The sequence below is a fragment of the Burkholderia sp. BCC0398 genome (genome assembly GCF_902833245.1).
GTDB lineage: Bacteria > Pseudomonadota > Gammaproteobacteria > Burkholderiales > Burkholderiaceae > Burkholderia > Burkholderia sola.
The window spans coordinates 459,446-574,788 of sequence record NZ_CADFEM010000004.1; the positions used below are offsets into that span (position 1 = coordinate 459,446).

The 115,343-nt window shown below is 67.7% G+C and carries 97 protein-coding genes and 2 pseudogenes (2 of these 99 running past the window's edge); 35 read left to right on the plus strand and 64 right to left on the minus strand.

Annotated elements, in window-relative coordinates; genetic code table 11:
- From HWX76_RS11295 to HWX76_RS11310, 4 genes are all read right to left on the minus strand, one after another.
- Window positions 1-1,037: the 5' portion of an aspartate aminotransferase family protein gene (locus HWX76_RS11295; protein WP_124592955.1), read on the minus strand. It extends 304 nt beyond the left edge of the window; only the first 1,037 of its 1,341 coding nucleotides appear in the window; its start codon is at window positions 1,035-1,037; the stop codon falls past the left edge of the window.
- 52 nt (window positions 1,038-1,089) lie between these two features.
- On the minus strand, window positions 1,090-2,592 hold the full coding sequence (locus HWX76_RS11300) for an aldehyde dehydrogenase family protein (RefSeq protein WP_050017440.1): 1,503 nt from the start codon (window positions 2,590-2,592) through the stop codon (window positions 1,090-1,092).
- Between the two features lie 150 nt (window positions 2,593-2,742).
- Window positions 2,743-3,471, minus strand: a complete 729-nt coding sequence (locus HWX76_RS11305) for a LuxR C-terminal-related transcriptional regulator (protein WP_124555969.1) — start codon at window positions 3,469-3,471, stop codon at window positions 2,743-2,745.
- Between the two features lie 162 nt (window positions 3,472-3,633).
- On the minus strand, window positions 3,634-4,515 hold the full coding sequence (locus tag HWX76_RS11310; RefSeq protein ID WP_124630717.1) for a neutral zinc metallopeptidase: 882 nt from the start codon (window positions 4,513-4,515) through the stop codon (window positions 3,634-3,636).
- Between the two features lie 430 nt (window positions 4,516-4,945).
- Here HWX76_RS11310 and HWX76_RS11315 point away from each other — a divergent pair, with 430 nt between their 5' ends.
- The 5 genes from HWX76_RS11315 to HWX76_RS11335 all read left to right on the plus strand — a co-directional run bounded on the left by HWX76_RS11315 (window position 4,946) and on the right by HWX76_RS11335 (window position 9,792).
- Window positions 4,946-5,737 (plus strand): SDR family oxidoreductase, encoded by a 792-nt coding sequence (locus HWX76_RS11315; protein ID WP_050017506.1) that lies wholly within the window; start codon window positions 4,946-4,948, stop codon window positions 5,735-5,737.
- Between the two features lie 100 nt (window positions 5,738-5,837).
- Window positions 5,838-6,881 (plus strand): LysR family transcriptional regulator, encoded by a 1,044-nt coding sequence (locus tag HWX76_RS11320; protein WP_124638462.1) that lies wholly within the window; start codon window positions 5,838-5,840, stop codon window positions 6,879-6,881.
- Window positions 6,882-6,980: 99 nt separating this feature from the next.
- Window positions 6,981-7,664 (plus strand): DUF4286 family protein, encoded by a 684-nt coding sequence (locus HWX76_RS11325; protein WP_124638461.1) that lies wholly within the window; start codon window positions 6,981-6,983, stop codon window positions 7,662-7,664.
- 57 nt (window positions 7,665-7,721) lie between these two features.
- Window positions 7,722-9,041 (plus strand): MFS transporter, encoded by a 1,320-nt coding sequence (locus tag HWX76_RS11330; RefSeq protein ID WP_089489528.1) that lies wholly within the window; start codon window positions 7,722-7,724, stop codon window positions 9,039-9,041.
- 49 nt (window positions 9,042-9,090) lie between these two features.
- Window positions 9,091-9,792 (plus strand): DUF2848 domain-containing protein, encoded by a 702-nt coding sequence (locus HWX76_RS11335; RefSeq protein WP_124638460.1) that lies wholly within the window; start codon window positions 9,091-9,093, stop codon window positions 9,790-9,792.
- 416 nt (window positions 9,793-10,208) lie between these two features.
- On the opposite strand, the gene HWX76_RS11340 is transcribed toward HWX76_RS11335, so the two are convergent.
- Both HWX76_RS11340 and HWX76_RS11345 read right to left on the minus strand, forming a co-directional pair.
- Window positions 10,209-11,600 (minus strand): RtcB family protein, encoded by a 1,392-nt coding sequence (locus tag HWX76_RS11340; RefSeq protein WP_176015812.1) that lies wholly within the window; start codon window positions 11,598-11,600, stop codon window positions 10,209-10,211.
- A 131-nt stretch (window positions 11,601-11,731) separates the two neighbouring features.
- Window positions 11,732-12,709, minus strand: a complete 978-nt coding sequence (locus HWX76_RS11345; RefSeq protein ID WP_124630712.1) for an NAD-dependent epimerase/dehydratase family protein — start codon at window positions 12,707-12,709, stop codon at window positions 11,732-11,734.
- A gap of 99 nt (window positions 12,710-12,808) precedes the next feature.
- On the opposite strand from HWX76_RS11345, the gene HWX76_RS11350 reads away from it, so the two are divergent.
- Window positions 12,809-13,711 (plus strand): LysR family transcriptional regulator, encoded by a 903-nt coding sequence (locus HWX76_RS11350; RefSeq protein WP_176015813.1) that lies wholly within the window; start codon window positions 12,809-12,811, stop codon window positions 13,709-13,711.
- A gap of 32 nt (window positions 13,712-13,743) precedes the next feature.
- Here the strand turns inward: HWX76_RS11350 and HWX76_RS11355 are convergent, their stop codons facing one another.
- On the minus strand, window positions 13,744-14,064 hold the full coding sequence (locus tag HWX76_RS11355) for a hypothetical protein (RefSeq protein WP_050017431.1): 321 nt from the start codon (window positions 14,062-14,064) through the stop codon (window positions 13,744-13,746).
- A 59-nt stretch (window positions 14,065-14,123) separates the two neighbouring features.
- A complete protein-coding gene (locus tag HWX76_RS11360; RefSeq protein ID WP_050017430.1) occupies window positions 14,124-14,996 on the minus strand; it encodes a LysR family transcriptional regulator in 873 nt (290 codons plus the stop codon).
- A gap of 147 nt (window positions 14,997-15,143) precedes the next feature.
- On the opposite strand from HWX76_RS11360, the gene HWX76_RS11365 reads away from it, so the two are divergent.
- Window positions 15,144-16,604 carry an MFS transporter gene (locus HWX76_RS11365; protein ID WP_176015814.1) on the plus strand — a complete coding sequence of 487 codons (1,461 nt, stop codon included), beginning with the start codon at window positions 15,144-15,146 and terminating at the stop codon, window positions 16,602-16,604.
- A 90-nt stretch (window positions 16,605-16,694) separates the two neighbouring features.
- Here HWX76_RS11365 and HWX76_RS11370 read toward each other — a convergent pair whose 3' ends face one another.
- From HWX76_RS11370 to HWX76_RS11390, 5 genes are all read right to left on the minus strand, one after another.
- Window positions 16,695-16,892 carry an oxidoreductase-like domain-containing protein gene (locus HWX76_RS11370; RefSeq protein ID WP_080334376.1) on the minus strand — a complete coding sequence of 66 codons (198 nt, stop codon included), beginning with the start codon at window positions 16,890-16,892 and terminating at the stop codon, window positions 16,695-16,697.
- 129 nt (window positions 16,893-17,021) lie between these two features.
- Window positions 17,022-18,410: a cell envelope integrity protein CreD gene (creD, locus tag HWX76_RS11375; RefSeq protein ID WP_176015815.1), complete on the minus strand. Its 1,389-nt coding sequence runs from the start codon at window positions 18,408-18,410 to the stop codon at window positions 17,022-17,024.
- A gap of 105 nt (window positions 18,411-18,515) precedes the next feature.
- Window positions 18,516-19,976: a two-component system sensor histidine kinase CreC gene (gene creC / locus HWX76_RS11380; protein WP_089489529.1), complete on the minus strand. Its 1,461-nt coding sequence runs from the start codon at window positions 19,974-19,976 to the stop codon at window positions 18,516-18,518.
- Between the two features lie 15 nt (window positions 19,977-19,991).
- A complete protein-coding gene (creB, locus tag HWX76_RS11385; protein ID WP_050017426.1) occupies window positions 19,992-20,705 on the minus strand; it encodes a two-component system response regulator CreB in 714 nt (237 codons plus the stop codon).
- A gap of 89 nt (window positions 20,706-20,794) precedes the next feature.
- Complete coding sequence (locus tag HWX76_RS11390) at window positions 20,795-21,508, minus strand: SDR family NAD(P)-dependent oxidoreductase (RefSeq protein ID WP_176015816.1); 714 nt, start codon at window positions 21,506-21,508, stop codon at window positions 20,795-20,797.
- Window positions 21,509-21,887: 379 nt separating this feature from the next.
- Between HWX76_RS11390 and HWX76_RS11395 the strand changes: the two genes are divergently transcribed.
- Window positions 21,888-22,580 carry a dihydrodipicolinate reductase C-terminal domain-containing protein gene (locus HWX76_RS11395; protein WP_176015845.1) on the plus strand — a complete coding sequence of 231 codons (693 nt, stop codon included), beginning with the start codon at window positions 21,888-21,890 and terminating at the stop codon, window positions 22,578-22,580.
- 146 nt (window positions 22,581-22,726) lie between these two features.
- Here the strand turns inward: HWX76_RS11395 and HWX76_RS11400 are convergent, their stop codons facing one another.
- Both HWX76_RS11400 and HWX76_RS11405 read right to left on the minus strand, forming a co-directional pair.
- A complete protein-coding gene (locus tag HWX76_RS11400; protein WP_050017423.1) occupies window positions 22,727-23,536 on the minus strand; it encodes an SDR family oxidoreductase in 810 nt (269 codons plus the stop codon).
- A complete protein-coding gene (locus HWX76_RS11405) occupies window positions 23,533-24,366 on the minus strand; it encodes a molybdenum cofactor biosynthesis F family protein (protein WP_050017422.1) in 834 nt (277 codons plus the stop codon). The genes HWX76_RS11400 and HWX76_RS11405 overlap by 4 nt, the downstream gene beginning before the upstream one ends.
- A gap of 170 nt (window positions 24,367-24,536) precedes the next feature.
- Between HWX76_RS11405 and HWX76_RS11410 the strand changes: the two genes are divergently transcribed.
- From HWX76_RS11410 to HWX76_RS11420, 3 genes are all read left to right on the plus strand, one after another.
- On the plus strand, window positions 24,537-25,331 hold the full coding sequence (locus HWX76_RS11410) for an AraC family transcriptional regulator (protein WP_050017421.1): 795 nt from the start codon (window positions 24,537-24,539) through the stop codon (window positions 25,329-25,331).
- Window positions 25,332-25,513: 182 nt separating this feature from the next.
- A complete protein-coding gene (locus HWX76_RS11415; protein ID WP_176015817.1) occupies window positions 25,514-26,446 on the plus strand; it encodes a DMT family transporter in 933 nt (310 codons plus the stop codon).
- A 201-nt stretch (window positions 26,447-26,647) separates the two neighbouring features.
- Entirely contained in the window at window positions 26,648-27,196 is a 549-nt protein-coding gene (locus tag HWX76_RS11420; protein WP_124638454.1) for a permease, read from the plus strand.
- Between the two features lie 94 nt (window positions 27,197-27,290).
- Here HWX76_RS11420 and HWX76_RS11425 read toward each other — a convergent pair whose 3' ends face one another.
- Window positions 27,291-27,425: an entericidin A/B family lipoprotein gene (locus HWX76_RS11425; RefSeq protein ID WP_050017418.1), complete on the minus strand. Its 135-nt coding sequence runs from the start codon at window positions 27,423-27,425 to the stop codon at window positions 27,291-27,293.
- Between the two features lie 223 nt (window positions 27,426-27,648).
- Here HWX76_RS11425 and HWX76_RS11430 point away from each other — a divergent pair, with 223 nt between their 5' ends.
- Window positions 27,649-28,944 carry an aspartate carbamoyltransferase gene (locus HWX76_RS11430; protein ID WP_050017417.1) on the plus strand — a complete coding sequence of 432 codons (1,296 nt, stop codon included), beginning with the start codon at window positions 27,649-27,651 and terminating at the stop codon, window positions 28,942-28,944.
- Window positions 28,945-29,083: 139 nt separating this feature from the next.
- Here HWX76_RS11430 and HWX76_RS11435 read toward each other — a convergent pair whose 3' ends face one another.
- Window positions 29,084-29,503: a type II toxin-antitoxin system VapC family toxin gene (locus HWX76_RS11435; protein WP_050017416.1), complete on the minus strand. Its 420-nt coding sequence runs from the start codon at window positions 29,501-29,503 to the stop codon at window positions 29,084-29,086.
- The gene (locus HWX76_RS11440; protein WP_060733370.1) at window positions 29,500-29,739 is read right to left on the minus strand and encodes an Arc family DNA-binding protein; all 240 of its coding nucleotides are present in this window, start codon (window positions 29,737-29,739) and stop codon (window positions 29,500-29,502) included. The genes HWX76_RS11435 and HWX76_RS11440 overlap by 4 nt, the downstream gene beginning before the upstream one ends.
- 321 nt (window positions 29,740-30,060) lie before the next feature.
- Here HWX76_RS11440 and HWX76_RS11445 point away from each other — a divergent pair, with 321 nt between their 5' ends.
- Genes HWX76_RS11445 through HWX76_RS11455 form a run of 3 tightly spaced genes read left to right on the plus strand, consistent with a single transcriptional unit; the run spans window position 30,061 to window position 33,743 of the window.
- Window positions 30,061-32,304, plus strand: a complete 2,244-nt coding sequence (locus HWX76_RS11445; RefSeq protein ID WP_124652308.1) for a TonB-dependent siderophore receptor — start codon at window positions 30,061-30,063, stop codon at window positions 32,302-32,304.
- Window positions 32,305-32,307: 3 nt separating this feature from the next.
- Window positions 32,308-33,063, plus strand: a complete 756-nt coding sequence (locus HWX76_RS11450) for a tetratricopeptide repeat protein (RefSeq protein ID WP_176015818.1) — start codon at window positions 32,308-32,310, stop codon at window positions 33,061-33,063.
- Window positions 33,060-33,743 (plus strand): Fe2+-dependent dioxygenase, encoded by a 684-nt coding sequence (locus HWX76_RS11455; RefSeq protein ID WP_050017413.1) that lies wholly within the window; start codon window positions 33,060-33,062, stop codon window positions 33,741-33,743. The genes HWX76_RS11450 and HWX76_RS11455 overlap by 4 nt, the downstream gene beginning before the upstream one ends.
- Window positions 33,744-33,801: 58 nt before the next feature.
- On the opposite strand, the gene HWX76_RS11460 is transcribed toward HWX76_RS11455, so the two are convergent.
- Entirely contained in the window at window positions 33,802-35,307 is a 1,506-nt protein-coding gene (locus HWX76_RS11460; protein WP_176015819.1) for an alpha/beta hydrolase domain-containing protein, read from the minus strand.
- 26 nt (window positions 35,308-35,333) lie between these two features.
- On the opposite strand from HWX76_RS11460, the gene HWX76_RS11465 reads away from it, so the two are divergent.
- Together HWX76_RS11465 and HWX76_RS11470 are read left to right on the plus strand one after the other, a co-directional pair.
- Window positions 35,334-37,121 carry an alginate export family protein gene (locus HWX76_RS11465; protein ID WP_244137963.1) on the plus strand — a complete coding sequence of 596 codons (1,788 nt, stop codon included), beginning with the start codon at window positions 35,334-35,336 and terminating at the stop codon, window positions 37,119-37,121.
- A gap of 279 nt (window positions 37,122-37,400) precedes the next feature.
- Entirely contained in the window at window positions 37,401-38,354 is a 954-nt protein-coding gene (locus HWX76_RS11470) for a helix-turn-helix domain-containing protein (protein WP_176015820.1), read from the plus strand.
- A 207-nt stretch (window positions 38,355-38,561) separates the two neighbouring features.
- Here the strand turns inward: HWX76_RS11470 and HWX76_RS11475 are convergent, their stop codons facing one another.
- The 4 genes from HWX76_RS11475 to HWX76_RS11490 all read right to left on the minus strand — a co-directional run bounded on the left by HWX76_RS11475 (window position 38,562) and on the right by HWX76_RS11490 (window position 43,229).
- Window positions 38,562-39,815 carry an FAD-dependent oxidoreductase gene (locus tag HWX76_RS11475; RefSeq protein WP_050017410.1) on the minus strand — a complete coding sequence of 418 codons (1,254 nt, stop codon included), beginning with the start codon at window positions 39,813-39,815 and terminating at the stop codon, window positions 38,562-38,564.
- Window positions 39,816-40,124: 309 nt separating this feature from the next.
- Complete coding sequence (locus HWX76_RS11480; RefSeq protein ID WP_244137964.1) at window positions 40,125-40,478, minus strand: 2Fe-2S iron-sulfur cluster-binding protein; 354 nt, start codon at window positions 40,476-40,478, stop codon at window positions 40,125-40,127.
- Window positions 40,479-40,540: 62 nt separating this feature from the next.
- On the minus strand, window positions 40,541-41,542 hold the full coding sequence (locus tag HWX76_RS11485) for a sterol desaturase family protein (RefSeq protein ID WP_050017408.1): 1,002 nt from the start codon (window positions 41,540-41,542) through the stop codon (window positions 40,541-40,543).
- Window positions 41,543-41,942: 400 nt separating this feature from the next.
- Window positions 41,943-43,229: a hypothetical protein gene (locus HWX76_RS11490; RefSeq protein ID WP_150123368.1), complete on the minus strand. Its 1,287-nt coding sequence runs from the start codon at window positions 43,227-43,229 to the stop codon at window positions 41,943-41,945.
- 376 nt (window positions 43,230-43,605) lie between these two features.
- Between HWX76_RS11490 and HWX76_RS11495 the strand changes: the two genes are divergently transcribed.
- The 5 genes and pseudogenes from HWX76_RS11495 to HWX76_RS11515 all read left to right on the plus strand — a co-directional run bounded on the left by HWX76_RS11495 (window position 43,606) and on the right by HWX76_RS11515 (window position 46,061).
- Complete coding sequence (locus HWX76_RS11495; RefSeq protein ID WP_021158157.1) at window positions 43,606-43,845, plus strand: type II toxin-antitoxin system Phd/YefM family antitoxin; 240 nt, start codon at window positions 43,606-43,608, stop codon at window positions 43,843-43,845.
- Window positions 43,842-44,237, plus strand: coding sequence for a type II toxin-antitoxin system VapC family toxin (locus tag HWX76_RS11500; protein ID WP_050015092.1), 396 nt, complete (start codon window positions 43,842-43,844; stop codon window positions 44,235-44,237). Before HWX76_RS11495 ends, HWX76_RS11500 begins: the two co-directional genes overlap by 4 nt.
- A 518-nt stretch (window positions 44,238-44,755) precedes the next feature.
- Window positions 44,756-45,061 (plus strand): annotated as a pseudogene (locus tag HWX76_RS36660) (M15 family metallopeptidase); the annotation flags it as partial.
- A gap of 102 nt (window positions 45,062-45,163) precedes the next feature.
- Window positions 45,164-45,748: a nucleotidyltransferase family protein gene (locus HWX76_RS11510; protein ID WP_176015821.1), complete on the plus strand. Its 585-nt coding sequence runs from the start codon at window positions 45,164-45,166 to the stop codon at window positions 45,746-45,748.
- Window positions 45,749-45,920: 172 nt separating this feature from the next.
- A complete protein-coding gene (locus HWX76_RS11515) occupies window positions 45,921-46,061 on the plus strand; it encodes a hypothetical protein (protein ID WP_012339712.1) in 141 nt (46 codons plus the stop codon).
- Window positions 46,062-46,111: 50 nt separating this feature from the next.
- On the opposite strand, the gene HWX76_RS11520 is transcribed toward HWX76_RS11515, so the two are convergent.
- The 8 genes from HWX76_RS11520 to panE form a co-directional block, all read right to left on the minus strand.
- Complete coding sequence (locus HWX76_RS11520) at window positions 46,112-46,870, minus strand: SDR family oxidoreductase (RefSeq protein WP_176015822.1); 759 nt, start codon at window positions 46,868-46,870, stop codon at window positions 46,112-46,114.
- A complete protein-coding gene (locus tag HWX76_RS11525) occupies window positions 46,867-48,414 on the minus strand; it encodes an FGGY-family carbohydrate kinase (RefSeq protein WP_176015823.1) in 1,548 nt (515 codons plus the stop codon). Before HWX76_RS11525 ends, HWX76_RS11520 begins: the two co-directional genes overlap by 4 nt.
- 29 nt (window positions 48,415-48,443) lie before the next feature.
- Window positions 48,444-49,532 carry an alcohol dehydrogenase catalytic domain-containing protein gene (locus HWX76_RS11530; RefSeq protein ID WP_050015079.1) on the minus strand — a complete coding sequence of 363 codons (1,089 nt, stop codon included), beginning with the start codon at window positions 49,530-49,532 and terminating at the stop codon, window positions 48,444-48,446.
- 46 nt (window positions 49,533-49,578) lie between these two features.
- Window positions 49,579-50,592, minus strand: a complete 1,014-nt coding sequence (locus HWX76_RS11535) for an ABC transporter permease (RefSeq protein ID WP_034175227.1) — start codon at window positions 50,590-50,592, stop codon at window positions 49,579-49,581.
- Window positions 50,579-52,099, minus strand: a complete 1,521-nt coding sequence (locus HWX76_RS11540) for a sugar ABC transporter ATP-binding protein (RefSeq protein ID WP_050015091.1) — start codon at window positions 52,097-52,099, stop codon at window positions 50,579-50,581. The genes HWX76_RS11535 and HWX76_RS11540 overlap by 14 nt, the downstream gene beginning before the upstream one ends.
- Window positions 52,100-52,166: 67 nt before the next feature.
- A complete protein-coding gene (locus HWX76_RS11545; RefSeq protein ID WP_006485848.1) occupies window positions 52,167-53,108 on the minus strand; it encodes a substrate-binding domain-containing protein in 942 nt (313 codons plus the stop codon).
- A 120-nt stretch (window positions 53,109-53,228) separates the two neighbouring features.
- Window positions 53,229-54,188, minus strand: a complete 960-nt coding sequence (locus HWX76_RS11550; protein ID WP_050015075.1) for an AraC family transcriptional regulator — start codon at window positions 54,186-54,188, stop codon at window positions 53,229-53,231.
- A gap of 236 nt (window positions 54,189-54,424) precedes the next feature.
- The gene (gene panE, locus HWX76_RS11555; RefSeq protein ID WP_050015073.1) at window positions 54,425-55,372 is read right to left on the minus strand and encodes a 2-dehydropantoate 2-reductase; all 948 of its coding nucleotides are present in this window, start codon (window positions 55,370-55,372) and stop codon (window positions 54,425-54,427) included.
- Window positions 55,373-55,522: 150 nt separating this feature from the next.
- Here panE and HWX76_RS11560 point away from each other — a divergent pair.
- Window positions 55,523-56,282, plus strand: a pseudogene (locus HWX76_RS11560) (IS5 family transposase).
- A 136-nt stretch (window positions 56,283-56,418) separates the two neighbouring features.
- On the opposite strand, the gene HWX76_RS11565 reads toward HWX76_RS11560, so the two are convergent.
- From HWX76_RS11565 to HWX76_RS36665, 3 genes are all read right to left on the minus strand, one after another.
- Entirely contained in the window at window positions 56,419-56,988 is a 570-nt protein-coding gene (locus tag HWX76_RS11565; RefSeq protein WP_143328907.1) for a hypothetical protein, read from the minus strand.
- Window positions 56,989-57,112: 124 nt separating this feature from the next.
- Window positions 57,113-57,529 (minus strand): DUF4279 domain-containing protein, encoded by a 417-nt coding sequence (locus HWX76_RS11570; protein ID WP_089489538.1) that lies wholly within the window; start codon window positions 57,527-57,529, stop codon window positions 57,113-57,115.
- A 7-nt stretch (window positions 57,530-57,536) separates the two neighbouring features.
- On the minus strand, window positions 57,537-57,884 hold the full coding sequence (locus HWX76_RS36665) for a hypothetical protein (RefSeq protein ID WP_239468980.1): 348 nt from the start codon (window positions 57,882-57,884) through the stop codon (window positions 57,537-57,539).
- Between the two features lie 793 nt (window positions 57,885-58,677).
- Here HWX76_RS36665 and HWX76_RS11580 point away from each other — a divergent pair.
- Window positions 58,678-60,231 (plus strand): methyl-accepting chemotaxis protein, encoded by a 1,554-nt coding sequence (locus HWX76_RS11580; RefSeq protein WP_089489539.1) that lies wholly within the window; start codon window positions 58,678-58,680, stop codon window positions 60,229-60,231.
- 19 nt (window positions 60,232-60,250) lie between these two features.
- On the opposite strand, the gene HWX76_RS11585 is transcribed toward HWX76_RS11580, so the two are convergent.
- Together HWX76_RS11585 and HWX76_RS11590 are read right to left on the minus strand one after the other, a co-directional pair.
- The gene (locus tag HWX76_RS11585; protein ID WP_176015825.1) at window positions 60,251-60,928 is read right to left on the minus strand and encodes a response regulator transcription factor; all 678 of its coding nucleotides are present in this window, start codon (window positions 60,926-60,928) and stop codon (window positions 60,251-60,253) included.
- Window positions 60,929-61,028: 100 nt separating this feature from the next.
- Window positions 61,029-61,307 (minus strand): hypothetical protein, encoded by a 279-nt coding sequence (locus HWX76_RS11590; RefSeq protein WP_244137965.1) that lies wholly within the window; start codon window positions 61,305-61,307, stop codon window positions 61,029-61,031.
- On the opposite strand from HWX76_RS11590, the gene HWX76_RS11595 reads away from it, so the two are divergent.
- The gene (locus HWX76_RS11595; RefSeq protein ID WP_011547320.1) at window positions 61,306-61,797 is read left to right on the plus strand and encodes a hypothetical protein; all 492 of its coding nucleotides are present in this window, start codon (window positions 61,306-61,308) and stop codon (window positions 61,795-61,797) included. The two genes, HWX76_RS11590 and HWX76_RS11595, sit on opposite strands and share 2 nt — an antisense overlap.
- Before the next feature lie 56 nt (window positions 61,798-61,853).
- Here HWX76_RS11595 and HWX76_RS11600 read toward each other — a convergent pair whose 3' ends face one another.
- The 9 genes from HWX76_RS11600 to HWX76_RS11640 form a co-directional block, all read right to left on the minus strand.
- Window positions 61,854-62,360 (minus strand): hypothetical protein, encoded by a 507-nt coding sequence (locus tag HWX76_RS11600; protein ID WP_050015065.1) that lies wholly within the window; start codon window positions 62,358-62,360, stop codon window positions 61,854-61,856.
- 129 nt (window positions 62,361-62,489) lie between these two features.
- Window positions 62,490-63,887 carry a sigma-54 dependent transcriptional regulator gene (locus tag HWX76_RS11605; protein WP_176015848.1) on the minus strand — a complete coding sequence of 466 codons (1,398 nt, stop codon included), beginning with the start codon at window positions 63,885-63,887 and terminating at the stop codon, window positions 62,490-62,492.
- A 131-nt stretch (window positions 63,888-64,018) separates the two neighbouring features.
- Window positions 64,019-64,603 carry a hypothetical protein gene (locus tag HWX76_RS11610; RefSeq protein ID WP_176015826.1) on the minus strand — a complete coding sequence of 195 codons (585 nt, stop codon included), beginning with the start codon at window positions 64,601-64,603 and terminating at the stop codon, window positions 64,019-64,021.
- A gap of 153 nt (window positions 64,604-64,756) precedes the next feature.
- Entirely contained in the window at window positions 64,757-66,382 is a 1,626-nt protein-coding gene (locus HWX76_RS11615) for a chemotaxis protein CheA (RefSeq protein WP_176015827.1), read from the minus strand.
- Between the two features lie 44 nt (window positions 66,383-66,426).
- Complete coding sequence (locus HWX76_RS11620) at window positions 66,427-66,708, minus strand: hypothetical protein (protein ID WP_050015058.1); 282 nt, start codon at window positions 66,706-66,708, stop codon at window positions 66,427-66,429.
- A 72-nt stretch (window positions 66,709-66,780) separates the two neighbouring features.
- Entirely contained in the window at window positions 66,781-67,371 is a 591-nt protein-coding gene (locus HWX76_RS11625; protein ID WP_050015056.1) for a hypothetical protein, read from the minus strand.
- 111 nt (window positions 67,372-67,482) lie between these two features.
- Window positions 67,483-67,806, minus strand: coding sequence for a hypothetical protein (locus HWX76_RS11630; RefSeq protein WP_050015054.1), 324 nt, complete (start codon window positions 67,804-67,806; stop codon window positions 67,483-67,485).
- 1,213 nt (window positions 67,807-69,019) lie between these two features.
- The gene (locus tag HWX76_RS11635; RefSeq protein ID WP_162484455.1) at window positions 69,020-69,238 is read right to left on the minus strand and encodes a hypothetical protein; all 219 of its coding nucleotides are present in this window, start codon (window positions 69,236-69,238) and stop codon (window positions 69,020-69,022) included.
- A gap of 339 nt (window positions 69,239-69,577) precedes the next feature.
- A complete protein-coding gene (locus tag HWX76_RS11640) occupies window positions 69,578-70,504 on the minus strand; it encodes an AraC family transcriptional regulator (protein ID WP_050015052.1) in 927 nt (308 codons plus the stop codon).
- A gap of 181 nt (window positions 70,505-70,685) precedes the next feature.
- On the opposite strand from HWX76_RS11640, the gene HWX76_RS11645 reads away from it, so the two are divergent.
- Entirely contained in the window at window positions 70,686-71,147 is a 462-nt protein-coding gene (locus HWX76_RS11645; RefSeq protein WP_050015050.1) for a (2Fe-2S)-binding protein, read from the plus strand.
- 2 nt (window positions 71,148-71,149) lie between these two features.
- Window positions 71,150-73,360, plus strand: a complete 2,211-nt coding sequence (locus tag HWX76_RS11650) for a xanthine dehydrogenase family protein molybdopterin-binding subunit (RefSeq protein ID WP_050015048.1) — start codon at window positions 71,150-71,152, stop codon at window positions 73,358-73,360.
- 121 nt (window positions 73,361-73,481) lie between these two features.
- Here HWX76_RS11650 and HWX76_RS11655 read toward each other — a convergent pair whose 3' ends face one another.
- Window positions 73,482-74,684, minus strand: a complete 1,203-nt coding sequence (locus HWX76_RS11655; RefSeq protein ID WP_050015046.1) for a Fic family protein — start codon at window positions 74,682-74,684, stop codon at window positions 73,482-73,484.
- A 417-nt stretch (window positions 74,685-75,101) separates the two neighbouring features.
- Here HWX76_RS11655 and HWX76_RS11660 point away from each other — a divergent pair, with 417 nt between their 5' ends.
- The 5 genes from HWX76_RS11660 (at window position 75,102) to HWX76_RS11680 (ending at window position 92,306) form a co-directional block, all read left to right on the plus strand.
- Complete coding sequence (locus tag HWX76_RS11660; protein WP_050015044.1) at window positions 75,102-75,500, plus strand: winged helix-turn-helix domain-containing protein; 399 nt, start codon at window positions 75,102-75,104, stop codon at window positions 75,498-75,500.
- A gap of 412 nt (window positions 75,501-75,912) precedes the next feature.
- Window positions 75,913-77,067 (plus strand): type III secretion system cytoplasmic ring protein SctQ, encoded by a 1,155-nt coding sequence (gene sctQ / locus HWX76_RS11665; protein WP_176015828.1) that lies wholly within the window; start codon window positions 75,913-75,915, stop codon window positions 77,065-77,067.
- Window positions 77,068-77,070: 3 nt separating this feature from the next.
- Window positions 77,071-77,745, plus strand: coding sequence for a type III secretion system export apparatus subunit SctR (sctR, locus tag HWX76_RS11670; RefSeq protein ID WP_006480865.1), 675 nt, complete (start codon window positions 77,071-77,073; stop codon window positions 77,743-77,745).
- Window positions 77,745-78,533, plus strand: a complete 789-nt coding sequence (locus HWX76_RS11675) for a lytic transglycosylase domain-containing protein (protein ID WP_176015829.1) — start codon at window positions 77,745-77,747, stop codon at window positions 78,531-78,533. Before sctR ends, HWX76_RS11675 begins: the two co-directional genes overlap by 1 nt.
- Before the next feature lie 252 nt (window positions 78,534-78,785).
- Complete coding sequence (locus tag HWX76_RS11680) at window positions 78,786-92,306, plus strand: LWXIA domain-containing protein (protein WP_176015830.1); 13,521 nt, start codon at window positions 78,786-78,788, stop codon at window positions 92,304-92,306.
- A 43-nt stretch (window positions 92,307-92,349) separates the two neighbouring features.
- Here the strand turns inward: HWX76_RS11680 and asnB are convergent, their stop codons facing one another.
- The 15 genes from asnB to HWX76_RS11755 all read right to left on the minus strand — a co-directional run bounded on the left by asnB (window position 92,350) and on the right by HWX76_RS11755 (window position 108,670).
- Entirely contained in the window at window positions 92,350-94,320 is a 1,971-nt protein-coding gene (gene asnB, locus HWX76_RS11685; RefSeq protein ID WP_050015037.1) for an asparagine synthase (glutamine-hydrolyzing), read from the minus strand.
- Between the two features lie 267 nt (window positions 94,321-94,587).
- Complete coding sequence (locus HWX76_RS11690; RefSeq protein WP_124595235.1) at window positions 94,588-95,619, minus strand: EscU/YscU/HrcU family type III secretion system export apparatus switch protein; 1,032 nt, start codon at window positions 95,617-95,619, stop codon at window positions 94,588-94,590.
- Window positions 95,620-95,635: 16 nt separating this feature from the next.
- The gene (sctT, locus tag HWX76_RS11695; protein WP_050015035.1) at window positions 95,636-96,445 is read right to left on the minus strand and encodes a type III secretion system export apparatus subunit SctT; all 810 of its coding nucleotides are present in this window, start codon (window positions 96,443-96,445) and stop codon (window positions 95,636-95,638) included.
- Complete coding sequence (locus tag HWX76_RS11700) at window positions 96,439-97,107, minus strand: hypothetical protein (RefSeq protein WP_050015033.1); 669 nt, start codon at window positions 97,105-97,107, stop codon at window positions 96,439-96,441. The genes sctT and HWX76_RS11700 overlap by 7 nt, the downstream gene beginning before the upstream one ends.
- The gene (gene sctN, locus HWX76_RS11705; RefSeq protein WP_050015031.1) at window positions 97,100-98,476 is read right to left on the minus strand and encodes a type III secretion system ATPase SctN; all 1,377 of its coding nucleotides are present in this window, start codon (window positions 98,474-98,476) and stop codon (window positions 97,100-97,102) included. Before sctN ends, HWX76_RS11700 begins: the two co-directional genes overlap by 8 nt.
- Window positions 98,473-99,102: a type III secretion system stator protein SctL gene (gene sctL / locus HWX76_RS11710; protein ID WP_050015029.1), complete on the minus strand. Its 630-nt coding sequence runs from the start codon at window positions 99,100-99,102 to the stop codon at window positions 98,473-98,475. Before sctL ends, sctN begins: the two co-directional genes overlap by 4 nt.
- Window positions 99,084-99,824: a SctK family type III secretion system sorting platform protein gene (locus HWX76_RS11715; RefSeq protein ID WP_089489547.1), complete on the minus strand. Its 741-nt coding sequence runs from the start codon at window positions 99,822-99,824 to the stop codon at window positions 99,084-99,086. The genes sctL and HWX76_RS11715 overlap by 19 nt, the downstream gene beginning before the upstream one ends.
- Complete coding sequence (sctJ, locus tag HWX76_RS11720; protein WP_176015831.1) at window positions 99,821-100,705, minus strand: type III secretion inner membrane ring lipoprotein SctJ; 885 nt, start codon at window positions 100,703-100,705, stop codon at window positions 99,821-99,823. The genes HWX76_RS11715 and sctJ overlap by 4 nt, the downstream gene beginning before the upstream one ends.
- Before the next feature lie 53 nt (window positions 100,706-100,758).
- Complete coding sequence (locus HWX76_RS11725; protein ID WP_050015024.1) at window positions 100,759-101,235, minus strand: hypothetical protein; 477 nt, start codon at window positions 101,233-101,235, stop codon at window positions 100,759-100,761.
- A gap of 124 nt (window positions 101,236-101,359) precedes the next feature.
- Window positions 101,360-101,572, minus strand: a complete 213-nt coding sequence (locus HWX76_RS11730; RefSeq protein ID WP_050015022.1) for a hypothetical protein — start codon at window positions 101,570-101,572, stop codon at window positions 101,360-101,362.
- Between the two features lie 138 nt (window positions 101,573-101,710).
- On the minus strand, window positions 101,711-103,069 hold the full coding sequence (gene sctD, locus HWX76_RS11735; RefSeq protein ID WP_176015832.1) for a type III secretion system inner membrane ring subunit SctD: 1,359 nt from the start codon (window positions 103,067-103,069) through the stop codon (window positions 101,711-101,713).
- The gene (sctC, locus tag HWX76_RS11740; protein WP_176015833.1) at window positions 103,050-105,095 is read right to left on the minus strand and encodes a type III secretion system outer membrane ring subunit SctC; all 2,046 of its coding nucleotides are present in this window, start codon (window positions 105,093-105,095) and stop codon (window positions 103,050-103,052) included. Before sctC ends, sctD begins: the two co-directional genes overlap by 20 nt.
- The gene (gene sctS / locus HWX76_RS11745) at window positions 105,095-105,373 is read right to left on the minus strand and encodes a type III secretion system export apparatus subunit SctS (protein ID WP_006480854.1); all 279 of its coding nucleotides are present in this window, start codon (window positions 105,371-105,373) and stop codon (window positions 105,095-105,097) included. The genes sctC and sctS overlap by 1 nt, the downstream gene beginning before the upstream one ends.
- Window positions 105,370-107,586: a type III secretion system export apparatus subunit SctV gene (sctV, locus tag HWX76_RS11750; protein WP_176015834.1), complete on the minus strand. Its 2,217-nt coding sequence runs from the start codon at window positions 107,584-107,586 to the stop codon at window positions 105,370-105,372. Before sctV ends, sctS begins: the two co-directional genes overlap by 4 nt.
- Window positions 107,587-107,836: 250 nt before the next feature.
- A complete protein-coding gene (locus tag HWX76_RS11755) occupies window positions 107,837-108,670 on the minus strand; it encodes an autoinducer binding domain-containing protein (protein WP_176015835.1) in 834 nt (277 codons plus the stop codon).
- Window positions 108,671-108,951: 281 nt separating this feature from the next.
- On the opposite strand from HWX76_RS11755, the gene HWX76_RS11760 reads away from it, so the two are divergent.
- Window positions 108,952-109,860: a LuxR family transcriptional regulator gene (locus tag HWX76_RS11760; RefSeq protein WP_050015089.1), complete on the plus strand. Its 909-nt coding sequence runs from the start codon at window positions 108,952-108,954 to the stop codon at window positions 109,858-109,860.
- A gap of 122 nt (window positions 109,861-109,982) precedes the next feature.
- Here HWX76_RS11760 and HWX76_RS11765 read toward each other — a convergent pair whose 3' ends face one another.
- Complete coding sequence (locus HWX76_RS11765; RefSeq protein WP_176015836.1) at window positions 109,983-111,629, minus strand: NRAMP family divalent metal transporter; 1,647 nt, start codon at window positions 111,627-111,629, stop codon at window positions 109,983-109,985.
- Window positions 111,630-111,751: 122 nt separating this feature from the next.
- Window positions 111,752-111,889, minus strand: coding sequence for a hypothetical protein (locus HWX76_RS11770; protein ID WP_162838124.1), 138 nt, complete (start codon window positions 111,887-111,889; stop codon window positions 111,752-111,754).
- 1,082 nt (window positions 111,890-112,971) lie between these two features.
- Between HWX76_RS11770 and HWX76_RS11775 the strand changes: the two genes are divergently transcribed.
- The gene (locus HWX76_RS11775; protein ID WP_050015011.1) at window positions 112,972-113,241 is read left to right on the plus strand and encodes a hypothetical protein; all 270 of its coding nucleotides are present in this window, start codon (window positions 112,972-112,974) and stop codon (window positions 113,239-113,241) included.
- A gap of 92 nt (window positions 113,242-113,333) precedes the next feature.
- Window positions 113,334-114,824: a carbohydrate porin gene (locus tag HWX76_RS11780; RefSeq protein ID WP_176015837.1), complete on the plus strand. Its 1,491-nt coding sequence runs from the start codon at window positions 113,334-113,336 to the stop codon at window positions 114,822-114,824.
- 99 nt (window positions 114,825-114,923) lie between these two features.
- Here the strand turns inward: HWX76_RS11780 and treA are convergent, their stop codons facing one another.
- A protein-coding gene (gene treA / locus HWX76_RS11785; protein ID WP_050015008.1) for an alpha,alpha-trehalase TreA crosses the window boundary here: on the minus strand, window positions 114,924-115,343 show its final stretch. The gene runs 1,299 nt beyond the window's last position; only the last 420 of its 1,719 coding nucleotides appear in the window; the start codon falls outside the window, past its right edge; the stop codon is at window positions 114,924-114,926.

The following is a 115,343-nucleotide window of genomic DNA, read 5'->3' on the forward strand; positions in this document are numbered from 1 at the left end:
TGCTTCGCCGCATTCGCCGGCAGGTCTTCCTTCACGACGATGTCGAGGCTCGCGATCGCGGCCGCGCATGCGACCGGGTGGCCGGCGTACGTGTAGCCGTGCATGATCGCGCCGCCGAAATCGGCATTCGCGGCAAACGCGTCCTCGATCCGCGCGTTCACGACCGTCGCGCCGAGCGGCACGTAGCCCGACGAAATCCCCTTCGCGAGACACATGATGTCCGGGCGCACGCCCCAGCCGCGACTGCCGAACAGACTGCCGCTGCGGCCGAAGCCCGTCACGACTTCGTCGGCGATCAGCAGCACGCCGTAGCGGTCGCACACCTCGCGCACCAGCGGCCAGTAATTGGCCGGCGGCACGATCACGCCGCCTGCGCCCTGGATCGGTTCCGCGATGAACGCGGCGACGGTGTCCGGGCTCTGGAACTGGATCTCGCGTTCGAGCATTTCCGCGCAGATCCGGCCGAGTTCCTCCGGGTCCTGCGTGAACGGGTTGCGGTACAGCCACGGCGTCTCGACGTGGAAGCAGCCGGGCAGGTTCGGCTCGTAGTTGCGGCGGAACACCGTATTGCCGTTCACCGACGCGCCGCCGAAATGCGTGCCGTGATACCCCTGCTTCAGCGAGATGAACTTCGTGCGATCGGCCTGGCCGCGCACCTTCCAGTACTGGCGCGCGATCTTCAGCGCGGTCTCGATCGAATCGGAGCCGCCCGAGCTGTACAGCACGCGGCGCATCCCTTCCGGTTCGAGCATGTCGATCACCTTCTTCGACAGCTCCTCCGCACGCGGATGCGAAATGCCGTCGAACAGCTGGAAGTATTCGAGCTCGTCGAGCTGACGCACGATCGCGTCCTTCACTTCCTGGCGGTTGTGGCCGACGTTCACGTTCCACAGGCCCGCGACGCCGTCGACGAGCTTGCGCCCCTGTTCGTCGAACACGTAGCAGCCGTCGCCGCGCACGATGCGGATCGGCTTGCGCTGTTTCATTTCGTTCGGGTGCAGCATCGGATGCCAGAATTTCGCTTCGTTGTAGCTCATTGCAATCTCCACTGTCGGATCGGTTTTTGCGGTTTTTGGATGGGCCCGCGCGTCAATGCGCGATGCAGACGGATTTGGTTTCGGTGAAGCCTTCGATCGCGTACTGGCCGAATTCGCGGCCGATGCCCGATTGCTTGTAGCCGCCGAACGGCATCGACGGATCGAGCGGGATATGGCAGTTCACCCACACGGTGCCGGCCTCGATCCGCGGCACGAGGTTCATCACGCGTGTCAGGTCGTTGCTCCAGATGCTCGCGGCGAGGCCGTACGGCGACGCATTCGCGAGGCGTATCGCATCGGCCGCGTCGTCGAACGGCACGACGACGATCACCGGGCCGAACACCTCGTCGTGGACGATCGCGCTGTCCGGGTGCGGATCGGCGATCACGGCCGGCTTCACGTAGTAGCCGGGCAGATCGTCGGCCGGCGTGCCGCCCGCGAGGAACGTGAGGCCCGCCCGGCGCGCGCCCTCGATATGCTGGACGACCTTGTCGCGATGGTGCGCGGATACCAGCGGATTGATCTGCGCGGTCGTATCGAGGCCCGCACCGAGCTTCATCGACTGCGCGACGCCGGCGAGCCCGTCCGCGAGTTGCGCGAACTTGCTGCGATGCACATAGATGCGGGACGCGGCCGCGCACACCTGCCCCTGGTTGAAGAACGCGCCGGCGGCGACGCCATCGAGCGCCTGCGCGACGTCGACGTCGTCGAGCATCACGATCGGATTCTTGCCGCCGAGTTCGAGCGAGAAGCGCGTCATGTTCTGCACGGCCGCCGCGCCAACCAGCTTACCGGTCGCGGTCGACCCCGTGAACGAGATCTTCGCGATCGACGGGTGGCTCGCGAGCGCCGAACCGCAGACGCGCCCGCCCGTGACCACGTTGAACACGCCGGGCGGCACGCCGGCTTCGCGGGCCAGTTCGGCGAGCCGCAGCGCGGTGAGCGGCGTTTCCGGCGACGGCTTCAGCACGATCGTGCAGCCGGCCGCGAGCGCGGGAATCAGCTTCCACACCGCGATCATCAGCGGGAAATTCCACGGCACGATCGCGGCGACCACGCCGACGGGCTCCTTGCGCGTATAGGCCGTATAGCGCGCGCCGGGCGGGAACGGGATCGACACGTCGAGCGTCTGGCCGGTGATCTTGGTCGCCCAGCCGGCCATGTAGCGCACGTATTCGACGCTCGCGCCGACTTCGACCGCGCGCGACACGTGAATCGACTTGCCCTGGTTCAGTGTTTCGAGTTGCGCGAGCGTTTCGGCGTCGGCTTCGATCAGGTCCGCGAGTTTCAGCAGGATGCGTTCGCGGTCGGCCGGCCGCAGCCCGCTCCACACGCGCGCGTCGAACGCGTGTTTCGCGCTGGCGACCGCGCGGTCGACGTCGTGTTCATCTGCATCGGCGACGGTCGCGAGCCGCTCGCCCGTGGCGGGGTCGTACACGTCGAGCCGGGCAGCCGCGTGCGCGGGCTGCATGGCACCGTCGATGAAGAGGCCGAAGTCGCGCGCAACGAAGGTGCGCACGGTGTCGCTGACGGCGACGAAGTTCGTGTTGCTCATGGGCGTCTCGTTGATTGTCGTGGCTGGACCGCGGGCCGGTGAGGCACGCAGGTGTCGGACCACTGTATCGACGAGGATTCACGCCCGGTGAGCGCAAATTGGCAGCGCGTGATCGGCAAGACGATCGCGCAGCGTGCCGCGCGATCCCGATTACAGGAACAACGCCCCGACCAGCTCCGTGCGATTCGACACGCCGAGCTTGCGGTACATCCGCATCAGGTGCGTCTTGATCGTCGGCGGCCCGAGCGCGAGATCGCGCGCGATCTCCTTGTTCGAGCGGCCGTCGCGCACGAGCCGCGCGATTTGTTCCTCTCGGTAGGTAAGCCGCTCCTCGCAGGCGATCTGATGAATCCCGCGCCGTGCACGCAGCAGCGGGCTCAGCGCGGCTTCAGCGACCGGCTGCAGCCGCGCGAGCGCGTCGATCTCGCCGGGCGCGAACCGTCGTGCGGTGCCGTTGCCGTTCGCATCGCCGATGCCGAAGCGCAGCAGCGAGAACGCGCCGACCGTCCGGCCCGCGTCCCGCAGCCAGATCTCGACGACGTCGGCCACGTCGTGCCGCCGCAGAAAACGGGTCCAGTACGCGGACGCAGCGCGTCGTTCGTCGGGCAGTTGGGACGCGAGCGTGACGACCGCGCATTCGCCCGCCGCGCAGCGCGACGGATGCAGCGGATCGAGCATCCGGTAGCGGGCAATATAGGTGCGGTGCATCGATTCCGGCATCCCGAACAGCTCGAAATCGGCCGGCTCGCCGCTCTGGTCGAGCCGGTAGAACACGATCGCCGACGGGCTCGCGAACGCGTCGAACGCGTCCACGCATGCGCGCAGCGCGCGTCGCCAATCGGCGGGAGCGTGGTCGGTGGGGGCGGACAAGGTAGGCATGGGAATCGGCTGGCGCGCGAATGCATCGAATCTCGACGTCCGGGCCAGCGTACCGACGCCGAAAAGCGCCGGTGAGCACAAATCGGCAATTCGTCCCGGGCCGGCCAGGGCGGCCGGTTCAACCGGGACGATACGGGCGCGCGAAGGGGCGCGCGCCTTGGTTCAGCGCGCGTTCGCGGCGAACGTGTCGCAGGCGCTCACCTCACCCGACTCCATCCCGCGCCGCAGCCAGTACACGCGCTGCTCGCTCGTGCCGTGCGTGAAGCTTTCGGGCACGACGTAGCCTTGCCCTTGCTGCTGCAGCCGGTCGTCGCCGATCGCGGCCGCCGCCTTCAGCCCCTGCTCGAAATCGCCGGGCTCCATCAGCCGCTGGTTCGCGCGCTGCGCGTTGTTCGCCCACACGCCGGCAAAGCAGTCGGCCTGGAGTTCCATCCGTACCGACAGCGCATTCGCACGCGACTGGCTCGACCGCCGGCGCGCGGCGTCGACCTTGTCGGCGATGCCGAGCAGGTTCTGCACGTGGTGGCCGACTTCGTGCGCGATCACGTAGGCCTGCGCGAAATCGCCGCCCGCGCCGAAACGCTTGCGCAGTTCGTCGTAGAAGCCGAGATCGATATACACGTTGCGGTCACCCGGGCAGTAGAACGGCCCCATCGCGGTCTGGCCGGTGCCGCACGCGGTCGGCGTCGAGTTCGTGAACATCACGAGCTTCGGCGGTTGGTACTGTGCGTGCAGTTGCGTGTTGAACACGCCCGTCCACGTGCGTTCGATATTGCCGAGCACCTTGCGCGTAAACACCGCGCCGGGATCGTTCGCCGGCGCGCCCTGATGCTGGGTCGGCGCGGGCTGCGCCTGCTGCTGCCTGCCCTGCAGCGCCGACGCGCCTTCGAGCACGACGCGCGGGTCGATCCCGAAGAAATACGATGCGGCCAGCGCGACCACAATCGTGCCGATGCCGATCGTCGCGCCGCGCCCGCCGCCGAAACCGCCGGCGCCGCGGCGATCCTCGACGTTCATGCTTTCTCTTTCGTCGTCCAGCCTCATTGCCGGCCCCTCCCTGTTCTTGTCGATGGTCCGGCCGCGCCAGCGCGCAACCGGGCGATACGCCGTGGCGACGCGAGCCGTCGGCGGACGCGATACCTGCGCTTCGGGCGCCCGGCCGCACCGATCCGGCCTGCCGCGCCCTTGCTGGCCGCGCCCTTGCTGGCCGCACCATTCGTACGACGGAATCGACCGCCGACGCGCCGCGCGTCGTTGCACGCGCCCGCTCACGCTATTTTGCCGGGCTTTCGCGGCTTATCGCAAAAATGTGGAGGATAGAGCGATTCGGCGGCGGACATCGTCAGCCTTTGCAAAATGGGCCTCGGCCGGCTGGGCTCGGCCGTCCGGACGGCCCGCGTTCATCCTTTCGGCGGATACCGGCGCGCGCCGGCGCCGCCTAAAGTGGCTGGAACGCATCCTCCCGGAGAACGACATGACGCACCCGCCACCCCGCACGATCGCGATTACCGGCGCAGGCACCGGCATCGGCGCCGCGTGCGCGCGCCGCTTTGCCCGCCGTGGCGACCGCGTCGTGCTGATCGGTCGCCGTCCGGCACCGCTCGACGCACTGGCTGCCGAAACGGGCGGGCTCGCGCTGGCCGGCGACGCCGCCAGCCCCGCCGACTGGGCCGGCTTCCTGCCGCGCATCGCCGAACGCTTCGGCCGCGTCGACGCGCTCGTCGCATGCGCGGGCGGCCATGGCATCGGCCGCGCGGGCGAAACCGACGACGCGCAGTGGCGCGACGCGATGCACGCGAACCTCGATACCGCATTCGTCAGCGCACGCGCATGCCTGCCCGACCTGATCGCGCAGCGCGGCAATATCGTGCTGGTCGCGTCGATCGCCGCGCTCGCGGCCGGGCCCGGCGTATGCGGCTACACGGTCGGCAAGCACGCGCTGCTCGGGCTGGCGCGATCGCTCGCACGCGACTACGGCCCGCACGGCGTGCGCGCGAACGCCGTCTGCCCGGGCTGGGTCCGCACGCCGATGGCCGATGCGGAAATGGAACCGCTGATGGCCGCGCACGGCGATTCGCTCGACGATGCGTACGCCCGCGTGAGCGCCGACGTGCCGCTGCGGCGCGCGGCCGATCCCGACGAGATCGCGGCCGTCTGCGCGTTCCTGGCGTCGCCGGACGCGTCGTTCGTGACCGGCGCGACGCTCGTCGCGGACGGCGGCGCGATGGTCGTCGACGTTCCGACGCTCGCGTTCGACCGGCTTTGACGCCACCCGAAGGCGTCACGCGTGCCTGCCCGCTTCCGAATCCATTAACATCGTCCCGATCCGCCGCCTGGCGCGGCACCGCCTCACCGTTCGGGATTCGATGAACATCCGGTTTCTGGAAACCTTCGTCTGGCTCGCGAAGCTCGAAAACTTCCGGCTCACGGCCGAGAAACTGCACACGACGCAGGCCGCCGTGTCGAGCCGCATCGCCTCGCTCGAGGAAGCATTCGACGTGCGCCTGTTCGACCGCAACACGCGCTCGGCCACGCTCACGCCCGCGGGCCGGCGCATGCTGGCCTACGCGGAGCGGATCGTGCGGCTCGACGGCGAAATGCGGCGCGACATCGATGCGGCGAGCGACGCCGGCCTGATCCGGATCGGCGTGATCGAATCGATCGTGCACAGCTGGTTCCCCGCGCTGATGGCGCAACTGCGCGAGCGCTATCCGCGCCTCGACGTCGAGATCACGAGCGACACGACGCTGCACCTGATCCGGCTGCTCAGCACCGACGGCGTCGACCTGATCCTGCAGACCGATCCGGTGCCGGGCCCGGACTTCACGAACCTGCCGCTGGGCGAATTCCCGGTGCGCTGGGCCGCGAGCCCTCGCCTCGGGCTCGGCGGCCAGCCGCTCGACGTCGCGCGCCTGGCCGGGTTTCCGATCATCAGCTTCTCGCGCCACTCGGCGCCGCACGCGACGATCGAGCGGCTGTTCGCGGCGGTCGAACGGCCGGCCAGCATCAACTGCATCACGTCGGTCGCCGCGATGATCCGCCTCGTCGCCGACGGGCTCGGCGTGGCTGCGCTGCCGCCTGCGATCATCGGGCGCGAACTGCACGAATGCACGCTCGAACTGCTCGACGTCGAACCGGAATTCCCGGCGCTGCCGCTCGTCGCGACGTACCGCAGCCAGGGGCTGCCGGTCGCCGCGCGCATCGCGGAACTCGCGAGCGAAGTCGCGCGTGCGACGGCGGCTGCCGCGAACCTCGCGAAGCCGGCCGCCGCCGATCGCGTCGACGCAACGCCCGCGCGCAGCGCAACCGCGACAAAGACGACTACGCGTGCGAAAACGAAGCCGAAGCGCACGACGAAAGCCGCCTCGTCTGCCGCACCCGCTGCAAAACGCCCTCCGCGCCGCTCATAAGAAAACCTGTTCACCGCGAATTTGTTTTCTTGTTGGACGGGCGCGGGCCCTCTTCGGGACACTGGGGTTCCTGACATCCCCGTCACGAGGAACCCCGCGATGACCCGCCTTTCCCTTCCGCACGGCCAACTCTGCGTCTGGACGGATATCGACCCCGCGCACGAAGCCGATTTCAACGCGTGGTACGACCGCGAGCACATACAGGAGCGTGTCGCGATTCCCGGCTTCACGCATGCGCGGCGGTTTCGCGCGACCGACGGCGGTCCGCGCCGATACCTCGCGCTGTATGTGACGGACGCGCTCGACGTGTTCCACGGCGATGCGTACCGGCGCGCATTCACGCAGCAGACCGCGTGGTCGCTCGCGAACTTCGAACGCATGACGGGCACGCAGCGGCGCGTCGGCGAGCTGACGATCGAGGCCGGCGACGGCGAAGGCGCGCATCTCGCGCTGTTCGTGCTGCCGCCGGATCGCATCGACGTGCCGCAACTGCGCGAGCGTTTCGACGCTGCGCTGCAAGAACCGGGCATCCACGCCGCGCGGCTCTTCCGCACGTCACCGGACCTGTCCGCGCCGATCGGCGCCGCGACTGCCGCCCGTCCGGCCGCCGATGCGCTGGTGCTGATCGAAGGCAGCGACGCAGCCGCCACGCGCCGCGTGGCCGCCACGCTCGCCGCACACGACGACGTGCGCACCTTCGACCTGCTGTGGCGCGCCGCCGCACCGCTGCCCGCCCGGCGACGCGAAACCGAACCGGCCGCCGCTGCCGCGCTGCCAGCCTGAACGCTCGACGCCGACACCCACGCCGGCCCCGCGCTTCACCCCGTCACCCGTCACGACCTGCCCGATACCATGAGCACTCTCGCCCAGCCCGCCGCCCACGCGCCCCGCCGTGTCCGCAACAGCCGACTCGCGACCGCGAGCATGATCGGCACGTCGCTCGAGTGGTACGACTTCACGATCTACAACACGCTCGCCGCGCTCGTTTTCAACCACCTGTTCTTCCCGTCGGTCGATCCGCTGGCCGGCACGATCCTCGCATTCTCGACCTATGCGGTCGGCTACGTGTCGCGCCCGCTCGGCGGCTTCGTGTTCGGCAACCTTGGCGACCGCATCGGCCGCCGCGCGGTGCTGATGCTCACGCTCGTGCTGATGGGCGTGACGACCGCGCTGATGGGCGCGCTACCGACCTATGCGCAGGCCGGCATCCTGAGCCCGATCCTGCTCGTCGCGCTGCGTTTCGTGCAGGGCGTCGCGCTCGGCGGCGAATGGGCCGGCGCGGTGCTGCTGTCGGTCGAGCACGGCGACCAGAAACGACGCGGGCTGTCCGCGTCGTGGACGCAGATCGGCCCGTCGTTCGGCACGCTGCTCGGCACCGGCTGCATCGCGCTCGTCACGCTGTCGACCACGTCCGACAATTTCCTGTCGTGGGGCTGGCGCGTGCCGTTCGCGGCCAGCGCGCTGCTCGTCGCGTTCGGCTTCTGGGTGCGTCGCGGCGTCGACGAAACGCCGCAGTTCGAGCAGCTCGCCGAATCGCACGCGACCGCCGAAGTGCCCGTCGCCGACGTGCTGAAGTACCACTGGAAGCGCCTGCTGATCGCGGGCGGCTCGCGAATCGGTTCGGATGTGCTGTATGCGCTGATCGTCGTGTTCACGCTGACCTACGTGACGACCGTGCTGCACCTGTCGCGCCCCGTCGCGCTGACGGCCGTGATGATCGGCACCGCGTGCAACGCGCTCGCGGTGCCGTTCTTCGGCGCGCTGTCGGATCGTTTCGGCCGCCGGCCCGTGTATCTCGTCGGCGCAATGGCCGGGATCGTGTGGGCGTTCGTGTTTTTCACGCTGCTCGATTCGGCGCGCCCGGCGGCGATCGTCGCGGCCGTCGCGATCGGCCTCGTGATCCATGCGGTGATGTACGGCCCGCAGGGCGCATTCGTGACCGAACAGTTCCCGACGCGCGTGCGCTATGCGGGTTCGTCGCTCGCGTACACGCTCGCCGGCATCGTCGGCGGCGGCTTCGCGCCGCTCGTGATCGCCGCGCTGTTCCGGCAGACGGGCACGACGACCGCCGTGTCGCTGTACGTCACCGCCGCGCTCGTCGTCACGTCGATCGCGCTCGTCGCCGCGCGCGAGACCGCGCACCGGCCGCTCGAGGATTGAGCGTCGCCGCGAGCCGAATCGTTCCTTCGCACTTCAAACGGATATTCGCATGCCCACCCTGTCGTTCAACGTGATTTCCCTGCAACGCGCGCCGGCCGCCGTCGACGTCGACGTCGAGCGCGTCGTGATCGCCGGCTGGGCCGGCCGCGACCCGGCCGCGATCCGCGCGCACATCGACGAGCTCGCGGCGCTCGGCGTCGCGCCGCCATCGACCACGCCGTGCTTCTATCGCGTGTCGTCGGCGCTGCTCACGCAGGCGCCGTCGATCGGCGTGCTCGGCGCGCGCTCGGGCGGCGAGATCGAATGCGTGCTGGTCGACAGCCCGGCCGGCACGCTGGTCACGGTCGGCTCCGATCACACGGATCGCGAAGTCGAGGCGTACGGCGTCGCCGTGTCGAAGCAGGTGTGCGCGAAGCCGCTCGGCCGCGACGCGTGGCGCCATGCGGAGGTCGCCGATCACTGGGATGCGCTCGAGATGCGTTCGTGGCTGATTACGCGCGACGGCGAGCGGACGGCGTACCAGCACGGCGCGGTCAGCGGCCTGCTCGCCCCCGACGCGCTGTGGCAGCGGTTCGGCGATCGCCGCGCGATGCCCGCGCGCTGCGCGATGTTTGGCGGCACGGTCGCCGTGCACGGCACGATCGCGACGATGGGTGACGGCGATGCGTTCGAGATGGAGCTGCACGATCCGGTGCTCGGACGCAGTCTCGCGCATCGTTATGCGGTCGAGGCGTTGCCGGTCGTGGCTTGACGGCGAGCGGAAAACCGCACGGGACGCGGGCACCACGGCTGTCGGTCGTGACGCCTGTTCCTACCTGTACGACTCAAAGCAGTGATAGTCCGGGAAGTTGAACTGCGAGTTGCCGCAGTACAGCACACCGGCCAGGTTGGTACACCCGCTCAATGTGAACATGATTGCTCCCGCAACCGACGCTTTCCAGCCAACATGCAACATCTCGCCCCCGTTTCCCGTTGATCGACGTTGGCGACATGATGCTCATCGGATGCATGCGGGTATGTGGAAAATTGTTGTCCCGCGGGTGCTTCGATTCTGTCTGACGCCCTCCGGTGTCGGGCATGGCCCGATGCACCGGAAAGCGGTCGAGGTGCATGGCTGCGCCTGGCGCAGAAAATGACGGCGACGCAACGCGCACGCGCCGCCGCCCGTCACGCCTTGAACGTGATCCACGGTTTCAGCCGGACCGCACTGCGGATCAGCCCGGCCTGCTCCTGCGCGTCGATCACCGGCCCGATCGGCTTGTAGGCGTCCGGCGCCTCCTCGATCCGGCGTTCGTCGCGCAACGTCACGCATCGCCATGTACCGGGCGCCTGCTCGGCACGCATCCTTCGCAACGCCTGACGGCGCACGCTCCGGCCCGCGCCGTGGCTGCATGACCACAGCCAGTCGGGATGGCCGAGCCCGGTGGCCAGAAACGACGCGTCGCCCATCGAGCCGGGAATCAGCGCGAGATCGCCATCGCGCGCGGGTGTCGCGCCCTTGCGGTGGATGTTCATGCCGTTCTCGCGCAGCACGACATTGTGCGGCACATCGACCACGAGCGCCGAACCGGTCGCGCCGGTCAGTTCCGCCAGCTCCTTGCGCACCATTTCCGCGAGGACGACGCGGTTCAGCCATGCATAGCGCGCGGCCGTGCCCATCGCGACGAGGTATTCGCGCGCCAGTTCGCCGGACAGACCGTACAGGCCGCTCTCCGGATGCCTGACGCCGGCCGGCCATGCGGCACGCGCGCGATCCATCCAGCGCCGCCCGACGTAGAAGCCGACATCGCGCGAGCCGCTGTGAATCATCACGACGACATCGTCCTTCGCGATCCCGGCGCGGTACGCCACATGCCGGTCGAACACCGCGTCGACGATCTGGAGTTCGACGAAATGGTTGCCCGAGCCCGGCGTGCCCAGGCTCGGGTCGCGAAACATGTCGCGCGAGCCGACGTGCGCGTCCGGCGCATACTTCGCGCTGCCGTCGAACCCGGCGAGACCGATGCACGACGACAGTTCAGCGGCCAGCCGGTCGCGGTCGACCTGCTGCCACAGCCCCTGCCGCGCCACGCGGTCGATGAATGCCGCCGGGCCCGCGTCGAACAGCGCGCGAAATGCGTCGCCACCGACCGGCACGTCCCGGCGATCCGCGAGAATCGCACGGGTCAGCCGCTCGACGAGCGCCGCTTCGAATGGTGCGAGGGTCGAGCGCTTGAGACCCGTCGTGACGAGGCGCATCCCGCAGTTGATGTCGGTGCCGATCGCGGCCGGAATCACGAACGCGTCGTCGGTCGCGACGATCGAGCCGACCGGCGCGACGCCGCCCGGATGGAAATCGGGCGTCGCGCATGCCTTGCAGACGCCGTGGTGGCCATCAGGCGACCTGACCGCGGCGAACGCGAGCAGTTGCTGCACGGCCTTCTCCTCGAGCGGGAGCGAATCGGGCAGCAGCACGGAAGCCTGCGACTGTTCATTGCGCAAATGGTAGATGCCGGCCTGATGGTCGACATGGATGCCTTGCCGCTGCAAGGCTTTTTTCAGACGAGGGAAAGTAGACATCGCTGCTGGAAATGAAAAAGGTACGACGCGACCTCCGGCATTCCGGCGGTCGTGGGTACCTTCCTGCAGCAGCGTCGAGGAAGGAAGCGCGGATCATAGCAGAGCCGCGCGACATCCGCGACGACCGTTGCTCACCCGAGACACCCGAGCCCCGCCAGCGTCGCCTCCACCGCCGTCTCGAGCGGCGTCACCGGCTCGCGGCCGAGCACCGCGGTCACACGCGCGTTGTCCATCCGGATCGGTTCGCGCCACAGGTAACGCATCTCGAGCAATTCGCGCATCGTCGTGACGAACGGCGCGGCCACCCACACGAGCCACCACGGGAAATCGCGCAGCGCCGGCCGCATGCCGTGCCGTTGCGCGATGCGTTGCACGGCCTGCGCCATCTGCATGCCGTCTTCATCCCAATGCCCGCCCAGATGAAAACGCGCGAACGGCTCCAGCGTCTGGCGGCGCTCGATCAGCTCGAGCATCGTGCGGGCCACGTCCGGCACATACGACCATTGATGGCCGACGCCGCGGCTCGGCACGCTGATGGCCGAAACGGGCCGCCCCGGCTTGATCAGCCCCTGCGAGAACCAGCTGTTGCCTAGCTGCGGTCCGAAGAAATCACCGGCACGCACGACGATCGAACGCACGCCGTGCACGCTGGCGTCCTGCAGCCGGCGCTCCAGTTCGACGCGGATCGCGCCCTTGCGCGTCGCCGGATGCTGCGGCGCATCTTCCCGCAGCACCGGAAATGCATCGGCGCCGAAGTTGTAGACCGTGCCCGGCAGCACGACGGTGGCCTGCACGGTCCGGGCCGCCGCGATCGTGTTGTCGATCATCGGCAGCACCTGCGTCGCCCAGTTCCGGTATCCGGGCGGGTTCACCGCATGCACGATCACGCTGCAGCCGCGCGCGGCGCGCACCACCGCAGCGCGATCCAGCGCGTCGCCGCGCACCCATGCGATGCCGTCGCGCTCCACGACCTCGGCATCGAGCCCGCGCTTGAGGGCGCGCACCTGCCAGCCCGCATCGCGCAACTGCCGCGCGACTTCCCCGCCGATCCCGCCGCTCGCGCCCAGCACGAGTGCCTGCCGTTGCGTCCCGCCTGCATTTGACAACATTGCCGCTCTCCTTGAATGGCGCCATCACGACACGCATTCTGGCGCGCCGGTCGCTATCAAGGAATTGCCGAACCTGTCGGATCAGCTATACATTTATGCATGACCACCGATCTGAACTGGGAACGCTACCGCACCTTCCTCGCGGTGCTGACGGAAGGCTCGCTGTCCGGCGCGGCGCGCGCGCTCGGCATTACGCAGCCGACGGCCGGCCGCCATGTCGCGGCGCTCGAAGCCGCGTTCGGCCAGACGCTGTTCACGCGTTCGCCGTCGGGCCTGCTGCCGACCGAGGCCGCGCTCGCGCTGCGCGGCCATGCGGAGGCACTGCGCAGCGCGGCGGCGGCGTTCGAGCGCGCGGCGGCCAGCCACGGCGCCGGCGTGCGCGGCATCGTGCGGATCTCGGCCAGCGACGTGATCGCCGTCGAGGTGCTGCCGCCGATGCTCGCGCAGCTCCGGCGCGACCATCCGGGGCTCGTGATCGAACTGGTGCCGACGGACCGCATCCAGGACGTGCTGAAACGCGAGGCCGACATCGCGGTCCGAATGGCGCCGCCCACGCAGGACGCACTCGTCGCGCGGCGCGTCGGCGACATCGAGGTCGGGCTGTATGCGCGCGACGATTACCTCGCGCACCACGGCGCGCCGGCGACGATCGACGCGCTCGCGCATCACGCGCTGATCGGCTTCGATACGGTCACGCCGTTCATCCGCTCGGCGGCGCGTGGCATGCCGCTCTGGAAGCGCGAAGCGTTCGCGCTGCGCACCGACAGCAATCTCGCGCAGCTCGCGATGATCCGCGCCGGCTACGGGATCGGCTTCTGCCAGACGGCGCTCGCGAAACGCGACGCGCGGCTCGTGCGCGTGCTGCCCGACGGGCCCGCGGTGCGGCTGGAAACCTGGGTCGTGATGCACGAAGACCTGCGGACGAGCCCGCGCTGCCGCGCCGTGTTCGATGCACTGGCGAACGGGCTGCGTGCGTATGCGGACGGTGAGGTCACCGAGTAGAAGGCCGTGGGCACGAATAGCGCGGCCGCGCGCTATTCGTAGATTTTCCCGGCGAACAGGATATCGGCGATGCGCCGCCAAGGATTGTCGGGCACGTCATAGAAGCGCAGCCCCTCTTCCGACGCCTCCGCCCAGTCGATCATCGCTTCCAGGTATTCGCCGATCGAACGGTTTTCCCAGCCGAGCACCGCGTGCGCGTACGGCGACAGCGGCGAGTCGGCCTCGAGCTGCCGCTCCGTATGCCAGTCATGGCCGAGCACGCGCAGGAAGTGGATCAGCGAACGCTCGTCGACCACGCGCTCCAGCGCATCCTGCAGCTTCGCGGCCATCTCGCGCTTCAGTTCGTCGTTCATGCCTGTGCCCCCTGGCGCGTCTCTCGATGACGCGCCGCCGCGTGTCGCGCGGCATGGTTTTACATCAGCAGTTGACGCGACAGCACCTCGCGCGCCTGGGTGACGGTCTCGCGCTCGCCCGGCAGCGGCGGCGTCAGCGAAAACACCGCGTCCGGCAGCGGCGGCAGCCGGTATTTGGTGCCGAGCCGCATCAGGCCGTCGCCGATCGCCGACGCGCACAGGCAGCCGACCCCAAGCCCCGCCGCGAGCATCGACTGCAACCCCGCGACACCCGACGCGCTGTGCACGAGCACGTACGGCGTGTGCTGCTCGTCGAGCGAGCGCACCGCGACCTGATGCATCATGCAGTCGTCCGGCAGCAGCACCAGCGGCAGCGGCTCGGGCAATTGCTCGGCGAGCGCCGGCGACGCGACCCACGACAGCGGTTCGCGCCGCAGCACCCAGCGCGTGTCGGCCGACACCGGCCGGAACGGCCCGCTCGACATGTTCATCACCACGCCGAGATCGATCTGCCCGCGTGCGTGCGCCGCTTCGATCTCCGCGCTCTTCATCGCGCTCACGTGCAGGCTCAACTGCGGGTAGCACTCGCGCAGCCGCGCCAGCATGCCCGCCACTTCATTCGTGCGGTAGTAGTCGGTGATCGCGACGCGCAACTCACCCTTGATCGCCTGCCCGCGCAGCTCGTCGAACGCGGCCTCGTTCAGCGCGACGATGCGCCGCGCGTGCTGCAGCAGCCGCGAGCCGGCCGGCGTCGGCTCGACGCCGCGCTTGCTGCGCACGAACAACGGCACGCCGGCGCGCGATTCGAGCTTGCGCACCTGCTCGCTGACCGTCGATTGCGACAGGTGCAGCAGCGGCGCGGCGGCCGTCAGGCTGCCGGCGTCCGCGACCGCCGCGAAAGTGCGCAATTGGTCCAGGTCGAAACCGCGCATCGCCACCCTCCATCCATCGAATAACCCGATGGATGCTACCACTCTTTCCCGCTTTTCCGAATTATGGGCGATGGCCAGAATAAGGAGTCAACGGCCTGCTTGCGTCGATCGCCTATCGGGCCCTCATTCTTTGGATCTGCTTTCATCATGACGAACCACACCCTCGCCCCCTGCGCGCCGGCCGGCGCGGCTGCCGCGGCGACGCCGCGCAGCCATCACGGCTGGGCGCTCGTGGTCCTGCTGGTCGGCGCCATTCTGCCGCCGCTCGACTACTTCATCGTGAACCTCGCGCTGCCGGCCATTCGCGACGGCATTGGCGCGCGCCAGGCCGAGTTGCAGCTCGTCGTGTCAGCCTATGCGTGCGCGAACGCGGTCGTGCAGATCACCGGCGGACGCCTCGGCGACCTGTACGGTCGCAAGCGCATGTTCATGGTCGGCATGGCCGGCTTCGTGCTCGCATCGACGCTGTGCGGGCTCGCCGACAACGGCACGGTGCTCGTCGGCGGCCGCGTGCTGCAGGGCCTGTTCGCCGCGATCCTCGCGCCGCAGGTGCTCGCGACGATCCGCAGCGTATTCAGCCCGCAGGAACAGGTGCGCGTGATGGGCTTCTACGGGTTCGCGTTCGGCCTCGCGGCCGTGATCGGCCAGCTCGGCGGCGGCGCGCTGATCAGCCTGCATCCGTTCGGGCTCGGCTGGCGCGCGATCTTCCTCGTCAATCTGCCGATCGGCATCCTGGCGCTGATCGGCAGCTGGCGCTTCATCCCGGAAAACCGCGCACCGCGCGGCCAGCGCATCGACGTGCCGGGCACGGTGCTGATGTCGCTGTTCCTGCTGATGATCGTGTACCCGCTCACGCACGGTCGGGAAGCCGGCTGGCCGCTGTGGATGATCGCGTGCGGCATCGGCGCGCTGCCGATGCTCGGCGCGCTGCTGGCGGTCGAAGCGCGCCGGCTCGCTCGCGGCCACGATCCGCTGCTCGACGTGCGGCTGTTCCGCAACCCGGTCGTCGCGCTCGGGCTCCTGCTCGCGTTCCTGTTCTACATGCTGAGCGCATTCTTCCTGAGCTACGGGATCTATCTGCAGGGCTGCCTGAACTGGTCGCCGCTCGCGTCCGGCTTCGCGATCCTGCCGCTCGGGCTCGGCTTCCTCGCGAGCCCGCTGCTGACGACGCGCCTCGTCGCCCGCTTCGGCGGGTATCGCGTGCTCACGCTCGGCTTCGCGATGCTCGCGGCCGGCGTCGCGAGCGCCGCCGCGCTGGCCCGCGACGGCGCGCCGGGGCCCGGCTTCTATGCGGGCATCGCGGCGATCGGCATCGGGCAAGGGCTCGTGCTGCCGTCGGTCGTGCGGATCGTGCTCGCGGAAGTCGACGCGGCCCGCGCGGGCGTCGCGTCGGGGATGGTCAGCGCGATGCTCCAGATCGGCGCGGCGGTCGGCGCCGCGACGATCGGCGGCGTGTTCTTCGCGCGGCTCGGCGTGCATCCGGCCGCGCTCGACTACGTGCAGGGGTTCAGGGCGTCGATGTTCACGCTGACGATCGTGTTGGTGGGCTGCATTGCATTGTCGATGGCGCTCGGGCCGATGCATCGGCGGCTGCATGCGGATGCGTGACGCCTGACGCGCGACGGAATTGGCCTCGTCAGTCCGACGTCGGCGACAGATGCGGTGCATGCAACGCATGGCCGCTCGCCGGCGTCCGGTTTATTTGCGATGCTCGCGCTGTGCCTGCCGCGCCTCCCATTCGGCCAGTTCGACGCGATAGCGCGCGAGCGCTTCGTCGTACAGGTCGAAGACGCACGGCGAGCAGCCGCTGTTGCAGCAGTCTTCCAGTTCGGGTTGGATGGGCGGGGTCGGACGGGGATCGTCGATGGACGGATCTCCTGAAACTGGGTTCGGCACGGCGTGGTCCGGTAATGTGGAGTGGTCAGTATAGGGCGATCCGGGCCGCCGCCGCTTTCGGCAGGCCGGGCCGGCCGACGATGAACGCGTCCGTCACTGCGTGATCGCCGAGCCCGCCCGCTTGCTCGCCTACTTCGCCGGCGCGCCCGGCTTCACCGCCGCCGGCTTGTCGGCCAGCGGCTGCCACGCGGCGCCGAGCGAATACCAGTCGACGCGGCGCGTGAGCGTCATGATGCCGGCGAGGATCGCGAACAGCAGCAGCGAACCGAGCATCAGCGCATTGTCTTCCGACAGCAGCAGCCCGTAGAGCGCCGCGTACAGCATCGCGAGCAGCGCCGTGAACGTCGCGCCGCGCTTCACGCTGTGCAGCACGAACGACAGGTAGAAGCCCAGCAGCCCGATGCGTGCGCCGCTCGCCGCGAGATACGCATAGCCGAACGCAATATGCTCGGACAGGCTCAGCAGCAGCAGGAAGAACAGCGCGAGCGACAGGCCGACCAGCGTGTACTGGATCGGGTGAATGCGCAGCCGCTTCACGAGCTCGTACATGAAGAAGCTCGCGAACGTGAGCATCACGAACAACGCGCCGTATTTCGTCGCGCGCTCGGCCTGCAGATAGACGTTCACGGGCTCGATCACCGATACCGACGCCATCTCGATCTCGCCGTCGCCGGAGCCGGACGCCACTTGCTCGCGCGCCTTCGTGTTGAACGACGTCACGTGCCAGTTGCCGACGAAGCCGCGCGCGTCGATCGTGCGGTCGGCCGGCAGGAATTCGCCGCCGAAGCTCGGATGCGGCCACGTCGATTTCAGCGAGAAGTCGTTCTGGTCGCCCACCGGCGCGAACGCGACCGATTCGGCGCCCGCGAGCGGCAGGCCGATGCTGAACGGCACGACCGTCGCGCCTGCGTTTGCGTCCGCCAGCGCCGCGAGATCGACGTTCGCATGCACGCCCTGGCGCAGGCTCTCGAGCCGCGTGCCCTGCTCCACGTCGATCCGCTTGCCGCCGATGCGCAGGTCGGGCTGCGCCTTCAAGCCGCGAAGGTCGCCGATGCCGAGCGCGACATACGCGCCGTCGATCTTGAAGCTCACGTGGCCGTCGGCCTGCGGCAGCTTCTTCAGGTCCGGCAGCGGCAGCGTGCCCGTCATCCGGCTGTCGAGCCCGTACACGAGCGCCTTGTGGATGCCGCGATAGCGCACGCTGACCGACAGCGTGCCGTCGACGTTCAGCGTCTTCGGAAACACGAGCAGCCGTTTCGTCTCGCTTTTCAGGCTGGTTTTCGCCTTGCCGCCGGCGCGCACGTCGTCGCTCACGCGCGTGACTTCCGTGTAACGGACGACGAGCACCGGTCCCGTCACCGTCTGCGGCCCCGCGTAGCTCGCCCAGATGCTCTGCAGCGCGTTCTGCCGATAGTCGGCGCGTTCCCGCACGATGCTCTGGACCATCTGCAGCGGGATCAGGATCGCCAGCGCGAGAAACGCGGTGATCATGGACTTGAACAACAGGACTCGATTCATTGCTGGCAGGTACCGGAGTGGAAGGTACGGTCAGCATGCGCGGCCCCGGTGAAGGGCGATTGAAGCCGGCGTGAAGCGAATGTGTGGCGAACGTGAAGCGCGCGGTCAGGCCGCCGACGGCAGCGTGAGCGTCGCGCACGCGCCGCCTTCCGCGCGGTTCGCGAGCGCGACCTGGCCGTGGTGCAGCATCGCGACCTCGCGGACGAAACACAGCCCGAGGCCCGTGCTGCGATCCTGCCCATCGGGACGCGGCAGCGAATAGAAGCGTTCGAACACACGCGACAGCGCATAGTCGGGCACGCCGGGGCCGTCGTCGGCGACGCGCACGACCGCGACGTGCGCCCTGCCCGCCGGCTGCCGCTCGAGCGCGATCCGGATCGTGCTGCCCTGCGGCGCGAAATCCAGCGCGTTGTCGAGCAGGTTGCCGAGCGCCTGCCGCAGCAGGAACGGATCGCCGTCGACGACCGGCGCATCGGCCCCATCAGCCGCATCGTTCGCGTCGATCCGCAGGCTCACGCCGCGCTGCCGCGCGCGCGGTTCGATATCGTCGACGAGTTGTTCGAGCACCGGCCGCAGCGCGACCGGCTCGTGCACCGACAGCCGCTGCTTCTGCTCGACCTCGGCCAGCGCGAGCAGCTTGCGGATCATCTGTTCGAGGCGGCCGGCCTGGCGGCGGATGTTTTCGGTGAAGCGGCGGCGGTTCGCGACCGGCATGTCTTCCTGCAACAGCTCGGCCGCGCCGCTGATCGCGGCCAGCGGGCTCTTCATCTCGTGCGTGAGCGTGTGGATGTAGGTTTCGACGTACTGCCGGTCTTCCAGCCGCTGATGCATGCTTTCGACCGCGCGCCCGAGTTCGGCCAGCTCGTTCGCGCCCTGCAGCGGCATCGACGCGCGCTCGCCGGCCGCGATCGCGCGCGCATAGCGCTGCAGGCGCCGCAGCCCGAGCACCAGCCACCACGTGCACGCGGCGCCGATCAGGATCGCGCCGCCCATCAGCAACGCGCCGTACAGCATGATCTTGCGCTGGCTGCGCGCGATGAACGGCGCGACCGTCTGGTTCGGCTTCGCGATCGTCAGCACGCCGATGATCTCGTTGCCGCGCCGGATCGGCGCCGCCACGTGCATCACGGTGCTGCTGTCGTCGTTCGGATCGCTGCGCGTGCTGCGCGCGCCGTATTCGCCGCGCAGCGTCCGGTACACGTCGTTCCAGCGCGAATAGTCCTGCCCGACCGCGCTGCCGGACGAGTCGTAGCGGACGATGCCGTGCGCGTCGGTGATGTAGAGGCGGTAGCCGATCGCGTTCTTCTGGATGCCCCACACGTTGGCGCTAACCGGGCGCTCGTGCAGTTTCCCGAGCTGCCGTGCGAATGTGCCGTCGGCGATATGGCCGTTCGCCATGTCGTCGGCCGCCAGCGTCGCCAGCACCTGCGCGGTATCGACGAGCGTGTCCTCCATCGCTTCGCGCACGCCGGGCTTCACCTCCTGCACGAATACGCGCAGCGTGATCAGCGCGGCCAGGCCGACGATCAGGAAAAAGCCGAAGAAGATGCGCAGGCCGATATGCATGGGCGGTGCCGGTCGTTACGGTTGCAGCGAATAACCCATTCCGCGATGCGTGCGGATCGGGTCGCGCTCGGGATCGATCGCGCGCAGCTTGGCGCGCAGCGTCTTGATGTGCGTGTCGACCGTGCGGTCGGCCGAATCGAGCGCCTCGTGCCACACGAGATCCATCAATTGTTCGCGCGAGTAGATGCGGCCCGGATGCCGGACCAGCAACGCGAGCAGTCCGAATTCGTAGCGCGTGAGGTCCAGCGCGTGGCCGAGCCACGCCACGCGCGCGCCGTCGGCATCGAGCGTGAAGCCGGCGGCGACCGGTGCAGGCGCGTCGGCCAGCGCGGGTGCGGGCGCCGGCTCCGGTGTGGCCGCCCGGCGGAAGCGGCGCAGGATCACGCGCACCCGTGCGGCCAGCTCGCGCGGCGAAAACGGCTTGACGACGTAATCGTCGGCGCCGATCTCGAGCCCGACGATCCGGTCGATCTCGTCGTGCCGCGCGGTCAGGAAAATCACCGGAATATCGGTGAACGTGCGCAGCCGCCGGCATACCTCGAAGCCGCTGAGGTCCGGCAAGCCGACGTCGAGCACCACGAGATCCACACGCGTGTCGCGCAGGCGGTCGAGCGCCGCCTGCCCGAGCGTGCAGTGGACGGTCTGCATGCCGTCGGTGCCGAGGGCATAGACGATCGTGTCCGCGATCGCCTGTTCGTCTTCGACGATCAGGATGGTGGGCTGAGTCATGGTGTCGGGTTCGGTCTCGGGTCCGGGTCGCGCAATCCGGTGCGACATTGTACGCACGGCCGGCCCCGGCGAGCCCTGCCCGCGGCGCACTACGCGACGCGGCCGCTCACCGGAATCGACGCACCGGTGATCGCCTGCGCGTCGGCCGACAGCAGGAATCCGATCGTCGCCGCGAGCTGTTCGGGCCGGACCCAGCGCGAGAAGTCGGCGTCGGGCATGTCCTTGCGGTTCGGCGGCGTGTCGATGATGCTCGGCAGCAGCGCGTTCACGGTCACGCCGCGATCGAGCAGTTCCGCCGCCAACGCCTCGGTGAGCCGCGCGACGCCCGCCTTCGCGGCCGCATACGCGCCCATTCCCGCGCCGGCCTTGAACGCCGCGCCCGCGCCGATGTTGACGATGCGGCCGGCCGGGCTCGCGACCAGGTACGACAGTGCGGCCTTCGACGCGTTCAGCGCTGTCTTCACGTTCAGTTCATACATGCGGTCCCACGTGGCGGCATCGCCGTCGGCGATCGTCTGCCACACGAATGCGCCCGCGATGTTCAGCAGCGCGTCGACCTGGCCGAATTCGCGGTTGACCGCGTCGAGCGCCTGCACGGCGGCCTGCGGATCGACGAGATCGATGCCGCCGATGCGCAGCGCATCGGCCGGCACGCCGGGTAGCGCCTGCGCTGCCGGAGCCGCGCCGCGGCCGATCAGCGCGACGCGTGCGCCGCGCTCGCCGAGCCACGCGGCCGTCGCGACGCCCAGATGACCGAAGCCGCCGGTAATCGCGACTGCCTTGCCTTTCAGGTCGTGTTCCATCGATGTGTTCTCCTGGATCGAGGGTGATGGGATGAAATGCCGACAGCGTAGCGCCGTTCACGCGTTCGTGCGCACGGGATGAGGGTGCGGTCGCGCGGTTCGTCCGTCGGTGGACCGCGGCTGGCCGGGAGGGAGGGAACTCGGCGAAAGGTCGACGGGAAGCTGGCGGCCATTCGGCGGCGGCATCGCGAAACAGATCGCGACCTATCCGTCGCGAGACGGTGCGATGCCTGCGCGAGTCGACGAGCACGCGGTCGGACGGCCGGGCATAATGCGCGATGCCCGGCACCCATGGCGCGCGGCAAGGCGGCCGGGCTGGCCTGCCCGAAGACCCGCGCCCATCACCGTCTCGCATCCCGAACCTCAACCCGTCCATCCCATGCAAGTACTCGTCATCGGAACCGGCAAGCTCGCCAACGAGTTGCTCGGCTCGCACAAGCTCGACCCGGCCAGCTGTCGCGTGATGCCGTGGTCGGACGCCACGCGAACCGACGCGCGGCGTAGCGACGCCCGCTCGATCGTCGTCCATGCCGGTTCCGGCCGCGAACTCGCCGCGGCGATCTCGTTCTGCCAGGCCACCGCGTCGCCGCTCGTCGAGTTGTCGACCGGCTCCGACCTCGAAACCGGGACGTACGGCTTTCCGGTCGTGCTGTGTCCGAACACGAACATCCTGATGCTCAAGTTCATGAGCATGCTGGAAACCAGCGGCCACCTGTTCCGCGACTGCGAGATCAGCGTGACCGAGTCGCATCAGGCCGGCAAGACGTCCGTCCCCGGCACGGCCGTCGGCATCGCCCGGTCGCTCGGCGTGCGGCCGGAAACCATTCGCTCCGTGCGCGACCCGGCGGCGCAGCGCAGCGAATTCGGCATCCCGGACGATCAGCTCGGCCGCCATGCGGTTCACCGGATACGCATCGACGATGGCGCATGCAGCCTCCAGTTCGAATCGCGCGTATCCGGCGATACGCCTTATGCGGATGGCGTATCGCGGATCGTCGAGGCCGTGCGGCAGCACGATCTCGAGCATCGTCGCTATTCGATCGTCGAATTCATCCGCAACGGCTGGTTGTAGTCGCGGCGCTGGCGTGCGGCACGGCCCCGTGGCGTGGGCCGGCCTATGCCCGCAAATGCCCTCCTATGCCCTCCTATGCCCTCCTATGCCCTCCTATGCCCGCACGGCCCGCGGCCGCCGCCACGGCCGGCCTCGCTAGCTCACCGCTACCCGTCTCCCAGCACCGCCCCGCTCTCCGGCAACGTCGCGCCACCGTCGACGACGATCGTCTGCCCGGTGATGTACGCCGCGTCGGCCGACGCGAGAAACAGCATCGCGTTCGCGATATCCTCCGGCTCGCCCATCCGTGCCAGCGGAATGTCGCGCGCGATCTGCGCCGCGACCGACGCGTCGCCGAGATTGCCGGCCGCCGGCGTGCGGATCATCCCCGGTTCGACGCCGTTGACCGTCACGTTGCGGCGCGCGAGCTCCAGCGCCGCCGCCCGAATGAAGCCGTTCACGCCGGCCTTCGACGCCGCGTAATGCGCGAGCCCCGGATACGCGACGCGCGGCCCCGTCACCGACGACGTGACGAGCAGCCGCCCGGCCCCCGCGCGCTCGAATGCCGGCAACGCGGCCTGCGCAAGCCAGAACAGCGCCGACAGGTTGACCGACAGCGTCCGCTCGAGCGTCGGCTCGTCGATCTGCGCGAATGGCGTCAACGGAAAATACGCGGCATTGTGGATGACGACATCGAGCCGGCCGCCGTCGCGCTCGACTGCGGCGACGAGCGCATCCAGTTCGGCCCGGCTCGCGGCATCGACCCGGTACGCGCGTGCGTCGCCGCCCGCGCCGGCCAGCGCGTCGGCCTGCGCGGCGGCCGCATCGCCGTTCAGGTCGGCGACCGCGACGAACGCATCGGATTCCGCGAAACGGCGCGCGATCGCCGCGCCGATCCCTTGCGCGGCGCCCGTGACGAGCACGACGCGACCGCTGAAATCCGCACGCAAGCGGCCGCTGCCGAGCACGGCAGTCATCGCCGCGCCTCGTCGCCGAGCGGATGCATGGTTTCGTTCAGCACCTGCGCGTATGCGCCGATCTGGAAATTCGACAACGTGCCGAAATCGCTGCCCTGATAGCCGAAGATCTTGCCGTCGGTCTTGCGCTGCGCGAAGTCGATCAGCACGACGCCGAGCGTCGGCACCACCTTCTCACGCCACACGAACAAGTAAAGCTCGTCTGCAATCCTGAAGTAATGACAGCGGTCGACATCGGCCAGCCCGCCTTCGACGCCCTGCAGGCACTGCCACGCGTAGAAATTCTCGTTCAGGTAGATGTGCTCGTAGCATTCGGTCGGGCTGTAGCGGTACATCGTCCGCTTGCCGATCAACTCGCGCGTGGGCGCATGCAGCGACCCCGGCCGGGCGTGGCCGCCCAGCGTACCGTGTCGGAATTGCGCATCGACGGCCGTCAGCGGCAGCCCGTGCGCGACGCGCGTGAATGCATCGATGCGCGTGTCCGCTTCCGTCGGCAGCGTACCGACGACCGCCGTCCACACACCGGTGTCGAGATCGATCACGAGGCTCACCGACGTCGCCCGAGCGGTCGCATCGATGTAGTCGACGAAGTACAGCCCGTCGCGCAGCCGCGTCACGCGGCACGCCGCGCGGCCGTTCGTACCGGTCGCCGCATCGCGCCACTGCAGCGCGCCCGGCTCGAACGTATAGATACGCCACGCGCCCGATGCGTCGTCGAGCGTCAGCGTCCGCCCGACGAGTGCGTCGACGGGGGCGAGGACGTTCGCGTCCGGCGCGAAGCCGTCCGCGAGCGCGCCCACCTGAATGAATACCGGATCCTGTCGTTCCACCTGCCCTCTCCCGCGCAGCTTCAGGCCCGGCGGGCCGTGTACGCTGCTCATGTGCACATGGTGCGGGCTGCGCGCGCCGCGCGGTATCCGCCAAACGGATGAAGGGCGCGCGGCGCCGGAACGCGCTAAAGTGCCCGTGATCCGCGCCGCCACCGGCGCGAGGAGCGCACATGCACCGTGTCACCCACTACCGACGCACCGGCGAAGGCATCGAGACGATCAGCCTCGAATCCGATCGCGCATTTCCGCGCCACGCGCACGACGAATTCGGGGTCGGCGTGATCGTCAGCGGTGCGCACCGGTCGTGGAGCGGCCGCGGGCAGGTCGACGCGCTGGCCGGCGACACGATCATGGTCAACCCGGGCGAGATGCACGACGGTTCGCCGCTCGAGGCCGGCACCGGCCGGCGCTGGCGGATGCTGTACCTCGCGCCCGCGCTGGTCGCGGGCGTCGCGGCGGAAGAAGGCGTCGGCGGCGTCGAGCTCGCGCATCCGGCCGTGCGCGACGCGCGCCTCGCGGCCGCCGTCGGCCGGCTGCATGCACGCATCGTCGCAGGCGAAACCCAGCCGCTGGCCCGCGACGAAGCGCTCGTGATGCTCGTCGCCGGTTTGCTTGCCCGGCACGCAAACCGCACGCTGCCGGCGGCCGGCGTCGCACCGGCGGTCCGCGTCGCCCGCGAGCGGCTCGACGCGGCGCCGGCCGCACCCGTGTCGCTCGCCGAGCTGGCCGATCTGAGCGGCGTCAGCCGCTTCCAGTTGCTGCGCGGCTTCGCGCGCGAGCTCGGCATCACGCCGCATGCGTATCTGGTTCAGTCGCGCACGCGGCTCGCGCGCGCGTTGCTGGCCAGCGGTTTGCCGATCGCCGATGCCGCGGCTGAAGCCGGCTTCGCCGATCAGAGCCACCTGACGCGCGCGTTCGCGCGCCAGTTCGGGATCACGCCGGGGCGGTTCACGCAGGCGGGTTAAGTCGCGCTGTCGCCCGCGCCGCGCGAGGCCGCCGGGCGCACTTCATTCGAAATACGGTTGCCACCTCGACGGCAGCCGCGCCCCATTGCGTCCGGACATGTCGACGGCGCACCGTATTCAACGCCCCCTCTGCTGCAATTTCGTTCAAGACGCCCCGTGCCCGGTACGCGACGATGCGGCGCATGAAGACACGACTGATTGGTTATCTCTATCTCGCCGCCGCGATGGCGGGCGTCGGCAGCACCGTCATCGCGAGCCGTCTCGCGGCCGGCGGCCTGTCGCCATTCGCGGCCACCGCGCTGCGCTTCCTGATCGCGACCCCGCTGCTGTTCGCGCTGATGCGCGCGCAGCGCATGTGCTGGCCGCGCATTTGCGCACGCGACGCCGTGCTGCTCGTCATCCAGGCGGCGGCGGGCGGCGTCGGCTATACGGTGCTGCTGATCAGCGGGACGAAGCTGTCGTCGCCGCTCGATGCGGGCGTGATGCTCGGCACGCTGCCGGCCATGTCGACGTTGATCGCGGCCGTCGTGCTGCACGAGCGGCAGACGCCGCGCGACTGGCTGGCCGCCGCGCTCGCCACCGCCGGTGTGCTGTTCGTCACGTTCGCGCCAGGCCATGCGATGCCGTCGCTGCAGACGCTTGCCGGCGATGCGCTGGTACTGGCGGCCGTCGCATGCGAAGCGGTTTTCATCCTGCTCAACCGGCGGCTTGCCGCGCCGTTGCCGCCGCTTGCGCTTTCCACCGCGATGTCGGGCCTCGGCTTCGTGCTCGCACTCGTGCCGGCCACGTTCGAATGGCGCGCGGTGGCGAGCGGCTGGACCGTCGGCGCCGTGTCGGCGATCGCGTACTACGCGCTGATTCCGACCGTGCTCGGCTACCTGTGCTGGTATGCGGGTTCGGCGCGCACGAGCGGCACCGAGGCCGCCCTGTTCACCGCGGTCGCGCCGGTTTCGGCCGTGCTGTTCGCGGTCGCGCTGTTCGGCGAAGCGCTGACCGGCACGCGTGTCGCCGGCATCGCGCTCGTCGTCGCCGGCATGCTGGTCGGCGCGACGCGACGGCGCGAGCCGCCCGCCGAATCACGCACGACGATCGCTGCGCGGACCGCCATCGACTGACTCGCGCTCATCGCGTCCCGGCGGAAACGGCGGCGGCGCCCTGCCGTCGCATCGCCTGCCGCTCCCCGCCTTCGCCACGATGCAGCCGGCGACTGTAGGAATGTGTCCGCGCACCGCAAAACCGTTGCGCACGGCTGCGCGAGATGCAATATTCGCGTGGCCGGCCCCTTTGACCACCCTCGAACAACAATCCGCCAAACAATGAACAGGAAGGAAGCCAAAACGAGAATCGCGGTGCTGCTGTCCGCGGGAACGAGGAAGGCCGACGCGCTGGCCGAACTGTCCGGACAGGGGCTCAAGGATCGCGTGCTCGCGCACCTGATCGCGTCGCGCCCGGACCCCGAACGCTGCCGCAAGAACAAGGTGCACGTCCGGATCCTGGTCGCGCTCGGCATCGCCCAACTGGTCATCAGCCTGATGCTTGCGTACTACTTCTTCGCATCCGGCGCCGGCACCGTCCTCGTCACCGTATTCCTCGCGTTGACCGTGCCGCTGTCGCTGCTGTTCATCTGGGGCTTTGCGACCCAACGTGTCGGCGCGTATCACGCGTTCATCCTGCTGTCGCTGCTGCAGATGCCGAAGACCGTCGCCGACCTCGGGCGCGATCCGGCGACCGCGCTGCCGAGCCTCGCGATCACGGTCGTGCTGGTCGGTTACGTGTGGTTCGTCCGCAACCGGTTGTTCCCCGACTACGGCTGGTTCACGCCGCGCAAGGTCGAAGGCCGTTACGCGTTCGTGGAACACGCCTGACGCCGCCGGCATCGACCCGCGCACGAAAAAGGCGCCGGGCCGCCCCGCCATCGCGGGAAGGCCCGGCGCCTTCTGCATGCCTGAACCGGTCGGCTTACTTGGCCTTTTCAGCCGAATCGCTGATCGCCTGGCCGCCCTTCGAAATATCCTGGCCCACGCCGGCGACCGTATTGCAACCGGCGAGCGCGGCGGTCAGCACCAGCAGCATTGCAGCAATCGTACGCGTCATTCTCATTCTCCTTGGAATCAACAAGCCCGACCGGGCGAATCGTGTGAATCGTGTGTGGCGTGGCGCCCGGCACGCTGCCGGACACGGGGCCTGACCTGATTATACGGAGAGCCGCGCCGCGCGCCAGTACGGCCCGGCCGCGCGTGCGCACAGATTTTTCTTGACTTCATTGCGCGACGAACTAATATACGCACCGCGTATATTTTCCGCCCAGGAGCCGCCGATGACCGTTCCCCAGCAAGCCTTCCTCCGCGACGCGATGCGCCGCCTCAACATGACCCGCGAGGCATTCGCGAATCGCATTGGCGTCAGCCGGCGCGCGCTGGATACCTGGCTGCTTCCGGACGATTCGCAGGAATCGCGCGGGATGCCCGAGATCGTCGAGCGCTTCGTGTCGGAAATCGTCGAACGCCCAGCGCCGGACGGCGAGAACTATACGCAAAGCGTAGATAAACAAGGGCTCGCGAAGCAATTCCTGTTCGAAGGCAAGCCGCAATTGATCTCGGTCGAGCAGTTCTCGCGGGATTCGGTCGAGGCGCTGTTCCGCGTGGCCGACGTCATGCAGCCGATCGCGCGACGCCACAAGATTTCGCGCGTGCTCGAAGGCGCGGTGCTCGGCAACCTGTTCTTCGAGGCCAGCACGCGCACGCGCGTGTCGTTCGGCGCGGCCTTCTGCCGGCTCGGCGGCTCGGTGTGCGACACGACGGGCTTCACGTTCTCGTCGATGGCCAAGGGCGAATCGATCTACGACACGAGCCGCGTGATGGCCGGCTACGTCGACGCGCTCGTGATCCGCCATCCGGAAAAAGGCTCGGTGGCCGAATTCGCACGCGCGACCAACCTGCCGGTGATCAACGGCGGCGACGGCCCCGGCGAGCACCCGAGCCAGGCACTGCTCGACCTGTATACGATCCAGCGCGAATTCTCGCGGCTCGGCAAGATCGTCGACGGCGCGCACATCGCGCTGGTCGGCGACCTGAAATACGGCCGCACCGTGCACTCGCTCGTCAAGCTGCTCGCGCTGTACCGCGGGCTGAAGTTCACGCTCGTATCGCCGCCGACGCTCGAGATGCCGGCGTACATCGTCGACCAGATTTCGACGAACGGCCATGTGGTCGAGCAAACGAACGACCTCGCGGCCGGGCTGCGCGGCGCGGATGTCGTCTACGCGACGCGGATTCAGAAAGAGCGCTTCACCGACGAGTCGTTCGAAGGCTATACGCCGGATTTCCAGATCAACCAGGCGCTCGTCGATTCGGTATGCAAGCCCGACACGCTGATCATGCACCCGCTGCCGCGCGATAGCCGGCCGGGCGCGAACGACCTGTCGGTCGACCTGAACCGCGACCCGCGTCTCGCGATCTTCCGGCAGACCGACAACGGCATTCCGGTGCGAATGGCGATCTTCGCGGTGCTGCTGGGTGTCGAGAATCTCGTCCAGCACTCGATGCGCGATGCGACGTGGCGTCCGCCGGCGTACCTCGGCCCGGAGGATGCGGTGTTTCACGGAATCGACTGACCTGCAGCCGGTGTCGCGCGGCTGAACCGAGATTGCCCCGGTTCAAGTGCCGCGCGCAGCCGGCACGCACCCAACGCGCCGGCTTGCACGGCGCGTTGTCATTTTCGACGCCGGTAACGTGACGGCGGGCGAGCCGGCGTTAGCTGGCCCAGGGATCGATCACACGCAAGCCCGCTGCCTCGAACGGCGCGACGTCGCGCGTGGCCACGATCAAACCGTTCGCGGCGGCGGTTGCCGCGATGAAGCCATCGGCAGATGCCATCGCGTTGCCCGTACCACGCGCCTTGGCGCGAAGGCTCGCATACGCCTTGCTGGCCGCATCGTCGAACGGCAGGATCCGGCCGCGAAACAACGGCACGACGCGCTGCTCGATGCTTTGCTCGAGCCAGTCCCGCCTGCGCCCCACCGGCAACACGGCCACGCCGAACCGAATCTCCGCCAGACTGATTGCGGCTACAAACAACGTGTCGACGTTCTGCGCGTCGAGCCATTCGATCACGGCTGCGCTCGGCTCGCGCCGCAGCGGCTCGGAAATGACGTTGGTATCGACCAGGATCATTCGAAGCTCATGGGATCGGTTGGCGTCTTATCACGCTGAACTTCGAAATCGATGCCGCCAGCCTCTCGCCCGATTTCAGCGAGCAACGTTCCCAGTCTCAGCCGCCCTCCCGGCCGAACGGCTTGCTCGAGGATGTCTCGCACCTCGGCCTCGGTACTGCGGCCATGTTGCGCAGCCCGGATTCGAAGCGCGCGATGCACTTCGTCGGGCAAATTTCGAACAGTGATCATGGGCATGATGCGCCTCACTACATTTGCTTGCAATGCAGTCATACTAACACCTTGCAGTCATTTGAGCCGAAAGAAGATTCGGCCACTGTAAGCCGCCCGCCGCGCCTCTCCTATTCGGCCGTTCGGCCATCCTCCCACCCCGCAATCCCCGACAAGCCCTCTGCAACATTCGTCAACAATCCCCGCACAAACGCGAACAAGAACGCTTCTCATTCAACAAGAAATTACATAGAATGCCGCCTGAAAACAAATCGTAATAATTCCCGGCGGCATGCACGTTTCCGCAACGCACCGCCCCGGGGCCACACCGCGAGGTCGAAGCGCACCATGAAGTCCCGTCCCGACGAGCTGAAGCTCGGTAAATTCACCACCCTGTGCAGCGTGCTCGCCGCGAGCCCCGCGTTCGCCGACGGCACGCCGCCCGCGGCGCCCGTCAGCACCGAGGGCCACCTTGCACCGATCGAGATCCAGGGCAAGACCGAGCACAGCTTCAAGGCCGACTTTTCCGCTTCCGCGAAATTCACCGCGCCGCTCGTCGACACGCCGAAATCCGTCACCGTGATCCCGCAGGAACTGATCCAGAGCAGCGGCGCGGCGACGCTGACCGAAGCGCTGCGCACGGTGCCCGGCATCACGTTCGGCGCCGGCGAAGGCGGCAACCCGCTCGGCGACCGTCCGTTCATCCGCGGCTACGACACGCAGGGCAGCATGTTCGTCGACGGCATGCGCGACACGGGCGCCACCACGCGCGAGATCTTCAACACCGAGCGCGTCGAGATCACGAAAGGCTCCGACGGCGCGTACGGCGGCCGCGGCGGTGCCGGCGGCAGCATCAACCTGATCACGAAGGCCCCGCATCTCGGCACGACGGCCGCCGCGAGCGCGGGCCTGGGCACCGACCGCTATCGCCGCTTCACCGCCGACGGCAACTGGCAGTTCGCCGATCACGCCGCGTTCCGCCTGAACCTGATGAGTCACAACAACGACGTCGCCGGCCGCGACGCCGTCAACAACGAGCGCTGGGGCGTCGCGCCGTCGATCGCGTTCGGCCTCGGCACGCCGACGCGCGTGACCGCGAGCTACTACCACCTGTCGACCGACGACATGCCCGACGGCGGGATCCCGTACTTCTACACGACGTCGAACAAGCCCGCGAACGTCGGCACGATCTATCCGGCGCCCGTCGATCGCCACAATTTCTACGGCCTGATCGACCGCGACTTCCGCAAGACCACGTCGGACATCAGCACGATCAAGATCGAGCACGACATCACGCCGAACCTGACGGTGCGCAACACCACGCGCTACACGGAATCGACGCAGGACTACATCTGGACGCAGCCGGACGACAGCCAGGGCAACGTGGTGAACGGCAAGGTCTGGCGCCGCAACAACAACCGCGACAGCTCGATCAACAGCCTCGCGAACCTGACCGAGCTGTTCGGCGAATTCCGCACGGGCCCGTTCAAGCACAGCTTCACGACCGGCATCGAGCTGTCCCGCGAATGGGGCAAGCGCGATTCGTACACGGTGGCAACCGACAAGGGCACGATCTGCCAGAAAGGCATCGGTGCGCCGTCGGGCTACAACTGCACGAGCCTGTGGTCGCCGAACCCGAACGATCCGTGGGCCGGTTCGATCACGCGCAACAACGACTATGCGCATGCGCGCACCACGACGAAGTCGATCTACGGCTTCGACACGATCGAGCTCACGCCGCGCTGGCAGGTGAACGCCGGCGTGCGCGTCGACGACTACTCGACCCGCTTCACCGACACCAAGGCGAACGGCAGCAAGACCTACACGCGCGACGACACGCTGTTCAACTGGCAAGCCGGCCTCGTGTTCAAGCCCGCACGGAACGGCAGCATCTACGCGTCGTATGCGACGTCGTCGACGCCGGCCGGCATGCTGCTCGGCGAAGGCAGCGAAACGCAGTCGCTGACGCCGGGCCGCGGCGGCGTCGGCCCGAACGCCGACCAGATGGCGCCGGAGAAGAACCGCAGCATCGAACTCGGCACGAAATGGAACGTGCTGAACGACCAGCTGTCGCTGACGGCCGCGCTGTTCCAGATCGATACGACGAACGCGCGCGTGACGCTGCCGAACAACCAGTACGCGATGGTCGGCAACAAGCGCGTGCAGGGCCTCGAGCTCGGCCTCGCCGGCCAGATCACGAAGCAATGGCAGGTGTTCGGCGGCTACACGTACATGAAGAGCGCGTTGCGCGACAACGGCAAGGACGCCGCGAACAACGGCAACCGCTTCCCGAACACGCCGAAACACAGCCTCACGATGTGGTCGAACTACGACGTCACGCCGAAGTTCACGGTCGGCGGCGGCGCGTTCTACATGTCGGAAGTGTTCGGCGATCCCGCGAACCTGCGCGCGGTGCCGTCGTACTGGCGCTTCGACGCGATGGCGCAGTACCGGATCAACAAGAAGCTCGACCTGCAACTGAACGTGAACAACCTGTTCAACCGCACGTACTTCGATCAGGCGTATCCGGCGCACTATGCGTCGATCGCGCCGGGCCGCTCGGCGTTCGTCACGCTGAACGCGCGCTACTGATCGATGGAGGCCGTATCGCTGAAGGCGCTCGCGTCGGTATCGCCGCGCGAGTTCGCCGACATCCTGGCCGGGCCGCCCGAGCGCGCCGCCGCGTGGGTCGCGGCGGCGGCCGACCACGGTATCGTCGACGCGCAGGCCGTGTACGGACAATACCTGCTCGACGGGCACGGCGTCGCGCGCGATCCGGCGGCCGCGTTCAACTGGTTCCGGCACGCGGCGCGGGCCGGCCACCCGATGGCGATGAACATGCTCGGGCGCTGCTACGAGTTCGGCTGGGGCACGGCCGCGTGCGCGCCGGTCGCCGTGTACTGGTATCGGCTCGCCGCGCAGGCAGGCCTCGACTGGGGCATGTACAACTACGCTACCGCACTTGCCCTCGGCAACGGCGTCGACGAGAACCGCGCCGACGCGCTCGACTGGTTCCGCCGCGCGGCCGCGCTCGGTCACGCGAAATCGATCAACCTGATCGGCGGCTTCTACGAGGACGGCTGGGTCGTAGCGGTCGACGCCGCCGCCGCGTTCGACCACTATCGCCGCGCCGCCGTTGCCGGCGACTTCCGCGGCCAGTTCAACTATGCGCGGCTGCTCGCCGAGCGCGGGCGCGTCGACGAAGCGCTCGTCTGGCTCGCGCGCGTGCCGGCTACCGCGACACCCGCGTTCATCGCGAAGATGCGCGCGTATCTCGCGTCGTCGCCGCTCGACGCGTTTCGTTCGGCGGCCATGCAGCTGGCGCCGCACGCCATGGAATCCGCATCATGATGCTTCATATCCCCGGCGTACTGACCCGAGCGCAAGTCGCGCAATGCCGCGACCTGCTCGATGCCGCCGAATGGGTCGATGGCAACGCAACCTCCGGCGCGCAGTCGGCGCTCGCGAAACGCAATCGGCAATTGCCGGAAGGTTCACCGGTCGCGCGCACCATCGGCGATGCGATCCAGGACGCACTCGCCCGCCATCCGCTGTTCTTTTCGGCGGCGCTGCCGCTCAAGGTGTTTCCGCCGCTGTTCAATCGCTATGAAGGCGGCGAGACGTTCGGCACGCACGTCGACAACGCGATCCGGCTGCTGCGCGGCACGGATTTTCGTGTGCGCAGCGATCTGTCGGCGACGCTGTTCCTCGAGGAACCCCACGCATACGACGGCGGAGAACTATGCGTCGAGGATACCTACGGCGTGCATCGCGCGAAGCTGCCGGCAGGCGATCTCGTGCTGTATCCGGCGTCGAGCCTGCATCACGTGACGCCGGTGACGCGCGGTGAACGTGTGGCATCGTTCTTCTGGATTCAGAGCATGGTGCGCGACGACGGCGACCGCACGCTGCTGTTCCAGCTCGATACGCAGATTCAGGCGCTTTCCGCGGAAAAAGGGGCGAAGGACCCGGTGGTTATTTCGCTGACGGGGATTTATCACAACCTGTTGAGGAAGTGGGCGGATGCGTAGGCGATGAAATCGACGATCTGGTCGGCACCTGCCCTCACCCCGTTCGGCCTCGACCTGGCTAGAAATCCCCGGGTTTCGCAATCGGCCGAAGCACGGCCGCGTCGTCCGGCAGGAGGTAGCGTTCCTTGATCGACTTTTCTTTCGCCGCCTCGAATGCCTGCTCGTAGTTCTGGTAACTACCGTACAACTTTCTCATCCTGCTTTTCGAGTACGGAATCTTCGTGTCGTAGATCAGACCGCAACCCGTTTCCTGGTCGGTCATGTAGGTTGCGGACGGCACCTGAATCCAGGGCGGACGGACGCCTCCCTCCATGTTTCCAGTCGCCGGATCGCGCACCACGGCCTTTCCGTTGCGGACGACCCTTGGCGCCTTCGGCATGATCTCGCCGTTGCGCACCCATCTATCCATTCCGTCAAGGATTGCCGACACGACGTCCTCCACCGGCTCGTCATAGAGCGTTCGGCAACGCGGGTCATTACCCTTGCCGATATCGGCGGCCACCCGCTCCTTCTCGCCCGTGCCAAGATCGGCCTTCCGCAAGTGCGGCATGCCTGTCACTTCGTAATAACGAAGTTTGGGGCTGTCGGTGTCCGGCGGCAGCGGAATACCGGCGAGCACGTCGTGCATCAATTCGGATTCGCTGAAGACCGTCACGAACGGCGCGTCGTCCGGCATCTTGCGCGGAACGCGAATGGACTCGCCTCCCACCTCGCCATAGGCCATGCGCCCACCCATGTATGCGTCGATCAAAGGACGACCGTCCGGCATCCGCCATTGCTGGTGACGCCCCTGGTCGAGATAGTCCATCCATACTTGCGCCGTCACGGCCCAACTATCGACATAGACGCGCCGAACCTTCAGCGGCTCGAGCGGATTTTGCGGCGTATCGGACTTCAGCACCAGCGCCAACTGCGCGCCGATGCCTTGCGACTGCGGAATGAAGGGATCCGGCACGTTGCCCAGCATGAAATGCTCCGGATCGTAATACACGCCCAGCGGCGCATAACGCGCATAGTCGAATCGACGCATGAAGTCGAAATTGACGATGTTTCCATACAACGCGATCTGGTCTGCCTGCTCCTTCGGCGTGTCCGATATGAACTTCGGATCGACCGCCGGCTTGTTGCTGTTGAGCGTGTATCCCACGTAGGCGTACCCGCGACTCAGCAGATATTTCCGGGTAAGGATCCAGCCGGCGCCGCGCTCTCCGAACCAGCTGAACGGCTCGATGATCACGGTCCCGTTGAAGCGGGCCGGATCCGTCGGCGCGCGGACGAGCATCCGTGTCAGGTACGGCGCCTGGAACATCGTCTTTCCCGTCGCGGTAATCACCGGGGCAACCCCAGATAGGTAGTATTCCTTTTCGGTGTACCCGTATTTGGCCAAATCGATATATTCGGTTCCAGGGCGGGAAGCCGACGACAGAGGCAGCTTACCGGAGGGCGGGACTTCGACGACGGTGGGCATCGGCGGGACCTCCGCGCGAACCGGTGCGGCCGCGCCCGACCCGATCATGATCCCCATCAGGACGACGTACCGGGCTTTTTCTATCAGACGGTGCATGTGAATGTTTCCGCTGTTGAGGAGTCTTGTCACTGCGCGAAGCCCGTGATGCACGACGTCGCTTCACGAATGTCTTTCGGGCGTTTCTTCGGTCGGCGTGGAGCTACCGCGACTTCAGTCCGATCCGGTTGCCATCTCGTCGCAATGTCGATCGAGGAAGCGCACGCTGGCTACGCGACGCAAGAATTAAACAGCGTCTCCAAGCAGCCGTATATCCAGAAATGGCAACTCCATACCGAACCGGGGGAATACCCTCGCGAAAGGAAACCGCCGACGGCAACGGCTCGACCGCGTTGTCACGTGCCGCATCGCCCCATGCACCCGTCCGCGTACTTTGTGCTGATTTGGGCTACCACCTCACGGCATCGCAACTGAACACTCGAACCGCAATTCGCAGTGCTCGCCACGACGTCGATGACGCGCGCTCTCCCGTCGACGGTGCACTGTGCGCACGGCACCGCGAGTGCAGAAAAATTCCAACCGATCGCACATTTCAGGGCAATTCCATGTATTCCGTTATCCGAATGGTCTTTCCAGCGTTGCTCGTCATCGGCACATTTTCATCGCCTGCAAGCGCATACGAGTTCTACAACGATGGGGTCACGAACCTTAACGCGAACTTGACCGCAGGCTACGGGTTTTTCAGCGTCCAGCGCAGTTATATCGACCGCCCGGGCGCTACCCGATGGCAGGAAGGCTATCTGAAGTATGGCTTGAGCGGCAGCACGGTGCTCCCCGGCGCAGGGTCGATCTACGGTGCCGTGAGTCTTCTCGGCTCGGGCACGTGGGGCAACGGCGATCCCGGCGGCTTTACGACCGGTCGCGAGCGCCGCAACGCGCTCGAGGACGCCTACCTCGGCTGGAAATCCGGCGACCTGATTCCGGCATTGGGAAAGGACGGCATCGACATTTCCGCCGGCAGCCAGTACGTCAACGTGGGTTCCGGTTTCCTGATCAAAGGGGACAAAGTCAGTGCCGGCAGGGCTTTGGACGACGGCCGCTACGATCGCGGCGGCGCTTACTATCTGGCATCGCGCGTGGCTTTCTCGCGAACCGCGGTGCTGCGACTAGGCGGCGACACCGGATGGCACGGAAGCGCAATCTGGCTCAAATCGAACAATCATCTGCAAGCCGATACCGAGTTGGCCGTAGGCACCCTGGACTATACGGCCCAGCCGGGAACGCTCGGGCTCACCTTTGTCCATGGCATCAGCATCGACAAGCGATATGTCAGCACACCGAGCCGCCTCGATCGCCCCGGGATGAACACGTACAGCATTCGAGGCGACGGCGACGCGGGGGTCCCCAATACGCACTTCGCGTTCGAATATGCGTACCAAACGAAGCGATCCGGCAACGACAACGGGTGGTATGCCGAAGCCGGATATACGTTCCAGAATGTCGCGTGGCAGCCGTCGTTGAGCTATCGCTACACACGTTACTCGAAGGATTTCGACTCGCTGTTCCAGGGTGGATTTGGCGATCGCTACCAGGGCGAAATCGCATCCAACTATTCGTTTTCATATAGCTTCAATACGCGCATCGAGGACGTCGGGCTCACGGTCCACCCGTCCCAAAAATTGACCGTGACCCTGATGTATTTCAACTTCCGGACGTTGTCCAATCGCTCGACCCTCGATCTCGATGCGTCCGAGCTGACGCTCTATCTGGATTGGGCGATCACCAGGAATCTCCAGTTTTCCCCGAACTTCGGTGTCTACAAGCCGCGCAGATACGCCGCAAACGGCGGAAACCAGACCGGCAGCGCGGCCGCGAACTTCTATGTCAACCTGATGATCGTCGCGAACTTCTAGCGCGATCCTCGATCACCCTGCCGTACATCGCATCAGCGACATCGGACTCCGTAGCAGTCGCATCCGCGTACGGCACGTCGACACGTCGACACGTCGACACGTCGACACGTCGAACTCGACGGAACCACCGCCCCGGCGGAGGCGCCCGCGCGTCCAGGCTCGGCATCCGCGGGTTTCCCCCGCTGGGATAACGCACGATTTGTTTGCAGAATTTCTTCTGCCCAAAAACGATCAATCGCCCTGCGCACGCCCGCCGCCGCCCCGCCGAGGTTTCCTGTCATGAAGAGCATCGACCGATTTGATGACGTGAATGCCCACGCAGCGTCGATCAAGCACTGGAATCAAACCTACAGCCAGATATCGGCGGGGTCACTCGAAAGTTCCCTGATGCAACTTGCGAGCGTGCGCTGCCACCTGTTTCGGGAACGGATAAACCAGCGCGTCGTTCAACACGGCGAAGCTCCATCGGGAAAGATCTGCTTCGCCATACCGATTTCCGCGCCCGGCCCGGTCATCATGCAGGGCCGCAAAGCGGACTGCAACAGCGTTCTCTTTCTGCGTGGCGGCGAAGAATTCATGTTTCATATGCCAACGGGCATGGACATGCTCTCGATCAACTTCGATCGCGACATGTTCGAATCGGCACTATCGACCCTCACGAACGCCCACGAGATCAAGACTCTCCTCAAGCAACCCGTCATCAGGTTGCCAAAACAGCGCCTGAACGCGTGCCGCCATCGCCTGCTTGCGATATTTTCCCAGGCGTTCGTCGACGACGAAGGCAGCACCATCCAGCATGGTGAAGGCGTGTTCGAACAATTCGTTCTTCACGAAATGATTCGACTGATCAGCAGTCCGGATTGCAATCTACGTCAACGAAACGGCAGCTCCACCCAAAGTTTCATCGTCGAGAAATGCCATCACCTGGCCATGTCGGAAAGAATCAAGGTTCCCAGCGTGATGGAGTTGTGCCAGCAACTGCAGATCAGTCGGCGCACGGTGCAAAACAGCTTTCGATCCGTGACCGGAACGACCCCGTTAAATTATCTTCGGTCCGTGCGGCTCAATGGCGTGCGTCGAAGCCTGATGTCGACGCATCCGTCCAAACTCCTGATCGGCGATGCCGCCGCCCGATGGGGATTCTTCCACCTGAGCCATTTCGCCGAAGACTATCTGGCACTCTTCGGCGAGCTGCCTTCGCATACCAGGAGACCGGTTCGGAACGACGGATAGAAGATGGAAACGAGCCGGCATGGTTCATTCGCCGAGCCCGGCGGCGACGCCGGGCGCCGTGCATTCATTCCGACGGCTGCGGCCCCCCCCTGCTCTTCATTTTCCGCGACCGAAGCCACTGCCGGAGCACGCGCAGACGCACGTGATGGCCGATGTACGAGCGGCGATCCGCGCGCGAGGCGCCCCGCGTACACCGAAGACGACAAGTCAATTCATCTGCCCGGCATCGCTCACGGAGCGCAGATCCGCTGTCGGGTCGGCCAGCGTCGCAGCAGCAATGCGCGATCGCTGCGCGATCAGCTTGCGCGCCAGAACGTGGTCCGACGGCCGGTTGACGGAATGCGCGGCCGCCACCACATCATCCCGAAGGTAGAACACCGTAAAGCGATCGCTGGCGGGTGTTCCGCGCAACACCACCTGGTCTCCGGATGCGGGCAGCCCGGCCATCTGGAATCTCAGGTCGTGCTGCTCGCTCCAGAACAACGGTACCGCCGAAAGCGGTCGAGGCCGGCCGACCAGCACCGAGGCCGCGGCGTGCGCCCCGTCGCTGGCGGCCTGGATGGATTCGAAGCGCATTCTTGCCGGACTACCCGGAAAAGACGGCTGCACCATGTTGGCCACGTCGCCGACGGCCAGTACGTTTCGCACCGAGGTCCGGCCCAGCGCATCGACGAGGATGCCGTCGTCGCAGGCGACGCCGGCGGCATCGGCAAGCTCCGTGTTCGGCAACACGCCGATACCGACCACGACCAGGTCGCAGTCCACCGTGCGGCCATCGTCGAGCTGGACGGCCTCGACTCTACCCTGACGGCCGAGCAGCGCTCGCACACTGCGGCCCAATTCCAGCGAAACGCCGCGCTGACGGTGCGCCTGCGCCACATAGTCCGACATGAACGCCGGGAACGCGCGTGCGAGGAGGCGCGTCTGGCTTTCGACCACGGTAACCCGGGTTCCGGCCGAGACCAGCGCGGCCGCGACCTCCAGGCCGATAAACCCGCCGCCGACGATGCACGCGCTCGAGCAACGGCCAAGCCTGCGCTGCACCGCCAGCGCATCGTCCAGCGTGCGCAGTTGATGCACGCCCTGAAGCTCGGCGCCGGGAACCGGAAGCGGGCGGCAGCGCGCTCCCGTGGCGAGTGCAAGCCAGCCGTATTCAAGACTGTCGCCGTCCGCCAGCCGCACGCGGCGCGCGGCCAGATCCAGCGCCGTCGCGCGCTGACCCACACGCAAGTCGATGCCTTGTTCGGTGTAGAAATCCGGACCGCGCAGCGCGAGCTGGCCCATGCCTGTCTTGCCGGTGAGCAGGCCCTTCGAAAGAGGCGGCCGCTGGTAGGGTGCGTGCGGCTCGTCTCCGATCAGGACGATAGGCCCATCGAATCCGTGTTCGCGCGCAGCCGCGGCGAGATGGGTTCCGGCATACGAGGCGCCGACGATAACGAGCGGTTCTTTTTTTGAGGACATCGAAGTTGTCTCCCGAGGAAACACCCTGGCGATCCATGGGCTCGAACCGGATCGGCGCGCAACTTGCGCGCCGCAAGCGGCCTTCGCGGACGACGTTCGCCGGGCAAGCCGTCGCATCAACAACCGCACAGCCGGACCGATGTTCGACGAGGTGGATCATTTGCCGGGCAGCGCGGACTGCAAGTGCGTTAAAGAGGATGACAAGCCTGTCGGGCACGAAACACGAAGATCCGTGTTTCGTGCCCGGGTTCGTCGCCGTCGTACTCCGTCGGAATACATACGCGGAGCCGTCAGGAACAGGTTCGGGATCTAGCCTTGCTTCTCCGGCATTCTCAGCACCAGGCCGTGCAGCTCTCGTGTCAACTTGATCTGACAAGCCAGCCTGCTGTTCTCCCGCGTTGCCCCCAATGGCTCGAGAAGAGCAAGCTCGATCGCCGGATCGGCTTTGCCGGTCGCGCCAAGCCAGGGTTCGTCGACATAGACATGGCAAGTCGCACATGAGGCCTGGCCGCCGCAAAAGCCGTCGATACCAGGCACACCGTTTTCCAGTGCGGTCTCCATTGCATTGGCGCCGTCCAGCGCAAGCACGACGTGCTCGTCGCCATTCGATTCGATATAGGTAACTTTTGGCATATTCAAGAAAGATATTTTTTCAACGAGCACGCACGACGCTGTTCGATATCGAGTCGTGCGTGCGACCTGGGTATCCGCCCGCCGGCGAAAACTCACTCGTGGGTCGACGCCACGGTGTCCTGGCGAGCGCCGATTTGACGCAAACCCTGCCAGAATGAAACGAATGGCTCGAGATAGAAACCTCTCAGGGTTTTGTGGGGATTCTTTTCCCCAAACTCCACTTCGTTCAGCCCCCAGCGCCATGTTTCGTTCTTTTTCGGCAAATAGAGCGTCCCGAACATCCAGTCCCACATCGTCAAGATAACTCCGTAATTTTTATCTCGATGCGGCAGCTCGATGCTGTGATGGAGGTTATGCATGACGGGTGCGAGGACGATACGATTCACCCAGTTACCGTACGAAACGTGCACGTGGACGTGAGACATCGTGTCGACGACAAAAAAGGAAACGTACACCTGGATTCCGATTATCGTCACGGTTCCCGGATTGACAGCGGTTCCCGTGGCGTAAAGCAGCAATCCCAGCATCACGCCGGCAAAGAACGAGGGAATCGTGTTAAGAAAAAAGAATTCAACCGGATGTTGACGAAAGAGCGTCCATGGCGTCAGCGTTTCGGCTGTATGGTGCGGCTTGTGCAGCGGCCACAGGACGGCAACCTCGTGGCACCAACGGTGCACCCAGTAGCCGGCAAAATCCAAAGTCAGAAAATATACGATGAATTGCACCGCGACCATTTTCCAGTCCGTGTGCATCAGAGATGCTTTCGCCCCGAAATGCGTCGCCAGAAAACCCGCCAGATTGTCCGCGACCGATATCGCATTGATTGCGACGAAGACGGAAAGTGGAAAACCGATCGCCAGAAGAATAATGCCGTTCCATCGATCCACACGAGCCGATGCATGATCGTACTGATCCTTCGGAAACACGGACTGCACCACCGCTCGCAACGTCACGGGGCCTCTTTCCTTTTTTGCCAGGATTCCGACCCATGCAACCACTACAAAATAAATCGGAAGACCCCATGCCCACTGCCTCAGCATTCCGATGGTCGGGTCATAGAAATCAGCAATCGAGCTCCATATCTCATTTATCATCTTCGTCTCCGGAATTGCATATTGTCACGAGCCAGGACAGGGCCGCGCGTCGCGCACGCCGCTCTTGTCAGGTGCCGTCTATACCGGGCGGCCTGCTCGACGCAGAAGACGACGTGGCCGCCGGGATAGTGCGTCCATGGTGGTCTGCCGGCCCGCTGCAGGCCAGTAACGTACGGTGGATGAACGGTTAACGAACGGTTTTCTGGCGCTTTCGGGTGACCGAGCAGCTTCGATCGGGCGCTAAATCCGGCCCCGTCGCACTGCGGATGCACGCGTATCGCCGGGATATCGATTCCGACATGCATGGCATCCGCGCTCCTGCCCCGCTTGCGCACCACGATCTCGAACCCGGGCCGGCTCCATGGGTCATCGTACGCAGCGCCATTTTCTATTTCGTTTTTTACTGGTTGGCCGGCCCCGTTTTTTTGGGACCAAGCTCGCTTTCTCTTACAGGCCACATCTGGCCCACCTTGAGATGACGCACAATGACCAGCTTGTTGCCGACATTCGACGGCCCGAATGTACGGACTTCGTACAGCGCTTCAAATGCGTTGTCAGCGCCGAGGCTCGTTTTCAGCTTATCCAGTTCGGATTTATTCGACGCAACATGTATCGCCTCCATAAGCGCAGGATCCCTGGTTCCTGCAATAACGACGATATGATTTCCCGATGAGCCGGGAAAGCTGGCTATATATGCATAGTCACGACGCATGATCCCCTCGGTCGAAGGGTTGTCCCAATCGGATTGAAACTGATTCCCACTCGCCCGATCGACAAGCGTGTCGCCATCGTCCGACAGAGAGAAACCCGAAATATCGCAAAGCGGTTCTTTCAGATCCGCCAGACTCCTGAACAAGCCAACGTAGACGAGATCGTGAGTCCGCAACATATTGTTGGTAAAGCGCGACATCGCGATGGATTGCAGAGACGGCAGTTCGCCGGCTCGCGCGGTCGCAATGATGGGAGTAATGGCAGCCATGGCCGGCGCCACACCCTCAGGAAGGGTATAGGTATTCAGGTCGATATATTTTTGATTCGCGCCCGGGGTCCGCGATTTGTACTGACCCAGCTCATCGGCAGAGTGAATTCGGGGGTCGAGTATCAGGCGGGAAACCTCGTTGCTGGAATCCAGCTCGCCGAAAACGTAGTCACCACCGTAAACGACAAGAGTCGGAATATGACTCCCCGCCAGCGCACTCCAGAGATTGGTATCGAGGCGAGCATCTCCGGCGGGCTTGCTCGCGAACCAGTTCCAGCAAATCAGATTGAGCCCGACGAGAAGCATGGCGCCCCCTGCAACCCACACCCTGGCGGCGTGCGGCAGGCGGCGGGGCGGCACGGCACGATCGCCTGCCTCGGTCGCAACCGGCGGAATGACGACGAGCCGATATTCCCCACGCGGAAGGGCCAGGCGTTCGCCATGCTCGTCCGGAGGCAGTTCCTCGAGTTTCTTTCGTAGCCGGTGCGCGTGCACCCTCACGGTCGCATCGGCGGCAAGATCCACGCCGATGGATTTGCCGAAGACCGTTTGCGCAATCTCGATTTCCTTCGGTGCGGCGTCGGCCAGCGAGCGTTCGAGCAGCAATTCGAAAAAACGATTGATCTGCGACGATTTTCCGAGCACGCCACTTTTTTTAACGCGTTCTCCGTGAGCAACGAGCCGGCTTGTGTCTTTGTCCTCTAGCACGCTGGGCCTCCCTGGCTTGTGCGGGAACAGGCCCGTCGGCCGTGCGCCCATACCCGCCAAGGCCGCACGCAAACGGCCATCCCTGCAACCGGCGCCGACGATCGCGCCGCTGATTCGTTACGACCGACCGCATCTCGATCCTGGCGAGCTCCGATAATATGAACTCGCGCCCGGGAGGCCATAGCCCAAAACGGCAACCATGGCGGGCGCTAGGGAACTCCCTAGACTCCAGTCACAACCTGGCCCGGAAAGCACGCCGACGCACACTGTGACGCCGATGCCCCCTCTTTCGGTCGCGCGCCTGCCGCCCCGGGTGCTTGCGCCGCATCGGAATGCGGGTCTAAAATGACCATAGTCCGATGACCATGAACATATCATGATGCCGCACGCTCCCGTATCGAAATCCGAATTCAAGGCTCGCGCACTCGAATACTTCCGGCTCGTCGAGGCGTCGGGCGAAAGCCTGATCGTCACCGATCACGGCAAACCGACGCTCGAGATCCGCCCGTATCGCTCGCGCGAAGCTCAGCCGTTGGACATATTGCGCGGTTCGGTCATGCGCTACGACAATCCTCTCGATCCGATTGCGGAAGATGATTGGGAGGCGTCGCGGTGATCGTGCTGGATACACATGCATTGGTATGGTGGGTAGCGGGCGACCCTGCGCTCGGCAAGAAAGCGCGAAGCGCGATCGATCGTGCACGGAGCGAAGGCGCGCTCGCGGCATCCGCGATCTCCGCGTGGGAAATCGCGATGCTGGTGCGCAACGACCGCCTCGCCCTGACGATGGATGTCGACGCGTGGCTCGCCGCCGTCGCGCAAATCGACGGCATGCGCTTCGTGCCCGTCGATGCCGACATCGCCGCGAAATCCGCCGACCTGCCCGGCACGTTCCACAAGGATCCGGCCGATCGCATGATCGTCGCGACCGCGCGGCGGCTCGGCGCGCCGCTCGTCACCCGCGACGAAAAAATCCGCGCATACGCACACGTCAAGACGCTTTGGTAAACGTCGTTCGCGCTCGCAGGTCAAACCGCGCCGCGCCTTCCACCCGACTCCGGCATATTGGCGATTGGTCCGACCAAAACGACCGCACCCCTAATCGACATCGGCCAGCGGCCCGCAACCGTCCTCGCCACCTGCCCGCTACCGTGATTCCGCTCTCCGATCCCGCCGTCCGGTCGATCGCCCGGCAGGAGTCGCACCAAGGGGGCGTCGATCTCGCTACCTTCCACGACCGCATCGCCGTCGACTTGAGCCGCGCCCGCGTCGACAACGCGAGCCCGCATGTCCTGAAGGTGCGCCGCGGCGTCGCCGAACGGCTGGCCAACGCCCGCCTCGCACACGCTCCCGGCCGGCCTGCGCCTGGACGTGAAGGAAGGCCATCGCCCGCTGGCGCTGCAACGCGACTCTTTCACCGCCCACGTCGCGCATCTGCGTCGCACGCTCCGCCACCGTCCGACGAAGCCCTGTACGAACTCGCGAACCACTAGGTCGCGCCGCCGGAAGTCGCCGCCCATCCGACTGGCGCCGCCATCGACCTCACGCTGATATCGGCAGACGGCATCGAAGCCGATTTGGGCACCATCGTGAACGCCAGCGATCGGGAATCGCCCGGCGCCTGCTACACGCGCACCCCGTTCATCAGCCGCGCGGCCGCGCGAAACCGCCAGATCCTGATCGACGCGCCGATCCGCGCCGGCTTCACGAATTACCCGTCCGAATGGTGGCATTGGTCGTTCGGCGACCGCTATTGGGCCGCCATTCAGAACGAATCGCACGCAATTTACGGTCCTGTCGAGGAAAGCCTGCTCGACGAAGCGTCGCGATGACGGTTTTCCCGATCCGGCTTACGTGACTCGGTAACATCGTCACTTGCCGATCCCCGTGTGCTCCCGCACAATCGCAGCACCTGTCTCATTCCCCCCGCGCCGATGTCCTATGCGTCACTCGCAACCGGCGTCCTGCTCGCCGGCGGCCTTGGTCAACGCTTCGACCCGAGCGGCCTGCACAGCAAGCTGCTCGCTCGGCTTCCCGACGGCACGCCGGTCGCAGTCGCCGCCGCCCGCCGTCTCGCGGCCGCCACCGCCGACGTGATCGCCATCGTGCGGCCCGGCGCCGAAAAGCTCGCGATCCTGCTGAACGAAGCCGGCTGTCAGGTCGTCTATGCCCCCGACGCGTTGCGCGGCATGGGCGCGAGCCTCGCGGCCGGCGTCCGCACCGCGCCCGATGCGAGCGGCTGGCTCGTCGCGCTCGGCGACATGCCGTGGATCGCGGCTTCCACTTACGAAACGGTCACACGCGCGCTCGACGCCGACGGCGCGTCGATCGTCGCACCCGCGCATCGCGGCGTGCGCGGCCATCCGGTCGGTTTCGCCGCGCACCACTTCGAGGCGCTCGCCACTCTCGACGGCGACGCGGGCGCTCGCGCACTGTTCGCCAGCGCGCCGGTGGCCCTGCTCGACGTCGACGATCCCGGCATCCTGCGCGACGTCGATACACCGGCGGATTTGCGCTGACATTGATTGCGCGGGCCCGCACGTTCCCGCACGAACCCTGCCAATAGGCGGATTTCTCCGACGATCGACAAGCCATCGCAAGAATCCGGCTGCAAACGCGCGCCCGATTGGCTATAACGGAGACGAGGCGCGTCCGCCGCGCCACCGCCGTCACGCACTGCGCGAGTTCTCCATGAGCGACCACACGACCCCGACGCCCGAACCACCGGCCGACCCGAACCGCGATCCGGAAGACGATCCGTTCTCGTCGCCGCCCGGCCATCACGACAACCCGCAGCAGCCGGACGGACCGCCGAGCAAGGATCCGGTCTAGCCGCGCGCCGGCCGCGCCGCGCACTCGACCCGCGACTGCCGTGACGCGGTCTAGCGTGCGGTATACCCGCCGTCGATCGGCAACGACACGCCGCTGATCATCGACGCCGCGTCGCTCAGCAAAAACAGGATCGGCTCGACGACTTCGTTCGGCTGCGCGAACCGGCCGAGCGGAATCGCGGCCAGCATCGGCGCGCGCTTTTCCGGTGCGCTCCACGCGAACTGCGCCATCGGCGTGAGCGTGACGGTCGGGTTCACGCTGTTCACACGAATGCCGTACGGCCCGAGTTCGATGCACAGCACGCGCGTGATCGCGTCCATCGCCGCCTTCGACGCGCAATAGCTCAGATGCGCGGGCAGGCCGACGAGCGCCGCCTGACTCGACACGTTGACGATGCTGCCCCGTGCGTTCGCCGCGCCGCGTCCGTCGCGCTCGATCATCTTGCGCGCCACCGCCCGCGCGACGAGCGCCGCGCCGCGCGCATTGACGGCCATCACGCGATCGAAATGCGCGGCGTCGACATCGAGCGCCGGTTCGAGCGACGCGATTCCCGCGCAATTGACGAGGCCGTCGAATGCATCGTACTCATCGAGCGCGGCATCGATCGCGTGTTGGTCGCCGCCGACATCCATGCGCAACGTATCGCACGCAATCTCGCCGGCGAGCGCGTCGAGCGCGGCCATGTCTCGCGCTGCAGCGATGACGCGCGCGCCTGCGTGCGCCAGCGCGATCGCGCACGCGCGGCCGATGCCGCTCGATGCGCCCGTGACGAGCACCGTTGACCCGCTGAAATCGAATCGTGTGTTCATGATGACGTGCCCAGCTTGTGCATGATCGGCTTGAGCGCCGGATACAGCGCCGTGTAGAGCGCAAAACGCGCGTCATACGTTTTCGCGCGCTCGGCATCGGGCCGCGCGCGCTCGACGAGCGTGACCCAGCCGCCCTGCGCGTCATCGCGCGACACCAGCCCCACACCCACACCCGCCAGCAACGCGGCGCCCATCGCGGCTTCGACGTCCTGCTCGATCGTCCACACCGGAAAACCCGTCACGTCCGCGATGATCTGCATCCACAGCGCCGAATGCGCGGCCCCGCCGACGACGATCAGTCGATCGTCCAGCGCCACCGCGCCACGACGGCCGGCCTCGATGTTGTGACGCAACGCGAACGCGACGCCTTCGAGCACCGCACGATAAAGATGCGCACGCGTGTGCGCGAGGCTCAGCCCGACGAACGCGCCGCTCGCCTTCGCATCCCACACCGGGCTGCGCTCGCCCATCAGATACGGCAGGAACAGCACGCCGTCCGCGCCGGCCGGCACGCGCTCGGCCGCCTCCTCGAGCAGCGCGTGCGGATCGCCGTGCGGCAGCAGCCGCGCCGCATCGATTTCCGCGTGACAGAACTGGTCGCGAAACCACGCGACCGACGCGCCGGCCGTGATCGCGCCGCCGAACACGTACAGGTCGCGCTGCCCGTCGAACACGTGCGGCATGCTGACGAGGCCGTGCCGCGCATCGACGTGCCGGTTCACGTAGCCCCAGCACATGCTGGTGCCGATCATCGCGACGTGCTGCCCGGTACGCGTCGCGCCGGCCGCGAAGGTCGCGACCGCCGCATCGACGCCGCCCGCGACGACGGGCGTGCCGGCCGGCAGCCCGAGTGGCGCGGTCCATTGCGACAGCAACCCGCCGACGACGTCCGTCGAATCGACCAGCCGTTCCGGCATCATCGTCGCCGGAATGCCGAGCATGTCGAGCGCATCGTCGGACCACTCGCGGCGCGCGACGTCGTACACGCCGCCGATATTGCCGGCCGAACTGTGATCGACCGCGACTTCGCCGGTCAGCAGGTAGATCACGTACGCGTTCGGCGGCAGGAAATAGCGCACGTTCGCCCAAACGTCCGGCCGCCGGTCGCGCAGCCACAGCATCTTGGTGAAGCCGTAGTAACTGTCGACGCCGTTGCCGGTGATCACGCGCAGCCGCTCGACGTTCACGTGTGCGTTGACCCAGTCGACTTCCGCGGTCGCGCGCCGGTCCATCCAGATCAGGCACGGATGCAGCGGCCGCATGTCGATGTCGACCGGGATGCCCGAGCCGCCGTACAGGCTGCTCACGCACACCGCCCGGATCGCATCGGCCGGCACGCCCTGCACGCGCGCATCGCCCACGCAGCCGGCGATGCAGTCGCGCACCGCGTCGAACCACACCTGCGGCCACTGCTCGGCCCACAGCGGGCGCGGCGTATCGGGCTGGTAGCCGGCCGAGCGCCGCGCGACGATCGTGCCGTGCCGGTCGACCAGCAGCGCCTTGGTGCTCTGCGTGCCGATGTCGACGCCTATCACGTATTCCATGATGTCTCCGGTGAGGCGCACGCCGGCCGTCAGCGGGCCGGCTTCAGCAGCACCTTGATCGATTCGGGCGATTTCGCGACGCGGATCGCGTCGTCCCAGTCCTCGAGCGCGAAACCGTGCGTGACGATGCCCTTCGATGTGACGAGCCCGCGCGCGAGCAGGTCGATCGCGACCGGATAGCAGTAGGGCCCGAGGTGCGCGCCGCGTACGTCGAGTTCCTTGCGGTCCCCGATGATCGACCAGTCGACGGTCGCATCCTCGCCGAACACGCTGAATTCGACGAAGCGGCCGAGCTTGCGGATCAGGTCGAGCCCCTGGTTCACGCCGACCGGCGCGCCGGTCGTCTCGATGTACACGTCGCAGCCGTAGCCGTCGGTCAGCGCGCGGACGATCTCGCGCGCGTCGTCGCGCTGCGGGTTGATCGTCACGTCGGCGCCGTACTGGCGCGCGAGTTCGAGCCGTTCGTCGATCAGGTCGATCACGACGAGCTTCTTCGGCGTCTTCAGGTGCGCGACCTGCGTCATCATCAGCCCGAGTGGGCCCGCGCCGGCGATCACGACGACGTCGTCGAGCTGGACGTCCCCGCGGTTCACCGTATGAATCGCGCACGACAGCGGCTCGATGATCGCCGCGTCCTCGAGCGATACGCCAAGCGGAATCTTGTGGACGATCGCGGTCGGCGGAATGCGCATGTACTCGGCCATCCCGCCGTCGGCGACCTCGCGCTGGAAGCCGAAGATGTTGTGCACCTCGCACATCCAGTACTGGCCCGACTTGCAATAGCGGCACTTGCCGCACGGCACGATCTGCTCGGCGATCACGCGGTCGCCCAACGCGACGCCGAAATGCTCGGCCGCGCCGTCGCCGAGCGCCTCGACATAGCCGAAGAATTCATGGCCGGGAATCACCGGCGCCTTCACCCACGGGCTCGGTCCGCCCCAGAACATCTTGGCGCCGGTGTAGCACTTGCAGTCGCTCGCGCAGATCCCGCACGCGGCGATGCGGATCACGAGCTCGTTCGTACCGGCGCGCGGCATCGCGACCTGTTCGACGCGATAGTCCTCGGGGCCGTGGCAGACGACCGCGGTCATGCGCGGCTGGGCTTCGGGTGTCGTCATGGGTTGTCTCTTTTATGAGTGATTCGGATACCGGATTAATCAATAGTTACCGCGATCGCTCGCGGCTGATGTAGATCGCGAGCAGAATGATTCCGCCCTTGATCACGTTCTGCACGTACGGGTTCACGCCGATCATGTTCAGCCCGTTGTTGAGCACGCCGAGCAGCAGCGCGCCGACCAGCGTGCCGAGGATCGCGCCGCGCCCGCCGGAGATCGACGTGCCGCCCATCACGACGGCCGCGATCGCGTCGAGCTCGAAGCCCACGCCCGCGTTCGGCTGCCCGCTCATCAAGCGCCCGGTCAGCACGATCGCGGCGAGCGCCGACGTGAGCCCGGCCAGCGTGTAGACGATCAGCTTCACGCGTGCGACCCGCACGCCGGTGAGCCGCGTCGCCTGCTCGTTGCCGCCGATCGCGTACACGTAGCGGCCGAACGGCATCCGGTCGAGCAGCAGCCATGCGATCGCATAGACCACCAGCATGATCAGCACCGGCGCCTGGATGCCGAGCACCTTGCCGCTGCCGAAGAACGCGACCCAGTCGGGCAGCCCGTCGATCGGATAGCCGCCCGTATAGATCAGCGCGAGGCCGCGCGCGATGCCCATCGTCGCAAGCGTGACGATGATCGGCGGCATCCCCGCGAACGCGACGAACACGCCGTTCAGGAAGCCGAAGCCGAGCCCGACCGCGATGCCGATCGCGAGCGCGGCGACCGCGTTGACGCCCGCGACCATCAGCCCGGCCGCGAGCGTGCCCGACAGCGCCATCACCGAGCCGACCGACAGGTCGATCCCCCCCGTCAGGATCACGCAGGTCATGCCGACCGCGATGATCGCGTTGATCGACACCTGGCGCAGCACGTTCTCGAGGTTCGCGGCCGACAGGAAGCTCGGGCTCGCGATCATCATCGCGATGCATACGACGATCAGGCCGACGAGCGGATAGAACAGCGTCGAGCGGCGTAGCTGCGCCCACATCGCGCGGGGCGGCGGCGCATCGCCGTTTCCGGCGGTGGCCGCGAGCGTCGTCGAACGCGTGGAAGAAGAATCAGGCAGGTTCATGGGTCGCTCCTCGCGTGCCGGTCGTGGCATAGGTCATGACCGTGTCGGGATCGATCTCGTCGCCGGCGAGCGTCGCTTCGATGCGGCCCTGCCGGAACACGGCGACGCGATCGCACATGCCGACGATTTCCGGCAATTCGGACGAGATCATGATGATGGCGTAGCCGCGCGCGGTGAGTTCGCGCATCAGCCCGTAGATTTCGGCTTTCGCGCCGACGTCGATGCCGCGCGTCGGCTCGTCGAAGATCAGCACCGACGTGTGATGGTTCAGCCAGCGCGCGATCACGACCTTCTGCTGGTTGCCGCCGGACAGCGTCGCGACCTCGGTGTGGATCGACGGCGCCTTCACGCCGACGCGCCGCATCACGTCGTGCGTGGTGCGCGCCTCGCCGCGCCGGTCGATCAGCCAGCGCATCGACCGGTACTTGCCGAGGTTGTTCAGCGAGATGTTGTCGCGAATCGAGAACGACGTGACGAGCCCTTCCGTCTTGCGGCTTTCCGGCAGGATGCCGATGCCCGCACGCAGTGCGTCGGCCGGATCGGCGAGCTTCGCCGCCGCGCCGCGCACGCGCAGTGCCTTGCGATGCGCACGCGTCGCGCCGATCACCGCGAGCGCGGTTTCCGTGCGGCCCGAGCCGACCAGGCCCGCGAAACCCAGGATCTCGCCTTCACGCAACGCAAAGCGGTTCACCGGGCCGTCGCGCTCGATCTGCAGCGCATCGACTTCGAGCACGGCCGGCGCGTCGGCCGGCAAGACCGGCTTCGGCGGAAAGCTGCTCTCGATCCGGCGGCCGACCATCATGCGCACCAGTTGCTCGACGTCGGTGTGCGCGACCTCGGTCGTCGCGACGTACTGGCCGTCGCGCAGCACCGTGATCCGGTCGCACACCGCGAAGATCTCGTCGAGGTGATGCGAGATGAAGATCATCGCGACGCCCTGCCGCTTCAGCTCGCGCATGATCGCGAACAGGTGCTCGGCCTCGGCCGGCGTGAGCGTCGCGGTCGGTTCGTCGAGGATCAGGATGCGCGCGTCGAGCGACAGCGCCTTGCCGATCTCGACGAACTGCTGCTGCGCGACCGACAGCGTGCGGATCGGCGCATCGAGATCGATCGCCACGCCGAGCCGCGCGAAGATGCTCGCCGCCGCGGCGCGCATCCGCTTGCGGTCGCGCGCGCCCCAGCGGTTGCGCAGCTCGCGGCCGAGGAACAGGTTGTCGACGGCATCGAGGTGCGGAATCAGGCTGAACTCCTGGAATACGATGCCGACGCCGGCCGCGACCGCGTCGTGATAGTCCGCGAAATGGCGCGCGGCGCCGTCGATCTCGATCGTGCCGGCATCCGGCGGGTGGATGCCGCACAGGATCTTCATCAGCGTCGACTTGCCCGCGCCGTTCTCGCCGAGCAGCGCATGGATCTCGCCGCGCGCGATCTCCAGATGAATGTCGGACAGCGCCTTCACGCCGGGAAAGCTTTTCGTGATGTGGCTGAGCCTGAGTATCGTGTCCATCGGCTTCTCCGTGCGAAGGGCGTCGGCCGCGCCGCCGCCCTTCGCGTCGCGTCGCGTCGCACGTCGTTCACCAGCTGAAACCCTTCGCGTTGCCGCGATCGACGACCTTCACGTCGACGGGAATCGCCTTCGGCACCGTCGCGCCCCACTTGCGCGCGATCGCGATGCCGAGCGCGATGCGCACCTGGTCGGCCGGGAACTGCGCGGTCGTCTCGATGAACTTCGAGTTCGGCTTCTGGATCGCGGCGATCGCCTCGGGCGCGCCGTCGACGCTCGTCAGCTTGATGTCCTTGCCGGACCCCTCGATCGCGGCGAGCGCGCCCATCGAGCCGCCGTCGTTCACGCTGAAGAGGCCCTTCAGGTTCGGATGCGCGGAGATCATGTTCTCGGTGACCGACAGCGCGGTCGCGCGCTCCTGCTTGCCGTTCTGCGTATCGACGAGCTTCACGTTCGGGAATTTCGCGAGTCCGGCCTTGCAGCCGCGCACGCGTTCGAGAATCGGCACGACCGGAATGCCGTCGAGGATCGCGACCTCGCCGCTGCCGCCGATCGCCTTCGCGAGGTATTCGCACGACATCACGCCCGCGTCGTAATTCTTCGAGCCGACGAACGAATCGACCGGGCCGTTCGCGTTCGCGTCGACGGCCACGACCACCGCGCCGGCCTTCTTCGCCTGCGTGATCGCCGACTGGATGCCGGTCGAATCGGTCGGGTTCACGAGCAGGATGTCGATTTTCTTCTGCAGCATGTCCTCGACGTCGCTCACCTGCTTGCTGACGTCGTGATGCGCGTCGGTGACGACGACCTGCGCGCCGATCGACGCGGCCGCGTCGTTCAGCGCCTTTTGCATCGTCACGAAGTACGGGTTGTTCAGTTCCTGGAACGTCATGCCGATCCGCAGCGGCGCGGCGTGCGCGGCGGCGGGCAACAGCGCCGCGACGGCGAGCGCGGCAACGGCCGCCAGGCGGGCGGCGCGACGGGGGGATGAAGCGGGCGATGCGTGCGTCATGACGGTGTCTCCAGAATTGTGTGCGGCTTTTTCGTGGGTGAATGCGCCCCTCGCGACGTGAGCGACGCGATCGGCTGGGTGAAACGGCGGGTAAAACTCGGGCGGGCGGCGGCCCGGCGATCATCCGGGCTGCGGCATGAGTTCGGGCGCACCGGGCGTCAGCACGCGCGGCGGCAGCGGGTTACCGGTCGGCGCCGCGTGCAGCGCCAGCTCGCGGCTGCGCACGTTCAGGCGCTGCAGCGCGCGGAATTCGGACGGCGCCATTCCCTTCACCGCGCGGAACTGGCGGTTGAAGTTCGACACGTTATTGAAGCCGGCCTGGAAACAGATGTCGGTGATGCTTGCGTCGTCGGCGAGCAGCATCTGGCACGCGGATTCGATCCGCAGACGATTCACGTACTGGACGAACGGCATGCCCGTATGGCGATGGAACGCGCGCGAGAACGCGCTGACGCTCTGCCCGGTCAGTTGCGCGAGATCGGATTCGCGCAGCTCGGAAGCGAGGTTCTTGCCGATATACGACAGCGCGTGGCTGAGCCGTGTCGGCGTGACGTCGGCCTGGTCGTACGCGGGGCTCGCGAGCAGCGTGCGCTCCGCCGCGCCGCACAGCCGTTCGAGGATCGTCATGAACAGCGCGATGCGGCGCATGCCGCGCGCGGTCAGCAGTTCGTCGAACAACGGCGCGATCGCGGCGCTCGTCGCGGTGTCGAAGCCGACTCCGCGCCGCGCGTCGTCGAGCAGCGCCTGCGCGTCGCGGCATTCGGGGAATGCGTCCATGCAGCGACGCACGAACGACGGATCGAACTGGATCACGAGATTGCGGCGCTCGACGGTTTCGCCTTCGGCCATGTCGCTGACCCAGTTGTGCGGCAGGTTCGGGCCGAGCAGCACGAGATGGCCCGGGCCGAACGAGCCGATGTGATCGCCGACGAAATACTTGCCGTGCGTCGCGACGATCAGGTGCAGCTCGAATTCGGGATGGAAATGCCAGCGGATCGTGCGATACGGATAGCCGTGCGACCAGACCTTGAACGACTCGTCGCGTCGCACTTCGACCACTTCGAGATCGGGGTGCATCATGTTGGCGTCTCCATTCCCATATATTGCTGGCCGGCCTGTTCGGCTGGGCGCGCGTGCCGCGTGTTTCGCGCGGCACGGCGACCGGTCGCATGGGAAGCAATGTAGGTCGATCGAGCGCGCGGCTCCACCAACTTTACGCCTGATTTTCGATACTTTTTTGCCGCCCGCGCGCGGGAATGGCGTCGGACGGCAAATTTGTTGCAGCGCGGAACGGCGCGGCGGCCGCCCTCGCCGGCTTACGCCGCCGCGTGCTCGCGCGCCGTGCGCACCTCGTACGCCTTCAGGTGGTTGTACGCGATCCGCAGCAGCGACAGCGTATCGGCCGCCTGCGGGTCGCGTCGCGCGAGCAGGTCGCCGATCACGTGATCGGCTTCGACGCGCGCATGGTTCTCGACGTCGCGCAGCATCGACGCGGTCAGCGGCGACGGCGTCAGCACCATCCGCTGCATCCGCTCGCTGGCCGCCGGGTCGGGCCGGTGGCCGTTGTATTCGGCGATCGCGCTGCATTCGGCGAGCATCGTTTCGAGCAGGCGGCGGCCGTCCGGCGCGGCGAGAATGTCGCCGATCGACCCGCGAAACAGCGACGTGCTCGCGGCGAGCGTCGCGAGAAACACCCACTTGTCCCACATCCGCGCGGTGATGTCGTCGCTGAGCGTCGCGTCGAAGCCCGCGCCGCCGAGCACGTCGGCCACCGCGCGCACGCGCGGCGATTCGCCGCCGGCCAGTTCGCCGAACGACACGCCGTGCGTGTCGTTCAGGTGCACGATGCGCTGCTCGCGATCGAGCGTCGCCGCGATCACGCACAACCCGCCGAGCACCTGCGACGCGCCGAAACGCTCGCGCAGCACGTCGACGTGACGCATCCCGTTGAGCATCGGCAGGATCAGCGTCTGCGGGCCGACGAACGGCGCGAACGATGCAATCGCGTCGTCGAGGCTGTACGCCTTGCAGCTCAGCAGCACGAGATCGAACGGCGCGACGCCGGCGCCCGCGTCGCCCGCGCGGATGGTCTGCACGTTCGCGAGCGTCAGGTCGCCGCGCGGGCTGCGAATCAGCAACCCGTCGCGCGCAAGCGCGGCCGCGCGGCCGTCGCGCACCAGGAACGTCACGTCGCGCCCCGCCGCGGCCAGCCGGCCGCCGAAGTATCCGCCGACCGCGCCGGCCCCTACCACCAGAATCCGCATCGTTGCCTCCTTTCGGTTTCATCGTCGTCGCACTGCCGCCCGTGCGGGCGCGACGCCGACCATCGCCCGACAGTATAGCGGCCGCTGTTATGCATATGCATAGATGCCCGCGCCCGCGTAACGGGCATCGGGAAATGACCGCTTCTTAGCGTGCTGCCACCGCCAAAGCCACGCCGCAAGAAACACCCAGGACGGCTCCCGGTTTCCAACCGGGCGGCACTGGACGGCATCCTGAACGTATTCAAGACCGGGATACGCTGGTGCGACCTCTGGACCAAGCTGGGATTTGGCTCAGGGCCGACCTGCTGGAAGCGTTTGCGCGACTGGCAAAGGGCCGGCGTGTGGAGCGCGTTGCACGAACTGCTGCTTGCGAAGTTACGCGAAGCCGGCGAACTCGATTTCTCACGGGCAGCGGTCGATTCATCGTCGGTGCGAGCCGTTGGGGCGGGCGAAAAACTGGCCCGACCCCCATCGATCGCTCGCGACCAGGTTCGAAGCATCACATCCTCGTCGACGCCAATGGCGTCCCCATCGGTGCCATCCTGATTCGCGCGAATCGCAACGACGTTACCTAGCTGCTGCCGCTCATCGACGCGGTCCCGCCACTTCGCGGCGTACGCGGCCGACTGCTTCGCAAGCCCGAAGTCATCTACGCAGATCGAGGCTATGACTCCGAGCCGCATCGTCAGCGGCTTCGTGCGCGTGGTATCGAACCGGTGATCGCCCTGCGCCGTATGGAATGCGGCAGCGGACTAGCAAGCTCCGCTGGGTGGTCGAGCGTACTCACGCATGGCTGCACAATTTTCGTCGTCCTCGCATTCGCTTTGAGCGTCGAGCCGCGTCTGTACTGGTTAATCGACGGTTGCAGAAAAGGCAGCACTGCGCGGCGTCATCCTTGTTGAGTAAATGAAAAAAACCCGGACCTAATGAAGGTGCCGGGGCTTTTGTTGGTTTTTCGTGGATTTTCGTGGGTGTCCCCAGCCGACCGAAGAGATCTCAGGGGCAGCGTACGGTACGCTGCACTTCGAAAGAAAACGAGAAATCATTTAGCTGAAAAATAAATCATTTTTAGGTGGTGGAAATGTAATTTCCGCATCTGAAAATTTTTCAATGTCACGACGAACTATCGCGTCACCCAACCTTTCATCAAAACACCTTCTAAACACCCCAAGAACCTTAGAGGTGTATTTCGCCTTTTTAATAAATTGACGAAGATCATCAATCGCCAGTTGGGGGAGTTTTGCATTTTTATCACCTATAACAGGATGAATCAAAACTTCAGCCACATACTTTATATCTGCCCCTTCGAATACAGGGTAATCGTGCCAGTGCACGATTTTATTTCTTTGCTTATTTAGCGAAGCAACGATCTTGCGCACCGAATCCCAAAATTTCTTGAATTGATCTCCGCAGGACGCCTCTAGAATGGCGGTCACGATTTCAATCCGTGGACTCATTGAAATATTTGAGTAAAAAATGACAGATGCAATCTGATGGTCAATTTTTCCCGCATCAGCCATAACCCAGCAAAGCTGGCTCTCAATGTTCGCAAATGCGTCGATCGCCCTACCTCTTTCAAGATCGAAAGTGTCCTTTATATGATCTTTGTTATCCATCGATATTTTTCAAAAAAATCGCTGCACATACGACAACAAGCACGCTCAGTTTGATAGTACGTCGCTTGACTGAACAACCCTCCAATGCAATGCCATGTACTTCTCAGTGGTGCGTTGATCCGCGCTATCGGTATTCATCGACCTCGACCTCGCCTCCGAGCGATTCCACAAGAGCCCGGATATCGTCCGGCACGTCCGGCACGCGCTTACCGCTCTCGTTGTCCCAATAGCAGCGGAGACGGACCCGAGCGCCCGCACCGTCGATAAGCCCGCGCAGGTCCGGGCGCGGCAAAGACAGATGCTTGATGAGATAGCGAAGATGGGGTTCCAGTTGATCACTGTGGACAGCGCCGTCACTGCGAACCGCCCAAACACTCGTGCGACGCGTTATGACGCGCCCCTGTCCTGTCGGATCGTTTACCCGCTCCCCTTTCGTTACCTCCGTATCGGGTACGACGCGGAAATAGTCTGTCCAAAATTTGGGGACGACGCGATCGCCTGAAATAGAGAATGATGCATGTGCAAGTTGCTGTTTTTTCATGATCCGCTCAGTCCCCGTAGTTGTGCATGTTGTCGATCACGACACCTTTGAATTCAACGTCTCCGTTGTCGTGCCAGAGAACGTTATCGGCCCCTCCCAAATCATTCGCGTCTTTCATTTGGTGGATCATGTTGCCGAAGATTTTACGCTGGTAACCAAGCATTTTCGCCGCAAAGTTCGGGTTAGTCGTGCTTGCCGCCAGCTCTTGAATGTCACCGCTCAAAGGGCTATCAGCGTAGTCAAACACGTTCGCATCACCTAGCGGCGAACCCGATCCAAACGAGTTCGCAAGTTGAGGCGTACCGCCTGCTAGTGCGCCGCCAGTACCGGCAACGACACTTTGAAGGTAACTCATGAGTTCACCGGCTGACACATCGCTTGGTACGGCCCAAGACGGTATCGGCTTGTCCGCTGGAAGCGCAGCCATCCTCGGCACACTGGCAAACCTACTGCCCTTTGGGAAAGGCGGTGTTGATGGTCCGCCACCGCCCCCAGCACCCCCACTTGCCACGGGCCTATCGATCGAGACGGTAACCCGGCCGTCCTCTATCGCTGACCTAAGCGCGGCGACGGGATCGCCGGACAACGACCCGGCAAGCCCGAGTTCCCGAAGGTAGCTGGCAGCCTCCGCCATCAATGCGGAATACTTCGGCCAATGGAGCATTAATTCTGAGACAGCCGCGCGCTGTTCCGCAGGCCGAATTGCCCCGCTGTCACTGGACAGCGTAGCGCGCTTTCCTGAGCCAATGTCGATAGTTACGGCCACAACTCGAATTCTCCATACGAATCCTGGTCACTGGATCGCACCTCCCCCCGGCCTGTGAAGGCGCGGAGGGGTTCGTTTTCCGGTCCGGCGCGACGCCTTATAACGCGCCGCATAGAAGCTGTTGCGAAATCACGGCTTAGGTCTGTTAACTTTTTCGCAGCCGCCTCAAGATTCGCTACGAACGGTACGCACACGTGCACGAGGCATTCCTCTCGCTCGCGTGCTGCTTGATTTGCTGGAACAAACGCAAGACAGCGTCCGATTGATTTCGCAGCATCTTCTAAGGGATTTCCCGCCTACGGCGCCGCGCGTTTCACGCCGTCAAAACATGTATCCCGTCACGCCGTCCCGGCGAGCTTCCACGACTGACCGACCTCATACCATGCGCAATCTCTCCCTGAATCAGAAACTCGCCTCGATGATCGTCATCCTGTGGCTCGGCCTGCTCGTGATCGCCGGGCTCGGCGCATGGCAGACCCGCGCGTCGATGATCGCGGACCGCCGCGACCAGCTTGCGTCGCTGGTTGCGCAGGCCGCGAGCGTGACCGATCACTACTACAAGCTGTCGCAGCAGAACGCGCTGCCGGAAGCCGATGCGAAGCAGAAGGCGCTCGAGGCGATCGCCGCGATGCGCCACGGCGCCGACGGCTATGTGTCGGTCAACGATTCGAAGCCGGTGATCGTGATGCATCCGATCAAGGCCGAGCTCAACGGCAAGGACGTGTCGAACTTCACCGATCCGAACGGCCAGCACCTGTTCGTCGAGATCGTGAAGGCCGGCAACGCGGCAGGCGGCAAGGGTTTCGTCGAATATCTGTGGCCGAAGCCGGGCGCGGACAAGCCGCAGGACAAGACCAGCGCCGTGCAGCGCTTCGCGCCGTGGGACTGGTATCTGGTGACCGGCATGTACATGGACGACGTGCGCTCGGCGGTGCTCGCGAGCGTCGGCCGCTGGTTCGCGATGACGGCCGTGCTCGGCGCGATCGCGACGGCCGTGATGGTGCTGGTGCTGAAAAGCGTGCGCGCGAGCCTCGGCGGCGAGCTCGAAGCGGCGCTCGACGCCGCGCAGCGCATCGCGCAGGGCGACCTGACCGCGCGCGTGACCGTGAAGCACGACGATCGCGGCAGCCTGCTGCATGCGCTGCACACGATGCAGGGCGGGCTGATCGACATGGTGTCGCGCGTGCGGATGGGCACCGAGAACATCAACGTCGGCGCGAGCGAGATCGCATCCGGCAACACCGACCTGTCGCAGCGCACCGAGGAACAGGCGGCCGCGCTCGTGCAGACCGCGTCGAGCATGGACGAGATGACCGCGAACGTAAAACAGAACGCGGACAGCGCGGCGCAGGCCGCGTCGCTCGCCGGCCAGGCCGCGCAGGTCGCGACGCGCGGCAGCGAAGTGGTCGACGACGTCGTGCGCACGATGAACGAGATCACCGATCGCTCGCACAAGATCGGCGACATCATCGGCGTGATCGACGGGATCGCGTTCCAGACCAACATCCTCGCGCTGAACGCGGCCGTCGAAGCGGCGCGGGCCGGCGAACAGGGCCGCGGCTTCGCGGTGGTCGCGGCCGAAGTGCGGTCGCTCGCGCAACGCTCGGCGACGGCGGCCAAGGAGATCAAGTCGCTGATCGTGTCGTCGAACGAGACGGTCCAGCACGGCGCGACGCTCGTCACGCACGCGGGCGAGACGATGACCGAGATCGTGCAGTCGGTGCGGCGCGTGAACGAGATCCTCGACGAAATCAGCCACGCATCGCGCGAGCAGAGCGCCGGGATCGAGCAGGTCAACCGCGCGGTGGGCGAGATGGATCAGGTCACGCAGCAGAACGCGGCACTCGTCGAACAGGCCGCGGCCGCCGCGCATTCGCTGCGCGACCAGGCCGAGGCGCTGCGCGACGCGGTGACGCGGTTCGCGCTGCCGGCCTGACGGCAAGCCCGCCCCGCACTCACGCCGCGCTGCCCGCCCGCCGCGCGGCCTCGCCGCTCCCGAGCCCCAGCCCCGCCGCGCGCTGGATCAGCTCGACGTCGTTGCTCGCGCCGAGCTTCTTCATCGCGCTGATCTTCTGCGCGCTGACCGTCTGCTTGCCCTTGCTCAGGCGCTGCGCGATCGTCTTGATCGGCACGCCCGACAGATACAGGCGAATCACCTCGATTTCGCGCGCCGACAGCTTCACGGGTACATCGCCGTGCGTGCCGAGCGCATCGACCGCGCGGCGCACGGACGGCGACAGGTAGGTCGCGCCGCTGTAGCTCGAATGGATCGCCGTGACGATATGGCCGACCTCGTCGAGCTTGCTGACCACGCTCACGCCGCCGATCGCGAGGATCGACCGGAAGATCAGCGGGTTCTCGTTCGCGACCAGCGCGACGATCCCGACGTTCGGCCGCGTGCGGCGCAGCCAGTCGAACAGCGCGAGGCCGTCCATCTGCTCGTCGCCGCGAATCGCATAGTCGACCAGCACGACGTCACAGTCGACGCCGCCGAGCGACGCGACCAGTTCGGCCGCGCTCCGGTAAACCGCGGCGAGCTCGATCGCGCAGGCGCCGCCTGCGATCTGCTCGATACCGGCCAGCGTCAACGGCCAGTCGTACGCGACGACGATGCGAACATTAAATTTCCTCATGCGCAATTCCTGGTGGTTCACCGGCCGCGCCACACGACACGCGCGCGACCGGTGGGGCGTTGAAAGGACATTCAGGCTATTTTTAGCCTGAATGTCGATTCTATGAATGTCTGCCTGCGCGCGATATCGGACGGCGTACGAATTGGCTGCCGAAGACGTAATACTGGTTTGATATTTGCGCCGGTTCGACGCCCGGCGGCCGGCGATCGAGCGTCGCGGCATCGGCCCGATGGCCAGGGTTGCGCGCCGCGCGGCCGCCCAGCAGGTAAAATTGCGCGTTTGCATGCCACCCCGGGCCGCCGGCGGCGAGCGACGCGCCGATGCCGGCCGCGCGCCGCCGCCCCTTCGCCGGCTTACCCGACCTCCCCGCTTTGCTCATGACCGATTCCGACCTGCAATCCGACGACACCTCCATCCACGAAGACGGCCTCTGGCGCGACAACGGCTGGACGGCCCGCATCATCAAGAACGAAGACGACGACGGCTGGGCCGTCGAGATGGTCAAGGACGGCGAGTCCGAGCCCGCGCTCGTCGGGCCGTGGACCATGGGCCGCGACAAGAAGAACCCGAAGCCGATGGACGCGAACGCGTTCCGCACGCTCGTGAAAACCGCGACCGAAGTGCTGATGCGGCACGAACAGCAGCGGCGCGCGCTGCTGCACAAGGAAGTGACGGTGCAGGACGAAGCCGGGCAGGATGTGTCGGTGACGCTCGACATCGTGCCGGACGAGTTCGAGCCGTATGCGCAGCTCAAGGCGTTCGATCCGTATGGCGAGCTGCTGGCCGACGCGAAGGTGTCGGCCGGGTTCAAGCTCAACAAGGCCAGCGCCGAACGCTGGGTCGCATCGGGCTTCGACCGGCCGGCATAGGGCCGGCTCAGGGCCTGTTCGGGCCCTAAGCGCGCACGGCGCGCCGAGGCGGGCGATCAGGCCCGGGCGCCCCGCTCGGCCCGCGCGAGCCGGCGCGCGGCCAGCTTGCGCCGCACGAGCGCCTCGAACTGCGGCGTCGCGGCCTCGGGATCGCGCGCGGCCAGGCCCAGCACGTTGCGCGCGAGCTGGATCGGCGTCAGCACGATGCCCCACGGCAGCCCCCACCAGCCGAGCGTGGCCGACGCGAGCAGCGCGACCGCCTGCTTTCTGCGGCCGCAACGGCGGCAGCACACGTGGCGCCGCGTCGCCCAGCGCGTGACGAACACGAGCGACACGACGCGATGCGACGCGTGGACGTCGACCGGCCGCCCTTCGCGCAGGCAGATCGGGCAAGGCCCGTAGCGCCAGTCGTCGACGTACTGCCGCACCTTCGCGTCGGGCACCCGTTCGGCCTCGACGACGACCGGATGCGCCCGTGCGCATGCCGGGCTGCAATAGCGGCGGCCGTCGATCGACCGCCCGCCGACCAGGAACGTCCTGCCGCAGTGATTGCACTCTGCCACGATGACCTCGGATAAACGTGATGCGCCGCGTGCCGGTTGCGCGCCGATCGATGCGCGCGCCGGCCGCGGCCATTTGCTGTTTTAACGGCTGCCGCCGCGCGGTCTTGAGCGGTCGCGCGCCGCGGCGCGTCAGTCATGCAGCCCGTGCGTGTTCATCAGCCGGTACAGCGTCGCGCGCGAGACGCCGAGCTCCGCCGCGGCATCCGCATGCTGGTGGCGGTGACGCAGCAGCGTTTCCTCGATCGCGTGCCGCTCGGCCTGCCGGCGCGCCTGCGCGAGCGTCGGTGGCCGCAACGACGTGTACGGGCGCAACTCGAGATCGGCGGCCGAGATCAGCGGGCCGTTCGTCATCACGACCGCGAAGCGGATCCGGTTGATCAGCTCGCGCACGTTGCCGGGCCACGGATAGTTGTGGATCGCCGCGATCGCGCACGGCGTGAAGCCGCGAATCCGGTACGAGCCGTCGCCGCGGTAGCGCCGCAGCACGTGATCGGCGAGCAGCATGATGTCGCGGCCGCGCATGCGCAGCGGCGGCTCGTCGATACGCAGCACGCACAGGCGGTAGTACAGGTCGGCGCGGAATCGCCCGGCCTGCATCGCGGCCTCGAGATCGACGTGGGTCGCCGACACGATCCGCACGTCCACCGGAATCGACGCGTGCCCGCCGAGCCGCTCGATCTTGCCCTCCTGCAGGAACCGCAGCAGGCTCGCCTGGCTCTCGAACGGCATGTCGCCGATTTCGTCGAGAAACAGCGTGCCGCCGTGCGCGGCCTCGATGCGGCCGATCGTGCGCTGGTGCGCGCCGGTGAACGCGCCGCGCTCGTGGCCGAACAGTTCGGCCTGCAGCAGCGTCGTCGGGATGGCCGCGCAGTTCACGGCGACGAACGGTGCGTCGGCACGCGACGACTGCCGGTGGATCGCCGCCGCCGTCAGTTCCTTGCCAGTGCCGGATTCGCCGGCGATGAACACGGTCGCCTCGGTGTTCGCGACCTTGCGGATCGTCGCGAACAGCCGGCGCATCGCGTCGCACGCGCCGATCATCGCGCCGCCGGGCGGCGGCGCTTCCGCGGCCGGGTCGCCGTCCGCGAGCGTCAGCATCCCGTATGCATGGCCGACGAGATAGCCGATCGTCGTGTAGGCGGTCGCATCGCGCACGTAGTCGAAGCAGCAATGGCGGATCAGGCGCGCGATCGTGATGTTGCGCAGCCGCTCGCCGTCGGCGAGCGCGACCCAGCCGACGCGCGGGTCGCGCAGCAGCGCCTCGAACGACGCGACGTCCGGCGCCGCGAAACCGGCGAAATCGACGATGCCCGCGTGCGGACGGTTCGCCTCGACGAGATTCAGCGCGTCCGCCACGGTTTTGGCGTGCCATACGTCCCAGCCGCGCGACGCGAGCACATCGACGAGCGCGGCATCGTGTTGCCGCGACAGGTAGACGAGCGGCCGCGACGGCGCGACGGGGGGATGCCGGACCGCGATGAACGGCAGCGCGCTCACCTGCCGTTCGACATCCCGGGCGCCCGACATGCTCAGCTGACAGCAATGGTTCACGATCGCCTCGCCGCATAAGGTTGTGTATCGGAGCAGCCGTTTCCCGATCGCGCGTCGCGCGCTCGCAGCGCCGCGGCGCGACGCCGCTCCGTCCTCGAATCGATGCGTCATCGGCAGAACACGACGCGCTGCGTGTAGATCTGCGGCTCGACGACGGGTTGCGCGTGGCCGTTGAGATCGTCGCGATACGCGCGGTAGGTCCTGCCGTTCACCGTCACGTCCGACGCGCGGGCCGTCTCGATCCTGTCGAGCCCGGTGTGCCGCCATTCGTTCACCCGGTCCGCCGCCGTGACGCTCGACTCGCCCGCGATCTGCTGCGTGATCGTGCTGCCGTCGCTCCACGGCTGCGTCCGCATGTCCTCGGCGTGCTGCATCGCGCCGACCGTCTTGCCGGTCGACTTCGGCCCGTTCTGCGCGTCGAACGGCGCACCCCGGCCGTACACCGGCGATTGCCACGACGGCGCGTGACCCGCTTCCGGCATCATGTAGATCATCTGTGGATCGCCGATCATCATCATCGGCGCGCATGCCGTGTTGTCGGGACGGCCGAGCGTCGACAGCGCCTGCTGGACGCTCGCGGCGTTCGCGAGGGTCTGCTCGCTCAGGATGACGAAGACCGCGGGATTCTGGAAAACCGACTGCGCAGCGGCTTGCGCGCTGGCCAGCAACAAAGCGATCAAAAAGATCCTCATGATTGAGGCCTCCTTGCACTCGTCACGCAAAAAGAGGTGTTGACCTCGGGGATGGGAGCAACACCCGTCAAACCGGAAAAGCGGGTCGGGCATCGGGCCGAGCGCCTGCCGGGCGACCAGCGTGCCGGTCGCACGGCAAACCGACCCGCATGCTCATGACGAGGTGCTCGTCGAGATGATGGCCGGCGCCGGCGCGATCGGTGCCGCCGGTGCGGCCTGCTGGTCGACCGTGGCCGGCGGCAACGCTTGCGCCGGATCGGTCAGCGCAGGCATGCCGGCGGCTTGTGCAGCCGCGGTGCCAACCGATTCCACTGCGTCCGGCGCTTTCGCGTCCGCTGCCCGCATGTCGGCAGGCGCAGCGGCGACGGCAGGCTGCAGGGCCTCCGGTGCAGGCGCTTCGGCGGTTGCCTGCGGCGCCGGCTCGGCCGCCTTCGCATCGGCGGCAGGCGCCGCGACGACGGCTGCCGCCGGCATCGGTTCGGCAACCGGCTCGCCGGCGGTCTGGGCCGTGTCGGTCGCGGCCGGCAGCGGCTCCGGCGCCTTGTCGGCGACGGGCTGAGCAGGCTCGGGGGCCTTGTCCGCGACGGCCGGGGCAGGCTCGGGCGTCTTGTCGGCAACCGCCGGGGCGGGCTCGGCGGCCTTGCCGGCGACCGGCTGCGCGGGCTCCGCTGCCTTCGTATCGGCAACCGGTGCGGCAGGTGCCGGCGCTGCCTTGTCGGCCACAGCCGGTGCGGCGATGACGGCTGCAGCCGGCACGGCTGCCATTGCGGCCGCCGGTACCACCGAGGCCGCAGGTGCGGCGGCGACAGCAGGCGCGGCAGCAGCAGCCGGTGCCGCGGCGGCCGGAACTGCGGCGGCAACCGTCGGCACTGCGACGGCTGGAGCAGCGGCGGCAACGGCTGGCGTCGCGACGGCCGGCGCGGCGGCGACAGGCGCGAGCACCGGGACCGGGACCGGCACCGAAACGGGCGCAGCGCGCATCGAAGCCGTCTCGATCGGGCGCGTCGGTGCGGGCGCGGGTGCGGCCGAGCCGAGCGGCGGCAGGCCCATCCGGTCGCGCACGATCGGATCGCGATACTTGATGTCGTCCGCGACGGTCGCTTCGACGCTGGGCGCCACGTTCGAACGCGCGAGCGGCGCGGTCGTACCCGGGCACAGGTGCCCGGTCGCTTCCACCGCGCGCCGGTTCGCGTCGCTTTGGCACAGCAGCGCGAGCGCCACGTCGGTCAGGCCCATCGCACGGAATTCACGCGCATCGAGACGCCGCACGCAGGCCTGGTCGACCAGCGTCGTGCCGCCGGTCGCGCCGAACCCCGGGAACGACACGCCGACGCTCACCGAGCCCATGCAGGTATCGGACAGCGTGGTCGTGAGGCCCGGCGCCTGAATCGACGGGTTCGTCTTGATCGTCTGCGTGCCCGAGTAATTGACGTTTTCCGAGATCTGGGTGTTGTACGGGTTGGTGCCGGGCGCCCCGGACGACTGGAGCGAGTTCACGCTCTGCGGCGTCACGTTGCCGCCGGCCGTGCCGGACGGCATCGTCACGTTGACGTTCACGCTCGAATTGCCGCTGCCGCGCACGCCGCTGCTGCTGCTGGCATTACCGCCGCGCGAACTCGTGGTGTTCGTGTTCATGCTCGACCCACCGCCCTGGCTGATCGCCGTCGACGACGTCGACGATTGCGCACTCGACGTCGAATCGGCGGTTTGCGCCTGGGCACCGATCGTGGTCATCGCGAACATCGCCGCACATGCCACCTTGATCCTGTTGCTGTTCATTTCACTCTCCGGACGAGGTTTGACCTCCGACCCAGGCAACCGTACTAATTCCCCTGAATGCCTTCAGTTTTCGCTGCTTCCCCGAACTGCTTCCAGCCGCTGCCCAGCTGGGACCACGAGCCGGCCGACATGCCCTGCCACTGCTGGGTGTCCGGTCCGCCGATGGCACTGCCCGACGAAAGCGTGTGTTGTTCTGACGGTTTGGTTGTCTGGTCAGGTTTGTTTGACGTCTGCATAGTCGATTGCCCACCATCGGCAGCACGGTCAGCGCCATACGCCGTCAGAGACGCGAACATCAGAGCGGCGGCAATCAGGTTCTGCTTCATGCCAACTCCTTACGTGACAACGATGCGGAAAAGAGACCAGCGTCGCTGGGAAACTGGCCCCCCCACACCTGACTAATGACTGCTCCCGGTCGCGCTCGAGTCGCCCTGGCTTCCGCCCGATGCGGACGGCGAACCGGCCGGACCGGTACTCCACACGGTCGACGAGTTGTAGTGATTCGAGCCCGTGATCGCGCCCGACCCGCCACCGCCCGTCCATCCCACGGCACCCGCGTTGGCATTGCCGTGGTCGTTCGCGCCCGTGGCCGTGTAGTGGTTCGCGCCGAGTACGATCGTGGCGGTCACCCCTCCCGAAAGCGCATTCGCGTTCTCGTTCGTGCTGCCGTTTCCAGCGAACGAGCCCGCGGCACCGATACCGCCGCCTGCCGCGAACGCGCCCCCGTTCGTGCCCCAACCGCTGGCCGTCGAAGTCGAGTTGTGATACGCGGACGCCGTGCCGGCGGAGCCGGCGGGTGTCACGGTACTGCCCGCATTCGCGCCGGCCGTCGAAGTCGAATTGCTGGTATAGCTGCCGGAACCGACCAGCACCGAACCGGAAACACCCGCCGCGACGGATTGCGTCTGGTTGGTCGTGGACGATCCGGCCGCCAAAGCAGCGGACGAAATGACGGTGAGCGCTGTCGCTAATATGACTTTGGCTTTCATAGCAATTCCTTGCTGTGAGGAAGTTCGACGGTGGCGGAGCCGGGCCTGCCCTCGCGGGGCAAGACCCGGCTTCCGACCCGCCAGCCAATGACGAACGCTATGCGTCGCGGCTTAGTGGTGATACGTCCAGCCGGTCGAGCCCGCGTTCGCGCCGCTGCTGCCGCCCGCTTGTGCGCCGCCGAAGCCGAAGCCACCGACCGTCGACGTTTGCGTGTGGTTCGTGTACGAGATCGAACCGCTGCTGCCGCCACCGGCCGCTGCGCCGGCTGCGCCGAGCGCCGAGCCCGAATCGGTCGCGGAGAAGTGGCCGAACCCGGCAACCCCGGCCATCGTCTGGCCACCGCTCGACGAAGTGCTGCTCGACACCGTGCCGCTGCCGGCAAACGCTGCACCCGAAACCGCCAGAACTGCTGCTGCAATCAGAAGCTTCTTCATGGTGGACTCCTAACGGCGTGGAGAGAATGAGCACGGAAGATCGCACGCCATCGACCTTCCAGCCGCGAGCAATCCTTAAAAGTAAGGATTACTATAAAATTGATAAATCAGTACTTTATCGAAAGTCGGCGTTTTATTTTTACAGCCGAATTCTAGTTTTATGTTTTTAAGTTAGCCAAAGTTTATTGGTAGGTGTTTTCTATTATTTTTACGATCATTGAGATGACCAAAAAACACCCTTGATTCAATTAACCAAAATGACGCGCACATCTTTCCGGCTCGCGATTTTCAATTCCACGTCGAAAACGAATGCCGGCACTGGCGCCCGTTTCCGGAATTGAAAATCTGCGATTATATTGACTACCGCAAAATACAGCGCCCGCTCGACATGCACCCTTCATCCGGGCGATAACGGGCCGGCATTGCAGCCAGACGACATGTCTGCTCCCTGAGCTGACGAAGAAAGGCCTTCCGGATAACCGGCCGACGCGCGTTCGAACTAGTCCGGCCGGCACCGGGGCTGGCCCGGCGCGATCGAAACGGCGCTGCACGGTTGAAGAGGAATCGGCGCCACGCTGTCCGGCACGAACAGCAGGCCGCATCCGGGAATGCTGAATGAAGTGGAGCACCGCTGTCGGCGGGTGGCCGCGCGAAGCGACGAGCGCGCCACCACGCGGCGCGCGCGGAGGGCGGCAAACAGGCAACGCGCTACCGACGACGCTGGCACGGCGTCGCAAGCGCTACCCCGATCGTTCCCACTACCCCTTTGGTGCGCAAGAAATGCGCGGATCATGCCACTGCTTATAGTGTTCATCGCCGTTTCCCCGACAGGCATGTGACGAACTGGCCGCCCCCACATCGTTGTTGCATCGTGTCGACCGCTCGCCGGTGCGTCCTATATCGCAAACCCCATGCCATGCGATATTCCACCGAGCATTGCATGCGGCGTGCGGCCGTCAGGCCTGATCATTTCTCCAGAAACGGCGTTTTTTTGTTTCATGAATGTATCGCGATAATGAGGCGCCCCCTACAGCGATCATTGAAGATCGTGACGCAATATCGTGATTTGATGGAAGAATCCGGCTCGCTGGGCATTGGCGGACACCCGTGTGAACGGGTGTTTCAATCTTGAGAGGCGAATCTCGACTCACCGCTCGGGGTTCGTGCGTTTCCACTGACAAACCGCGTGTTGCGGCATGCCAGCAGCCGTCCATTACCCCGACGAACCAGGGCCGGTCGCTCGATGCTTCACGCCGAACGGCCGCCGATACGGCCGGAACACGGGTTCACCGAGAAATGCAAAAGGAATTTGATTCATCCGTGAAAATACCCGCACGATCACGCGGCGAAAAATCGTGCCATCCGGCGTGTTGCAGTCGCAATAACCGAACGAATGAAAACGTCCAATTCCGACACAAACGGGCGCCTTCATTTTTCACCGTTCGATTCACCTTCGCGCACGAAGCGACGACGATCGATTCATCGAACAGACATCTTCACTCGGTTATCCGTTTGATTCTCATCACTGAAACATTTCGATTCAAGACGGCTTTCACGTCTTCAATCTCGTGAAAGCCTGATTCATCGCGCGTTTCGTCGCATCGAACCGTAACGATCCAGCAATCTCCGTGGGTGCTTCCCTGTCCCCAAGGCTCGCGCGTGAGACACAAACGTTCGATTTCGACGAAGGCCCGCATCGGACAGGCGACGATTACAGTCGCGAACCGTGGCGCGACCGTCGGCACTGCGCAAGACCGGAGCGCGCCGCCCGTCAGCCGAGCAGTTCCTTCTTGCGCAGATGCACGACGTCGCGCATCGGCGGCGCGCCGAACAGCCGGCTGTATTCGCGGCTGAACTGCGACGCGCTTTCGTAGCCGACGACGGCCGCCACCGACCCGACGTCGCCGCCCTGCCGCAGCAACAGCAGCCGCCGCGCCTCGTGCAGCCGCAGTTGCTTCTGGTACTGCAGCGGGCTGAGCGTCGTCACGTGCTTGAAATGATGGTGCAGCGACGACACGCTCATGTTGACCGCCTGCGCGAGCGATTCGACGCGCATCGGCTCCGCGAAATGATCGCGGATCCATTCGATCGCGCGTGCGATCCGGTGCGTCTGGCTGCCTGCGATCGCCATGTGCCGCAGCCGCGTGCCCTGCCCGCTCGTCATCAGCCGATACAGCACCTCCTTTTCGATCAGCGGCGCGACGACCGCGATGTCGGCCGGCGTATCGAGCAGCCGCAGCAGCCGCAGCGCCGCGTCCAGCAGCGGCGGCGTCAGCTCCGCGAGCGCAATCCCCTCGCCTTCCGGGCCCGCATCGGGCTCGGGCAGCCGCATCTCGGCCGCCAGCTCGACGATGCGCTGCGGATCGAGCGTCAGCGACAGGCACAGATACGGTTCGTCCACCGACGCACGCGTCACGCGCGAGAGGATCGGCAAGTCGATCGACGTAATCAGGCAATTGTGGGTGTCGTATTCGTAAGCCTGGCCGGCCACGATCACGCGCTTCGCGCCCTGCGCGGCGATCACCAGCGCGGCGCGCGATACGCCGCAGCCGAGATCGACCGGCCGCGTGTGCCGATGCAGCATCAGGCCCGGTACGGCCGTCGAATGCGAGCCGTCCGCCGGCGCGAAACGGCCGATCAGCGACGCCAGCTCACGTCGCCCGGATTCGCGCGACGCGACGATATCGGTCATGTCCATGACGCATCCTCGAATGATTTCCCGTGTCGCGCGAGCATAGCGAAACGGCCTGCGGCGTGCCGGGGATTTGCAGGATTGTTCAATAAATTTGCAGGATTGGGTAGACGCAAATTCGGGCTGCTCGCGCACACTCCCGGCTAACCTGCCCGTAAGGCGGGTTTTCCCCACGGAGACATACAACATGCCTACCTCGTTTGTCCTGAACGGCAAGAACGTCACGCTCGACGCCGATCCGTCGATGCCCGTCCTCTGGGCGATTCGCGAACACGCGGGACTGACCGGCACGAAATTCGGCTGCGGCATGGCGCAGTGCGGCGCGTGCACGATCCATCTCGAAGGCCAGGCCGTACGCTCGTGCGTGCTGCCGCTCGCCGGCATCGCGGGCAAGCACGTCACGACGATCGAAGGCGTGCAAAGCAAGCCCGCGCAGGCCGTGCAGGCCGCGTGGGTGAAGCTGCAGGTGCCGCAATGCGGCTATTGCCAGTCCGGCCAGATCATGTCGGCCACCGCGTTGCTCGAACAGAACCCGAAGCCGACCGATGCGGACATCGACGCCGCGATGAACGGCAACCTCTGCCGCTGTGCGACCTACGCCCGCATCCGGGCCGCGATCCACGATGCGGCCGCGACACTGGGAGCCTGACCATGACGATCGAACTCGACCACACCGATGCGGTGCGCCCGTCGCGCCGCACGTTCCTGAAAGCCGCGGGCGCCGCTGCCGCCGTCAGCCTGACCATCGGCTTCGACTGGGCCGGCCTCGGCCGCCGCGCGCTCGCCGCGACCGCGCCGGCCGGCGAATTCGCGCCGAACGCCTTCCTGCGCATCACGCCCGACGGCGCCGTCACGGTGATCGCGAAGCACGTCGAAATGGGCCAGGGCGCGTATACGGGCATCGCGACGATCGTCGCCGAGGAGCTCGACGCCGACTGGTCGAGCGTGCGCGTCGAAAGCGCGCCGGCCGATGCGAAGCGCTATGCGAACCTCGCGTTCGGCACGATGCAGGGCACGGGCGGCAGCTCGGCCATGTCGAACTCGTGGCAGCAACTGCGCGAAGCGGGCGGCAAGGCGCGCGCGATGCTCGTGTCGGCCGCCGCGGCCCGCTGGAAGGTGCCGGCCGCCGAACTGACCACCGCCAACGGCGTCGTCACGCACGCAAAGAGCGGCAAGACGGCCGCATACGGCACGCTCGTCGCCGATGCGTCGAAGCTGCCGGTGCCGGACAAGGTCACGCTGAAGCAGCCGGCCGATTTCAAGCTGATCGGGCATCGGATTCCGCGCGTCGACGCATCGTCGAAATCGAACGGCACCGCGCATTTCACGCTCGACACGACGTTCCCCGGCATGCGCGTCGCGCTGCTGCAGCGGCCGCCGCGCTTCGGCGCGACGGTGAAATCGTTCGACGCGACGGCCGCGAAGGCCGTGCCGGGCGTCGTCTCGGTCGTGCAGGTGCCGGGCGGTATCGCGGTCGTCGCGACGGGCTTCTGGGCCGCGAAACAGGGCCGCGACGCGCTGAAGATCGACTGGGACGAAACGAAGGCGGAAAAGCGCGGCTCGGACGAGCTGATGCGCGAATACCGGCAACTCGCCGAGAAGCCGGGCGCGTCCGCGCGCAAGGACGGCGATGCCGATGCGGCGATCGCCGGCGCGGCGCGCAAGATCAGCGCGACGTACGAATTCCCGTATCTCGCGCATGCGCCGATGGAGCCGCTCGACGCGGTCGTCAAGCTGACGGCGAACAGCTGCGAGATCTGGGCCGGCGACCAGTTCCAGACGGTCGACCAGGGCAACGCGGCCAAGGTCGCGGGACTGAAGCCCGAACAGGTGAAGATCCACACGCTGTATGCGGGCGGCAGCTTCGGCCGGCGTGCGAACGCGTGGTCGGATTACGTGGTCGAGGCCGTGTCGATCGCGAAGGCGCTCGGCGCGGACGGCAAGCCGGTCAAGCTGCAATGGACCCGCGAGGACGACATCCAGGGCGGCTTCTACCGGCCGATGTACTTCCACAAGCTCGACGCGGGCCTGACCGCGGACGGTCGGCTGGTGGGCTGGCGTCACCGGATCGTCGGCCAGTCGATCCTCGCCGGCACGCCGTTCGAGGCATTCATGGTCAAGAACGGAATCGACGCGACGTCGGTCGAGGGCGCGGCGAATCTGCCGTACGCGGTGCCGAACGTGTCGGTCGAACTCACCACGACCCAGGTCGGCCTGCCGGTGCTGTGGTGGCGCGTGGTCGGCAGCTCGCACACGGCGTACGCGGTCGAGGCGTTCATCGACGAAGCCGCGCATGCGGCCGGCAAGGATCCGTACGCGTTCCGCCGCGACCTGCTCGCGAAGGAGCCGCGGATGCGCGCGGTGCTGGAGCTGGCCGCGCAGAAGGCCGGCTGGGATCCGGCCAAGCCGCTGCCGAAGGGCCGCGGGCGCGGGATCGCGGTGGCCGAGGCGTTCAAGAGCTATGTCGCGCAGGTGGCCGAGGTGTCGGTCGATGCGGACGGCAAGGTGAAGGTCGAGCGCGTGGTGTGCGCGGTCGACTGCGGGATCGCGATCAATCCCGACATCGTCGCCGCGCAGATGGAAGGCGGCATCGGTTTCGGGCTCGGCGCGGCAATGCACAGCGCGATCACGCTGAAGGACGGCCAGGTCGAGCAACGCAACTTCGACGGCTATCACGTGCTGCGGATGGCCGAGATGCCGAAGGTCGAGGTGCATATCGTGCCGTCGGCCGAGGCGCCGACCGGGGTCGGCGAGCCGGGCGTCGCGCCGGTCGGGCCGGCCGTGGCGAACGCGATCTTCGCGGCGACGGGCAAGCGGCATTACGTGCTGCCGTTCGATTCGGCGGAGAGCGCGAAGGCTTGATGGGCCGGGACGCCGGCTGCGGCGCAAGGTATGCGCCGCGGCCGGTGTTTTTCAACGCATCGTCAACACCATGCTCATCCGGGCCGAAGCCGCATGACAGGACGCGGCCCGCCACGCTCGCTCACTCCTGCTCAACTTCGGGCCAAAGCCTCGGAAACAGAAACCGCAGGCTATTCAACGGCAATCCAAAAGAAAGCTCGCCGCGATGCGAAGGCGAGGTCAGCAGCCCGTAGTCCAGCAGCGATCGAACGATCCTGCGCGCCAGTACGTCGCTGACACCCAGCATCTGCGCGAATTCCGCACGCGTGACGGTCCGGCGCAGCGCCACGAACTCCATCGCCAGCGCCGCCGCTTCCGGTTTGATCACGGATTTTTCCGAGCGAATCGTCCATGGGTTGGCCTCCAGGAACCTCAGCAAATCCAGCAGCCGTCCCGTCACTCCATCGAACTGGGTCATATGCACCATAAAACCGACCTGGTCCTGACAGCAGTCGAGAAAAAACCGGGCGAACTTGACCAATCCTTCCTGGGATAGATTGCCACGGCCGTCCAGATCGTTGCGACGCGTCTGGTCGGCCTCGCTCAGCCTCGCGTAATACTGCTCATGCTCTCGCGCCAGCCCTCGAAGCGGCGACCAGAGACCGTGGGTCAGATCGGCAGCGCGCAACCCGAGATGCGAATGCAGGCGCGCCACGCGCCCGTTGCCGTCCATGAACGGGTGCACCCAGGCGAGGCGATGATGCGAACAGGCAATGCCGATCAGTTGATATTCCTTGGCCCGAATGCGCGCGTAACGTGTCGCCCAGACCTGAAGCAGCGGCGCGATCATTTCCGGTTCCGGCGCCAGATGGCGCCCGACCGTCACGTCCCCGCGCCGAAATTCGCCCGGGACGACGACATTGCCGTCGGCGGTCATTCGCTCGTCGTCAGGCAGGCAGGAAAAGAAGCGATCGTGAATGGCCGAGATCCGCGCCGGCTCGAACAACGCAGCGACCGGTAGCGCACGCCACTCTTCCTCGAGCGCGGCTTCTGCCGCGATATGCGCGACCGCAAAGCGCTGCTTCTTGCGTTCGACGAGATCGGTCGAATAATCCCGATGCAGCGCCGCCTCGATCTTGGCAGGCGTCGTGTGCTGGCCTTCGATCTTGTTCGTGTAGTACGAGTTCATCGCGCGCAATTGCGGCACGAGTGCGGTGGCCAACGGGGTATCGCGTATGGCAAGCAACCGCTGCGAAGAATCGACGAGTTCGGCGGCCTGCTCGAGCAGCGGATCGAGTACGCGATCCTCGGGAAACAACGGTTCGAAGGTAGCGACGGTCGTCATGCTTCCCTGTATGGTTCCATGTAGGGTTCAATGTCGGCCATTATAATAACTTATGTTGCTGATTTATATTGATTTTTCATTGAACCACGTAGAGTTTAATGTAGGGTTCAATGTAGGGTTCCCATCGCATGCCGCTAACCCCGGTTGTGCCGCTTGTTACGATGCCCTCCCCACACGTTACGTCAGACGTAACGCCCGTAACGTCGCCACCCGATGCTACGTAACAATCCTTCACTATTGCCCGGCCGCTTTCATCGGTCGCCCGGCGCTCCCCGTTAAAAATTCTTTTAAATTCAACGCTTCCCCGCCGTCCGCGCCCTTGCCGCGGGCTCGCACCGCCGGACAACCATCTCCCTGGCCCGGAAGTTGCAGCACAGGACCCCGCAAACACTCCTTTACGGACATGCGAGGGCCACCATGGATTGCAAATACCTGTACATCGACAACATAAAAATCAACTTCGTCCGCCGCACGATCGAAATCGACAACAAGGTCGTCGACGTGACCCCGCGCGAATTCGACGTCGTCGAATTCCTGCTCGACAACATGAACAAGATCGTGCCGCGGCAGGCAATCCAGGAAGCCGTATGGGGCCGCGAGCTCGGCGTGTCGTCGCGCACGCTCGACACTCATATCTCGCGGATCCGTTCGAAGCTGCAGCTCGAACACGACAAGAACCTGCGCATCATCCCGATCTACGCGGTCGGCTATCGTCTCGTGCTGTTCGGTGCGGCGATGACGCACGTCGAGCGCCACGACGCGGCGCCGATCATGCGCGCGGCGCCGCAGCCGGCGATGTCCGCCGACTACGCGTAACGCTTCGCCCGCGCGCCGCCCGTTCGCCGCGCGCCGGCAACGCCTCCCCACCGCGCTGCGCGGATCCGCAGCCCCTCGCGACCTGCCAGCCGGATGCGGCCTGCCCGCCGTCCGGCCCCGTCAGCCAATCGCGCCCCGACCGCCGCCTCCGGGCGGCGGTCGCCTTTGACCGCCAGCCGTCGCGCCGCCCGCTTCATCGCCCGCCGCCGCACGCCGCTGCACCCTGCCGCACTTCGTCACGCTTCGTAGCGCCGCGCTCCCGCCGTCTGCGCGCGCTGGTCGCGACTACGGATTCCGGCGCGGCACGCGGCCATCGCCGTCCCTACAATCGACGCAGCAGCCGCGCGCCCCTCGGCGCCGCCGGCATCAGAACAACCCGTCGAACCGACGCCGAATCCGCCCCGATCCCGCCGTGCCTGCGCTGTTCCTGACGAATGCCGACGCCGGCGACGCCGCGAACCGGGCCATGCCCGCCGCTTCGCCGCCGCCCGCCGCCGCGCCGGCCGCGGTCGCGCTCGACGCGTCGCCCTACCTGCCGCGCCTGTCCGCCGCCGCCGCGCGTGGGCTGTCGCATGCGTATTGCGCGACGGGCGCCGTCCCGGTCACGCTCGGCGAGCATGCGTACGAGGTGTGCTGGCGCGTCGACGCCGAGCCTGCCGCCGATGCACATGCGTACCGTTTCGTCGTCGGCCCGGCCGCCGGCACGCTGTGGATCGACCCGATCGCGGAAACCGAATGGCTCGGCGATGCGGCCGATCCGGCGGTTCCGGCCGTGATCCGCGCGGCGCTGCTCGCCGATCTCGCCGCGCCGCTCGCGGCCGTGCTGCAGACGGCGACGCGGCAGCGCGTGGAACTGCTGCCGCCGGCGGACAACGCGCCGGCCTGGCACGCGTTGCCGTCCGCGTTGCGGTTCGAGCTGCGGCGCGCCGACGCCGCGTGGCGCTGCCACGGCGCACTGCTGTTCGACGCGCCGGATGCGCTGGCCGTATTCTTCGCGGCCGCGCCGGCCGCGCTCGCCGACGCGCGCGCGGCCTACGCGAGCCTGCCCGTGCCGCTCGTGTTCGAGATCGGCCGCACCGAGCTGACGACGGCCGAACTGGCCGACGTCGTCGGCGGCGACATCATCGCGATCGAGCGCTGGCAGGCGCACGAGCAGAACCTGCTGTGCGTCGCGCGGCTGCCGGCCGCGCCGGCGTGGGAGATCACCGGACGGCCGTCGGGCAACCGGCTGACCGTCGAACGAATCAGGGAGATGCCTTTGGAACCGACCCGCACCGACTCCGCGCCGCCGACGACGCACGACGCGCCGCCCGCCGACGCACCGCGCTCGCTCGACGGCCTCGCGGTCGACCTGCGCTTCGAGCTGCCGCCCACGTCGATGCCGCTCGGCGAACTGAGCGCGCTGCAGCCGGGCGCCGTGATCGAGCTGCAGCAGGGCATCAACCAGAGCGTGATCCATCTCGTCGCGAACGGGATGCTGATCGGCACCGGCCATCTGATCGCGGTCGGCCAGAAGCTCGGCGTACGCGTCGTCACGCTGACGCAACCCGCGCCGCGCGAGCGCTGAACGATGGGCAACCTGCCGAATCCGGTCGCGCTGATCGCGGTGATCGCCGCGCTCGGCATCGCGCCGTTCGCGGCGCTGATGGTGACGAGCTACACGAAGCTGGTGGTCGTGCTCGGCCTGCTGCGCTCCGCGCTCGGGATCCAGCAGGTGCCGCCGAACCTGGTGCTGAACGGCATCGCGCTGATCCTGTCGCTGTTCATCATGGCGCCCGTCGGGATGTCGATCCGCGACGCGCTGCAGGCGCGCCACTTCGATGCGTCGGGACAGTTGTCGACGTCGGACATCGGCGCGCTCGCCGATGCCGCGCTGCCGCCGATCAAGGATTTCCTCGTCTCGCATACGCGGCAGCGCGATCGCGAATTCTTCGTGCGCACCGCGACGTCGGTGTGGCCGAAGAACCGCGCGGACGGCATCAAGGACGACGACCTGCTCGTGCTGGTGCCGAGCTTCACGCTCGCCGAGCTGACGAAAGCGTTCCAGATCGGCTTCGTGATCTACATCGTGTTCATCGTCGTCGACCTGCTGGTCGCGAACATCCTGCTGGCATTAGGGATGCAGATGATCTCGCCGACCACGATCTCCGTGCCGTTCAAGCTGCTCCTGTTCGTCGCGCTCGACGGCTGGTCGCTGCTCGTGCACGGGCTCGTGCTGTCGTATCGGGTCGCCGGAGCCGGATGATGCGCGCACGCGCCCTGCGAACCGCCGCCGCGTGCGTTGCCGCGCTCGTCGCGCTCGTGCTCGCGTGCGGCCAGCCCGGCGTCGCGCAGGCAACCGGCAGCGCCGCCGGTTTCGCGCAACTCGCTCGCGCGTGCGCGCCGAACGTCGACCCCGCTACGCTCGCCGCCCTCGTGCGCACCGAGTCGGGCTTCAATCCGTATGCGATCGGTGTGGTCGGCGGGCATCTGGCGCGCCAGCCCGCCTCGCTCGACGAGGCGCGCGCGACCGCGCGCGAACTGTCGTCGCGCGGCTTCAGCTACAGCGTCGGTCTCGCGCAGGTGAACGAACGCAATTTCGCGAAATACGGGCTCGACGAAGCGACGATGTTCGAGCCGTGCCGCAATCTGCGGGCCGGCGGCGCGATCCTGACCGAATGCTTCGCGCGCTCGTCGGGCACCGGCGGCGCGACGCAGGCCGCGTTGCGCGCGGCGCTGTCGTGCTATTACAGCGGCAACTTCACGACGGGCTTCTCGAGCGGCTACGTGAGCCGCGTCGTCGCGAGCGCGCAGCGCAACGCGCACGAAGGCGGCATCGAGCCGATCCCGGTCGTGCGCGACGTGCCGCCGCCGGCGCGGCAGCGACGCATGGAGGCGGCCGCGACCACGCCACCCGACCGCGCGCGCCGGCTGCCGTTGCCGGCCGCCTCCGCCGACGCCCCGTCGTGCCATGCGCGCCCGGTCGTGATGATGTGCCGCGGCTTGCCGGCGAGCCAGGCGAAGCGGCTGTGCGTGCGGTGTCTCGATCAGTAATCGCATGATCGCGCGCGGCGCCGGGCGCGCGCGTCCGCGCCGCTTTCAGGGGTCCGAACGACGCCGCGCGGCATGGCTGCCGCACGCCGCGCGCATCTCGTAGCCTACGCGACGCCGGGGCGCCGAGCGCTTCCTGCCGCTACGAAACAGCGGCGTTCCCGCCGCCGGGTGCGTCCGTACACTCGAACGATCACGTCGCGGCGTGCAGGACGCCGCGCGTGCCGCGCATCGCGCGGCTCAACGGAGACGAGCATGCTGTTGATCGACGGATTGGGACTGGGTGTCAACTGGCAGCGCTTCCTGTCGGAAACGCTGAATCCGGTCGTTGCACCGCCGCCCCCGCCTCCGCCGCCGCCGAAGAAGGACGATCCGGCCGCCGGGCCCGCGAACCCGAGCACCGCGCCGCCGATTCCCGTCACCGCATCGCTGGCCACCGATCCGTCGAAGCCGACCAACGCCGAGATCCAGTCCGCGACGTCGCTGATCCAGAGCATGGCCGCGCAATATACGGCGCCGCCGCCCGACATCACGGTCGAGAACGACAAGACGCGCGCGGTACAGAAAGCGATCCAGGACGCGCAGACGAAATACGACAACGCGTCGCAGACGCTGCAAGGCGCGCAGAACGTGCTGCATCTGGTCAACCGCGATCCCGAGTCGACGGCCGACGACCGCAAGACCGCGCAGGCCGACTACGCGAAGGCGCGCACGACGGCCGACACCGCGCAGCGCGAGCTGAACGTGACGACCGACGCCGGCTACATGATCCTGTACGGCGAACAGGCGAACGCCGACATGCCGGCCGGGATGAAGATCGACGATTCCGGCAAGGTGACGGACCCCGGCGACGCGCAGCACGCGGCCGACCAGCAGTTCAAGACGCTGCTCGACGCCTTCCCCGATCATGCGAACGATCCGAACTGGGTGCCGCAACCGGGCGACTGCAAGAACCCGCTGCAGATCCGGCTCTACGACAATTGGCAGACCGCGAGCGCGAAGGCGGCCGTGGGTGCGTCGAAATACTTCGCGGACGTCGCGAATTCCAATCTCGCGTATACGCAGTTCCAGTCGTACCTCGCCGATCCGGACTACAAGGCCGCGCTCGATGCGGGCGTCGGGCGGCTGAACGACGCGTTGCAGCCGCTGGAGCTGCAGGTCACGATGCCCGATGCGCCCGCTTCGCAGGATGCCGCGCAGCAGGCCGTCACGTCCGCCGCGAAGGATGCGAATTATGCGAACGCCGCGTACGGCGCGGCCAACGACAGCCTGGCGCTCACGAACGCGCAGCAGCGCTACGATTCGGCCAGCGGCAAGGAAGGACCGACGGTGGTCGTCGCGAACGAGGTGTCGGACGCGAAGACCGCGCTCGCCCGCGCGCAGACGGCCGCGAACACGAGCGGCGGCTATCTGCAGATGCTGTCCGCGCAGCGGCAGGTCGACACGCTGCAGGCCGACTATACGAAGAAGCAGGACGCATCCAGCGCGTGGCACAAGGACAATCCGCACGCGATGATCAAGGATCCGCAGGTCGACCTGGACCTCGGCGATGCGTATGCGAAGCTCGATCAGGCGAAGCAGCAGGCGAGCATCGCGCACGACGGCTTCGTCGTCGCGTACGGCGCGTCGCTCGCGCAGCAGTACGACGATCAGGCGTCGCAGCTCAAGGCGCGGGTGAACGCGCAATCGATCTTCACGAAACCCACGCTTCAAACGCCGCTGCTGACGCCGTCGCTGTCGACCGCGAACGGCCTGCCGGGTGTGCCGGCATCGTCGTTGTCGACGGCGACGTCGGCCGCCCCCACCGGCACGCCGACGCTGCCCAGCGCGTCGCCGCAGGCCTCGCCGACGTTGCCCGGGTCCAATGGCGCATCGTCGCTGCCCGCGTCGCCGCTGCTCGACCGCCCGTTCCTGCTGCCGCAGTCGTCGGGCCCGACCGCCGCACAGGCCGGCCCGACGATGCTCGACGTGAAGCGCATGCAGACCGTCGCGGGCGCGATCCGCGCGGCCGACAGCCGGATGTCGGATTCGGTCAACGAGCACGCGACCCAGCTCGCGCTGTCGCAGGCGCACATCAAGCAGACGCAGGCGAAGAGCACGCTCGAGTCAGTGCAGAAAAAGTACGACGACTGGGCAGCCGCGAATCCGCCGCCCATGCGCTTTCGCACCGTCTCGGGCGACGACATGATCCCGGCGCCGTCGGCGCCGCGTCCGAACCTGTATCAGGACGAGCTCGACAAGGCGAAGGCGGCCGTCACGCAGGCCGACAACGCGGTACAGCGTCTGCAACTGCTGAGCGAAACGTCGCACCAGCAGGTGCTGATGGACGGGTTCGACGCCGGCCTCGACGAACGGCTGCGCTATGCGGCGCCCGGTTCGGACGCCGAGAACGACTACAAGAAGGCGCTGCACGATTTCTACGAAGCGCATCGCGGCGAGTTGTCGAATTCGCTGCTCGACGCAGCCAGCGCGAGCACGAACAACGGCGGCACGATCGCGTTCGGCAAGTTGACCGACAACGCGCAGCGCAATCTGATCGGCGTCGCGCTCGGCATGCAGCCGGACGTCCAGAACGACGCGGCGTCGAGCGACGGTTCGGATCCCGTATCGCCGACGAAGGACGACGTCGCGCGCTACACCGACAAGGACAAGCTGAAGACGATCAACAGCGTGCGCGACAAGCTGCTGTCGATCGGCGGCGGCGCGACGACGCAGGTCAGCGTGTTGCCGATGGTCTACGCGGCCAAGGATGCCGGCATGACCACCAGCGCGCTGTTCAAGGTCAGCGGCAAGGACGGCACGCAGTACGTCGACGAGACGGCGAGCAACTACGACGACATCAACGATTACATCGACAACAACGAGCTGTCGACGGACGGCACCGTCGACATCGCGACCGGCCACAACGCGGACGGCACGCTGCAGCTCGTGTCGAAGGCCGCGCATCACGAAAGCGGCTTCGACAGTTTTCTGAACACGCTGACGAGCACGGGCCTGAACATCGGCATGATGGTCGGCGGGATGGCGCTCGAAGGTCTCGGCACGCTGCTCGACGGCACCGGCATCGGCGCGATCGTCGGCGTGCCGCTGAACATCCTCGGTGCGGGGATGATGTATACGGCGATCGGCGCGACGATGACGAGCGCCGGACTCGATCTCGCCAATCGCGCCGACCACGGGCGCAGTCTCAATCCGTTTACCGACCCGGGCGCGCGGGCCGACTTCATCAACCTCGTGCCGATGGGCGCGGCGGGCGCCGCGAAGCTGGCCGGCAGCAAGCTGTTCACGCGCGCGGTCACGGCGCTCACGCGCACGCCGAAGGTCGCGTCGGTGCTCGCCACCGGCGCGCGGACCACCGCGGTCGTGACGGGCGTGGGCGGCGCGGTCGAGGCGTTCGGCGAAGCGGGCTACGAGTATTTCGTCACCGGCGACAAGAAAGCGGCCGGCGAGCAGCTCAAGTCCGGGATCACCAACGTCGCGTTGATGGCCGCCGGCGGCCTCAAGGAACGCGCGGTGACGTCGGTGCGCACACGCATCGGCCAGCCGGTGCCGATCCGCGGGGCCGACGGCAAGACCGTCAGCGTCGACAGCCAGACGATCGGCCGGATTCTCAACAGCGGCGACGCGTCGTCGCTCGCGGCCGGTCGCACGCGCGTGACGCTCGACGGCGAAGCCGTCAAGGTGTCGCCGGACGGCACGCTGCGCGTGGGCGACAAGGTGCTCACCTACGACAACACGCCGATTCGCGTGCTCGACCGCGCATCCGCGAAGCGCCTGCCGCCGGGCAAATCGGTGGTGCTCGGCGAGGACGGCACGCTGTCCGTCGTCTCGGTGTCGCCGAAGGCCTGGACCAATGGCACGCGCGTCGACGACGTGGCCGGCACCGGCGAACGCATGTCGTTCGGCCCCGACGGCGAGATGAGCGTGACGCCGAAGATCGTCGCGAAGACGCCGCTCGACGTGCTGCAACACGTGCTCGACCAGGCGAGCGACGCATACCGGCAGACGGTCGCCGGCGCGCAGGCGCCGCGCCGCCTCGCGCAGACGGCGGCCGAAGGCGAAGCCGCGAGCGTATCCGCCGACGCGCGCAGCACGCGCCGCACCAGCGAGGAACACGCCCGCGTACAGCAGCAGCGCGACGAAACCGATGCCGAAAGCAGCACGACCGCGAGCACCAACCGGCGCAGCGCCGACACGCAATCGATGCGCTGGCGGCCCGTCGCGGCCGACGAGCCGGCCGGCCCGGGCACGCGCGCGAAGCTGGACGGCACGCCGCCGCGCGTCAACGCGAAGGTCGTCGATCTGACGGACGACGCGCCCGTCGCGCGCGCGGCGACGTCCGATCCGGCCGGCATCGCCGTGCCGCGCGGGCCGAACGCCGAGCCGATGGAAATCGGCGATCGCACGGTCTACGTGGTGCGCAGCGGCGCGACGCCCGACGCGCCGGGTGCGCGGCCATCGTCGCCGCGCCCGCAGGATCTCGCGGAACCGGTAATCGTCGTCGCCGGCGAACACGACGCGGCGCTCGCACCCGAGCTCGCGAACCGCTGGCAGAAGCCCGTCTATGCAGCCGCGCCCGATGCATTCGGGGCGGACGGCCAGTTGCGCGCGGGCGCGCGCGTGCTGCGCTTCGATCCCGCGCCGGAGACGGTCGCGGCCCATGAAGCCGGCCTGCCGGCCGGCATCGCGCCCGACGAAGCGCCGCCGGCTGCGCCCCGCGCGGCTGCCGACGACACGGTGATCGTGCTGGCCGGCAAGCGCGGCCCGAACGAACCGGCGATGCCGCGGACGGCTGCGCCGCCCGAGCCGGTCAACGCGCTCGATGGCGTGTTCAGCGCGCCGAACCGCGTGCTCGTGCTCGTCAAGCCGGAACACGCCGGCACGCCCGAGCGGATGGCGGAACGCGAAACCGCCGCGGCCAACCGCGGCGCACGCGCGCTCGACGACGCCGACGGCCAGGCCGACCGCGCGCCGACGGGCGGCGAACGTCGCACCGCGGCGAACGACGACATCGGCCTCGCCGCCGCGCACCCTGAAACGACCGAGACCGCCCCGCCCGACGCCGGCGCCGCGAAGCCGGGCTGGGTCACGCGGATGCAGATGCGCTTCGGCGGCGCGGCACTGCCCGAAGCCGCGCAGGCGCTCGCGATGCAGTCGGGCACGCTCGCCACGCAACTGCGCATGCTGCAGGACGCCGGCTGGCGCGTGACGCTCGGCAAGCGCGGCGGCGGCAGCCGCATCGATCCGCGCAAGCGCCGCGTGACGATCGACGGCGCGCTCCAGCATCCGGGCAGCATCACCTATACGCTCGCGCACGAAGCGCGCCATGCGGTCGAGGCGATGGCCGGCGTGCTGAACCTCGACTACGGCAACCGCAGCCGCTTCACGCGCAAGGCGCTCGAAGCCGAGGCGCGCGCGCAGATCAACGCGTTCGAGGCACGCTACGAAATCGAGCTCGCGGGCGGCGGCGACATCGCCGCGCACGTGCGCCTGCCGGATGCGATCGAGCGCGAAGGCGCCGCATGGCGCGCGCCGTCGCGCGACTATGCGGGCACGGTCGGACGCCTCGTCGACGCATTCGCCGATGCGCCCGTGTCGGGCCGCGACGGCGAGACCTACCGCGATTTCTACGACGACGTATGGTCGCGCCAGAAGCGCCGCGGCGGCATCCCGCGCCGGATGCCCGCGCCGCAGACGCACGAGACGGGCGACGTGCCGCACGGGGTGCGCAGCTTCGACGAACGCGTGGCATGGAGCCGCGCGCATGCCGAATATGCGTCGCCGTTCGGCGACGGGCCCGTGCCCGCGGCGGCCGACCTGCAGGCGGCGCGCAGCCGCCACTTCACGATGCTGGAGGACGAAGGCGTGTTGATGCTGCACGCCGACACGTTGCCGGACGGCACGCTGCTCGCCGGCGGGCGGCCGGCCGGCGTGCACGAATACGCGCTCGACCAGGCGCCGTCGTTCCTGGTCAAGGATGGCTATTCGATCGTGCTGTCCGCGAAGCACGGCGGCGAGGCGGCCGCCGCCGGGCTCGCGAATCTGTGGCAGCGGCCGGTGTATGCGCCGCCCCCGCACGCGGTCGGCGAACACGCGGCGCTGCTCGACACCGGCGCATTCCGCCGCTACGATCCCGCGCCCGCGGCGCCGCACGATCTCGGGCAACTGGCGGCCGACGCCGAAGGCGTGCACCTCGAAAGCAATCCGGCGGCGCGGATCGACGTCGAGCGTCACGTCGGCGAGCTGCTCGGCGCCGGTGCCGAAAAAACCGTGTTCGCGCTCGGTCACGATGCCGCGCTCGCGGTTTACGACAACGGCCCGCATACGTCCGAAGCGCGCCAGATCGAGGCGGCGATCGACGAGAGCATCGCACTCGACGATCTCGCGTCGTACGGGCTGAAGACCGTGACGATGGACGGTCCGTTCTCCGCGCTGAATCGCGTCGCCGTGCTGTACCGGCCGCTTGGCGTGTTCCACAGCTTCGGCTTCGAGACGGGCGCGCTGCCGCGCGTGGTGTCGCGCGCGGCGCTCGAGCACATCCGGCAGATTCGCGAAGTCGTCGAACGCACCGGCATCGGCTTCGACCTGCAAGGCCTCTTCACACGCGGCGGCGATTTCCTGCTGAGCGACCCCGGTGCGATCGGCATGGGCGCGGGCGAGCATTTCACCACGCTGCAGCGGCTCGCGGTGATCGAACGCGCGCTGACGCAAGGCCTCGAGCGCGGCCACGTCGAACTCGCGCATCCGCGACTCGCCGAAACGCCGCCGCCCGATGCGTTCGTGCAAAAGCCGTCGGTCATCACGCGCGTGCGGATGCGCTTCGGCGGCGCGCCGCTGCCGAAGGAAGCGTACCGGCTGATCGACGCATCGAGCCTGCTGTCGCAGCAGCTTCGGCTCGGCGCCGACGCAGGCTGGAAAGTCGTGCGCGGCAAGCCGGGCGGCGGCAGCAAGATCGACACGCGACGGCGGCGCGTCACGATCGACGGCGGCCTGCAGTCGACCGGATCGATGGTCTACGTGCTCGCGCACGAAGCCCGCCATGCGCTCGAGGCCGCGACAGGCACGCTCGGGCTCGACTATGGCTCGACGCAGCGCTACGTGCGCAGCGCGCTGCTCGCCGAGGCGCGCGCGCAGGTCAACGCATTCGCGGTGCGCGACGAGATCCGCGCGAACCTCGGCATCGACATCGGCCGCCACGTCGCGCTGCCCGACGCGATCGCCAACGAATACGGCCGCGCGCGGGCCGGCGACGCCGCCTCGCTCGCGCGCCTCGCCGACGCGTTCGAGCACAGCCCGACGTCGCTCGACGGCGGCGTCACCTACGGCGAGCTGTACCGGCGCCAGGCGCAGGCCGCGCAGCGCGCCGGCGTCACGATGCCGGCGCCACGCGAGACGGCCGCCACGCTCGCAGAAGAAACCGCATGGTCGCGCGCACGTGCGGTGAAGGCCTCGCCGTTCGACGGCAAGCCGGTCGCCGGCGTCGACGCGCTGACGCTCGATCGCTCGGGCCCGCTGTCCTACGACCGCGACGGCCGCATCGTGATCGTGCATGGCGTCACCGACGCGCAAGGCCGCCTCGTCGATCCGGACGGCCGGCCGTACACGCCGGTCGAGGTCACGCTCGCGCACCGCTCGGTGCTCGGCCTGCCCGGCTCGTCGGTGATTCTGTCGGCACGCAACGGCCGCGACGCCGCCGCCTGGCTCGCGAACGTCTGGCAGCGCCCCGTCTACGCGCCGCCGACGATCGCGGTCGGACTCGGCGCCGAGGCGCGGCTCAGCCATACCAACGCGTGGCTGCGCTACGATCCGGCGCCGCACCAGCGCCCGGACCTCGGCGCGCTCGACGTCGACGGCAACGGCGTCCACGCGAGCGGCGATCCGGCCGCACGCGTGCCGGTCGAGCGCTTCACCGGCGCGGCCACCGGCGCCGGCATCGAGAAGACCGTGTTCGAACTGGGCCGCCGCAATGCGATCGGTCTCTACGAGGGCACCGACAATCGCGCGATTCTCGGCCACATCGAATCGATCCGCCTCGAACAGGAAGGGCTCGCGGCGCTGCGCGCACACGGGCTGCGCACGCTGACGGTCGGCGGCCCGTTCGCGGCATTCGATCGCGTGGCCGTGATGTACGCGCCGTTCGCGTCGCTGAGCAGCCACGACGTGATGGCCGGCATGCTGCCGTCGCGCGTCACCCGCGACGCGTTCGCGCAGCTCGACCGCGCGCGCGACATCACCGCGCAGCACCGTCTGTACTACGACTTCGAAGGCGTGTTCGATGCGCACGGCGACTTCTACCTGAGCGATCCGTCGACGGTCATGACCGATGCGCCGAAGCTGAACGTGGAAGGCATCGTCCGCGAGATCGGCACGCTGCGCGTGATGCTCGAGGACGGCATCGCGCGCGGCGCGATCGAGCTCGCGCATCCCGGCATCACCGAGCACTTGCCGCCCGACGCGTTCGTGCAGAAGCCGTCCGTCATCACGCGCATCCGGATGCGGTTCGGCGGCGCGCCGCTGCCCAAGGCCGCCCATGCGCTGGTCGACCGCTCGAGCCTGTTGCGCCAGCAGGTCGCGCTGGCCGGCGAGGCCGGCTGGAAAATCGTGGTGGGCCGGCCCGGGCGCGGCAGCCGGATCGATACCGCGAAGCAGCGGATCGTGCTCGACGGGCAGTTCCACGGCGCCGGCACGCTCGTCTACACGCTCGCACACGAAGCGCAGCATGCGGTCGAGACGATCACGCGCCGCCTCGCGCTCGACCGCTCGTCGCCGGACGCGCTGACCGACAGCGCGCTGATGGCCGAAGCGCGCGCGCAGGCGAATGCGTTCGCGGTGCGCCGCGAAATCCTCGACGATGGCGGCATCGACATCGCCCGGGACGCCCGCCTGCCGGATACGATCGCACGCGAAGCCGACCACGTGATGCCCAGCGACGAAGCCGGGCTGCGCCGGCTCGCGACCGCCTTCGGCGACGTCGCGCCGTCCGTGCCGGGCCACGCGACCTATCGCGCGTACTATGCGAGCCAGGCCGACGCGATGCACGCGCTCGGCGTGCCGCGCGAGATGCCGGCGCCCGCGCCGCAGCCGGGGTCGAACGCGCCGGTGCCCGCAGCGGCGGCGGACGCCGCGCGCCGCCAGCATGCGCTCGATCACCTCGCCTCGCACGGCAAGCGCGACCTGATCCGCATCGACGGTTCGCAACTCGCGTCGCTCCAGCAGATGAAGGATGCGTTCGGCACGAATGCGCACGTGCTGATCGCCGAGCATGAAGCGCGGCCGGACGCGTCGATCGACGCGCGCCATGCGCAGCCGAAATTCGTCGCGAGCATGCGCACCGACGAGCACGGTACGTTCGTCGACAAGGCGTCCGCCGATCCGGCCGTGTCGATCCCCGACGCGGTCTATCGCGCGCTGAAGGACAACGGCAGCGCGGAACGGGCGGACGTCGATTTCTACGTGTCGCCCGTGCCGCTCGCGGAATTGCGCGAGTACGGCGGCGCCGCGCGGATCACCGCGCGCAGCGACGGCCGCACGTGGGAAGCCGAACAGGCGGCCGCGACGCCCGACGCGGACGTCGTCACGACGCTGAAGTCGCTTGCCGACGCGCCGCGCTTTCGCCGGCCGAAGCAGGCGGCGAAAGCGGCCGGCGACGGCGCGACGCTTTACGCGATCGACAAGGAAACCGGCAAGGTGCTCGGCTACGCGACGCGCAACGCCGCGCACGACTGGACCTATCACGAGTCGACCTCGCTCGGCGACGCGACGATCGCGCCGCGCGATCTCGGCGCCGCATTCCGCCGGCGCGCGCGCAACCTGTCCGGCGGCCGGCGCGGCGTGCGATTCGTCGTGACGGACGTCGCGCACGACACGGTCGAGCGCTACGGCGGCTTCGCGCCGGCGGAAATGCGCAAGGCGCTCGGCGACGAGAAGCCGCCGATGCAGAAACTCGGCACGCGCGTGCAGCGCGGCCTCGCGAAAGCCGACCCCGGCGTGCGCCGCAAGATCGCCGAGATCGAAGGCGCCGACAGTCCGTTCCTGCCGCCGAAGCTCGTCCCGGACAGCAAGCAGCTCGCGATCGACTTCAGCGGCGCGAACACGCTGCACCTGATGCGTGCGCTGGAACTGAAGGCGCTGGGCGGCGATCACTACGTGTACGTGTACGAGACCGATCATCCGGTTGCCGAATCGCTGCATACGCGCCGCGGCATCATCGCGATCCACGACGGCAACGCGCTCTGGTACGACAACGCCGAGCAATTGCGCGACCACCCGGACGCGGGCCGCCCGCTCGACGAGATGCCGCTCGGGCGCGGCCCGTTCGGCGCGAACCAGCACTTCCTGCTGTCGACGCTCGCGCCCGAGGCGTTCGATCCGCGCGCGACCGCCACGCAGAAAGCCGCGCTCGCGCAACGACTCACGCAGCTGCTCGACGAGAAGTCGTATTTCGATGCGCTGCCGCAGAAGTTCGACCTCGCCACGCGGTGGATCCGCACGCAGATCGCCGGCCAGATCGATCGCGTGAAAGCCGCTCAGGCCGACCTCGCCGCGGCCCAGCAAGCCGCGCAGCCGGCGGGCGGCGGCGCCAGCGGCGCAACCGGCCCCGCCAGCCGGGTCCGCAATGCGCTGCGCGGCAAGGGCGGCCGGCGCAACCGCCGCGCCGCGAACGCGGCAAACGCGTCGAATGCGCCGAAGCCGCCGAAAACGCCGGCGGCCAAGCCGCTGACGCTGCGGCCCTACCAGCCGAGCCTGGGTTCGAGCACGGTCGCGGAATGGGTGATGCGTTACGGCGCCGCGAAGGTGGCCGACTGGTTCCCGACGATCGACCGCGTGAAGGCGGTCACCGCACGCAAGAACCAGCCCGATGCCGGCGGCCTCGCGCTGACCGACGAACCGCAGACGATCCTGGCCGACGCACCGATGCTGAAGGCGCTCGGCATCCCCATCGGTCTCGCGCGCGAGGTGTCGAGCATGCCGTCGCGCGGGCCGGTCGCCGATCCCGGCGGCGATCACAACCGCTTCGTGAAGTGGATGCAGGCGTACGCCACGCGCCACAGCGCGGCACGCATGATCGACAAGCGCGCGATCCAGGCGTTCGTGCGCGCGCCGGCCGAGATCCAGGACCGCGTCGCGCCGATGGCGCGTGCGTTCAACCTGCGCGACGATCCCGCGCTCGCGGTGCGCTACGTCGAGCAATATGGCGGCGCGATGCCGGTGGTGTCGATTCCGGTCGATCCGCATACGCTCGCGGCCGCGCGCGGCGGCAAGCACGATCCGGCGTTCATCCGGCGCGCGCGCCAGTTCGGCTCCCCGATCGGCGCGCGCTACAACGAGGCCGACGCGACGATCACGCGCGAGGCGCCGGACGGCACCACGCGCACGCTCGAGCTCGACGACATCGCGCATCTGCACAAATGGCTCACCGCGGCATCGCGCCACGGCTTCCAGCTTCGTCTCGAAGCGGCGTCGGGCCGCCCGCTCGTCTCCGCGGACGACCGCCGCACGATCGCCGGCACCAACGACAGCTATGCCGAGTACACACGGCTGATGACGTCGTTCGAGACGTGGTCGCACGATCACGCCGGCGAGCCCGCGCCGAACGTGATGCTGAGCTTTCACGGATGGGACGCCGTGCTCGAACCGGTGCCTGGCGCCGGCCACGTCGAGCTGCTCGATGCGCTACTCGACCGCAAGGCGATCGACTGGCTGCACGTCGGGCTGTCGTACGGCACGCACGGCGCCGACTTCATCGCGAACCAGGACCTGACGCGGGCGCTGGCGGAACGGATCGTCGACTATTACCAGACCGACCGTCACGGCAAGTTCGCACGGTTGCACGGCGCCGATGCGCTCACGCGCGTGTTCGAACCGGTGAGCCCCGAGGCGTTCGCGAACCAGCAACAGGTGCTGTTCGCGGAGATCGCGCGCATCGGCAAGTCGAAAGGGCTGTCCGACGACGCGCTCGCGACGCTGCGCGGCGAACTGTACGAACGCAACACGACCGCGCTCGTCAACCAGGCGCGCAAGGCGACGATCGAGCATGCGATGACGCAGTGGGCGTCGGCCGATCATCCGCCCGCCACGCGCACCGAAAAACTCGCCCGCCGCTTCGGCGAACGCTGGCTCGCGGAAGCGGGCGGCCGCGCACCGGCGCGCGGCACCGTCGTGTCGACCGCCGATCCCGCCGGGCCGCTGCCCGACAGTCGCGCGTACTGGCAATCGGTGGTCGAGCGCGAAGCGCTGAAGAACGATCCGTCGAAGCCGATCAGCGTCGGCCGGCAGATCGCGGCGAACCCGAAACAGGCGAAGATGATCGAGGAACTGCAGGCGCTCGCGCAGATCAACGCGCTGCGCGTGCATCGGCCGTCGTTCCGCAAGGCGGAGCTGTGGAAGTCGATCGGCTTCAGCTCGCTCGTCACCGGTGCGGGCGCGCTCGTGATCGCCGATACGCTCGGCGCGACGCACGTGCTGCGGCAGGACATGCTGAGCAGCGCGACGTCGTCGTTCCTGCTGGGCTCGCGTCTCGGTCGCGTGTTCCAGGTCATGCACCAGGGCGCGGTGCGCAGCCTGCAGGCCGGCGATCCGAAAGCCGCGCAGGCGGTGCTCACGCGGCTCGAAGTGACGCTGTCGCGGCAGCTGCGCTCGGGCGCGCACGATTACGGCCAGAACCGGCGCGCGCAGCTCGAGCAGATCTCGAACGAAGCGCGGACGCTGGCCGCGCAGTATGTCGAACTGAACCGCGTCGGGCTGATGAGTTTCGACGACGCGACCACCCACATCAAGGCGCTCGCCGCGGACGTGCTCGCGCAGATGCAGGGCACCGTCGGCGGCACGTCGCTGCAGCAGCTCCATACCGGTAACCCGCGTCACCTGTTCGGGATCGCGGGCCGCGCGGGCGCCGCGATCACGTCGACCGCGACGCTCGCGGTCGGCATCAGCGGCGTGGTGCACGCGCACGGGGCGTTCGATCTCGCCTACGGCTCGGCCGCCATCGCGAGCGGTGCGTTCGGCGCCACGTATGCGGGCCTCGTCTACACGATCGGCGCGCACCGCGTGAATGCCGACAAGCGCAGCCGCATCGTGCGCTTCACCGATTCGGCGAGCGACTTCATGGCCGTCGCGTACGGCGGTCTCGGCACCGGCGTGCAGTGGAGCGGCGGCCATTACGATCTCGCGATCGCGACCGGCGTGTCCACCGCGCTGCTGCTCGGCGGGCGTCTGAACACGCATTTCCCGAACGCGACGCCGCTGATCAAGAAGATCCCGACGGCCGTCGTGCTGATTCCGGTCGGCGCGTTCGCGTACAAGCTGATCGAAGGTCTGTTGACGACGTTCTTCGGCTCGGGGTCCGGTTCGTCGAATCAGTCGAATTCGTCGAATTCGTCGCAATCGAATCTCGCGCCCGGTGCGTCGCCGAGCGCGTCGGCCAGCCGTTCGGCCAGTCCTTCGGCAAGCGCCGCGCCAAGCGCTTCGGCGAGCGCATCGCCCAGTGCGTCGCCTGCCGCGCCGGCTTCGCCATCGGCCAGCGCCACGCCGTCGACCGCGCAACCGTCGGCGTCGCCGCAGCCCTACATCGTCGTCGCGGGCGATTCGCTGTGGGTCATCGCCGACCAGCATCGCCAGTCGCTGCTCGACGCCGCGCACGTGTCGCGCGCCGATCAGCAGGCGATGACGCGCGGCGAGCAGGATACGCGCGCGTTCAACGAGATCCTGCAGCTCAATCCGTCGGTGTCACGCGATCCGAACCGCCTGTCGGTCGGCACGCCGCTGATCGTCGGCTGATCCCCGCGCGCGGTGCGCGTGGCGCCGCGCGCGGCACGCCGCATCACGTCGCCCGCTGATGTTCCAGCCACGCCTGGAACATCAGCACCGTCCACAGCTGGTGCTGCCAGTTCATCCGGCCCGTCTGGTGCTGGCGCCACAGCCGCTCGACCGCCGCCGCATCGAAGAAGCCTTCGTCGCGCAGGCGCGACGGCCGCAGCAGCGCGTCGGCCCAGTCGCGCAGCGCGCCGCGCAGCCAGTGGTCGACGGGCGCGCAGAAGCCCTGCTTCGGCCGGTCGATCAGCGCGGACGGCACGTACCGGTCGAGCAGCCGGCGCAGCAGCGCCTTCGACTGCCCTTCCGGCAAGCGCACCGACGCCGGCACGCGCCACGCGAATTCGACGACGTGATGATCGAGGAACGGCATGCGCGTCTCGAGGCTCACGGCCATCGCCGCGCGATCGACCTTCGCGAGGATGTCGGTCGGCAGGTACGTGAGCGTGTCGATCGCCATCGCCTGCTCGGCGAAGCTCAGGTGCGCGGGCCACGCGGATACCGTGTCGAGCGGCGTCGGCGGCTCCTGCCCCGCCAGCGCGATGCGCTCCGGATGATGCACGGACGACATCAGCAGCCGGTACAGCCCGATGCGGCTCTCGGCGGTCATCACATGGCCGAGCTTGTGCAGGCGATCGCCGATGCGCGACGACGATTCGCGCGCTTCCACGCCGCCGCCCCATGCGCCCTGCGCGACGGCCGCGAGCTGGTCCGCGTGATCGGGCCGCAACGCATGCAGCGCGGCGGCGATCCGCGCGCGCACCGCCGCCGGCACGCGATGCAGCTTGCGCCACAGGCGCGGCGTCAGGAAGTAGCGCGTATAGCCGCCGAACAGCTCGTCGCCGCCGTCGCCGGACAGGCTCACCTTCACGTGCCGGCGCGTCAGTTCGGACACCAGAAAAGTCGGGATCTGCGACGCATCGGAAAACGGCTCGTCGTAGATCGACGGCAGCTTCGGCACGACGCCGAGCGCGTGGTCGGCCGTCACGTAAAGCTCGGTATGGCGCGTGCCGAGATGGCGCGCGACGGCCTTCGCGTAACCGGCCTCGTCGTAGCCGGCCTCGTGAAAGCCGATCGTAAACGTGTCGACCGGCGACGCCGATTGCGCCTGCATCAGCGCGACGATCGCCGACGAATCGATGCCGCCCGACAGGAACGCGCCGAGCGGCACGTCGGCTTCCATCTGCCGCGCGACGGCCTGGCGCAGGATCGTGTCGAGCTGATCGACGGCTTCGCCGGCGCTGCCCTCGAACGGCTGCGCGCGGCCCGCCTCGATCGCCTGTTCGAGCGTCCAGTACGCACGCACGCGCGGCGTGTCGCGCGCATGTTCGAACTGGATGTACGTGCCGGGCGGCAGCTTGCGGATGCCGCGATAGATCGTGTAAGGCGCGGGCACGCTCGACTGGCGCAGATACAGGCACAGCGCGTCGCGGTCGATCGTGCCGTCGAAGCCCGGATAGCCGCGCAACGCCTTCAGCTCGGACGCGAACACGAGCGCGTCGCCGATCCGGCCGTAGTAGAGCGGCTTCTCGCCGATCCGGTCGCGCGCGAGCGTCAGCACCCGCGACGCGCGATTCCACAGCGCGAACGCGAACATGCCGGTCGCGCGCCGCAACGTGGCCTCGACGCCCCACGCGACGATCGCCGCGATCAGCACCTCGCTGTCGGAGTGGCCGCGCCACGCCGGTGCGCGCCCCGTGCGCTCGAGCTCCGCGCGCAGTTCGCGATGGTTGTAGATTTCGCCATTGAAGACGAGGACGTAGCGGCCGCACGCGGAAGCCATCGGCTGCCGGCCGTGCACCGACAGGTCGACGATCGCGAGCCGCCGGTGGCCGAGCGCGATGCCGGCTTCCGGGTCGACCCAGATGCCCTGCCCGTCCGGCCCGCGATGCGCGAGGCTCGCCGTCATTCGCGCGAGCGTGCCGCGCGCTGTCTCCTCATCGAAGGCGACGCTATTCAGAAAGCCGTCGATTCCGCACATTGATTTGTCTGCCCCTGTTGACCTGTTCCGTCACGCACCGCGCACCTCGCGGCCCGCCGTCGGGCATGACGGTCGAGCCATATTACGAAGAAATAAATCAGCAATAATTCACCAGTGAATGCGGGCACCGTCCGGAAAAAAATGGACGTCAAGCGCCGCGTGCGGATGGCCAGATCACGGGGCCATATCGAATCCCGCCGGATGGCCGGCAGGCAAGGCAGGCAAAAAAGGGGGGCATACCGGCATGACGCCCTCCGGAACGCCGCGTCACGCGGCGCCGGTCGCCCATTTCAGCAACTGCGCGACCTCGCGGAAGTGCTGCGGCTGGATCGTGCCGTTCTCGGGCGTCGTCTCGTACAGCGCCTGCGCGAGCCCGACGTTCGCGAGCGTCGGGCGCAGCGCGTCGCGGGCCAGCCGCACGATCCGCTCGGCCGCGTCGCCCTCGCCGCGCGCGAGCACCCACGGCAGCGAGCCCATCCCGCCGTAGTAGAGCGCGACCGCGACGCGCGGCGAATAGACGACCACCGACGCATAGCCGACCCGGTCCGGCAGCGATGCGAACTGCACTTCGCGCGCGAGCTGGCGGCGCTTCGCCTCGATGTGCGGATCGCCTTCGTCCTCCTTGTGCTCGCGCCGCACTTCGTCGATCGACATTTTCATTTTCTGGTTGAATTCGTGCCGCTGGTGCACGATGTCGATCAGCGCCATCACGATGTAGATCAGCGCGGCCCAGCCGAACAGCAGCATCAGCAGCTTCACGATCAGCGCGAGGATCGAGACCGGCCGCGTGAAGCCCGACTGCACGGACGGATCGAGCGACTCGACGATCAGCCAGCCGAGCGTCGCGACGAGCAGCGCCGTCTTCAGCAGCATCTTCGCGAGGTTGACCAGGTTGCGCAGCGACCACAGGTTCTTCATCCCCTCGGCCGGGTTGAGCCGCGACAACTGCGGCACGAGGCGGCTCCACGCCATCACGCCGCCCACCTGCACGAAGCCCGCAAGCAGCCCCGCCAGCAGCCCGGCCGCGACGATCTGCGCGGACTGCGTGGCCCAGTCGCGCGCGGCGCCGTCGATCAGCACCGCGAGCCGCGCGGACGGATCGGCGGCGCCGACCGCGTCGAACACGAGCCGGAACAGCGCCTGCAATCGCGCGAACATCGAACCGATGCCCACCGCGAGCGCCACGCACACGCCGACGAAGAACGCCGACGACACCGTTTCCGCGCTCTTCGGTACGTCGCCCTTCTCGCGCGCCTCGCGCAGGCGCTTCGCGGTCGGTTTCTGGTCCTTTTCGGCCATGTCGGCTCCCGCGCGCTCAGCCGCCGCCGTGCGCGGCGAACAGCGCGCGCAGCAGCGCCATCAGCCCGCTGTCGGGGCTCAGCAGCGAATGCAGCGACGCGTACACCACCGGCAGGAACAGGACCATCATCAGCAGCGCGAGCGCGCTCTTCAGCGGCTGCGAGAACACGAAGATGTTGAGCTGCGGCACCGCGCGCCCGACCAGGCCGATGCCGAGTTCGACGAGCACCAGCACGATCGTGACCGGCGCGGCGAGCTTCACCATCCATTCGAAGATCGTATCGGTCTGCCGCACGATGAAGGTTTGCAGCATCGACGAGAAATCGGGGCCGAGCGAGCCGATCGGCCACCATGCGTACGACTGCGCGAACAGTTGCACGAGCACCTGCAAGCCGCCCGCCGTGACGAACAGCGCGATCGCGACGAAATTCAGGAATCCGGACGTCGGGCCGCCCTCGTGCTCACCCATCGGATCGAAGAACGCGGCGCTGCCGCTGCCGGTCTGGAAGTCGATCAGGTAGCCGACGCCCTGGATCGCGAACAGCACCGCGCTGAACGCGCCCGCGAGCAGCATGCCGACCACCGCCTCCTTCGCGACGAGCAGGCACCACATCAGGAACGGCAGCGCGGCGACCTGCGCGGCGTCGATTGTCGGCGCGACGAACGCGGCGATCACGACCGCGATCCCGTTGCGCACGAGGCCCGTGATGATCTGCTCGTTGAACACCGGCACGACGAACATGATCGGCAGCAGGCGCGGCATCACGTAGAGCAGCGGCCGCAGCATGCCGGCGACGTCGTTGAAACCCGCGGCCTGGTCTAGCATCGGCGCTCCGCGACGGCCGGCGGGGCGGAGTCGTCGGGCGAGGCGGACGGGCCGGTTTCAGCCGTGATGTCGGCACCGGTTTCCGCTTCGGTCATTGCCGCATCGAACGCGGCGGCGGCCTCCGGCGGCGTGGACGCATGACCGGCCGCGTCGCCCGCGCCGGCCACCCAAGTGCCGCCCGTCGCGAAGCGCCGCACCGCGTAGCCGTCCGCGACCTCGTCGGCGTCGCGCTCGACCCGCGCGGCGCGCGCGTGCAGCGCCTTCTCGCCGGCCTTGTCCAGCTTGTCCTCGGCGGCCTTCGCCTTGCGCGCGGCGCGCTGCAGGTCGGCGAGCGTCGCCTCGTGGCCGCGATGCACGTGCGCGGCCTCGCTCACCGACGCGTTCGCGGTGCCGATATGCCGGTCGAACGTGCGCGTATCGGCCGCCGCGTCCTGCAATGCGCGCGCTTCGCGCACGTCGTCGGCGAGCCGTGTCTGGATCGCGGCCTTCGCGGCGACCTGCTGCGCGAGCTGCGCCTGCGCGGCCGCCAGCGCGCGCCGGCTCTGCGCGGCGATGCCCTGCTGGCGCGCGGCCGCGACGCGCGCGATCTGGCTGCGCATCTCGCGCACGCGCTTCAGGCGGGCGAGCGTCGCGAGCACGAGACGGTCGTCGGCTTCAGACATGATCGTTCGCCAGCTTCGTCAGTTTCGCGAGCAGCGCGTCGAAGCGCACGTCCTCGTCCGACGCCTGCGCGCAGAACGCGCCGATCGCGTCGCGCGCACGCAGCGCGAGATCGCCGAGCCGGTCGCTGCCTTCGCGATACTCGCCGATCTGCACGAGCAGCTCGATTTCCTGGTACTTCGCGATCAGCTCGCGCACGCGCGCGGCCGCATGCTGGTGCGCGCGGCTCGCGACAAGCGGCATCACGCGCGACAGGCTCGCGAGCACGTCGATCGCCGGATAGCGGTTCGCGAGCGCGATCTTGCGCGACAGCACGATATGGCCGTCGAGAATCGAGCGCACTTCCTCGGCGATCGGGTCGGATTCCTCATCGCCTTCGACGAGCACCGTGTACAGCGCGGTGATCGATCCGCGCGCACCCTGCCCCGCGCGTTCGAGCAGGCGCGGCAGCACCGCGAACGTCGACGGCGGAAAGCTGCGCCGCGTTGGCGGCTCGCCGCTCGCGAGGCCGACCTCGCGCTGCGCGCGGGCGAAGCGCGTCAGCGAATCGACCAGCAGCAGCACGCGCTTGCCCGCATCGCGAAAGTGCTCGGCGATCGCGGTCGCGACCAGCGCGGATTTCACGCGCTCCATCGCGGGGCGGTCCGACGTCGACACGACGACGATCGAACGCGCGCGCACCTCCGGCGACAGGCTGTGCTCGATGAATTCGCGCACCTCGCGACCGCGTTCGCCGACCAGCGCGATCACGTTCACGTCGGCCTGCGCGCCGCGCGCGATCATCCCGAGCAGCGTGCTCTTGCCGACGCCCGACGGCGCGAAGATGCCGACGCGCTGCCCGACGCCGAGCGTCATCAGGCCGTCGATCACGCGCACGCCGGTCGGAAACGGCGTGTCGATCAGCTTGCGCGCAAGCGGATTCGGCGGGTCCTGCTGCGTCGATACCCACGCGGCGCCCGTCACCGGCCCGCGATCGTCGAGCGGCCGGCCGAGCCCGTCGAGCACGCGGCCGAACAGCCCTTCGCCCACCGGGAACACATGCTCGCGCCCGGACGGCACGACGGTCGTCTCCGGCGACAGCCCGGCCACGTCGCCGAGCGGCGTGAGCAGCGTCGTCTGCCGCGAGAAGCCGACCACCTCCGCAAGCAGCGTCGGCTGGTTCGGCGTGCGCAGCTCGCAGATCTCGCCGAGCCGCGCGCGGATGCCCGTCGCGTTCAATATCTGCCCGACCGCATGGTTGACGCGGCCCTGCACCGACACCGGCGAAAAAAACGCGAGCCCCGCGTCGAGTTCGCCGACGAGGCGGCCGCGATCGAACGGCGCGCCGTCGTCGTCGCCGAACGACGGCGGATCGTCGAGCGGCGCGTTCATCGCGCGGCCCCCTTCAGCGCGTCGCGGCGAATCGCCTGGCGCAACGCGTCGATCTGCAGGTCGAGGCTCGCGTCGATGCGCCCGGACGGCGTCTCGACCGTGCACGCGTGGCGTTCGAGTCGAGCGTCCTCGACGATGCGGATCTTCTGCCGGTTCGACTGCCCGGCGAATGCGCCGTCGAGCGCATCGCGCATCTCGTCGGTGCGGCCGGGCGCGATACGCACGATCAGGAACGCCTCGTCGCGCACGAGCGGCGCGATCCGCGTGAGCGCGGCCTCGTACAGCTTCTGCGTGCTCATCTCGCCGACGATCGCGCGCACGGCCTTCACGACGATATCGGCCATCGCGTCCTTCATCGTCTCCATCGTGCGCGTGGCGGCGAGCGCCTGCGTGTACGCCTGCGCGGCCTGCTCGCGCTGCGCGCGGCGCATGCCTTCGTCGTAGCCGGCCGCTTGGCGCTTGTCGAATTCGCGCTGCGCGTCGGCGACGATGCGTGCCGCCTCTTCATGCGCGGTCGCGATCACCGCGGACGCGTCGAGCAGCGCCGCGTATTCGCGCTCCTTGAGCACCTTGCGCTCGGACAGCAGCTGCAGGTTGTCGCTCGTGATCAGAAAAGCCAGTCCCATGACGCAAGCCTCTCGGGAATCAGAAACAGGAACATCAGTTCGCCGAACTGATCGCGCTGCGCGCGGTTCAGCCAGTACGGCGCCTCGTCGTCGATCGCACGGTTGAATTTCAGGCGCACGCGCCGCGCGACCGCATCGCCGGCCACGCCGATGAAATCCGCGAGCAGCCGGCCGCCGCGCGCGCGGATCACGACCGGCAGCGCGGCGGGATCGGCGCGCCACGGTTCGAGCGTTTCCGCGAGCGCGCCGAATTCCGGCGCGCGTTCGAGCGCCAGCTCGAGCGCATCGCCGCCGAGCCGCGCCGCGACTTCCGCGCGGATGCGGCGCCCGGCCAGCGCGTCGCGCAGCCACGCGCGATGCAGCAGCAGCCCCGCATACGCGGCCAGTTGCTCGAGCGCCGCGCCCGGCAGCAGCGCGAGCCGCGCGCACGGGTTCGCGACGTCGAAGTCGTGCCGGTCGGCCACGCCGTTCGCGTCGAGCAAATGCCGCGCGAGCAGCTTGCGGCCGGCCGCGCCGAACGCGTCCGGCGAACGGTAGCGCGCGGGCCAGTCGGCCGGCACGCGGGTCACGTGCAGATAGCGGTCGGGCCGCAGGTTGAAATCGCAGACGAGCGCATGGAACGCGGCAGCGCGCGCGGCCGGCGGCGGCGCAAGCGGGTGCAGCCATGGCAGCCGCGTCGCGTCAGACGCGTCGCCCGGCGGCCGCGCGTGCGAATCGCTCATGCGCCGTCGCGCGCGCCGTCCGGCGTGCGCAGCCCGCCGCCTGCCTGCTGCGGGGCCGCGCCGCCGCCGTTCGCGCCGCGCGGTGCGCCGAGCAGCCCCGCGAGCCGCGCGCCGAACATCCCGCGCCGCGCGGCCGACAGCGCGATCACCGCGCAGGTCAGCAGGATCAGCGCGAACACGAGCCAGCCGAGCGGCGAGCGCAGCCGCAGGATGTCCGACACCGCGCTGCCGATTCCGTCCACGCGCGTCGCGCGCGCGGCGGCCGGCTGCAGGAACAGCGACACGTTGTCGTACTGCAGCCCTTCGATGCTGTGCGCGACGAGATCCTTGACCATCGGCGCCATCGCGCGCAAGTCGACGCCCGGCCGATAGCGGATGTACACCGCGGCCGACGACGGCTTGATCTTGTCCGCGAGCGGATCGTTCTCCGGAATCACGACCTGCACGCGCGCGACGACCACGCCCTCGATGTCCTGCAGCGTGCGCGACAGGTCCTGCGACACGCCGTACAGGTAGCGCACGCGCTCCTCGGCCGGCGTCGACACGAGGCCCTGCTTCTGGAACAGCTCGCCCAGGCTCGCATAGCTCGGCTTCGGCAGCCCGTTCGCGTGCAGCACCGTGAGCGCAGACTGCATGTCGCCGTCCGCGACGCTCACGAGCCACGCGTTGCGGTCCGACGTGTCGCGCGCGTCGTTGTCCTTCGACGCGCTGATGCCCGCGTCGCCGAGCACCGCGATCATCTGGTTCGCGTCGCGCTCCGACAGGCCCGAGTACAGCTCCTTCTGGCACCCGGCCAACAGCACGAGCAGCCCCGCGAGCAGCGCGCGCGCCGCCCGGCTGCGCCACGCATGCGTGCGCGGCGTCGAATCGATCGTCGTCATCGTTTTTCCGCGTCAGGGCGCATGAGGCCGTATCCTCCGGCCCGCACGCGCTTTCACTCCTGCGTCTTCAGCACCGTATGCGTGAAGCCGTTCGCCGCCTGCGCAACCGACAGGCTCAACTGGTATTCCGAAATCGTGGTGGTTGCGGTCCACTGGAAATCCATCGCCTTCACCATCGTCATCAGCGGGTCGCTGCGGCTGTCCGCCATCGACGTCAGCATCTCGTTGCGATGCTTGTCGATGTTCGCGTACCGCGAATCGAGATCGTTGCCGTACGTGCGCAACCGCTCGACGAGCGACGACTGGTTCGCCTGCGCGGGCGTCATCTGCACGGCCGGCGCCGCATCCGCCGGCGCGCGCGCCATCGCGACGCCCGACGAAGACGGCGGGGCGACCGCCGACGCGCCCGGCTGCATCAGCGCATCGAACTGGCGCACCTGCGCCGGATCGGACGCCGTGCCCGTTTGCTGCGCGGCACTCGCGAGCGCCGCCGCGCCCGGCGGCGCCGCGCCTACGCCTGTTACCGACATGATCGTGTCCTCCTTGACCGGCAGAGCCGGGAACGGGCCGGCCGGCACGCATCGACGCCACACCGGGCGCCCGTCACGGGCGGCCCCGGCATGCGACGTCGCGCGGCGCGGCCGGCGACCGGCGTCACGCGCGGCCGGCGGAACTCAGGTGTTGCGCAACCTGGGCGTTCGCCGTCCCTTCCTGCGCGGTCACTGCGTTGCTGGTTTCGAACGTCGCAGTCGATTGCTGAACCTGGAAGTTGATCTTGGTCAGTTCGAGCTGCGTCTTGGTCAGGTCGTCGGCCTGCTTCTGCACGTCGCCCGTGTTCGTCACACCACCTGTTGCCGAGGTACCCATGCTTCGCTCCTTTACGTGAACCACACACCATCTTCCGGCGGCGGCCCCATGCCCCGCCGGCGACGTGACGCGCCGCATGCGCGGCGTGTCGCGTAATGCGCGCATCGCGAAACGCGCTGCGCTGATCCTGTCGCGACGCTAGTGCGTCGCGCCTTTCGATGCGCCGGCCGCCGCGACGGCTGGCGTCGCCGGCGCATCGGGCAACAGCGTCGGTCCCGGCACCGGCTGCGCGACGCCTGCCGCCGCCCCGCTCGCGAGCGGCGCCACGGGCGGCGCCGGCGCCTGCTCGGGCGCATGCGCCGACGGGCCGCCGAGCGGCATCGTGATGCGCTGGCCGTTGCGCTCGAACACCACTTCGTCCGGGCCGATCGACACGACGGTCGCCCCCTCCTTCAGCCGCGCGCCTTCGAAATAGCGGCTGCCGTCGACCGTCTCGATGTAGCGCTGGTCGCCGCCGCCCGCGAACACGGTCGTGATCTCCGGAATGCCCGCCGTGCCGCCGAGCGTCGTCGCCGTGCGCGGCGCGGCCGCATCGGCGTCGCGCACGTGATCGACCACCTCGAGCGCCGGCCGGGCATCCTTCATGTAGTTGCGGATGCGCGGCTCGATCTGCGCGCGCGCGGCCGTGCCCGTCAGCTCGATCCGGCCGCGCCCGAGATACGTGACCGTCAGCGCCGTATCGCTGAAATAGGTCTGCGCGGTCGCGACCAGATCGCTGACCACGTAGATGTTGCCGAGCGCCGCGTTGTCGACGCCCGCGACGATCTGCGCGACGCGCTCGCGCGCGGCCGGGTCGCTCACGTAACCCGACACGATCACGCCGTCGTCGCGCGGCGCGACCGCCAGCTCCGGATACGCGTGCAGCAGTTGCTGCAGCCGGTGCGTGCGCGCGAGCACCGATTCGTGCTGCCACGGCAGGCGCCCCGACCATGCGACGAAGCCGTAGCCGAGTGCGCCGAGCAGCACGCCGACCCACAGCGCGACCAGCGCGATCACGAGCCGCCGGCTGCCCAGCCGCCGCAGCCCGCCGGTGAGCCAGCCGAGCCATGCGGCCTCGCGCGCGGTGTCCGGCATATCGGTTTCGTCGGGCAACGCGACGCTCGCCTGCGCATGCCGTGCGATGCCGAGCCGGATCGAGCCGACGGTCACGACGTCGTTCGGCGTCAGCGAGCGGCGGCCGCTGCCGAGCGGCTCGTCGTTGAACAGCACCGGCGCACCGGTGTCGCCGCCGTGGTTCTGCACGGTCACCGCGAGCGCGCCGACCTGCAGGCACACCTGTTTCGCGCCGATCTCGCGATCGGGCAAGATCACTTCGCAATCGGCCGCCGTGCCGACCCAGTTCGCGCCGCGTGCGAGCGACATCGTGCGGCCGTACATCGGCCCGCTCAGGAAGCACAGGTTCCACGGCGACGCGAGCGCGGCCGAACCGGCCCCCGCGCTTCCCGCGCCGCCGGGCAACGCGCCGTCGCCGTGCGGATCAATGATGCTCGTCGACATGCGTGACCACTCCTGCGGTCGTCGCCGCCGGCTGCGACGCCGCGCCCGCAGGCGGCGGCGGCAACGCGGGCGGACCGAACTTCGTGCCGGGCAGCGGCGTCGGTGTCAGCGGCACCGCGACGTCGTTGTCCGGCGGCCGATACATCGACAGCCCTTCAGGGTTCGCCGGACCGTCGACGCCCGGGTTCACGGGCGAGCCGTCCGGCGCATACATCGACGCATTCGTCACGACGCGCGGCGTCAGCAGGTAGAACCGCTCCATGTGGTTGCCCGACTTGTCGGTGTACTTGAACAGGTTGCCGATCAGCGGAATGTCGGACAGCCAGGGCACGCCGCTCTTGTTCAGCCGCACCTCGTCGTCGTTGAAACCGGCAATCAGCAGGCTCTTGCCTTCGTCGATCATCGTCTTGGTGACGATGTTGCGCTGCTGGATCACCGGCACGTTCGACACGGCCTGCCCCGGCACGATGTTGCCGTCCTGGATGTCGATCGACATCATCACGCTCTGCGAGTTGCCGGACACGGCGGCCGCGTTGCGGATCGCCTCGTCGACGATCATCGGCGTCACCTTGATGCTGGTGCCGGTCGTCACGCTGTACAGCGACGAATCCTGATAGCCCGGCACCTGCACGTAGAACTGCGTGAGGTTCTCGAGGATCGCCTCGGTGTTGTCGAGCGCGAGCACCTTCGGCTTCGATCGCAGTTGCGCCTGGCCTTTCTGCGCGAGCGCGTTCACGCGCGTGAGCAGGTAGTTGCGCAGCGACCCGCCGATCGATGCGGTCAGCGCGATGCCGGTCGGCATGAAGGCGCCCGTCTGCCCGGTTTCCGACGTGCCGATGCCGAACGTCAGCGGCGGGTTGCCGGCGCCGTTGTACTGCGTGTTGCCGTTCAGCGCGTTCTGGCCGTTGCCGATCTGCACGTCGCCGTGCGTCGTGTGCAGGCGCCAGTCGATCCCGAGGCTGTCGAGCGAATCCTCGTTGATGTCGATGATCGTCACGTTGATCTCGACGATGCGCGGCCGCTCGTCGAGCTGGCCGATCAGCGACTGGTAGCGGTACATGTTCTCCGGCAGGTCGCGCACGATCACCGCGTTGATCGCGGGATCGGCGACGATCTGCGGCAGCGTGTCGCCGCCGCCGTTGTTCGAGAACGGCGAGAACCCGCCGCCCATGCTGCCGTCCGCACCGCCATAGCCGCCCTGCCGCGGGCCGCCGGAGATGTCGGGGAAGTCGAGGCGCGGCACCGCAATCGTCAGCCCCGAGCCGAGCTTCACCTGGCGCGCGGCCTGCCCGAGCGGCGTGCTCGACGGCGCCGCGACCGTGTCGCCGGTCTTGCCGAACAGCCGGCGCAGGATCGTCGCGACGCCCGGCACCGTCACTTCCTTGCCCGAGCGATTGATCGTGAAATCCGACGCCCAGCCGTATTTCAGACGGAACGCGCGGATGTCCGCATGCGCGCCGTTCGCCGACGGATCGCCGACCGAGCCGATCGCCTGCCGCACGAGCTCGACGTAGCGGCGCGGGCCGGCCACGTACACGCTGTTCGCGCGATCGTTGATCACCAGCGTGTAGCGCTTGTCCGGAATCTGCATCGCCTGCAGCGCGCGGCCGATTTCGCCGGACGCGTTCGGCGGGATCGGGATCATCTGCGTTTGCGACTGGTCGGCCGGATCGACGTACAGGAACGAGCCGTCGTAGTACCACGTGAGCCCGTAGGTCGAGCAGATCGTGTCGAGCGTCTGCTGCGGCGTGCCGGAAAAGCGGCCGCTGATCACGCCGTCGACCTTCGGGTCGACCACCGCCGTCACGCCCTGGGACGACGCGAGCTCGCGGATGAAGTCGCCGATCTTCTTGCCGTTCGCGACGATCGTGAACGGCTTGTTGCGCCAGCGCAGGTCCGCGGCGCGCGCATGCTGCGCGGGCGCCATGCACAGCGACGCCGTGAGCAGCGCGGTCGCACACACGGCAAGCGCGGCCCGTTGCAGGCTGCGCGGTTGAAACCGGATCGAGGCGACGCGTCGACGCATCAAAGGACTCCTGTGGAAGAAACGAACATGCGTTCCAGCGCCTGCTGTGCGAAGCGCAGCACTTCGCCGCCGAGCCAGCCCGACAGCAGCACGAGCGCGACCATCACGGCGATCAGCCGCACCGCGATGCCGATGTTGGCGTCCTGCACCTGCGTGACGGCCTGCAGGATCGCGACGACGAGGCCGGTGACGGTCGCGATCAGCACGATCGGCAGCGACAACAGCAGCACGAGCATCAGCGCCTGGCGCGTCAGGTCGAGGATCGTCGAACTCGTCATTGCATGGCTCCCGGCGCGCGCACGTCGGCGCCCGCGCCGACCGTGCCGTCGTCCGGCGGGTTCTTCACCCAGCCGACCGTATGCAACTGCACGTCCTCCTCGACTTCCTGGTACGACAGCACCGCGAGCTCGGGCAGCACCGGCTGCAGGATCGTCTTCACGTAGCGGCGCGCGCCGAGCGCGACCATCACCGCGAGCCGCGCGGCGCCCGGCGCATTGCCGTGGCCACCGTGGCCGCCGGGGCCGGCCGCCTGCGCGGCCTGCACGATCGCGCGCACCTGCTCGCCGATGTCCTGCTTGACCGCGCTCGACAGCGCGAGGAAATTGCCCTGCTTCGTGCGCATCACCGCGCTTTCGATCCGCTCCTGCAGGTTCTGCTCGAACAGCACGACCCGCAGCTGGCGCGCCGTGCCCGCGTGACGGTCGGTGATCATCCGGCGCAGATCGACGCGCACGAGTTCGACCAGCGCGATCACGTCGTCGGGCTCGTTCGGCGCCCACGTGATCAGGCTCTCGAAGATCACGCGCAAGTTGCGGATCGGCACCTGTTCGGCGAGCAGCCGACGCAGCACTTCGGTCACGCGCTGCAGCGGCACGAGCCGCGTCAGTTCGCCGACGAGCTCGGGGTGATCGCGGCGCACCAGATGCACGAGCGCCTGCGTCTCCTGGATGCCGAGCAGCTCGTCCGCATGCTGGCGCACGATCTGCTCGACGTGCGCGGCCAGCGCGCTTTCGCTCGACAGCCACTTGCCGTCCGGCGCCGCGCCGTCCGGCTTGATCCACAGCGCGGTCGCGAACGGACCGAACGCCTCGGCCGGCTGGCGCTCCGCGCGCTCGGGCAGCGGCGCGACGCCGTCCCACAGCAGCCAGCCCGGCTTCAGCGCGCCGTGCGCGGCGAGCACGTCCTGCAGGTAGATCCGGTACGTGCCGGCCGGCGCGCCCCCGTCGTCGTTCAGCGTGATGCGCGGAAACACCGTGCCGATGTCCGCGTCGACGCGCGCCTTCGCGCTCGACAGCGCCGCCTGCAATTGCGCGAGGTTCAGGCCCGTGCGTAGCTCGTCGGACAGCGACACCGCGATCAGCGACGTGACGCCCGCCGCGTGCGACACCTTCGCGGGCTGGCCGTCGTCGGCCGCGCCGACGCGCCCCGCGACATGAATCAGGTTGAAGCTCGGCGCCGACGTCTTGCGCTTGAGTTGCGAGAACGCGAACGCACCGAGGCCGAGCGCGATCAGCGCGAACGACCATTTCGGAAAACCGGGCACGACGAGAAAACCGGTCAGCACGAACGCCGCGATCAGCAGCGCGCGCGGGTGCGCACCCAGTTGCTCGCCGAGCTGTTCGCCGAGCTGGCGCTGCCGCGCATCGCGCGTCGCCACGCGCGTCGTCACGATGCCGGCCGCGATCGACACCAGCAGCGACGGAATCTGCGACGCCATCCCGTCGCCGACCGTCAGGATCGCGTAACGTTGCAGCGCCTCGCCGATGTCCATCCCGTGCATCAGCGTGCCGACCGCGATGCCGGCCACGATGTTGATGAACGCGATCACGAGGCCCGCGATCGCGTCGCCCTTCACGAACTTCATCGCGCCGTCCATCGCGCCGTGCATCTGCGATTCCTGCTCGAGCTTCTCGCGGCGCTCGCGCGCTTCGTCGGCGCTGATGATGCCCGCGCGCAGGTCCGCGTCGATGCTCATCTGCTTGCCCGGCATCGCGTCGAGCGAGAAGCGCGCGCCGACTTCGGCCACCCGCTCCGACCCTTTCGCGATCACGATGAACTGCACGACCGCGATCACGAGGAACACCACACCGCCCACCACCACGTTGTTGCCGACCACCAGCCGCCCGAACGCGTCGATCACGTGGCCGGCGTTCGCATGCAGCAGGATCAGCTTGCACGACGCGATGTTCAGCGCGAGCCGGAACAGCGTCGTAAACAGCAGCAACGCGGGGAACGACGAGAAGCTGACCGCCGACGGCACGTAGGTCGACACCGTCAGCAGCACGACGCTCGCCGCGAGATTCAGCGAGATCATCCCGTCGAGCGCGGTCTGCGGCAGCGGCAGGATGAACAGCGCGACGACCGCGACGATGAAGGTCGCGAGAAACAGGTCGGCGCGCGGCGATGCGCCCCCGAGGCGCCGTCCGGACACGCCGCGGCCGGCGGAAAACAACCGCTGCCAGTCGCGGGGGAGCGCCTTCGGTTCAGCCATCGTGCCGTCGTCCTGTCGTTATCGCCGGCTGGCACGGGCAACCCTTCCCCGTGCTGCGCGGACCGTTGAATGGGACGAGTGTAGCGACGGGAACCGAAAGAAAAAGAAGCGCGCCTCGTAGCGTGAAAGCGCGTTTTCGTCAGACGATCGAATCGGACTACGAAACCCGGCGGCCGGTTCGGGCACGCGTCGCCGGAACCGCTTCCATCGCGCGCCGGGGCCGCCGGCGCGCGTGCCCGAAGACGTCAGATCAGGACGGCAGCCGCCGCGCGGCGAGGTACGCGAGCTGCGCGCGATTCTGTACGTTGAACTGCTTTTCCAGCGAGCGGATATGGTGCCCGACCTTGTGCAGCGACGTACGCAGCGCGCTCGCGATCTCCTGGTCGGACAGCCCGTGCACGAGCCGGTCGAGCACCTGCTGCTGCTCGTCGCCGAGCGCGAAGCCGCGCATGCGCGCGACACGCGCCTCGAGGAACGGCAGCGCGACGCGGTGCACGGCAAGACTGACCGACAGCGCGCCGCCGATCACGCGATCGTCGATCCATTCGGTACCGTGCGTTTCCGACGTCAGGTTCACCGCGACGCGCAGGTCGAGGCGCGGCGCCGACAGACTGAAGATCACGCCGCTATTCATTGCATGCGCACGCAAGTGGCCGGCGAGCGCCAGCACCTTGCGATCGCCGCTGCCCTGCCCGGCCGCCTCGATCTCGTCGAGCCGCCACGCGACCGGGAAGCCGCTCTGCCGCACCTGCGCGAAGCGCGGGTCGCTTTCGTACAGCATCCCTTCGATGAACGGCTGCATGAACGTCGCCGGCGCGAGATCGCGCAGCAGATGCGCGCGCAGAATGCGGCGCCCGATCATTTCGTACGCGCCGTAGCCGAGCGTACTGAATCCGATTTGCCGCAATCGCGCATGGCATTGCGCGAAATCGAATGACGCAAGGTCGGTTTTACCGGGCGCTATTTGAATACCGGTAAAAACGTCACGCTCGATGGTGTGATATTCGTTCGAATAAGCGGCAGCGGCCGCGATATCGGCTTGTGAGAACCACTCGACGCGTGGTGCGCCGTCAGCATATGTCATGAGGAGCCCGCCCTTTCCCAATATGTGAAACTGCGCCCCGTCACGATCTGGTCTTTTCTTTATGATTTTCTGGTCGTCGTTATATGCACGCGAACATGAAACTTTCGCCGCGATTAGTATTACGGCATATTACCCACACACCGGCATTTTTGTACAATGCCCCCGCGTTTCGTCAGGGATGACGACGGCGCAATCACAACGATGCTCGGTCGCACCGCCGCGAATGCCGTACACGATACGGCCGCCGCCAGGCGATGCGCGTCGATTCCGAGGGATGGCTCATGTCCGATATTGCATTGCATGAAGAAGCGGTCGCCCCAACCAGCTTGCCGCGCTCGTCGCGCGTGTCGAACGCCGGCGCGGACGCGCTGCGCGAGCGCGCCGTGCAGGTCGTCTGGTGCGACGACGTGAAGCGCGGCGACGACGCGCAGCCGCACGCGCCGAAGCTCGGCGTCGCCGATACGCTCGCGCTCGCGCAGAGCACGGCCGAGCGCAACCGGATCGTCACGAGCCTGCTGCACCTGACCGGATTCTCGACGTTCGCGTATTTCGCCCTCGAATTCACGCGCGAGCGCGTCGAAAGTCTCTACCTGCACGAAGCGTTCACGCCGGCCACCTATCGCGGCGACTACGTGCGGCACAGCCATCACGACGTCGATCCGCGCACGCTCGGCGCGCGCGTGTGCAACATGCCGATCGTGTGGGATCTGCAGCAATTGCGCCGCGCGCACCGCGAGCGCGACGACGCGCCGTCCGTGAGCCCGGCCGCGCTCGACGGCTTCCTGCAGACGATGCAGGACGACGGAATGTGCAGCGGCATCATGTATTCGATGGCCGTGCCCGGCACGCGGCTGCACGCGTTCATGAGCTTCACCGCGCCGCGCCGCACGCGCGAATGGATCACGCCGGCGACGATCGAGCAAGCGCTGTCGATCGGGCTGTCGGTCCACAAGTTCGCGTCGCCGCAACTGATCTCGACATCGCGCGAGCGTGCGGTCAACGGGCTCACGCCGTTCGAGCAGGAGCTGCTGCTCGGCATCGCCGAAGGTGCGTCCGACAAGGAGATCGGCCGGCGCCTCGACACCAGCGCGCACAACGTCGACTATCACCTGCGCAAGCTGCGCAAGCGCTTCGGCGTCGCGAACCGGATCCAGCTCACGTATCTGACGTCGAAGCTCGAGCTGATCTGACGCGCGGCGGCGGCGCAACGCCGTTGCGCGTCATTGCCCGCGTAAACGCACATGCCGGCCTCGCGGGCCGGCATGGACGGGCGGCGCCGGGTCTGGCGCCGCTTCCTGGCAGACGATCGCCGTTACTTCAGCAGCGTCATCTGCACGACCTTCACGATCACGAGGCCGACCGCGATCACCAGATAGCCGCGCAGCACGGCCATCCAGATCCGCGTCGCGAGCGTCATGTTCTGCGGCGCCAGCGTGTCGAGCGGCGGCATGCGCCACGTGTCACGCAGCGAGCGATCGACGCCCGGCTCGACGACGCGCTTGTTGCGGCGAATCAGTACCGTCGCGAGATAGCCGGCGATCGCGAGCACGGTGCCGCCCACCAGCACGTCGACGATCGCTTCGCCGCTGATGTCCGGATACATCACCGACGCGGTCAGGATGATCGACAGCAGCACCAGCACCCAGATCACCGCGCCCGTGAACACGTTGAGCTTCGTCGAATTGACCCAGGGGCCGAGCACCTGGCGGTCGTTGCACAGCACCAGCAGAAACACCGTCGCGCTCGGCAGCAGCACGCCGGCGAGCGTCTGCACGGCTTCGGTCAGCAGGCCGAGCGGGCTGCCCGGGATCAGCACGAGCGTGGCCGCGGCCGCGACGATGCCGAAATACACGAGATAAAAGCCCTTCGCGTCGGTCACGCCGCGGTGCAGCGAGTGGCGGATCTTGAACACGTCGCCGATCGCGTAGGCGGTCGACAGCGACACGGCCGCCGCGCCGATGATGCACGCGTCGAGCAATGCGACCGCGAACAGCGTCGCGCTCGTGCGGCCCGCATATCGCTCCAGGCCGGCGATGACGCCGCCCGCGTCGGTGAAGTTGCCGGCTTCCGGATGGCCGCCGAACAACGCCGAGCTGAAGCCGATCATCGCGACCGCGCCGACCAGCACGAACGCGATGCCGATCCACAAGTCGGCCTTTTCATATTTCATGAAGCGCGGCGTGATGCGCTTGTCGATCACGTAGCTCTGCTGGAAAAACAATTGCCACGGCGCGACCGTCGTGCCGACGATACCGATCACGAGCAGCATCACGTCCGACAGCTTCGCGTGCGCGGGCCAGTTCGGCACGAAGAAATCGCGCGTCATCTGCGCGACCGGCGGGTGGATCGACACGAGCACCGGCACGAGCAGCAGGCTCAGCACGCACAGCCCGATCGCGAACCGCTCGAAGCGCCGGAAGTCGCCGGTACTGACGGCCGCCATCGTCAAGGCCGCGGCCACGCACACGCCGGCCACCTTCGGCAATCCGAAGAAATCCAGCACGAACGTGATGCCGATGAACTCGGTGACGATGGTCAGCGCGTTGAGCAGAAACAGGTCGATCACGCTGAACGCACCCCAGAACTTGCCGAAGCGTTCGAAGATCAGCCGTGCATGGCCGACGCCCGTAACGGCGCCGAGGCGCAGCACCATTTCCTGGTTCACGTACAGCACGGGCACGAGCAGCAGCAGTGTCCACAGCAGCGTCGTGCCGTAGTTCTGGCCGGCCTGCGTATAGGTGCCGAATGCGCCGGCGTCGTTGTCGCCGACCATCACGATCAGACCCGGGCCGATGATCGCGAGCAGCGTGCGCAGGCGCGCCCACCACGTGCCGCGCGCACCGGTGTCGTGGTGCGAGATCGTGCCGAGCGCACCGCGGATGTCGCCCAGATGGGCTTCGTCGAGCACGGCGCTGCGCTCGACCGCGATCGGTGGGGAGACGTTGGAGGGCGTGGACATGATGTATTCCGTACGGCTAAGGGTTATGCGATTCGATGAGCGTGTGACCTTGGCATGCGCGCGGGACGGCCGCTCGAAGGCGCGCGCGCGTGCGCATGCCGAGGCGCGCTCGGCGCTTCTTTTCAGTGGATCAACGCTTTCAGCTGGTTCAGCAGGCGGGAGAACACCCGCGGACGGGCGTCGAGCGTCAGCATCGCGTCGTAGTGGTGGCGCGATTCCGTGACGTGCGGAAGGTTCGACAGCAGAAGGCCGAAGTTCATGGTCTGGCTCCGTGCGGCGACGGCATCGTGCCGGCCGCGTCGTGGGCGCGGGGCCAGTCCGGTGCCTGAACGACGTGTCAGGCTAGGCGGCCGGCGTGTCCCCGCGACCCGGGTTCAAAAGGGTCTGCGTATGCAACGGGCATAAGGGACAACTGTCACTGTCGTTCACGGCGGCTCCTGTGCGGTGTTCCGGAGAACACGGTTGACCGCCGTCCGGCGGGCGGGCCGGCGTTCGCGCGCCCGGAGAACGGATGCGCGAACGCGGCCGCCTGCCTGGCGGCGGTGAAACCGGGCAACGCATGCGAGAACGCATCACGCTAACCGGCGCGAATCAGGGTGCACGTAGGGAGTGGCTGCGGAATACTGCTGCGCGCACCGTTTGCCCGGGAGACAAACGGCGGCGTCGATGAGGCGCGGACGTCGGTCGCTCAGGCGGAAATGTCGTTCGAAGATCGACTACTGCAGGCGTCCAAGGCGGCGGCCCCAAGAGTGAAGATGGCGGATTCTATGGACCGCCCGAAAGTGAAGTCAACCCCTTGAAACCCCATTTTTCGAAATAAATTCCCCGCCTGACGCGACTGAAAGACTTGCCCTTGAAATAACGTTCCGAAACCTTTCAGCGCCGTCACCGCGCCACCGCGCGCCGATGCGTGCGAGCAACGGCCCGGCGCCCTGCCGCGCATCCTTTTCGCGATCGCCGAGCGGCCGCGCGACAGCCCCGCTCCGCGGCGACGTGCACGCGACACAGCGCATCTTTCGTGCGTTTTCTGCTTGCGCCGCAGCAAAAGTCGCGACTACAATCCGCCCCAATTCATCAAGGGAGTCCCTCCGTGGACACATGCTCTAGTTGCAGTTCGATGCCGGTCCAGGCCGGCCAAGCCATCGCGAGATAGCAGCCAGACACATGTCTTTCGCCGCTAGCTCGCATTCGTCGGGTTAGCGCGCCTCCTCCCGGGCCGGCCATCGCCGGTTCGTCAGTCGCACGCTCCGTTATGTTCCATCCTCCGATCACAGGGTCGCGTCACGCACCCGCGCTCGATCACGTCGTCCGGCGTTCGCCGGACGGAACCGGAGGCAGCGTCATGTTCTTTCAATCGTTCGCGGTCAGGCTCAAGCGCGTCGTGCACGTCGCGTGCGACCGCTCGTTCGTTTCCGGCCTTTCGCCGCTCACCCATGTGTTGAGCAACTGGCGCGGCTTCGCGCTCGCCCATGTGCCGGCGGCGCCCCGCCTGCTCGATTGCGTGCTGATCGCCGCGACGGCGGCCGCGGTCGCGCTCGCCGCGCTGCTTTGCTCGGTCGCGCCACGCGTCGGCTTCGCGCAGGTATGGCGCGTCGGCGGCTGGCTGCCGTAATCCCTCTGCGTCCGTGCGGGCCGTCTCGCCATGCGTCCCGCATCCCGTTCCCGTTTCTTCAGCCTAACGAATCAAACTGCCAACGGAACCAAATGAAGAACACTCTCGCACCCGTCCCGCGCAAGCGTCGCGTCGATGCGCTCGCCGCGCTGCTGCTGTCGTTCGCCGCCGCACCCGCATTCGCGCAAGCGACGTCTCCCGCCGCAACCGAACCGGCGGCCGGCGCGCGCGATGCGGCCGCCCCCGCGCAACAACAGGCCGCCGATGCTGCCGCGCCTGCTCCCACCGGCTTGTGGGAGCGCTCGAACCTGCTCGGCAACATCGGCGGCCTGCGCGACGTGCTCGACCAGCACGGCGTCACGCTGAGCCTGCAGGAAACCAGCGAGTACCTGTACAACACGTCCGGCGGCACGGGGCGCGGCGGCGCGTACCAGGGGCTCACGCAATTCGGCTTCAACGTCGACACCGGCAAGGCGATCGGCCTGCCGGGCGGTACGTTCAACGTGTCGGGGCTGCAGATCCACGGCACCAACCTCTCGCAGCGCTACCTGCAGACGTTGCAGACCGCGACCGGCATCGAAGCCAATTCGACCACGCGCCTGTGGGAGCTCTGGTATCAGCAGTCGCTGCTCGACGGCAAGGTCGACGTGAAAGTCGGCCAGCAGAGCGTCGACCAGGAATTCATGGTGAGCGAGAACGCGGCGACGTTCATGAACGCGACGTTCGGCTGGCCCGTGCTGCCGTCCACCGACCTGCCGTCCGGCGGCCCCGCGTATCCGCTGTCGTCGCTCGGCGTGCGGCTGCGCGTGAAGCCGGCCGACGCGTGGACCGCGATGGTCGGCGTGTTCGACGGCAACCCGGCCGGCCGCAGCGACGGCGACGCGCAGGTGCTGAACGCGCACGGCACCAACTTCAACCTGCGCAGCGGCGCATTCGTGATCGGCGAAGTGCAGTACGCGCTGAACGCGCCGGCCGCCGATCCGAAGGCGCCGCCGCCGGCCGGCCTGCCCGGCACGTACAAACTCGGCGCCTGGTATCAGTCGCAGCACGCGAACGATCCACGCTACGGCACCGACGGGTTGTCGCTCGCCGATCCGGCGAGCAACGGTACGCCCGCCACGCATCGCGGCAACTACGGCTTCTATGCGGTCGCGGACCAGATGGTGTGGCGGCCGTCGGCCGACAGCCCGCGCTCGGTCGGCGTGTTCGCGCGCGTGATGGGCTCGCCGGGCGATCGCAATATCGTCGATTTCGCGGCCAATGCGGGCGTGACGCTGAAGGCGCCGTTCGTCGGACGCGACAACGACGTCGCCGGCATCGCGATCGGCTACGCGAAGATCGGCTCGCATGCGCGCGGCCTCGACGGCGACACCGGCGCGTACACGACGCCCGGCTATCCGGTGCGCCGCGCGGAGACGGTCATCGAGGCGACGTACCAGTATCAGGTCGCGCCGTGGTGGCAAGTGCAGGCCGACCTGCAGCACTTCTTCCGTCCGGGCGGCGGCATCCCGAACCCGAATGCGGCCGGCGCGCGCATCGGCGACGAGACGGTGGTCGGCGTGCGCACGACGATCACGTTCTGATGCCCGCCGCATCGAGGCACGGGCCGGACGGCCGCTTGCGCGACGGCCCGGCCCATGTGGTGGCTTGCCGTGCGGGCATGCGGCCCGCGCCGCCGTGCGTTACTCGCCGTACAGCCCCAGCAGTTTCAGCGTGACGCCGTTGGTCCAGCCGAAGCCGTCCTGCAACGGATATTCGCCGCCCCCGCCGCCACCCGTTCCGGTGCCCTCGACCACGTACTTCTCGACGAGCTTGCCTTCGGCCGCGTACACCTGCTTCACGTCGGACAGGAAACGCGTGCCGATGTCCTTCGCGAGCGCCGGTTCGCCGTAACGGCGCAGCCCGTCGATCGCGATCCACTGCAGCGGCGCCCAGCCGTTCGGCGCATCCCACTGCTGGCCCGTGTTCTCGGTCGTCGTCGCGAGCCCGCCCGGCTGCAGCAGCGTCTTGCGCACTTCGCGCGCGGTCGCCTTCGCGCGCTCCGGCCACGCGACGCCCGCGAACAGCGGATACAGCGCGGCCGCCGTCACGCCGTCGCGCGG

Coding starts and splice junctions, on each gene's coding strand:
- HWX76_RS11725 (WP_050015024.1), bottom strand. CDS start 101,235: ATGTCGGTAACAGGCGTAGGCGCGGCGCCGCCGGGCGCGGCGGCGCTC.
- HWX76_RS11390 (WP_176015816.1), bottom strand. CDS start 21,508: ATGGAACACGACCTGAAAGGCAAGGCAGTCGCGATTACCGGCGGCTTC.
- HWX76_RS11510 (WP_176015821.1), top strand. CDS start 45,164: ATGTCCTATGCGTCACTCGCAACCGGCGTCCTGCTCGCCGGCGGCCTT.
- sctV (WP_176015834.1), bottom strand. CDS start 107,586: ATGGCTGAACCGAAGGCGCTCCCCCGCGACTGGCAGCGGTTGTTTTCC.
- HWX76_RS11545 (WP_006485848.1), bottom strand. CDS start 53,108: ATGACGCACGCATCGCCCGCTTCATCCCCCCGTCGCGCCGCCCGCCTG.
- HWX76_RS11650 (WP_050015048.1), top strand. CDS start 71,150: ATGACGATCGAACTCGACCACACCGATGCGGTGCGCCCGTCGCGCCGC.
- HWX76_RS11715 (WP_089489547.1), bottom strand. CDS start 99,824: ATGAGCGATTCGCACGCGCGGCCGCCGGGCGACGCGTCTGACGCGACG.
- HWX76_RS11300 (WP_050017440.1), bottom strand. CDS start 2,592: ATGAGCAACACGAACTTCGTCGCCGTCAGCGACACCGTGCGCACCTTC.
- HWX76_RS11310 (WP_124630717.1), bottom strand. CDS start 4,515: ATGAGGCTGGACGACGAAAGAGAAAGCATGAACGTCGAGGATCGCCGC.
- HWX76_RS11525 (WP_176015823.1), bottom strand. CDS start 48,414: ATGGAATACGTGATAGGCGTCGACATCGGCACGCAGAGCACCAAGGCG.
- sctT (WP_050015035.1), bottom strand. CDS start 96,445: ATGCTAGACCAGGCCGCGGGTTTCAACGACGTCGCCGGCATGCTGCGG.
- panE (WP_050015073.1), bottom strand. CDS start 55,372: ATGCGGATTCTGGTGGTAGGGGCCGGCGCGGTCGGCGGATACTTCGGC.
- creD (WP_176015815.1), bottom strand. CDS start 18,410: ATGAATCGAGTCCTGTTGTTCAAGTCCATGATCACCGCGTTTCTCGCG.
- sctD (WP_176015832.1), bottom strand. CDS start 103,069: ATGTCGACGAGCATCATTGATCCGCACGGCGACGGCGCGTTGCCCGGC.
- HWX76_RS11470 (WP_176015820.1), top strand. CDS start 37,401: ATGAAGAGCATCGACCGATTTGATGACGTGAATGCCCACGCAGCGTCG.
- HWX76_RS11635 (WP_162484455.1), bottom strand. CDS start 69,238: ATGAAGGCGCCCGTTTGTGTCGGAATTGGACGTTTTCATTCGTTCGGT.
- HWX76_RS11425 (WP_050017418.1), bottom strand. CDS start 27,425: ATGACGCGTACGATTGCTGCAATGCTGCTGGTGCTGACCGCCGCGCTC.
- creB (WP_050017426.1), bottom strand. CDS start 20,705: ATGACTCAGCCCACCATCCTGATCGTCGAAGACGAACAGGCGATCGCG.
- HWX76_RS11485 (WP_050017408.1), bottom strand. CDS start 41,542: ATGATAAATGAGATATGGAGCTCGATTGCTGATTTCTATGACCCGACC.
- HWX76_RS11625 (WP_050015056.1), bottom strand. CDS start 67,371: ATGAAAGCCAAAGTCATATTAGCGACAGCGCTCACCGTCATTTCGTCC.
- HWX76_RS11755 (WP_176015835.1), bottom strand. CDS start 108,670: ATGACATATGCTGACGGCGCACCACGCGTCGAGTGGTTCTCACAAGCC.
- HWX76_RS11595 (WP_011547320.1), top strand. CDS start 61,306: ATGACCGATTCCGACCTGCAATCCGACGACACCTCCATCCACGAAGAC.
- HWX76_RS11605 (WP_176015848.1), bottom strand. CDS start 63,887: ATGTCGGGCGCCCGGGATGTCGAACGGCAGGTGAGCGCGCTGCCGTTC.
- HWX76_RS11455 (WP_050017413.1), top strand. CDS start 33,060: ATGATGCTTCATATCCCCGGCGTACTGACCCGAGCGCAAGTCGCGCAA.
- HWX76_RS11565 (WP_143328907.1), bottom strand. CDS start 56,988: ATGGATAACAAAGATCATATAAAGGACACTTTCGATCTTGAAAGAGGT.
- HWX76_RS11305 (WP_124555969.1), bottom strand. CDS start 3,471: ATGCCTACCTTGTCCGCCCCCACCGACCACGCTCCCGCCGATTGGCGA.
- HWX76_RS11430 (WP_050017417.1), top strand. CDS start 27,649: ATGACCGTTCCCCAGCAAGCCTTCCTCCGCGACGCGATGCGCCGCCTC.
- HWX76_RS11620 (WP_050015058.1), bottom strand. CDS start 66,708: ATGAAGCAGAACCTGATTGCCGCCGCTCTGATGTTCGCGTCTCTGACG.
- HWX76_RS11610 (WP_176015826.1), bottom strand. CDS start 64,603: ATGAGGATCTTTTTGATCGCTTTGTTGCTGGCCAGCGCGCAAGCCGCT.
- sctC (WP_176015833.1), bottom strand. CDS start 105,095: ATGCGTCGACGCGTCGCCTCGATCCGGTTTCAACCGCGCAGCCTGCAA.
- HWX76_RS11345 (WP_124630712.1), bottom strand. CDS start 12,709: ATGTTGTCAAATGCAGGCGGGACGCAACGGCAGGCACTCGTGCTGGGC.
- HWX76_RS11655 (WP_050015046.1), bottom strand. CDS start 74,684: ATGACGACCGTCGCTACCTTCGAACCGTTGTTTCCCGAGGATCGCGTA.
- HWX76_RS11315 (WP_050017506.1), top strand. CDS start 4,946: ATGACGCACCCGCCACCCCGCACGATCGCGATTACCGGCGCAGGCACC.
- HWX76_RS11580 (WP_089489539.1), top strand. CDS start 58,678: ATGCGCAATCTCTCCCTGAATCAGAAACTCGCCTCGATGATCGTCATC.
- HWX76_RS11645 (WP_050015050.1), top strand. CDS start 70,686: ATGCCTACCTCGTTTGTCCTGAACGGCAAGAACGTCACGCTCGACGCC.
- HWX76_RS11410 (WP_050017421.1), top strand. CDS start 24,537: ATGCACCGTGTCACCCACTACCGACGCACCGGCGAAGGCATCGAGACG.
- sctR (WP_006480865.1), top strand. CDS start 77,071: ATGGGCAACCTGCCGAATCCGGTCGCGCTGATCGCGGTGATCGCCGCG.
- HWX76_RS11630 (WP_050015054.1), bottom strand. CDS start 67,806: ATGAAGAAGCTTCTGATTGCAGCAGCAGTTCTGGCGGTTTCGGGTGCA.
- HWX76_RS11530 (WP_050015079.1), bottom strand. CDS start 49,532: ATGACGACACCCGAAGCCCAGCCGCGCATGACCGCGGTCGTCTGCCAC.
- HWX76_RS11675 (WP_176015829.1), top strand. CDS start 77,745: ATGCGCGCACGCGCCCTGCGAACCGCCGCCGCGTGCGTTGCCGCGCTC.
- HWX76_RS11660 (WP_050015044.1), top strand. CDS start 75,102: ATGGATTGCAAATACCTGTACATCGACAACATAAAAATCAACTTCGTC.
- HWX76_RS11680 (WP_176015830.1), top strand. CDS start 78,786: ATGCTGTTGATCGACGGATTGGGACTGGGTGTCAACTGGCAGCGCTTC.
- HWX76_RS11640 (WP_050015052.1), bottom strand. CDS start 70,504: ATGGACATGACCGATATCGTCGCGTCGCGCGAATCCGGGCGACGTGAG.
- HWX76_RS11365 (WP_176015814.1), top strand. CDS start 15,144: ATGACGAACCACACCCTCGCCCCCTGCGCGCCGGCCGGCGCGGCTGCC.
- HWX76_RS11585 (WP_176015825.1), bottom strand. CDS start 60,928: ATGAGGAAATTTAATGTTCGCATCGTCGTCGCGTACGACTGGCCGTTG.
- HWX76_RS11760 (WP_050015089.1), top strand. CDS start 108,952: ATGTCCGATATTGCATTGCATGAAGAAGCGGTCGCCCCAACCAGCTTG.
- HWX76_RS11450 (WP_176015818.1), top strand. CDS start 32,308: ATGGAGGCCGTATCGCTGAAGGCGCTCGCGTCGGTATCGCCGCGCGAG.
- HWX76_RS11765 (WP_176015836.1), bottom strand. CDS start 111,629: ATGTCCACGCCCTCCAACGTCTCCCCACCGATCGCGGTCGAGCGCAGC.
- HWX76_RS11350 (WP_176015813.1), top strand. CDS start 12,809: ATGACCACCGATCTGAACTGGGAACGCTACCGCACCTTCCTCGCGGTG.
- sctJ (WP_176015831.1), bottom strand. CDS start 100,705: ATGACGACGATCGATTCGACGCCGCGCACGCATGCGTGGCGCAGCCGG.
- HWX76_RS11535 (WP_034175227.1), bottom strand. CDS start 50,592: ATGAACCTGCCTGATTCTTCTTCCACGCGTTCGACGACGCTCGCGGCC.
- HWX76_RS11340 (WP_176015812.1), bottom strand. CDS start 11,600: ATGTCTACTTTCCCTCGTCTGAAAAAAGCCTTGCAGCGGCAAGGCATC.
- HWX76_RS11730 (WP_050015022.1), bottom strand. CDS start 101,572: ATGGGTACCTCGGCAACAGGTGGTGTGACGAACACGGGCGACGTGCAG.
- HWX76_RS11415 (WP_176015817.1), top strand. CDS start 25,514: ATGAAGACACGACTGATTGGTTATCTCTATCTCGCCGCCGCGATGGCG.
- HWX76_RS11440 (WP_060733370.1), bottom strand. CDS start 29,739: ATGCCCATGATCACTGTTCGAAATTTGCCCGACGAAGTGCATCGCGCG.
- HWX76_RS11775 (WP_050015011.1), top strand. CDS start 112,972: ATGTTCTTTCAATCGTTCGCGGTCAGGCTCAAGCGCGTCGTGCACGTC.
- HWX76_RS11320 (WP_124638462.1), top strand. CDS start 5,838: ATGAACATCCGGTTTCTGGAAACCTTCGTCTGGCTCGCGAAGCTCGAA.
- sctN (WP_050015031.1), bottom strand. CDS start 98,476: ATGAACGCGCCGCTCGACGATCCGCCGTCGTTCGGCGACGACGACGGC.
- HWX76_RS11690 (WP_124595235.1), bottom strand. CDS start 95,619: ATGGCCGAAAAGGACCAGAAACCGACCGCGAAGCGCCTGCGCGAGGCG.
- HWX76_RS11590 (WP_244137965.1), bottom strand. CDS start 61,307: ATGAGCAAAGCGGGGAGGTCGGGTAAGCCGGCGAAGGGGCGGCGGCGC.
- asnB (WP_050015037.1), bottom strand. CDS start 94,320: ATGTGCGGAATCGACGGCTTTCTGAATAGCGTCGCCTTCGATGAGGAG.
- HWX76_RS11420 (WP_124638454.1), top strand. CDS start 26,648: ATGAACAGGAAGGAAGCCAAAACGAGAATCGCGGTGCTGCTGTCCGCG.
- HWX76_RS11435 (WP_050017416.1), bottom strand. CDS start 29,503: ATGATCCTGGTCGATACCAACGTCATTTCCGAGCCGCTGCGGCGCGAG.
- sctS (WP_006480854.1), bottom strand. CDS start 105,373: ATGACGAGTTCGACGATCCTCGACCTGACGCGCCAGGCGCTGATGCTC.
- HWX76_RS11325 (WP_124638461.1), top strand. CDS start 6,981: ATGACCCGCCTTTCCCTTCCGCACGGCCAACTCTGCGTCTGGACGGAT.
- creC (WP_089489529.1), bottom strand. CDS start 19,976: ATGCATATCGGCCTGCGCATCTTCTTCGGCTTTTTCCTGATCGTCGGC.
- HWX76_RS11780 (WP_176015837.1), top strand. CDS start 113,334: ATGAAGAACACTCTCGCACCCGTCCCGCGCAAGCGTCGCGTCGATGCG.
- HWX76_RS11550 (WP_050015075.1), bottom strand. CDS start 54,188: ATGATGCACCCCGATCTCGAAGTGGTCGAAGTGCGACGCGACGAGTCG.
- HWX76_RS11360 (WP_050017430.1), bottom strand. CDS start 14,996: ATGCGCGGTTTCGACCTGGACCAATTGCGCACTTTCGCGGCGGTCGCG.
- HWX76_RS11395 (WP_176015845.1), top strand. CDS start 21,888: ATGCAAGTACTCGTCATCGGAACCGGCAAGCTCGCCAACGAGTTGCTC.
- HWX76_RS11335 (WP_124638460.1), top strand. CDS start 9,091: ATGCCCACCCTGTCGTTCAACGTGATTTCCCTGCAACGCGCGCCGGCC.
- HWX76_RS11570 (WP_089489538.1), bottom strand. CDS start 57,529: ATGAAAAAACAGCAACTTGCACATGCATCATTCTCTATTTCAGGCGAT.
- HWX76_RS11700 (WP_050015033.1), bottom strand. CDS start 97,107: ATGTCTGAAGCCGACGACCGTCTCGTGCTCGCGACGCTCGCCCGCCTG.
- HWX76_RS11400 (WP_050017423.1), bottom strand. CDS start 23,536: ATGACTGCCGTGCTCGGCAGCGGCCGCTTGCGTGCGGATTTCAGCGGT.
- HWX76_RS11475 (WP_050017410.1), bottom strand. CDS start 39,815: ATGTCCTCAAAAAAAGAACCGCTCGTTATCGTCGGCGCCTCGTATGCC.
- HWX76_RS11770 (WP_162838124.1), bottom strand. CDS start 111,889: ATGAACTTCGGCCTTCTGCTGTCGAACCTTCCGCACGTCACGGAATCG.
- HWX76_RS11515 (WP_012339712.1), top strand. CDS start 45,921: ATGAGCGACCACACGACCCCGACGCCCGAACCACCGGCCGACCCGAAC.
- HWX76_RS11495 (WP_021158157.1), top strand. CDS start 43,606: ATGATGCCGCACGCTCCCGTATCGAAATCCGAATTCAAGGCTCGCGCA.
- HWX76_RS11445 (WP_124652308.1), top strand. CDS start 30,061: ATGAAGTCCCGTCCCGACGAGCTGAAGCTCGGTAAATTCACCACCCTG.
- HWX76_RS11460 (WP_176015819.1), bottom strand. CDS start 35,307: ATGCACCGTCTGATAGAAAAAGCCCGGTACGTCGTCCTGATGGGGATC.
- HWX76_RS11540 (WP_050015091.1), bottom strand. CDS start 52,099: ATGGACACGATACTCAGGCTCAGCCACATCACGAAAAGCTTTCCCGGC.
- HWX76_RS36665 (WP_239468980.1), bottom strand. CDS start 57,884: ATGAGTTACCTTCAAAGTGTCGTTGCCGGTACTGGCGGCGCACTAGCA.
- HWX76_RS11615 (WP_176015827.1), bottom strand. CDS start 66,382: ATGAACAGCAACAGGATCAAGGTGGCATGTGCGGCGATGTTCGCGATG.
- HWX76_RS11520 (WP_176015822.1), bottom strand. CDS start 46,870: ATGAACACACGATTCGATTTCAGCGGGTCAACGGTGCTCGTCACGGGC.
- HWX76_RS11355 (WP_050017431.1), bottom strand. CDS start 14,064: ATGAACGACGAACTGAAGCGCGAGATGGCCGCGAAGCTGCAGGATGCG.
- sctL (WP_050015029.1), bottom strand. CDS start 99,102: ATGGGACTGGCTTTTCTGATCACGAGCGACAACCTGCAGCTGCTGTCC.